The sequence below is a fragment of the Streptomyces sp. NPDC041068 genome, assembly GCF_040647455.1.
GTDB lineage: Bacteria > Actinomycetota > Actinomycetes > Streptomycetales > Streptomycetaceae > Streptomyces.
Window position 1 is genome coordinate 57,672 of record NZ_JBEZCG010000020.1, and the last position, 115,343, is coordinate 173,014.

Consider the following 115,343-nt stretch of genomic DNA (forward strand, 5'->3'; position numbering starts at 1 on the left):
ACCGCCCCCGTCAGTCCGGTCGACGGCGCCGACCTGGTCGGCCGGGTCGCCGACTCGGTCCGGCGCACGGCCGAGTTCATCGCCGACCGTCGCAACAGGCCCGGCGACAGCCCCGACCTCTTTCTCGCCTCCGAACAGTCCCTGCTCCTCGGCCACCCCTTGCATCCGACCCCCAAGAGCCGCGAGGGCCTGTCCGACACCGAATCCCGCCTCTACTCACCGGAGTTGCGCGGCGCCTTCGCGCTGCACTGGCTGGCCGTCGACCGCTCCGTGCTCGCCGCGGACTCGGCCTGGACGGAGCGCGGGCGCACCGTCCCGGCCGAGCAACTCACCGCCCGCCTCGCCGGCCCGGAACTGGAACTGCCCGACGGCCGAGTCGCGCTGCCCGTGCACCCGTGGCAGATCCGTGAACTCAGGCACCGCCCCGCTGCCGCCGACCTCCTCAACGCCGGACTGCTCCAGGATCTCGGCCCTCACGGCACCCCCTGGCACCCCACCTCCTCCGTACGCACCCTCTACCGCTCCGGCGCGGCCGCCATGCTCAAGCTCTCCCTCGGCCTGCGCATCACCAACTCCCGCCGTGAGAACCTCCGCAAGGAACTGCACCGCGGCGTCGAGGTCCACCGGCTGCTGCGCAGTGGCCTCGCCGAGGAGTGGCAGTCGGCCCACCCCGGCTTCGACGTGGTCCGCGACCCCGCATGGCTCGCCGTCACCGGCCCCGACGGCGCACCCGTCCCCGGGCTCGACGTCATGATCCGGCACAACCCCTTCGGCCCCGGCGACGACGCCACCTGCATCGCCGGACTCGTCTCGCCCAGGCCTTCGGCACTGCCCGGCGGCCAGGACCGCCGCACGATGCGCTCCCGCCTCGGCGAGACCGTCACCCGACTCGCCGGACGAACGGGCCGTCCCCGAGGGGCCGTTGCCACCGAGTGGTTCCTGCGCTACCTCGAGACTGTCGTCCGCCCCGTGCTGTGGCTGGACAGCGAGGCGGGCGTCGCCCTGGAGGCGCACCAGCAGAACACGCTCCTCCTGCTCGACCCCGACGGCTGGCCCGCGGGCGGCCGCTACCGCGACAACCAGGGCTATTACTTCCGCGAGTCCCGACGCGCCGAACTCGAGCGACGGCTCCCCGGCATCGGGCAGGACAGCGACACCTTCGTCTCCGACGAGGTGACGGACGAGAGGTTCGCCTACTACCTCGGCATCAACAACGTCCTCGGTCTCATCGGAGCCCTCGGCGCCGAACGGCTCGCGGACGAGCGGTTGTTGCTCGCCGCCTTCCGCCGCTTCCTCGGCGACATCGCCTCCGGCTCCGACCGGCTGCGCACCTCACTGCCTGCGACGCTGCTCGACTCGCCCGTGCTGCGCTGCAAGGCCAACCTGCTGACCCGGCTGCACGGACTCGACGAGCTCGTCGGCCCGGTCGACACCCAATCCGTCTACGTCACCATCGCCAACCCCCTTCATTCCTGAGGAACATGCCCCACCTCTTCTGACTCTTCCGACAGGAGCGACGCCGTGCCTCCCACCGATGCGAGCACCGACGCCGGGACCGATTCCGTCACTGCCGGCGCCGACGGCACAGACACCCTCGACCTGCGCCTGCCCGACGAGCTCATCGCCCTGCTGGCCGAGGGTGACGGGCGAGGGGCCGCGGTGGACGACGATCTCTTGGACGGCGTCGGGGACTGGGGGCCGGTCACCACCGCGTCCGGTGTCTTCCAGCTCGTACCCGTGCGCCTCGAACGCGACCTCCCTCTGATCAGCCGATGGATGAACGACCCCGCTGTGGCGGCCTTCTGGGAATTGGCGGGACCCGAAGCCGTCACGGAGGACCACCTGCGCCCCCAGATCGACGGGGACGGGCGCAGCGTCCCTTGTCTGGGCGTGCTGGAAGGCATGCCGATGAGCTATTGGGAGATCTACCGCGCGGACCTCGACCCGCTGGCCCGCCACTACCCCTCACGTCCGCACGACACCGGAATCCACCTCCTCATCGGTGGTGTCGCCAACCGCGGCCGCGGCCTTGGCACTTCGCTGCTCAGAGCCGTCGCCGACCTGGTCCTCGACCACCGCCCCGCATGCGCACGCGTCGTAGCAGAACCCGACCTGCGCAACACCCCCTCCGTCTCCGCGTTCCTGAGCGCTGGCTTCCGCTTCTCGGCCGAAGTGGATCTGCCCGACAAACGGGCGGCGCTCATGGTCCGTGATCGGGCCCTGCGCGCCGTGCTCTGACCCGATCACTCTTGGTACACCGCTCGACCCGATCCGGTTCCCTCCCTGAGGAGTTCCCGTGCCGAATCCGTCCGCCAGCCAGATCTCCCGCCCCGCCGCCGAGCTGTACGACCCGCCCGAGCTGACCCAGGACAGATGGCAAGAGGCCGGACGCCGCCTTCTCGCCAAGATGATCGGCGAGTTCGCGTACGAGGAGATCATCCGGCCTGTGCCGGCAGCGGAAGGGGCGACGGACACCTACCGTCTCCACCTCGAACCGTCGGATCCTGAAACGCCCTCGCCCTCGCCGACCCTCACGCCCACCCCGACCCGCACGCCCTCGCCAGCCTCCACCTCCCTGTCTTCGCCCCCGCCCCCTTCCCCTTCCACGGCAGGAGACCAGGGCACCTACCTCACGTTTCGGGCACGTCGCGGCTCGTACGGCGGCTGGCAAGTGGACCCGACCGGCCTGTCGCTCGCCGAAGGCGGCGGACGGCCCTTCCCCTTCAGCGACCCGCTGCGCTTCCTCGTCCTCGCCCGCCGGACCCTTGGTCTGGACGGCGCCACGCTCGGTCACCTCATCCGCGAGCTGACCGTTACGCTCAGCGCCGACGCCCGCATCGACCACACGGCGCTCACCGCAGCCCAACTCGCCGATCTCGGCTACGCGGAGCTCGAAGGACACCAGACCGGCCACCCCTGGCTCGTCCTCAACAAGGGGCGCGTCGGGTTCTCCGCGAGCGACACCGACCAATGGGCTCCCGAAGCGCGCCGCTCCACGGCGCTTCCGTGGATCGCCGTACACATCGACCTCGCCGTGTACCGAGGCGTCTCGGGGCTGGACACCGCACAGCAGCTCTACGACCGCGAACTCTCCACCGACATGCAGCAGTCCTTCGCGGACTTACTGCGCGCACGTGGATGCGACCCGCAGAAGTACCTCTACCTCCCGGTGCACCCCTGGCAGTGGGATGACGTCGTGCTGCCGCTCTTCGCTCCGTCCGTCGCCGCGGATGCCATCGTTCCGCTCTGCAGCGACGGCGATCTGCGCCTGCCTCAGCAGTCCATCCGCACTTTCCTCAACATGTCCCACCCCGACCGGCACACCGTGAAGCTGCCGCTGTCGGTCCTCAACACGCTGGTGTGGCGCGGCCTTCCCACCGGGCGTACGGTCGCGGCGCCCGCCGTCACGGCCTGGATGCACGCCCTGCGCGACGCCGACCCCTTCCTCCGTGACGAGTGCGGGGTGATCCTCCTGGGTGAAGTGGCATCCGTGGCCGTGGAGCACCCGGAGTACGACGCCCTGCCCGAAGTCCCGTACCAGTACAGGGAACTGCTCGGAGCCATCTGGCGCGAGCCGATCACCCGGTATCTCGCTCCGGGGGAGCGCGCCCGCACTCTCGCCTCGCTGCTGCACACCGATCCCCACGGCAGGGCCTTCGTGACGGAGCTCGTGGAGCGTTCCGGGCTGGCTCCTGCCGTCTGGCTGCGTCGGCTCTTCGCCGCCCTTCTGCCCCCACTGCTGCAGTTCCTGTACCGCTACGGCACCGTGTTCTCCCCTCACGGGGAGAACGCCATCGTCGTCTTCGACGACAAGGACGTACCTGTCCGGCTCGCGGTGAAGGATTTCGTGGACGACGTCAATGTGAGTGCCGTGCCGCTGCCGGAGCACGACTCGATGCCGGCCGACGTCCGCGACGTACTGCTCACCGAGCCCCCGGGGTTCCTCACCCAGTTCATCCATTCCGGCCTCTTCGTGGGTGTCTTCCGCTACCTCGCGCCGCTGTGCCGGGATCAACTGGGCGTCCAAGAAGCGGACTTCTGGACCTTCCTGCGCGCCGAGATCCTCCGGTACCAGGCGCGCGCTCCGGAGCTGAAGGAGCGGTACGAGATGTTCGACCTGCTCACACCCCGTATCGAGCGGCTGTGCCTGAACCGGAACCGCCTCCATCTCGACGGGTACCGCGACCGCCCCCAGCGCCCGCACGCCGCCGTGCACGGAACCGTGCCCAACCCTCTCCATCAGCCTTGATCGGCGGATTGTCAGTGGGGCACCGTAGGGTGGTCGCGCTATGACGAAGCCCTCCCTCCCCGAGCTCCTGCACGCCGCCGTCACCGCTGTCGGCGGCACGGAACGCCCTGGCCAGGTGTCCATGGCCGAGTCCGTCGCCGAGGCGATCGACGACAACTCCCACCTGCTGGTCCAGGCCGGTACCGGCACGGGCAAATCCCTCGGCTACCTGGTCCCGGCCCTGGCACACGGGGAGCGTGTGGTGGTCGCGACGGCCACCCTCGCCCTGCAGCGCCAGCTCGTGGAGCGGGACCTGCCGCGCACGGTGGACGCGCTGCACCCGCTGCTCCGCCGCCGCCCCCAGTTCGCGATGCTCAAGGGCCGCTCGAACTATCTGTGCCTGCACCGCCTCCACGAGGGCGTGCCGCAGGACGAGGAGGAGGGCCTCTTCGACCAGTTCGAGGCGGCCGCCCCCACGAGCAAGCTGGGGCAGGACCTCCTGCGCATGAGGGACTGGGCGGACGAGACCGAGACGGGCGACCGCGACGACCTCACCCCGGGCGTCTCCGACCGTGCCTGGGCGCAGGTGTCCGTCTCCTCCAGGGAGTGCCTCGGCGCTTCGAAGTGTGCCTATGGGGCGGAGTGCTTCGCCGAGGCGGCCCGTGAGCGGGCCAAGCTCTCCGAGGTCGTCGTCACGAACCACGCGCTGCTCGCGATCGACGCCATCGAGGGCGCTCCGGTCCTGCCGCAGCACGAGGTACTGATCGTGGACGAGGCCCATGAGCTGGTCTCCCGTGTCACCGGCGTGGCCACAGGAGAGCTCACTCCTGGGCAGGTCAACCGTGCCGTGCGCCGCGCGGCCAAGCTGGTCAACGAAAAGGCGGCGGACCAGCTCCAGACGGCCTCCGAGGGCTTCGAGCGGCTGATGGAGCTGGCCCTGCCCGGCCGCCTGGAAGAGATCCCCGAAGACCTCGGGTACGCCTTGATGGCTCTTCGTGACGCCGCCCGCACGGTGATCACGGCGCTCGGCTCCACCCGGGACAAGTCGGTCCAGGACGAGGACGCGGTCCGCAAGCAGGCGCTCGCCTCCGTGGAGTCGATCCACGACGTGGCGGAGCGCATCACGAACGGCTCCGAGTACGACGTCGTCTGGTACGAACGCCACGAGCGCTTCGGTGCCTCCCTGCGTGTGGCCCCGATGTCCGTGTCCGGGCTCCTCCGGGAGAAGCTCTTCGCCGAGCGTTCGGTGATCCTCACCTCCGCGACGCTCAAGCTCGGCGGCGACTTCAACGGGGTCGGGGCGTCACTCGGCCTGGCCCCGGAGGGCACGGAATCCGAGGACGCCCCGGTCTGGAAGGGCCTCGACGTCGGCTCCCCGTTCGACTACGGCAAGCAGGGCATTCTCTACGTGGCCAAGCACCTGGCCCGTCCGGGCCGTGAGGGCACCCGCAGCGACATGCTCGATGAGCTGGCCGAGCTGATCGAGGCGGCCGGCGGTCGTACGCTCGGGCTGTTCTCCTCCATGCGCGCTGCTCAGAGCGCGGCTGAGGAACTGCGGGAGCGCCTTGACATGCCGATTCTCCTGCAGGGCGAGGAGACCCTGGGCGAGCTGATCAAGGGCTTCGCGGCGGACTCGAAGACCTGTCTCTTCGGGACCCTCTCGCTCTGGCAGGGCGTCGACGTGCCGGGTCCCAGCTGCCAGTTGGTGATCATGGACAAGATTCCGTTCCCGCGCCCCGACGACCCACTGATGAGCGCCCGCCAGAAGGCGGTCGACGACGCCGGTGGCAACGGCTTCATGGCCGTCGCGGCCACGCACGCGGCCCTTCTGATGGCACAGGGCGCGGGACGTCTCGTCCGGGCTTCCGGGGACCGCGGAGTGGTCGCTGTACTGGACCCCCGCCTGGCCACCGCGCGCTACGGCAGCTATCTGAAGGCTTCTCTGCCCGACTTCTGGTACACGACGGACCGCAACCAGGTCCGCCGCTCCCTGGCAGCGATCGACGCCGCGGCCAAGGCCGAAGAGGCGTAGCGCTCGGTGCTGTGGCAGTGCCTGAAGCGGCGGTGCCACAGTACTGAGCACCCCCGCTGCCACAGCCTGAGCGCTCCCAGACGCAGCAGGGCCCCGGAACCGGCGCAGTTGGTCCCGGGGCCCGGTCAGGGGCGGAGTCTCACACCCGCCGCAGCACCGCCACGACCTTGCCGAGGATCGTCGCCTCGTCGCCGGGGATCGGCTGGTACGCGGAGTTGTGCGGGAGCAGCCAGACGTGCCCGTCCTCACGCTTGAAGCGCTTCACCGTCGCCTCACCGTCCAGCATGGCGGCCACGATGTCGCCGTTCTCCGCGACGGGCTGGCGGCGCACCGTGACCCAGTCGCCGTCACAGATCGCGGCCTCGATCATCGAGTCGCCGACGACCTTCAGGACGAAGAGCTCACCGTCACCCACGAGCTGCCGGGGGAGGGGGAAGACGTCCTCCACCGACTCCTCGGCGAGGATCGGTCCACCGGCCGCGATGCGGCCCACGAGCGGAACGTACGAAGCGGCCGGCTTGCCGGTGGTGTCCGTGGGCTGGCTGCTCGGCTGGTCCGAGCCACGCACCTCGTACGCGCGCGGGCGGTGGGGGTCGCGGCGCAGGAAGCCCTTGCGCTCCAGAGCCATCAGCTGATGGGCGACCGAGGAGGTGCTGGAGAGTCCGACCGCCTGACCGATCTCCCGCATCGACGGCGGGTAGCCGCGCCGCTGCACGGAGTCCCTGATGACCTCGATCACCCGGCGCTGCCGGTCGGTGAGCCCCGAGCTGTCGGCGCGGATGCCTGGAGGTCGGCCCGGCAGGGAGCGAGTGGGCTTGGGCCCCTCCTGGTTCGTGGCTGCTTCATTCATGGCATGCACCGGCTCGAGTCGGCTCTGGGAGCGGTCCTGGGCAGTGATGGTGGCGCTGTCTGCGGTGGTGGTCACGTCGGTCGGCCCCTCTCGAGATGTTCTCTCCCTAGCTAGCCAACGGTAGTTGCTTTCGAAAGGTTGCGCCAAACACACGTTCGAGTGAAAAATCGCAGATTGCCTGACGTGATCATGTGTCCGGGTGTATGGCTCGCGCTGGGGCCGAATGGCAATTCGGTTCATTACGGTACGCTTCACCGCCGAGGCCGTGAGCCCCTCGGTGGAGCTCCCATAGTGCCACCCGGTGCCCTGTCAACCCGGCACCGGCCCCCGTTCCTGAGCGGTGCGAGTGACAGCTTCGTGCCTCCGGCGCGGTCCGGGCGGCGCGACACGCGCAGGGCGGGAAAAGCGGCCAAACCCCAGATCTAGTGGTTGGATTGCATCAGCGGCCCAGAAGTTGTGGTCCCTGGTCTTTCGGGGCCTCGGGGATCGCCTATGCTTGGGGCTGCTTCGAGGGCCCCAAGGGTCCGTTGAGGCTTATGAGTCGTGCCATGAAGGAGGGTTGGGAGTTCCATGCACTGCCCCTTCTGCAGGCACCCCGACAGCCGCGTAGTCGACAGCCGCACCACTGACGACGGCACGTCGATCCGCAGGCGCCGTCAGTGCCCCGACTGCTCCCGTCGTTTCACGACCGTGGAGACGTGCTCGCTGATGGTGGTCAAGCGCAGCGGCGTGACGGAGCCCTTCAGTCGTACGAAGGTCATCAATGGCGTCCGTAAGGCGTGCCAGGGGCGGCCGGTGACCGAGGACGCCCTCGCTCTGCTCGGCCAGCGGGTCGAAGAGGCGGTGCGCGCCACCGGAAGCGCCGAACTGACCACTCACGACGTGGGCCTTGCCATACTCGGTCCGCTGCAGGAGCTCGACCTCGTCGCCTACCTGCGCTTTGCGTCCGTGTACCGGGCCTTCGACTCGCTCGAGGACTTCGAGGCTGCCATCGGGGAGCTGAGGGAACAGCGGCTCGACGCGGAGCCGTGCGACGCGGACGGTGAGCGCGTCGTGAACGACTGCGGGCCTGGAGGGACTGTCGAAGTCCCGGTGCCCGCCACCGCCGCCGACTGACCGGCTGATCGACCGGCCGGCGGCGAACCAGACCTGTTGAGGGTGTCCTCCGTGATGCCCGCAACACCAGACACACATCCGTGCCACGGGAAGAACGTGGCACTTCAGGGCGTTTTAGCCTGATACAGGGAGGCGGCATGACCGAGACGACGAGCGGCCCGGCACGAGGTTCCCGCGCCAAGGGATCCAAGGCCAGCAAGGGTCTGCGTATCGAGCGCATCCACACCACCCCCGGCGTACATCCGTACGACGAGGTGGTCTGGGAGCGTCGTGACGTCGTCATGACCAACTGGCGCGACGGCTCGGTCAACTTCGAGCAGCGTGGCGTCGAGTTCCCCGACTTCTGGTCGGTGAACGCGGTCAACATCGTCACCAGCAAGTACTTCCGCGGGGCTGTCGGCACCCCGCAGCGCGAGACCGGCCTCAAGCAGCTGATCGACCGCATCGTGAAGACGTACCGCAAGGCCGGCGAGGACTACAACTACTTTGCCTCGCCCGCCGACGCGGAGATCTTCGAGCACGAGCTGGCGTACGCCCTCCTGCACCAGATCTTCAGCTTCAACTCGCCGGTCTGGTTCAACGTCGGAACGCCCCAGCCCCAGCAGGTGTCCGCCTGCTTCATCCTGGCCGTCGACGACTCCATGGAGTCGATCCTCGACTGGTACAAGGAAGAGGGCATGATCTTCAAGGGCGGCTCCGGCGCCGGCCTGAACCTCTCCCGTATCCGTTCCTCCAAGGAACTGCTGTCCTCCGGAGGCAACGCCTCGGGTCCGGTCTCCTTCATGCGCGGTGCCGACGCCTCCGCCGGAACCATCAAGTCTGGTGGCGCCACGCGCCGGGCGGCCAAGATGGTCATCCTCGACGTCGACCACCCCGACATCGAGGGCTTCATCGAGACCAAGGTGAAGGAAGAGGAGAAGATCCGCGCCCTGCGCGACGCGGGCTTCGACATGGACCTGGGCGGCGACGACATCACGTCCGTCCAGTACCAGAACGCCAACAACTCGGTGCGCGTGAACGACGAGTTCATGAAGGCCGTCGAGTCCGGCTCCAAGTTCGGTCTGCGCGCCCGCATGACCGGCGACGTCATCGAGGAGGTCGACGCCAAGTCGCTCTTCCGCAAGATGGCCGAGGCCGCCTGGGCGTGTGCCGACCCCGGCATCCAGTACGACGACACCATCAACGCCTGGCACACCTGCCCGGAGTCCGGCCGGATCAACGGCTCGAACCCGTGCAGCGAGTACATGCACCTGGACAACACGTCCTGCAACCTCGCCTCGCTGAACCTGATGAAGTTCCTGAAGGACGACGGCAAGGGCAACCAGTCCTTCGACTCCGAGCGCTTCGCCAAGGTCGTCGAGATGGTCATCACCGCGATGGACATCTCGATCTGCTTCGCGGACTTCCCGACGCAGAAGATCGGCGAGAACACCCGCGCCTTCCGTCAGCTGGGCATCGGTTACGCCAACCTCGGCGCTCTCCTGATGGCCACCGGTCACGCGTACGACTCCGACGGCGGCCGTGCCCTCGCCGGTGCCATCACGTCGCTGATGACGGGTACGTCGTACAAGCGTTCCGCCGAGCTGGCCGCGGTCGTCGGTGCCTACGACGGCTATGCCCGCAACGCCACGCCGCACAAGCGCGTCATGAAGCAGCACGCCGACGCCAACGCCGCGGCCGTCCGCATCGACGACCTGGACACGCCGATCTGGGCCGCCGCCACGGAGGCCTGGCAGGACGTGATCCGCCTCGGTGAGAAGAACGGTTTCCGTAACTCCCAGGCGTCCGTCATCGCCCCGACCGGCACCATCGGTCTCGCGATGTCCTGCGACACCACCGGCCTGGAGCCCGACCTCGCCCTGGTCAAGTTCAAGAAGCTCGTCGGCGGCGGCTCGATGCAGATCGTCAACGGCACCGTGCCGCAGGCCCTGCGTCGCCTGGGCTACCAGGAGGAGCAGATCGAGGCGATCGTCGCCCACATCGCCGAGAACGGCAATGTGATCGACGCCCCCGGCCTGAAGACCGAGCACTACGAGGTCTTTGACTGCGCCATGGGCGAGCGCTCCATCTCCGCGATGGGCCACGTCCGCATGATGGCCGCGATCCAGCCGTGGATCTCGGGCGCCCTCTCCAAGACGGTCAACCTTCCGGAGACCGCCACCGTCGAGGACGTCGAAGAGGTCTACTTCGAGGCCTGGAAGATGGGCGTCAAGGCGCTCGCCATCTACCGCGACAACTGCAAGGTCGGCCAGCCGCTCTCCGCCAAGAAGAAGGAGGACGAGAAGGCCGAGATCACCGAGAAGACCGAGGACACGATCCGTGCCGCGGTCGAGAAGGTGGTCGAGTACCGCCCGGTCCGCAAGCGCCTCCCGAAGGGCCGTCCCGGCATCACCACCTCCTTCACGGTGGGCGGCGCCGAGGGCTACATGACCGCCAACTCCTACCCGGACGACGGTCTCGGCGAGGTCTTCCTGAAGATGTCCAAGCAGGGCTCGACCCTCGCGGGCATGATGGACGCCTTCTCCATCGCGGTCTCGGTCGGTCTGCAGTACGGCGTGCCCCTGGAGACGTACGTCTCCAAGTTCACGAACATGCGCTTCGAGCCGGCCGGCATGACGGACGACCCGGACGTGCGGATGGCGCAGTCGATCGTCGACTACATCTTCCGTCGCCTGGCGCTGGACTTCCTGCCCTTCGAGACGCGCTCCGCGCTCGGCATCCACTCCGCCGAGGAGCGTCAGCGTCACCTGGAGACGGGTTCGTACGAGCCCGCCGAGGACGAGGTCGACGTCGAGGGCCTGGCCCAGTCCGCGCCGCGGCAGACCGAGTCCCTGAAGGCGGTCTCCACGCCGAAGGCGGAGGCCGAGACGGTCAAGCCCGCCCCGCAGCAGGCGCACACCAGTGCCGAGCTCGTCGAGATGCAGCTGGGCATCCAGGCCGATGCGCCGCTGTGCTTCTCCTGCGGTACGAAGATGCAGCGCGCCGGCTCCTGCTACATCTGCGAGGGCTGCGGCTCGACCAGCGGCTGCAGCTGACCCTGGTGAGGCCGTGCCGGAGGCGACTCCGGCACGGGCCGCGCGGGTAGCCGATTGACGGCACACGAAGGGGATCGACACATCGTCGGTCCCCTTCGGCGTGCTCGGCGTGCGAGAGCCCGCCTCCGGCGTACGGCGCGCTCTAGAGCTCGGCACCCATGAGCGAGGCGAACGTGGTCGGGTCGGCGTCGAAGCCGCGGATGGCCTCGCGGAACGACCACGCCCCGGATGCGTCCCGGGTGAATTCCGCGACGGTCGAGGCCGTGCATCCGGAGACACCGGCCAGGTCGGTGTGTGCCAGGTTCGTGTGGCCCTCGCGGATCCGGACCGCGGTGTTCGCGATGTCGCCGAACACCTTCTGCTGCTCCTGCTGCTGTATGGCGACTCCCACGACGACACGGGTGAACGAGGGGGCGAGGCGCTCCAGTTCCAGGGTCATGACCTCGTCGAAACCGAAGCCCTGGCCCGTCCTGCTGTCCCGGTTGAGCGTGATCGTGCCGTCGGGGGAGCGGCTGTCGAAGTGCACGAGGTACTCCGGGTTGCCGTACGGAGCGTCCCCCGTGTACGTCGCGGCGATGATGTCGAGGTCGTTGGGCGGTGCTCCGACCGGGCTCGGATCCCACCTGAGCCCGACTTCGACCTTCTTGATCCCCTTGCTGACACTGCTCACTGGGCTACCCCCTCCTTGTGGCCTGGCCGCTGCGGATTCACCAGGCCTGTCCCACATACACGCTACGGCGTACGACTGACAACGTCGTAGCGTCCCTGGTCAGGAGCGGGGCAACTGGGCAGAGGGGAAAGCGGGTTGGCACGCGGAGCGGCTCTGGAGATCATCGCTGCATGACATGGAACGGGGAAGAGCTCGATTTCGAGGCCTACTTGGCGAGACTCGGGCACACAGGCGGGACGAAGCCGGATCTGGACACGCTGCGCACACTCCACAGGGAGCATGTGGCGGCGATTCCCTTCGAGAACCTCGAGATGATGCTCGGCCGTCCGGTTCCGCTGGAGCTGACGGCATTGCAGGACAAGATGGTGCACAGGCGGCGGGGCGGCTACTGCTACGAACAGAACCTTCTCTTCGCCGCGGCGCTCGAACGCATCGGCTTCGAGGTCACCGGACTTGGAGCCCGTGTGCGGGCCGGAGCGTCCTCCACGCGCGCGGTGACGCACATGCTTCTGAAAGTCGAGGTGGACGGCGAACTGTGGCAGTGCGACGTCGGGTTCGGCGGCGACGGGCTGCTCGAACCGATCCCGATGCGCGCCGGTGCGGAGGCGCGGCAAGGGGAGTGGCGTTACGGGCTTCGGCAGGAGGACGACGGGGTCTTGGTGCTGCGGACATGTGGCCCCGAGGGGTGGTTCGACCTCTATGCGTACACCCAGGAACGGCGCCTTCCCGTCGACTACGTAGTGATGAACCACTACACATCGACCCACCCCAAGTCGTCGTTCATCCGGCGCCCGGTGATGCAGAAGGCCTCTCCGGAGACGCGACGTCGGCTCGTGGGGGATCAGCTGACGGTGACGCGCGCGGACGGTTCGACGGACGAACGAACCGTTCCTGTGGGCGAATTGACGGATGTTCTCGTCCGGGAGTTCGGTATTGAACTTGATGCCGATGATTCGTCCGAGCTGATCCGGGTGCACTACGCCGGAGCGTGACCCGGGCCACGCTCCGCGCCGTACGATGGCGCGGTGCTGGTCAAGTGGATTCGCTGCACCGTGGTCGATCGTCGGGGGTTCGAGCGAGGGCAGCGGAAGTGGGCGGGGCTTCTGGGGGAGCCGGGGTTCCGGGGGCAGGGCGGGGGGTGGAGCAGAGGCCGGCCGGGGGTCGCCCATGTCTTCGCCTTCTGGGAGAGCCGTGCTTTTTACGACTCCTTCATGGCTCGCTCGCACGACCGTCTCGCGGCTGCTCAGTCGGGCACTTACAAGGACCTCCAGGCCAAGCTCTTCGACCACCGATTCGATGTGAAGACGGGGTTCGAACCGCGCTTCACGGACGCGGACGTGGTGCGCGTCGCGCACTGCCGGGTCCGTGAGGCGCGGGTGGAGCACTTCGCGTTGATGCAGGAGAAGGTCTGGAACCCGGCGATGGCCGGTTCGCCGGGAATGCTGCGGGGTCTCTTCGGAGAGGCGCCCGGCCATGAATTCCTGGTGCTCTCCATGTGGCAGTCGGCCGCGGAGCACGGCAAGTACCGCGTGGAGCGGGTGGAGCGCCTCTCGCTGCGAGCGCAGACGGAGGCGGATGTCGCCGCGCTGGCGGGTGACGTCGTGAACTTGGAGCCGTCGTGGACGGTGTGAACGCGGCTCCGCTGTGGGTGCGGGTGCGGGCGTGAGCCCCGCACTTCACTGACGTACCGGCGCCGTCACCGCCTGGTGTACGCGCCCTCGCGGGTGGCGGCGACGGCTGCCGCCGCCGATTGCTCGGCGAGCGCCATGTCGATCGGCTCGCGCGTGATGAACACGCGGAGCAGCAGCGGGGCGGACACGGCTCGGACGAGGGCTGCCGCGTCGGTGTCCGGGGCTGCCTCACCTCGTGCCACGGCCCGTGCGACGACCGCCTCGCAGCGGCTGAACCGCTCGGCGTAGAAGGAGTGCAGGGCCTCGGCCGCCCGTGTCGACTGGAAGGCCGCCGCGACGAAGGCGGTGGGTGCCGCGGCCGCCGCTTCGTCGGAGAAGGAATCGACCACTTCTCGGGCGAGCTCGCGGAGGTCGCCTTCCAGGCTGCCGGTGTCCGGCGGGGTCCAAGTGTCCTCGCCGGCCATGTTCAGGGCGTCGGCGACCAGTCCTTCGAGGCCGCCCCAGCGGCGGTACAGCGTGGTCTTGTGGACTCCCGAGTGATCGGCGACGTACTCGACGGTGAGGCCGGGGTAGCCGTGGTCGGCGAGGCCGCTCAGCACGGCGTCGCGGACGGCCGCGCGGGTGCGGGCCGTGCGGCCGCCGGGGCGGCGGGTGCCGGGTGCGGGTGATGTCGCCTCGGCTCGTCCGCGCTGCTCGACTCCGTCGGATCCGTGCTGTTGCGGGCTCCGCGCGCCCGCGCTCCGGTCGGCCGCCATCGGCTTGTCCGCCATCGATTCGTTCCTTCTCCGTCGCCCTGCCTCGCACGCAATCGCAACCTGTGTTGCGTTAGTCCGAGCAGTGTGTCACACTCGCCGTAATGCAACTGAGGTTGCGTTTGTTCGGGTGGATCACAACCGGGGGTGCCTTTGCCTACTCAGATCTCTCTGCATCGCGTGACCAAGACGCGTGGCGAGCGGCTGCTGCTCGACGGGGTGTCGCTGGCGATCAGGCCGGGGGAGCGCATAGGCGTCGTGGGGGAGAACGGCGCGGGGAAGTCCACGCTGCTGCACCTGATGGCAGGCGACGAGCGTCCCGACGAGGGCGAGGTCGTGACCGTCGCCGAGCGAGGAGCGGGACTTCTCGCACAGACTCCCCAACTGTCGGCCGACCGCAGTGTCGGCGACGCGATCGACGCGGCGCTGGCCGAACTGCGGTCGCTGGAGGGGAGGTTGCGTGCCCTCGAGGCGGGCCTCGGCTCCGCGACCGAGCAGGAGCTGGGTGCGTACGGAGACCTACTGACGGCGTTCGAACTGCGCGGCGGCTATGAGGCGGACGCGCGCGTGGACAAGGCGATGCACGGTCTTGGGCTCGGGCACATCGGCCGGGACCGGGCCCTGGGCAGCCTGTCCGGCGGCGAGCAGGCGCGGCTCGGCCTGGCCTGCCTCATCGCTGCCGCACCCGAGGTCATGCTCCTGGACGAGCCGACCAACCATCTGGACGAAGGTGCGCTGGACTGGTTGGAGAGCGCCCTGTCCGCGCATCGCGGGACCGTGGTCGCGGTCTCCCACGACCGCACCTTCCTGGAGCGTGTGGCCACCGCGATTCTCGAAGTCGACGCCGACCGCCGGACCGTGGTGCGACACGGCGGGGGCTATCAGGGGCTGGTCGCGGAGCGGGCGGCCGCTCGGCAGCGCTGGGAGCAGGAGTACGCGCAGTGGTGCGAGGAGACGAGCCGTCTCCAGGAGTTCATGGCCACCACGGCCCACGCCGTCGCCGGCGGACGTGGCATGAAGGACAACAACAAAATGGCGTACGACCGGGCGGGAGGCCGGGTACAGGCCTCCGTCGCGGGGCGTGTGCGCAACGCACAGGAACGGCTCCGCAGGCTGAGGGAGCAGCCGGTGCCCAAGCCCCCCGAGCCGCTCAGCTTCGCGGCACGCCCTGTGGTGGGCGCCACCGAGGGGGCCCTGGTCACCCTGCGGGACGTGCGCGTGGGCGAGCGGCTGGCCGTGGACGAGCTCACGGTGTCGGCCGGTGAGCGGCTGCTGATCCACGGGGGCAACGGCGCGGGGAAGTCCACGCTGCTGCGCACCATGGCGGGCGTACTCGAACCCGACGAGGGCACGGTGGTTCGCAGAGGCCGGATCGGCTATCTCGCCCAGGAGATACCGGTACGACGCCCCGCCGAGCCCGTCCTCGAGGTGTTCGGCAGGGGATTGGGACTCACCGAGGAGGAACAGGCGGAACTGCTCCTGTCGTACGGCCTGTTCCGCCCCCGTGACCTGCACGTGCCCGTAGGCGCGCTGTCCGCGGGACAGCGCAGGAGGCTGGCCCTCGCGCGGCTCCTTGCCCGGCCCGCCGACCTGCTGCTGCTCGACGAGCCTGCCAACCACCTGGCACTCGGCCTGGTCGAGGACCTGGAAGCGGCGCTCGACCAGTGGACGGGAGCCCTGGTCGTCGTCTCGCACGACCGGTTGCTGCGCCGGCGCTTCACGGGCCGGATACGCCGGATGGAGTCCGGACGGCTACCCGACTGAGCCGCCCGCCGGTGAGCCGATCTAGGGTTTCCGCATGGCACGCCCGCGGCGCATCATCCTGGTCCGGCACGGCGAGTCGGCTGGAAACGCCGACGACACCGTGTACGAGCGCGAGCCCGATCACGCGCTCGCGCTGACCGAAACGGGGTGGTCCCAAGCGGGGGAGACGGGCAAGCACCTGCGGGAACTGCTGGGCCGCGAGCGGGTGAGCGTGTACGTCTCGCCGTACCGTCGCACCCACGAGACCTTGCAGGCGTTCCGGCTCGACCCCGAGCTGATGCGCGTACGGGAGGAACCGAGGCTGCGCGAGCAGGACTGGGGGAACTGGCAGGACAGGGACGACGTACGGCTGCAGAAGGCGTACCGCGACGCGTACGGGCACTTCTTCTACCGCTTCGCGCAGGGGGAGTCGGGAGCCGACGTCTACGACAGGGTGGGCGCTTTCCTGGAGAGCCTGTACCGCAGCTTCGAGGCCCCGGACCATCCTCCGAACGTCCTGCTGGTCACGCACGGGCTGACCATGCGGCTGTTCTGCATGCGCTGGTTCCACTGGTCGGTGGCCGAGTTCGAGTCGCTGTCCAATCCGGGAAACGGGGAGATGAGGATGCTCGTGCTCGGTGAGGACGGCAAGTACACGCTGGACCGGCCATTCGAACGCTGGCGCGAGCCCGAGCCGTACGGCGTCACCGGTTGGAACGGCGTCACCGGATAGAGTGGCAGGGCGATGACCGCTGACTCCTCTCCCGACCGGCGCCTGGAGCGCGCTCTGGCCAGCCTGCGCGGACTGGCGGTGGGGGACGCGCTGGGCTCCCAGTTCTTCGTGCCCGCGCACTACCCGCTGCTCAAGCGCCGACAGCTGCCCGACGCCCCTTGGCAGTGGACCGACGACACCGAGATGGCCTGCTCCGTGCTGGCCGTCCTCATCAAGCACCGACGGATCGACCAGGATGCGCTCGCCCGGTCGTTCGCCGAGCACCACGACTTCGACCGCGGCTACGGGCCCGCCGTGAACCACCTGCTGAGGCAGGTGAGGGAAGGCGGGGACTGGCGCGAGCTGGCCTCCGCGCTCTTCAAGGGGCAGGGGTCCTGGGGCAACGGCGCCGCGATGCGGATCGCCCCGCTCGGCGCCTGGTACGCGGACGACCCGGAGCAGGCGACACACCAGGCGGAGATCTCGGCCTACCCCACGCACCAGCACCGCGAGGCCGTCGTCGGGGCCATGGCCGTGGCCGCAGCCGCCGCGTTGACGGCCGACCCCGCGGGACCGCCGACACCCAAGGCGCTCCTCGACGGCGTCATCGCTCTGGTGCCGCGCAGTGCCGTGGGCGCGGGGCTGCGCCGGGCGCGCGACATGCTCGACTACGGCGATGCCGGGACGGTCGCTGCGGTGCTCGGATGCGGGCGTCGCACGACGGCGCATGACACGGTGCCGTTCGCGCTGTGGTCGGCCGCCCGCGGCCTCGACTCGTACGAGAGGGCCATCTGGGACACCGCGCAGGTGGGCGGCGACATGGACACGACCTGCGCCATCGTGGGCGGCGTGGTCGCTTCCCGTGAGGCCGGGGCACCGCCCGCGGAGTGGCTGGAGCGGACCGAGACGCTGCCCGGCTGGGTCCCCCTCGGGGCGGTCTGACGCCGAGGGCGGCGGGCCTCGATCCCCGGGAGCCCGATCGCCATGAGCCCCACTGTCACGGTCGTGCCACAGGCATGACCGGGCAGGAGGGCCTTGGGCGAGAGCCCGGCTACGCTGGGGCGGGTCGCTAGTTGATCTTGGCTCGCGTGCGTTGAACGAGATGCCGGTTCCGGTAGCCCTGCGGCCCTGCGAGCGCCGTGCGCTGCGCGTGTGGACCGGCCGGGAGGGGGTCCCGTGTCCGAGGAACCGGTCAGACGCGATGCATCTGATGCACCAGACGCTGCAGCCGCACCCAACGCCTCTGAGGTGACCGATGCCTCTGAGGTGACCGACGTGTCTGAGCCACGCGACGCCGTTCCGGTGCCGGGCCGGCCGACAGGGCAGGCACAGGAGGCGGCCCCGGTGAGCGACGGGAGTCGCGGGAGCACGGGGTGGGGGACGCCGCGCCCCCACGCCACCTGGGACTACCCCGCGCCCCAGCGCACGCCGCTGCTCGACGACTTGAGGGCCGGGCCGCCTGGCCCTGTCCCGACAGCGACGCTGGGTTGCGTGCTCGTCACCGGACTTCTGAGCATGCTGTTGCTCGGCGACGGTCTGGCGCTGAACCTGCTGATCGTCGCTGTCCCGGCCACGCTCGCCGCGTACTTCGCGGCCCGGACCGCCGGCCGTCGTCCTCGTCCCTGGTCGCTGACCTGGGCCGTCGGCGGGCTTGCTCTGCTCGTTGTGCCCGCTCTGCGCGACGCCGGATGGCCGTCGTTCCTCGCGATCGTCTCTTCGGTCGCACTCGCCTCGCTTGCGCTGCACGGTTGCCGGACCTGGCCCGGCGTACTCCTGAGCCCCCTCGGCATCTTCGACTCGATCCTCAGAGGGCTCGGCTGGGGCTGGCGCGGAGTGCGCGAGCGCGCGGGAGGTGCGCGCGGTGCCGGGCCCGTGCTGCGTGCGGTGGCCGTGGCCGTCGTACTGCTCCTGGTCTTCGGAGCGCTGTTCGCCGGTGCCGACGCAGCCTTCGCCGACCTGCTCGGCGAGTTGATACCCGATGCCTCCCTCTCCGGAAGCCCCTGGCGCGTCCTGCTGCTGATCGTCGGGGTGGTCGGCGCCCTCGCCGCGGCGCACACCGCGGCCGCCCCCGTGCGCTGGGACCGGCTCGTGGTGAAGCGCGGCCGTGCACGCGGGCGGGTCGAGTGGGCGCTGCCGCTGATCGTGCTCAATGTGCTGTTCGCGGCGTTCAACGCGGTCCAACTCACCGTTCTCTTCGGCGGATACGACAGCGTCCTCGACAAGACCGGACTCTCGTACGCCGCCTATGCGCGGCAGGGATTCTGGCAGCTGCTCCTCGCCACCCTCCTCACGCTCCTCGTCATCGTGTTCGCATTGCGCTGGGCCCCTCGCGACGACCCTCGGGACCGCAGGCTGGTGCGTGCGGTGCTCGGCACGCTGTGCGCGCTGACGCTCGTCGTAGTGGCGTCGGCGGTGCGCCGCATGGACATGTACGTGGAGGCGTACGGCCTGACCAGGCTGCGGATCTCGGTTGTCGGCATTGAGCTCTGGCTCGGCGCGATCATCCTGTTGATCATGGCTGCGGGAGTCTGGGGCGCCCGGTGGCTGCCGCGCGCCGTCGCCGCCAGTGCGGCAGTCGGGGTGCTGGCCTTCGGTCTGCTGTCGCCCGACGGCCTGATCGCCGAGCGCAATGTGCAGCGCTACGAGGAGACCGGCAAGTTCGACTTCGACTACACACGGCAGCTGTCCGCCGATGCGGTCCCGGCCCTGGACAAGCTGCCGGAACCGCAGCGCTCCTGTGCGATCAAGCCCATAGCCGACGGTCTCGGGACCGAGCGCGGCCCTTGGTACGCGACGAGCCTCGGGGAGTCCAGGGCCCGGCGGATCATCGAGGCACGGCCGCCGTCGGTGGCTCCGGGGGTGTGCGGCACGGGGAGCGTGGACACCTCGTACTCCTCGTACCGCTGAGGCCCCTCTCTGCCCGGTCAGCCGCCCGCTGGCCCCGCAGCACTCGCAGTGCCGGAGAGGGCGTCCAGGTCGCTCTTGCGTACGCGGATCACGAGCACGGCGGTGGCCAGGGCGACGAGAGCCATGGCCACCGCCGGTATGAAGGCGGTCGAAATGCCCTCGGCCAGCACCTCGTGGCTCCACGGCGCGGGGAGCTCATGGGTCTTGGCGAACTCGGCCTTCTGCTCCGGTGTGGCATGGGCCATGAAGTCGGCCAGCTGTTCCTTGCCCTCGTCCCGGCTCGCCGTGCCGAAGACAGTGGTGAGGATGGAGAGGCCGAGCGAGCCGCCCACTTGTTGGGTGGCGTTGAGCAGTCCGGATGCCGCGCCCGCTTCGTGGGGGGCCACTCCGGAGACGGCGGTCAGCGTCAGCGTCACGAAGTTCAGGCCCATGCCGAAGCCGAACAGCAGCATGGGGCCGAGCACTCCACTTACGTACGAACTGTCCGGTCCGAGCAGGGACTGCCAGCCGAGGCCCAGGGCGACGATGGCCGAACCCGTCACCATGAACGGCTTGGGACCGAGCACCGGAAGGAACTTCTGCGACAGACCCGCGCCGATCGCGATCACGACGGTGACCGGCAGGAAGGCCAGGCCTGCTTCGATCGGGGTGTAGTTCAGGACGTTCTGAACGAAGAGCACGATGAAGAAGAACATCCCGAACATCGCGGCGGCCAGGCTGAGCATGATCACGTACGTGCCCGAGCGGTTGCGGTCGGCGAACATGCGGAGCGGAGTGATCGGTTCCTTCGCTCGGTTCTCGACCGTCACGAAGGTCAGGAGCAGGACGATCGCCGTACCGAACGACGCCAGGGTGAGGCTGTCGCGCCAGCCTTCCTCGGACGCGCGGATGAATCCGTAGACCAGGGCGGCCATGCCGGCCGTCGAGGTCAGCGCCCCCAGGAAGTCGAAGCGGCCGGGGTGGCGCTGGGATTCGCTGATGTAGAGCGGAGTGAGAACGGCGATCAGGATGCCGATGGGTACGTTCACGAACAGGACCCAGCGCCAGTCGAGCCACTCGGTGAGCATGCCGCCCGCCAGCAGACCTATTGCGCCACCGCCCGCCGAGACCGCGGCGAACACGCCGAACGCGCGGTTCCGCTCGGGACCTTCGGGGAAGGTCGTCGTGATGAGCGCCAGCGATGTGGGTGACGCGATGGCGCCGCCGACGCCCTGGAGGGCGCGCGCGGCCAGCAACTGCCAGGGCTCCTGGGCGAATCCGCCGAGGAGCGAGGCGAGTGTGAAGAGGAGGATGCCGGCCATGAAGACGCGGCGACGTCCCAGGATGTCCCCGGCCCGGCCACCGAGCAGCAGCATGCCGCCGAAGGTGAGGGTGTACGCGCTGACGACCCAAGTGAGGTCTGTCGTGGAGAAGTTGAGCGCTCCCTGGATGTGGGGCAGCGCGATGTTCACAATCGTCGCGTCCAGGACCACCATGAGTTGGCAGGCCGCGATGACGGTGAGGGCCATGCCGGGATGTCCCTCCCGGCGGGCGGCCCCGGGCTTTTGATCTTGCGTCAGTCGAGAGGTGCTCGTCATGATCCCCCGCAAGTGGCCTAGTGAACGCAACCGTTCACTGTTACCGACTACGGTAGTGACTCGGCTTCAGTGAACGCAAGCGTTCACTGAAGCTTCCTTGTCTTTGCTGCTTTCCTTGCTCGCTCAACGGAGAGAAAATGATGGTTACTTCGCGCTGGACGGCCGCTCCCGCTCGAGCGGCTTCCCCGCGGCGTCGAGGTCCTGTGCTGGAGCGGGCGATCCTCGATGCCGCGCTCGAGCAACTCAGCACGGTCGGCTGGAGCGGCCTGACCATGGAGGGCGTGGCCGCCGGCGCGCAGACCGGCAAGGCCGCCGTGTACCGCCGCTGGCCGTCCAAGGAGGACCTCGTCGTGGACGCGCTGCGGGTCGGGCTGCCGCAGCTCGTGAGCGCTCCCGACCTCGGCAGCGTCCGGGAGGACCTGCTCCAGTTGTGTGGACAGATGCGGGAGGCGATGTTCTCGCGTTCCGGATTCGCTCTGCGCTCGGTGCTTCACGAGTGCGACACGGCAACGGCCGAGCGCTTCCATGACGTGATCTTTGAAGGAGTCGTCGAGCCGAGCGTGAAGCTGATCAAAGAGGTCGTGCGCCGTGGAATCGAGCGCGGAGAGGTGCGTGCCGGAGGGACGGACGACTATGTGTGTGACGTCATTCCGGCCATGCTCATGTATCGCTCGAAGGTGTGCGGCAGCGAATGGCAGGACGTGGAATTCGAGGCCTTGATCGACCAGGTGATGGTTCCGCTGCTGCGTCGCTGAGGGCCGTGCGCCCACGTGCTCGGAAAGAGTCCGGGGGTGACTCGGCAAGCCTGGGTGTCGCGGGCGGCCTTCGGCGGCGTACGCTGTCTGGCGCCATGCCGTACGAAGCACCCACCCACACCGTCGAGCGCTCCTTGCGCGCCACCACCGGAGCGAAGATCGTCGCCGGTGTCGACGAAGTCGGGCGCGGCGCGTGGGCGGGCCCGGTCACCGTCTGTGCGGCGGTCACGGGACTGCGCCGGCCGCCCGAAGGGCTCACCGACTCCAAGCTGATCAGCCCCAAGCGGCGCGACGCGCTCGCGGAGGAGCTGGAGAGCTGGGTCACGGCACACGCCCTCGGCCACGCCTCGCACGAGGAGATCGACGAACTGGGGATGACGGCAGCGCTGCGGCTCGCCGCGGTGCGCGCCCTGGAGGGGCTGCCGGTCCGTCCGGACGCGGTCATCCTCGACGGGAAGCACGACTACCTCGGGGCCCCTTGGCGGGTTCGTACGGTGATCAAGGGGGACCGGTCCTGCGTGGCCGTCGCCGCGGCTTCGGTGATCGCCAAAGTCCGGCGCGACAAAATGATGGCCGAACTGGGCATCGAACATGCAGACTTCGGTTTTGCGGCCAACGCCGGTTATCCGTCGCCGGTTCACAAGGCCGCGCTGGAGGAGCGGGGGCCCACCCCGTACCACCGGCTTTCGTGGGCGTATCTTGATGCGTTGCCCCAGTGGCGGCACCTCAAGAAGGCCCGCAGCTGGGCGGACGGAAAAGTTCCGGAAATCGAGGGTCAGCTCGGCTTTGAGTTCTGACGCTTTTCCGGCCCTTCCGGTCGCACTCATGTGCCACCCGCCGACGCGAGTCGCATCGGCGTTTGATAGACAACACTTCATGCCTCTCATTCCCGAGGAGCCTCAGATTCACGAGAGTGCCCAGGGTCCCCGCGCCACGCCGGCCAGTGGCCGCACCGCGCCGACCCCCCGCCCCGTACCCGGCCCGCGCCCCGCGGCTCCGCCGCGTCCTGGCCGCCCTGGTCCCGCCCGGCCCATGCCGCCCGCGCAGCGCACGCCGCGCGACGCGGCCGCCAAGCCCGGGCCGTCCGCCCCGGCCGCTCCCGGTCCCTCCGCTTCCGGAGCGCCCGCCGGTGGTGCCTCCGCTGCTTCGGTTCCGCAGATCCAGTTGATCCCGGCCTCGGTCGAGGGTGCGCTGGACGCGGCCGAGGAGGCCGTCGACCTGCTTCTCGACTCCGGGCGTGCGCCCGGGGACGTCCTGGTGATCACCACCGGCGATCCGCACCCGTGGGCCACGCACGAGCTGTCCTTCGGCGAGGCCGCCTACTGGGCCCAGCACGATGCGGGCGACGACGTCTTCTATGCCGACGCCGCCGCTCTCACTCGTGCCGCGGCTCGGCCCGTGGTCGTCGTCGCCCTCAACGGCGGCAGCGAAGAGACCGCGGTGGCCGCGTTGCCGACGGCTCTGGCCCGCGCGGAGACCTTGCTGATCGTCTGCGGTGATCCGCAGCGGATCAACTCGATGCTGGGCGCCGGCGTCTGACGCCTGTGTCCGACAGCCGTCGCCCGGTGCCGGTCGTGCGGTAGCACCGCGCGGCCGTGGCCGTGTGGTGTCGCTGTTCGGCGTACGACGTGCGGTGTACGGCGTGTGTGCCGTGCGACGCACGGCCGGTTCGGCCGAGTGGCGATCCGTGCTGATTGCGTACGGGTGACGGTGAAGTGAGGGGGGCAGAGGACGTGCGGTTGTGCGTCCTCGTCCAGGCGACCAGCAGGGGGCGGCGTCGCAGGGGGCAACGTCAGCGTGCCGCCGCGCGGCGCAGCACGTCCGATGCGACGCCTCCGGTGCGAGGCATCGGCGGATCGGCCCCGGTGAAGGGCTCGGGCTGCGAACCGGCGCTCGGTCTGCGGCCTCCGCGTCCCTCACCGAGCACCTGCCAGCCGTCGCGCGTCAGCGTGATGTACGCACCGCACCGCAGCCCGTGCAGGGTGCAGGCGTCTCGCAGGCCCCACATCCAGGCTCCGTCCTCCTGGGTCCAACGGGCGTCTCCGTCACGGCAGTAGAGCAGCACGGCGGTGCGCACAGGGGTGCGGCGCCGCAGGTCGTGCGGGATGACCCGACGCAACTGCGTGAGCAGGGCGTTGCGGAACACCCAGCCGTCCGTCACGGTCGCGCGTCGGTTGAAGGAAGCGCTCGCCCGCAGCCGTTCGTCCGAATCCAGCACGGCCACGACGGCTGTCGCCGGGGTCGGCCGGTGGCGGGAGTACAGGCCGCTCACGACCTCGCGTGGATTGCGCAGCAGGGGGATCCCCGCGGCTGACCACTCCGCGGGTTCGAGCATCCGGGTCAGTCGGTGGGCGGAATCGGCGGACATCTCGGCCGACGTCGAGAACTCCGACGTCGATGCCGCGGCGGACGGAGCGAATCCGAAGGTCACGGTCCTCCCTTCGGCTACGCGCCCATGCTGAGGGCGGGGGCGGACTGGGGGAGCGCACCGCAACACAGCCCTACCGGACCACGGGGAGCCGCGCGGGAGCGGTTCCAATTCTTCCCGTCGTAGTCCCCTGCGGCAACGAGCAGTTGAGGCCGATTGCCGGTATCGATCGATGCGCCGTGTATATCCCTGCCCAACTCGCCGCCCTCGACGCCTCTGTCATCCCTGCACGGCCAGGACCAGTGGCAACACCCCTTCGGCTCCGGCACGACGGAGCATGCGCGCGGCCACGGCGAGGGTCCAGCCGCTGTCGGTCAGGTCGTCCACCAGGAACACCGGTCCGCCCGCTTCCTGGAGCGCGGCCGCCAGCGCGGGAGGCACCGTCAGCGCGCCGTCGAGGGCACGCAGACGCTGCGCGCTGTTGCTCCGCGGTACCCGTGCGGCATCGGCTCCGGCGGCGTACTCCAGGGACCCCAGGAGCGGAAGCCTGCCGATCTCCGCGATCCGCGCACCCAGTGACTGGATCAGCTGAGGCCGCGTCAGCGACGTCATGGTCACCACGCCGACGGGGCGCGGCCGCGCGTCGCCTGCGCCAGAGGCCCAGCCACCGGGGCCCTTCGCCCAGTCCGCGAGTACTTCCACCACGGCCTTGGCCACGTCGTCCGGAACCGGTCCGTCCGGGGCCTGGGGAGCGAGCATGGGGCGGAGCCGATTTCCCCAGCCGATATCGGAGAGACGCCCCAAGGCCCGTCCCGGAGCGGCCTGTTCGCCCGCGGGGATACGTCCCTTGAGGTTCACGCCGACTGCGGCCAGGCCCGTGGGCCACATCTTCCGGGGCTCCACATCGACGCCTGCGCGCCCGAGCTCACCTCGCGCCGAGTCCAGCGCCGCGGAGGACACCTCGTCGCCGAACCGCGAGCCCGCGCAGTTGTCGCAGCGTCCGCACGGAGCCGCGCCCTCGTCGTCCAACTGGCGCCGCAGGAACTCCATGCGGCAGCCGGGCGCCGATGCGTACTCGCGCATCGCCTGTTGCTCGGCCTGTCGCTGCTTGGCGACCCAGGCATAGCGCTCGGTGTCGTACGTCCACGCCTGGCCGGTGGAGATCCAGCCGCCCTTGACCCGCTTGACCGCACCGTCCACATCGAGGACCTTGAGCATCGTCTCGAGCCGCGAGCGGCGGAGCTCGACCAAGGGCTCGAGGGCCGGCAGTGACAGCGGCCTGTCGGCCTGGGCCAGTACGTCGAGCGTGCGCCGCACCTGCTCCTCGGGCGGGAAGGCGAGCGAGGCGAAGTAGTTCCAGATGGCCTCGTCCTCCTTGCCCGGCAGAAGCAGCACCTCGGCGTGGTCGACTCCGCGGCCGGCGCGCCCCACCTGCTGGTAGTAGGCGATCGGCGAGGACGGGGAGCCGAGGTGGACCACGAAGCCCAGGTCGGGCTTGTCGAAGCCCATTCCGAGGGCGGAGGTCGCGACGAGAGCCTTCACACGGTTGGCGAGGAGATCCTCCTCGGCCTGCTGGCGATCGGCGTTCTCGGTCTTTCCGGTGTACGAGGCGACGGTGTGCCCGCACTGCCGCAGATAGGCGGTCACTTCCTCGGCGGCGGCGACCGTGAGGGTGTAGATGATCCCGGATCCCGGAAGGTCGTTCAGGTGGTCGGCCAGCCACGCCAAGCGGTGTGCGGCGTTCGGGAGTTGGAGCACGCTCAGGCTCAGGCTCTCCCGGTCGAGCGGGCCGCGCAGGACGAGTGCGTCCGAGCCGCCTCCAGTGCCGAGCTGCTCGGCCACGTCGGCCGTCACTCGCGCGTTGGCCGTCGCGGTGGTGGCCAGGACGGGGACGTCGGGCGGGAGGTCGGCGAGCATCGTGCGCAGCCGGCGGTAATCGGGCCGGAAGTCGTGGCCCCAGTCGGAGATGCAGTGTGCCTCGTCGACCACGAGCAGGCCGGTGGCCGCGGCGAGCTTGGGCAGCACCTGGTCGCGGAAGTCCGGGTTGTTGAGCCGCTCCGGGCTGACCAGCAGCACGTCCACGTCACCCGCGGCCACCTCGGCCTGGACCGTCTCCCACTCCTCGGTGTTGGAGGAGTTGATCGTTCGGGCGCGGATCCCGGCCCGTGCGGCCGACTCGACCTGGTTGCGCATGAGCGCGAGCAGCGGGGAGACGATCACAGTCGGCCCGCTGCCCCGCTCACGCAGGAGCGCGGTCGCGACGAAGTACACGGCGGACTTGCCCCAGCCGGTTCTCTGCACGACGAGGGCTCGGCGCTTGTCCGCGACCAGCGCCTCGATCGCACGCCACTGGTCCTCGCGCAGCCGGGGGCCGTCCGACGAGGGCGCCTCACCGGACGCGGAGGAAGGTCCGCCGACGAGGCGGGCGAGTACGGCATCAGCCGCCGTGCGCAGGTCTTCGTTGCTCATGCCCCCATGCAACCCGATGGGTCGGACATTAGGCGAACGAGTCCGCGAGGCTGTGGATAACTCTTGGCGTGCCCCTGATCGAGGTTATCCACAGGGGTAACCGGAGTCTTGTGATCCGCGGCAGAGTCGGCGCATGACGAATCACAGCGAAGCAGCCGGCCCGATCGACCCCGACGACTCGACCCGTGCCGAGGGCGTCGCCCGCTCCGGCGCCTCGATCAGTCCGAGCGGCCGGATCGGTCCCGGTGTGTCGACCGACGAGCCCGTGGTCACACTGCGTACCCCGGCCGAACTGGCGGACGCCTTGCCGTACTTGCTCGGCTTCAAGCCCGAGGAGAGTGTCGTACTCATCGCCATGCACGGCGAACGGGGCCGATTCGGCGGCCGGGTGCGCCTCGGCATCCCCGACCGCACTGAGGACTGGCCGTGTGTGGCGGAGCAGCTGGCCCAGTGCCTCGTGGGTGGTTGCGAGAGGAGGGGGTCCCGCCCGGAGGGCGTCGTCGCCTTCCTCTGCCAGGAACCCGTCGGCATGGAGTCCGGGCAGCAGGTCGTGGAGCGTCTGCGGCCGCTGGCGCAGGTGCTGCGCACGGCGTGCGGCGGTCTCGACGTCCCGGTGTTCGAAGTCGTGTGCATCTCGGACGGCCGCTTCTGGACCTACTGCTGTCCGGACACCCGATGCTGCCCACCGGAGGGCATCCCCCTGCTCAGGCCCGGTACCTCGGTCCTGGCCGCGGCCGCGACCTACATGGGTGTCCACGCGGGCGCCACGCAGAGCGAGATCAGGGCGCGACTCACTCCGTGGAAGACCGCCGCGGCGACGGAGCAGGAGCGCGCGCTCGACGCCGCCGGTCTCGCACTCGTCCCCCGGATTCTGGATGACGAAGGGCATGGCGTCGCCGCCGAGACGCTTGACCTGGCCCGTCGGCTCATGGCGCGCATCGAGGCCGCACCTCCCGTCTCCGGCACCCTCGAGGCGGACAGCAGGGACGACGAACTGATCGCGCACGACGAGGCGGCCGCGCTGATTCTCGGGCTCCAGGTTCGGACGACACGTGATCGTGCGGCGGAGTGGATGGAAGGTGACGAGGCGCCTCCCGCGCTGCGCCTTTGGCGGGCCCTGGCCCGACGCTGCGTCGGTGCCTACACCGAGCACGCGGCGGCGCCCCTGTCCCTCGCAGGCTGGGTCGCCTGGTCTCTCGGCGATATCACGGAGGGCCAGGAAGCCCTGGACATGGCGCTCCAGGTCGACCCCGGATACACCTTCGCCCGCCTCCTGAACCACGCCTGCAACGAAGGCGTGGACCCGGAGTCGATTCGCCGCTGCCTGCGCACCGAGCGCGACGAACACCCGCAATCCGATGAGCAGTTGAGGGCGGCCCCGGGGGAGGCCTCGGGGGAGGCTCCGGAAGGTACTGCCCGGCGGCTCCGTCGCCGCCTGTCGCGCTCGGCGGGGGGAGGCTCCCGCGGGCCCGGAGGTACTCGTTCCTCCGGTGGCGCTCGGCCCTCCGGAGGTCCGGGCACGGGGCCGCAGAACCGCCCCCGCATCCTTCGGCGCAGCGCGAGGAACGGCCAATGAGCGCGTTGCTCCGGCGCTGGCCCGGATGGGCGGTACGGCTGCGGTCCGGCGTGGCGCACCTGGGGAGTTGGCTCCGCATGGTCGTCTTCCTGCCGTGGAGGCGTGACTTGGAGCCGGGCCGTTCCGTTCACCTGAGTGGCGGTACCCGTAACCGGGTCGCGCCGTTGCACCGCCTCCGACCTTCCGTAGCGCAGACAACGCAGAAGAAGCCGCCCCATGACCCTTCCTGCTCCGTCTCCCGTAACCGACAGAGAGGGGCCCCGGCGGACCGTGCCGGCCCCCGCGAGCCGGCCCGGTGGCCCGGCACCGAGCCCGGTGTCACGCCGCCCGGTGGAGCTCCCGCCCGCGCACACCGTGCTGATGTGCGTCGCCTTGCCCGCCCTCGCGATCTCCACGGACCAGGGGCAGTTGACCGGCCGAGGGCTGGAGGGCTTCTACCGCGCGGGGCGCAGGATCCTGTCCCGCTGCGAGGTGCGGGTGGCGGGGCGCGAGCCGGTCGCCGTGCAGGCCCGCATGCTGTCCGCGGACAGCGCCCGGTTCGTGGCGACGCTCCGATTGTCCACGGACGGCGGGCCCGACCCGGAGGTCGTCGTCGAGCGGATCCGGCACGCGGACGGCACGGAGCGGATCACCCTGCACAGCGCGGCCGTGCGTCCCCTGCGGCTGCCCGTCGAGGTCTCGCTCGGTACGGACCTGGCCGAGGTGGGCGTGGTCGCGTCCGGCAGGGCCGGGCCCGAGCTGCCCGCCAGCGTGCACGACTCGGGCATGCGCTGGTCCTCCGCCACCGCCCACTGCGTGGTCACCGCCGACCCCGCACCCGAGGACGCCCTGGCTTCCGCGGGTTTGCTGCGCTGGGAGGTGGACCTGCCGCCGGGGGCATCGCGCAGTGTGGAGCTGCGGGTGCGCCCCGAAGGCGGTGGGCCCGTCCGGGCGGCGGGGCACGGTGCGATGCGCTCCGTCGCCCAGGCACGGGCCGTCGGTGACGACCCCAGGGTCCAGCCGCTCCTGGACCGGTCCGTCGAGGATCTGCAGGCGTTGCTGCTGCGTGACTCCGAGCAGCCGACCGACATGTACCCGGCAGCGGGCGCCCCGTGGCGCTGCGGACTCGCACCGGCGGAGGCGCTGGCCGCCGCCCGCATGGCACTGCCGCTCGGCACTCGCCTCGCCGCAGGGACGCTGCGCACCCTCGCTCGCAGCCAACTCGCGGGTCCTGGAGCGAGGTCGGGCATGATTCCGGGTCCGTTGCGGGATGCGGGGCCGCACCTGCCGCCGGGATGCACGGGCACCGAGGCGACCCTGCTCTTCCCGGTGCTCCTTGCGGAGGCGTGGCGTTGGGGGCTCTCCGGACAGGAGGTGGAGGAACTGCTGCCCGTGGCGGAGCGGTGCCTGCGGTGGCTGCGCGCCGCGGCCGACGAGGGCGTGTTCCTGACGGACGCCCACCCGGGCGGACCGGCGCGCTGCGAGGTCCAGGCGTATGCGCACCGGGCCGCGCTGCTCGGCGCCGACCTGCTCGATGCCCACGGTCGCGCGGACTCGATCGGTCTGCGGCAGTGGGCGGAGAGGATGCGGTCCGCGTTCCGGGAGGCGTTCTGGGTGGAGGACCGGGCGGGTGGCAGGCCCGCAGCGGCCCTCCTGGCCGACGGTCGGCCCGTTCCGCACCTGACGGGGGGTGCGGCCCACCTGCTGGACACCGGCCTGCTCGGGGCGGGTGCGCTCGCCCCCGGCCTGCTCGACAAGGTGCAGACCGAGCAGCTCGCGCGGCTGCTCGGTGGGCCCGCCATGGACTCCGGCTGGGGGCTGCGCAGTCTGGGTGCGAAGGAGGTCGCGTACAACCCCTTCGGGCACCGGGGCGGTGCGGTCCGGGTGCATGAGACGGCGGTCGCCGTCGCCGGGCTGGCCGCGGCCGGGTACGAGAAGGAGGCGAGCTCGCTGCTGCGAGGCATGCTCTCGGCGGCCGAGTCCTTCGGCCACCGGCTCCCCGAGATGTACGCGGGGGAGCAGCGCACGGAGGGCGGGGCGCCCCTGCCTCACCCGGCGGCCTGCCGCCCGGCGGCCACCGCCGCTGCCGCAGGGGTGCACATCCTCACGGCGCTCGCCGGGATCAGGCCGGACGCGCCGACCGGCACAGTGACGCTGAGGCCGGTCCGCAGCGCTCCGCTCGGGGAGCTGGGGCTGACCGCGCTCAGCGTTGCGGGCGCCCCGTTCTCCGTACGCGTGAGCCGTCTGGGTCTCGCCATGGTCGAGGAGGCGGCCGACGGGCTGCAGTTGGGGGTGTGATTCCGCTGGACCTGGATCGGAGGCACGCCGTGGAGCGGCTCCGTGTGTCCGGTGAACCGGACCAGGGAGCAATGGGCGAAGGAGATGTTTATCGTCAGGCAGACGACTATGATCGCGGCATGTCGCCCTACGACCCGTCGGCCTTCCCGCCCTTCGCTGTCACTGTCGACCTGGTCGTGCTGACCGTACGACGTCACGCGCTCTGCGCGCTGGCCGTGCGGCGGGGTGAGCAGCCGTTCCAGGGGCGTTGGGCGCTGCCCGGGGGATTCGTACGGCCTGACGAGGACCTGTCGGCAGCGGCGGCGCGCGAACTGATCGAGGAGACGGGCCTGTGCGCCCATGACCCCGACGCTCCCGCCCAGGCCAATGGGGCGCACCTCGAACAGCTCGCGACCTACGGCGACCCCAAGCGTGATCCACGCATGCGCGTGGTCAGCGTCGCCCACCTCGCGCTGGCTCCGGACCTGCCCGCACCGCGGGCCGGCGGCGACGCGCACAGTGCGCGCTGGGCCCCGGTCGAGGCCCTGCTCAAGCAAGGGGGCTACGGCCGTGAGGGCGAACAGGCGGCGCCGCTGGCCTTCGACCACGCACAGATCCTCGCGGACGGCGTCGAACGCGCCCGGTCCAAGATCGAATACTCCTCCCTCGCCACGGCCTTCTGCCCGCCGGAGTTCACCGTCGGTGAGCTGCGACGGGTGTACGAGGCGGTCTGGGGCGTCGTTCTCGACCCGCGCAACTTCCATCGCAAGGTGACGGGCACGCCCGGCTTCCTCGTGCCCACCGGCGGGACCACCACCCGGCAGGGCGGACGCCCGGCCCAGCTCTTCCGTGCGGGCGGGGCGACCCTCCTCAACCCGCCGATGCTGCGCCCCGAGGTCTGACGCCCACGCTCGCTGTCACCTGCCTCTCCTGCCGGTCTGTGTCGCTCGGCGGACACCAGTGGCCCATGCCCTGCCCGAAAAGGCAGAAATGTCGCGTTATCTTGCTGCAGTACCCACGGGGTTCGTCCGTCCCCGATCCGGCGGACGGATCCCGGCCGCCGAGCGGTCGCACATCCTGCGAGAGAAGCGATGATCCAGGCCATCGGACTGACCAGCAATCCCCGCCAGGAGCTCCCGCCCGCCGTCGACGACGTGTCCTTCGAGGCACGCACCGGCCGTGTCACGGCGCTGCTCGGCGCCGAGGCCGCCGGCAAGACCACGGCGCTGCGGCTGATGCTCGAACTTCAACAGGGCCGTGGAATCGCGTACTTCAGAGGCCGTCCACTGCACCGCATCGCCCATCCGTCGCGTGAGGTGGGCGTCCTCCTGGGAGATGTCCCAGGGCATCCCGGGCGCTCGGTCCGCGGCCATATGCGCATGCTGTGCGCGGCCGCCGGAGTGCCCGTCCAGCGCGCCGACGACGTCCTTGAGGTCGTCGGCCTCGTCAGCCTCCGCGACCAGCGCCTCGGCACCCTCTCGCGCGGCATGGACCGTCGTCTGGGCCTTGCCTGCGCGCTGCTCGCCGACCCGCACACGCTCGTCCTGGACGGGCCGGCCGACGGACTCTCGGCCAGGGAGAGCGCGTGGCTGCACGGGATTCTGCGTGCCCACGCGAGTCAGGGGGGCACGGTCCTGTTCACCACGGACGACCCCAAGGAAGCCGCCCGAACCGCTGATCGCGTCGTCACACTGGCGGCCGGACGGCTCGTCGCCGACCAGGAGGCGGCGGACTTCGCGCGGACCAGGCTCCGTCCCCGCGTCGCTGTCCGGAGCCCGCACGCCGTCCGCCTCGGCACGTTCCTCACCAAAGAGGCACGCGCGGGACAGCGCTCCATCGAGGTGGTCAAGGAGGACGGCAACAGGCTCTCCGTGTACGGCAGCAACTGTGCCGACGTGGGGGAGACCGCGTATCGGCACGGCATCCTCGTGCATCAACTGGCCGATGAGATCGGCGATGCGGGGCCGTCGCGGCGGGAGAGGGAGGCCGAGGCGGCGGAGTCGGCCACATCCGAGGTCCCCGCCGAGCCTCGCCCGGCCGAAGTCCGGGCCGAAGTCCGGGCCGAAGTCCGAGCCCTGGCCGAGACGGACGGCGAAGCGGAAAACCAGGTCGAGGTCGCTCCGCCTCCGTTGGTTCCCCTGATCCCGTTGGAGGCCGACGACACCGTCCCGCTCGAAGGCGATGCCCAGTACCCCGGCGAGGCTCCTCCGGCCCCGTCCGCCCCGCAGGAATCGGCGTCCTCCCTGCCGCCTCCCATCACCGTCCGCCCCAGTCGCAGCCCTCTTCGCCCGCTGCGCTACGAGCTGCGCCGCCTGATGGGTGTCGGCACCGGCTATCTCATCCTGGCCGCTGTCCTCGCCACCTCCGCCGTGATCAGTCTCTTCCTGGCCCGAGCAGGGCACACCCCGCAGCCACGCGTCCTCGCGGCCTGGCCCCACGAACTGCCGCTGCCGCCCGCTGCTCTGGGCGCCGGGCTGCTCGGTGCCCTCGCGTTCGGGGACGAGTTCCGCCACCCCGCCCTCGCCGCGGATCGGGGCACCGTGCCGCGACGTCTCGGCCTGCTCGGCGCCAAGCTGCTCGTCGCCGCCGCCACGGCGCTGCTCCTGGGCGTCCTCGCGGTGGCCTCCGACGCCGCGCTGCTCCACCTTGTATACGGAGAAGAGCTCACGAGAGTTCCCGCCGACTGGCCCTCGCTGAGCGCGAGTTGGACGGCCCTGGGGGTGGGCTGCGCCTGGGCCGGGGTACTGGCCGCAGGCGTCTTCCGGTCCACGACCGCGGGGCTCGCCGCGGTTCTCGCGGTGCCGATTGTCGTCGTACCCCTCGTACAGAAAGCCGTCGAGGGGCCATCTGTGCGATCGGCGGCCGGGCTTCCTGCGCGGCTGCGGGATCTCGCGATGGTGCAGTGGCCGTTCGGGGCCGAGCGATATCTGGCCGCGGGAGTGCGCATGATCGCTCAACCTGTGGGCGGTGCACTGATGTTGTCGCTGACCGCTCTGCTCTGCGCATATCTGCTCACAGCCGTGCGTAGCAGAGTCCGTTGACGACCGTCCGGCGCCTTCCGGTGCAGGGCTGGGCACAACTCCCCGGACAACGCCCATTTCTTTCCGATAAGGCGTCAATTGCGGCGGGGTGAGCGATCACCCTTTCGTGTGCTTTTCACCAAAGACCTCAAGGGAGTTGGAGGCAACGCCGACAACTGATCCGTGAGTACCCTTGCGCACACCATGATGACCACCGCCCGCTCCGCCGACTCCGGTCTCGCAGGCCCGGGCGACCTCGACCGATACCCCTACGCCGAGTCCCCCGGTGGCGAGCGCGTCGTCGCTCCCGTATGGGACGGCGCCGACCAGGACCTGGGGCGTGTGGGCCGGCGCGCCGCCGGAAGTCGCGGCCGCGGGCTGCACGGCCAACTCGTCCAGCAGCTGGGCCAGATGATCGTCTCCGGCGACCTGGGCGCCGACCGCCCGCTGGTCCCCGAGGAGATCGGGCAGCGCTTCGAGGTCTCCCGCACCGTCGTCCGTGAGTCCCTGCGCGTGCTCGAGGCCAAGGGCCTCGTCAGCGCCCGGCCGAACGTCGGCACGCGCGTGCGTCCCGTCAGCGACTGGAACCTGCTCGACCCGGACATCATCGAGTGGCGGGCCTTCGGGCCGCAGCGCGACGACCAGCGGCGCGAACTCGGTGAGCTGCGCTGGATGATCGAGCCGCTCGCAGCCCGGCTCGCCGCGGGACACGGTCGCGAGGAGGTGCAGCAGCGCCTCGCCGACATGGTCGAGATCATGGGGCACGCGCTGGGGCAGGGCGACTCGATCACCTTCTCCCGTGCCGACGCGGAGTTCCACTCGCTGCTCATCCAGGTCGCGGGCAACCGCATGCTCGAGCACCTGTCCGGCATCGTCTCGGCCGCCCTGCAGGTCTCGGGCGGGCCGATCACCGGCTGCGACCGCCCCAGCGAGGCCTCCCTCGTCCACCACTCCCGCATCGTCGACGCCCTCGCGGCGGGCGACGGCGCCGGCGCCGAGGCCGCCATGCGGCAGCTGCTCACCGTCCACCCGGAGGTGGAGCGCGTCGTGCCCGCCCCGCGCGAGCACTGACCGCGGCCGCGCCGACGCCGTCGGTGTGCGCTCGGTCATCGCACCTCGTCACCCTGTGTCGCCGGCCGCCACGGGCTCCGCGGGAGTTCCGTGGGTCCGGCGACACAGGGTGAGGGTTGCTTCGTCGGGTATCGGGGGATCATTCGTGCATGCGTATAGGTCGCTTGTGACCGTATCTGGATGCTTTTGAGCACTTACGGGGTGTGACTCGGGCCACGTAGATTGGGCGTAACGCTCCAAGGAACAGCGCGATGACCTAAGAGGTGATAGCCGAGGAAGGAATACAGCCGTCGTTCGCGGCGCTGTACAGCTCCCCGGTCCCGCCCGCGCCGTCGGCCCAATCCCCAGCCGCCGGTCGTCGGCTCCGGTCCACAGTGGACGGGGCCGGAAGCCGTTTTCCAACGTTCCGAGAGGTTGTTCGTGTCGGCCAGCACATCCCGTACGCTCCCGCCGGAGATCGCCGAATCCGTCTCTGTCATGGCGCTCATCGAGCGGGGAAAGGCTGATGGGCAGATCGCCGGCGATGACGTGCGTCGTGCCTTCGAAGCTGACCAGATTCCGGCCACTCAGTGGAAGAACGTTCTGCGCAGCCTCAACCAGATCCTCGAGGAAGAGGGTGTGACGCTGATGGTCAGTGCCGCGGAGCCAAAGCGCCCCCGCAAGAGCGTCGCAGCGAAGAGCCCGGCCAAGCGCACCGCGACCAGGACGGTCGCGGCCAAGACCGTCACGGCGAAGCCCACCGCCACCGCCGCCACTGAGGCGCCGACCGCGGACGGCTCCGCCGAGGACGCGCCCGCGAAGAAGGTCGCTGCCAAGAAGACGACGGCCAAGAAGGCCGTCGCGAAGAAGACCGCCGCCAAGAAGACGGCGGCAAAGAAGGCCACTTCCAAGAAGGACGCCGACGAGCTCCTCGACGACGAGGCCACCGAGGAGGCACCCGCCACCGGCAAGCCCGGCGAGGGCGAGCCGGCCGAGGAGGGCGCCCAGGGCTTCGTACTCTCCGACGAGGACGAGGACGACGCGCCGGCCCAGCAGGTCGCCGCCGCCGGTGCCACCGCCGACCCGGTCAAGGACTACCTCAAGCAGATCGGCAAGGTCCCGCTGCTCAACGCCGAGCAGGAGGTCGAGCTCGCCAAGCGCATCGAGGCCGGTCTGTTCGCCGAGGACAAGCTGGCCAACGCCGACAAGCTCGCGCCGAAGCTCAAGCGCGAGCTGGAGATCATCGCCGAGGACGGCCGCCGCGCCAAGAACCACCTCCTGGAGGCCAACCTCCGTCTGGTGGTCTCCCTGGCCAAGCGCTACACCGGCCGCGGCATGCTCTTCCTGGACCTCATCCAGGAGGGCAACCTCGGTCTGATCCGCGCGGTCGAGAAGTTCGACTACACCAAGGGCTACAAGTTCTCCACGTACGCCACCTGGTGGATCCGTCAGGCGATCACCCGCGCCATGGCCGACCAGGCCCGCACCATCCGTATCCCGGTGCACATGGTCGAGGTCATCAACAAGCTGGCCCGTGTCCAGCGCCAGATGCTCCAGGACCTGGGCCGCGAGCCCACCCCGGAGGAGCTGGCCAAGGAACTCGACATGACCCCGGAGAAGGTCATCGAGGTCCAGAAGTACGGCCGTGAGCCGATCTCCCTCCACACCCCCCTGGGTGAGGACGGCGACAGCGAGTTCGGTGACCTCATCGAGGACTCCGAAGCAGTCGTGCCGGCCGACGCGGTCAGCTTCACGCTCCTGCAGGAGCAGCTGCACTCGGTCCTGGACACCCTGTCCGAGCGTGAGGCGGGCGTGGTCTCCATGCGCTTCGGTCTCACGGACGGCCAGCCCAAGACCCTCGACGAGATCGGCAAGGTCTACGGAGTGACGCGTGAGCGCATCCGTCAGATCGAGTCGAAGACGATGTCGAAGCTGCGTCACCCGTCGCGCTCGCAGGTCCTGCGCGACTACCTCGACTAGGCGTCGACAGCCGTCAGAGCACACCCTCGGAAGGCCCGGAGTTCGCAGTACGCGACTTCGGGCCTTCCGCGTGCGCGGGTGCGCGGTGTGCGGCACTGGATGACTCTGGGTATGCCATGGCAACCCAGAGTGAGGAGATCGCATGCGTCGTCCCTTCGCCCGAGCATGGACGGGGGCACTGGCTCTGGCGGCCGCTGCCGCCGCCCTGCCGCTGGCTTCCCCGGCACCCGCGGCGGCCGACAGCGTCGTCATCGGGGGCAGCCCGGCGCAGGCGTCCGACAGTCCATGGGCGGTGGCCCTCTCGAGTCGTGACCGGTTCGGGGGTACACGCGCGGGACAGTTCTGCGGCGGCGTGGTGGTCGGGCGCTCTACGGTCCTGACGGCGGCCCACTGCATGAGCGAGGACGTGCTCGGGGTGCCGCTGAGTGAGGTGTCGGACCTGAAGGTCATCGCCGGCCGCGGAGACCTGCGGGCGGCGGACGGCGGCGAGATCCCGGTCAGCGGGGTCTGGATCAATCCGGAGTACGACAGCTACACGAACTCCGGAGACGTGGCGGCCCTGACGCTGGCCGAGCCGCTCCCCGAGGGGTACGCGATCCCCATGGCGGGGCCGGGCGATCCCGCGTACGAAGCGGGTGCGGGCGCTGCCGTGTACGGCTGGGGGGACACCACGGGGGCGGGCGACTACGCACGCACACTGCGCTCGGCGCGCGTGCAGGTGCTGCCCGATGCCGTGTGCGAGGAGTCGTATCCGGGCAGTGCCGACGGGCGGTACACGGCCGAGACCATGGTCTGTGCCGGTGAGATGGACGGTCGGCGGGACGCCTGCCAGGGGGACAGCGGAGGGCCGCTGGTCGCGCGCGGGCGGCTCATCGGGCTCGTGTCCTGGGGGAGCGGCTGCGGACGCGCCGGGAGCCCGGGTGTCTACACGCGGATCTCGGATGTTGCCAGAGTGATGCGTGTCTACAACTGAGATGCGTGTCTGCCGCTGAGGCGCGCACTCGCCCGGGGGCGGCCGGGCGGCAGGCTCAGGACGGCTCAGAAGGGCCTCAGAGGCCCCTGTGACGAGAGCGGGCGGCGGCCCCTGCTGTTGGCAGGGGCCGCCGCCCGTTCACCGGCCTGGTGCGCCGGAGCTGGCTCGTCGTGGATGCGAGGTGTCAGCGTTCCTCATCGGTGGCGCTCTCGGGGACGGCCGTCAGCCGCTCCGTCTCGTCCTGTATCTCAGCGGCGATCTTCTTGAGTTCCGGCTCGAACTTGCGGCCGTGATGGGCGCAGAAGAGCAGTTCACCGCCGCTCAACAGGACGACGCGCAGGTATGCCTGGGCGCCGCAGCGGTCGCAGCGATCAGCGGCCGTCAGGGGGCTCGCGGGGGTCAGAACAGTAGTCACGTCGCCTCTTCTCTAGCTCGACGAGCTGTCGTACCAGGGTCAACATCCAACCAGGCCGAAAACGTTCCCGCTCGTGGCTTTTCCTCGAAGTTTCTTTTCGAGGAGGTTGTCCGTTGCCGGTTGGCGGCGAATGTGCCGTATTGCGTCTCTTACGTGTCTTACGGTTTCGCGCTGTCTGTCAGGTCAGGTCCTCCCCGGCTGGCTTGCCGGTTGTTCATGAGGACGTGCCCGGAGCCTAAATGGTTCATGCCTGGAAGGGAACGTGACGTGCGCTTCACTCCAACGAGGGATCGAACACGTATGCGAGCCTGGACTAGTCTGAGTTGAGACGAGGGTGGCGTTACAACGGCTCTACCAGGCCTCGGTACCCTCTGACGGGCAACCCAAGCCGCGTCCTTACCCCAAAGGACTCCCCTTGAAATTCAGCGAGGAGCGAACCGCGTGACCGCCGAGACGTCCGTGCCGTCCACAGCGTTGCTGACCGGAGCAGACCGGGACGGTTCCAACTACACCGCGCGGCACCTGCTCGTCCTGGAGGGGCTCGAGGCCGTCCGCAAGCGTCCGGGCATGTACATCGGGTCGACGGACAGTCGCGGCCTGATGCACTGCCTCTGGGAGATCATCGACAACTCCGTCGACGAAGCCCTGGGCGGGTACTGCGACCACATCGAGGTCATCCTCCACGACGACGCCTCCGTAGAGGTCCGGGACAACGGCCGTGGCATTCCGGTCGACGTCGAGCCCAAGACCGGCCTCTCCGGAGTCGAGGTCGTCATGACGAAGCTGCACGCGGGCGGCAAGTTCGGCGGCGGCTCGTATGCCGCCTCCGGCGGTCTGCACGGTGTGGGTGCCTCCGTGGTGAACGCGCTCTCCGCGCGCCTCGACGTAGAGGTGGACCGTGCCGGGCACACCCACGCGATCAGCTTCCGGCGTGGCGTCCCCGGTGCCTTCGCCAAGCAGGGGCCTGACGCGGCCTTCGACCCGTCGGCCAGGCTGAGCAAGGTCAAGAAGGTCCCCAAGACCCGCAGCGGCACGCGCGTGCGCTACTGGGCGGACCGCCAGATCTTCCTCAAGGACGCCAAGCTCTCGCTGGAGAACCTGCACCAGCGTGCCCGCCAGACCGCGTTCCTGGTGCCGGGCCTCACCATCGTCGTGCGCGACGAGTTCGGCCTCGGTGAGGGCGGCTCGAAGGGTGAGGAATCCTTCCGCTTCGACGGCGGTATCAGCGAGTTCTGCGAGTACCTGGCCCAGGACAAGGCGGTCTGCGACGTCCTCCGCTTCTCCGGCCAGGGCACCTTCAAGGAGACGGTGCCGGTGCTCGACGACCACGGTCAGATGACGCCGACCGAGGTCACCCGGGAGCTCGGCGTGGACGTGGCGCTGCGGTGGGGCACCGGGTACGACACGACGATCAAGTCCTTCGTCAACATCATCGCCACCCCCAAGGGCGGCACCCACGTCACCGGCTTCGAGCGCTCCCTCACCAAGACGATGAACGAGGCGCTGCGCACCCAGAAGGTGCTGCGCGTGGCCGAGGACGACATCGTCAAGGACGACGCCCTGGAAGGCCTCACCGCGGTCGTCACCGTGCGCCTGGCGGAACCGCAGTTCGAGGGGCAGACCAAGGAGGTGCTCGGCACCTCCGCGGCCAACCGCATCGTCGCCAATGTGATCGCCAAGGAACTGAAGGCGTTCCTGACGTCCACGAAGCGGGACGCGAAGGCGCAGGCCCGCGCGGTCATGGAGAAGGCCGTGGCTGCCGCCCGCACGCGTATCGCGGCGCGTCAGCACAAGGACGCCCAGCGTCGGAAGACGGCGCTGGAGTCCTCGTCGCTGCCGGCGAAGCTGGCCGACTGCCGCAGCGACGACGTGGAGCGCAGTGAGCTGTTCATCGTCGAGGGAGACTCCGCGCTCGGTACCGCCAAGCTCGCCCGGAACTCCGAGTTCCAGGCGCTCCTGCCGATCCGGGGCAAGATCCTCAACGTTCAGAAGGCGTCCGTGTCGGACATGCTGAAGAACGCCGAGTGCGGGGCGATCATCCAGGTCATAGGAGCCGGGTCGGGCCGGACCTTCGACATCGACGCGGCGCGCTACGGAAAGATCATCCTGCTCGTCGACGCCGACGTCGACGGCGCCCACATCCGGATCCTGCTGCTGACGCTGTTCCAGCGCTACATGCGGCCCATGGTCGAGGCCGGGCGGGTGTTCGCGGCGGTGCCGCCGCTGCACCGCATCGAACTCAGCCAGCCGAAGAAGGGCCAGGACAAGTACGTCTACACGTACTCGGACCGTGAGCTGCGCGAGACGCTCCTCGAACTGCAGCGCAAGAACGTGCGGTACAAGGACTCGATCCAGCGGTACAAGGGTCTGGGCGAGATGGACGCCGACCAACTGGCCGAGACGACGATGGACCCGCGGTACCGGACCCTTCGCCGGATCAACATCTCCGACCTGGACTCGGCCGAGCAGGTCTTCGATCTGCTGATGGGCAATGACGTCGCGCCGCGCAAGGAGTTCATCACGAGCTCCGCGGCGACGCTGGACCGCTCGCGCATCGACGCATAGCTCGACGCATAAGCCGTCGAGGGGGCTCGCAACGCGCCGCAGGAGCCGTGTGCTCCACCCACGGGTGGAGCACACGGCTCCACCCGCTTTCAACCCCTGCTCCGATCCCGTGATCAGGCGATTTCCGTAGCGTCGAATGCGTCGATCCTCCTCGGATCGGCCTCGTCCTCGCACGTCGTACGGAGGCTGACATGTCCGGGCTCACCAACGCACTGGTGATCTGCGCCGTCGTGGTGCTGGTGGTCGTCCGCCAGTTCAAGGCGCAGCAGATCGGCGCGGACCGGCGTTGGTGGCTGATACCGGCGGTGCTGGTCGTCATGGCCGTGCGCGAGCCCGATCTGATCGACTCCCGGCACCAGGCGGCGTCCGTGACTCTGCTCGCCGCCGAGCTGGTGGTGGGCCTGGCCATGGGGGCCGGCTGGGCGCGGACCTCGCATGTGTGGACCGAGCCGGACGGCACCGTGTGGAGCAAGGGCACCAAGGCCACCGCGGTGGTCTGGGCCGTCGGGATAGGCCTGCGGGCCGGTCTGTTCGGGATCGGCGCGCTGCTGCATGTGCGTCAGGGCAGCGCCGCGCTGATGCTGGCTCTGGCGGCCACGCTGCTGGTCCGCAGCGGCCTGCTCGTCCTGCGCACTGGCTCCGGCACTGGCTCCGGCACCGGCACTCGCACTGGACGCTCGACGTACGGTGTGGGCGACGCGGCGTACGGGTCGATGCGGAAGGACCCCGTGTGAGTTGGGACCGGTGGATGAGATGGCCCTCCCAGGAGGCGCTCGCGTGGGCCGGGCTCAGCCTGGCCCGGCTGTGGTTCGTCGGCGTCGTGCGTGCGGTGGTCCTCGGCGCGCTGCTGTGGAGCGCGTTCCACGAGGACCGCGGCTGGCGTCTGGTGGCAGGAGCGGCCATGGTCGCGGCCGCCACCTGGGCGGGGTGGGCGTTCTTCCGTGTTTCGTTCGCCCATCGGCTGTGGCCGTCGCTGGCGCTGATGGCCTTGCTGGTGGGGGCCGCGCTCGCCGCGCAGCTCGGTGACTGGCGGATGCTCGCGGCGGTGCTGTGGTGCGGCTCGGCCGTCTCCGCTCTGGAGCGGTTGCCGCTCGTCGCGTGTGTGCCGTGCGTGATCGTCGCGATGGCCGGGTACGTCGCGTATGCCGACGACAGCTGGCTCGTCACGACGCTCACCGTCGTCGGTCTCGTCCTTGCCGGGTACACCCTGCGACTGGACGCCGAGGCGCGGGGCAGCTCCATCCGGCTGCTCGCCCAGGAGCGGGCCGCGCGGGCAGCGGAGTCGGAGTCGGCCGCGCTCGCCGAGCGGGCCCGCATCGCCCGTGAGATCCACGACGTGCTCGCCCACAGCCTCTCCGCGCAGCTTGTCCACCTGGAGGCGGCCCGCCTGCTGATCGAGGGGGACGCGGCCAAGGAGCAGATCCTGGACCGCGTCGTGGCGGCGCGGTCCATGGCGAGGGAAGGGCTCGCCGAGACCAGACAGGCGTTGTCGGCACTGCGTGGGGAGATGACACCGGTCGAGGACTTCCTGCGTGAGCTGGTCACCGCGGACCGGGCGTCGGTCACCGTGACGGGAGAGCGGCGCGCTCTGCCCGCCGAGGCCTCCCAGGCGGTGCGCAGAGTGGCGCAGGAGGCCCTGACGAATGTGCGCAAGCACGCGCCGGGCGCGAAGGTCCAGGTGTGCCTGGAGTACAGGGAGGGTGAAGTGAGGCTGGACGTAAGGGATTCGGGAGGGAGATCGCCGGGGGAGCTCGCCTCCTCCGGAGCCGGGTACGGTCTGCTCGGGATGCGTGAGCGGGCGGAGCTGCTGGGCGGGTCCCTGGAGGCAGGACCGGGCGAGGAGGGCTTCGTGGTGACGCTGAGGGTGCCGGGATGACGACGGACGACGGCACCGCCAGGGCTGCGGGTGACAGGCCGGATGGAGCTGCAGGTGACAGGCCGGGCCGGACCGATGGCGATGTGCGGGACGGGCGGGACAGGCGGGAGGGGCAGGGCAAGCCTGTTGAAGGGGGAGGCAAGCCACCCGCGCGGGTGATTGTGGTCGACGACCAGACCGTGGTGCGCGAGGGGATCGTGATGCTGCTGGGGCTGTTGCCCGGGGTCGAGGTCGTGGGCTCCGGCGGTGACGGAGAGGAGGCCGTACGCCTCGTCGCCGAACTCTCCCCGGACGTAGTCCTGATGGACCTGCGCATGCCCCGCTGCGACGGCGCGGAGGCCACGCGGCGCATCCGTGCCCAGTATCCGCAGACGCAGGTCGTCGTGCTCACCACTTATGCCGACGACGATTCGCTGTTCCCGGCGCTCAGAGCGGGGGCGCGCGGCTATCTGACCAAGGACGCGGGCGGGGACGAGATCGTGCGGGCCGTCGAGGACGTGCTCTCGGGGGACGCGGGGCTTTCCCCGAGCATCCAACGACGGCTTCTCGAGCGGCTGTCGGAGCCGGAGGCCGTTCCCGCGGCGGAGCCTCCCGATGGGCTCACCGCACGGGAGACCGAGGTGGTCGTCCTGATCGCCGAGGGAATGAGCAACCACGAGATCGCCCGCGCGCTGCACGTCTCCACCGCGACGGTGAAGACCCATATCAACAATCTCTTCGCGAAGGCAGGCCTCAAGGACCGTGCGCAGGCCGTTCGTTACGCGTACCGGCACGGTCTCGCCAAGCCTCCGGGGGGTGCTCGTACCTGACGTGACTTCACCTGATGGGGTGAAGAGCGTGGGGAGAAGAGTTGGGGATCTTTCCGTTCTGTCCATCCTTGGGCACGCGGCCGAACAGGGCTGTGGACTAAGGAGAGTTCGGTGGAGAAGCGCGACGGCTCCCATGAGGCGCCGGGCCGGGCCGAGGCCGGTCGGGGCCGGTCCGGTGACCTGAGGGATCCCTGGTACGACGCCCTCGCCTCCGGCTGGGGAGAGCTGGACGGCACGGGTGCGCCTGCCTCCGTGGTGCCGCCCCGGGCAGACGCCCGGCCGCGGACCCCGAGCCCGGCGGACATCTACCTGGAGGTGCAGCGGAGTGATGCCTTCCAGGAAGTACGCGGCAGGTACCGGCGATTCGTGATCCCGGCCGTCGTCGTCTTCTTCTCCTGGTACGTGGCGTACGTCGTGACCGCGACGGCGGCGCCGGGACTGATGGCGCGCCCGGTGGCGGGGGCCGTGAACGTGGCGATGCTGGCTGGGCTCGGGCAGTTCTTCTCGACGTTCCTGCTGACCTGGGCGTACGCGCGGCATGCGCGGTTGCGGCGGGACAGGGCGGCGCTCGATCTGCGCTGGTCCGTGTTCGAGCAGAAGCGGGAGCAGGCGCAGCGGCACGGGTGGGACGTGGCGCGGGAGACGGGGGCGGAGCGATGACGGGAGATCACCAGACCCTCGCCCTTGTGCTGTTCGGCGGGTTCGTGGCCGTCACGCTCGCTATCACCTCGTGGGCGAGCCGCCACCGGCACGGTTCCGCGGAGGAGTTCTACGCGGGCGGACGGCTCTTCTCGCCCATGGAGAATGGTTTTGCCATCGCCGGTGACTACATGTCGGCGGCCTCCTTCCTCGGCATCTCCGGGCTGATCGCGCTCTTCGGGTACGACGGGCTGCTCTACTCGGTCGGCTTTCTCGTGGCCTGGCTCGTCGTGCTGTTCCTCGTGGCCGAACTGGTGCGCAACTGCGGCCGGTTCACGCTCGCGGACGTCGTCGCCGCGCGGATGAGGGAGCGGCCCGTGCGGATCGCGGCGGGAACTTCCTCGGTGACCGTGTCCGTTCTCTATCTGGTGGCGCAGATGGTGGGGGCGGGCTCGCTGGTTGCGCTGCTGCTGGGCGGGACGAGCGGGGCGGCGCAGACCTGGACGGTGATCGGCGTCGGCGCGCTCATGGTGATCTATGTGTCGATGGGAGGGATGCGGGCCACCACCTGGATCCAGATCGTCAAGGCGGTCCTGCTGATGGGCGGCGCGATCGCGCTGACCGTACTCGTCCTGGTGCGCTTCCACGGGGACTTCGACCAACTGCTGCGGACCGCGGCCGACCGCAGCGGTCACGGCGACAGGTTCCTGGCTCCAGGGCTGAAGTACGGCGGTGACTGGACCGCGCGGCTCGACTTCATCAGCCTCGGACTCGCGCTCGTGCTCGGCACCGCGGGGCTGCCGCACATCCTCTCCCGCTTCTACACCGTGCCGACCGCGCGGGCCGCCCGTCGCTCGGTCGTCTGGTCCATCGGTCTCATCGGCAGCTTCTATCTGATGACGATCGTGCTCGGCTTCGGCGCGGCCGCGATCGTGGGATCCGACGCGGTGCGCGGGTCGAATGCCGCAGGGAACACGGCAGTTCCGCTCCTGGCGCTCGATCTGGGCGGCGGCGCGGACTCCACAGGCGGAACGGTTCTCTTCGCGATCGTCGCCGCCGTCGCCTTCGCCACGATCCTCGCCGTCGTCGCCGGCATCACGCTCGCCTCCTCGGCGTCCGTGGCCCACGATCTCTACGCCTCCTTGAGGCGCCGGTCGGCGAAGCCGCGCAGTGAGGTGGCCGTGGCGCGCGTCGCGGCGGCCGGGGTCGGGGTGGTCGCGATCGGCCTCGGTCTGCTGGCCCGCGATCTCAACGTGGCGTTCCTGGTGGGCCTCGCCTTCGCGGTCGCCGCGTCAGCCAATCTGCCGGTGCTGCTGTACTCCCTGTTCTGGCGGAGCTTCACCACGCGGGGAGCGGTGTGGTCCGTGTACGGCGGACTGCTGCCCGCGCTCGCGCTGGTGATCCTGTCGCCCGTCGTCTCCGGAGGGCCCAACTCCCTTTTCCCCGGGGTGGACTTCCAGTACTTCCCGTTGGAGAACCCGGGCCTCGTCTCCATCCCGCTGGGCTTCCTCGCGGGATGGCTCGGCACGGTGACCTCGCGCGAGGAGGCGGACGAGGCCAAGCACGCGGAGACGGAGGTGCGTTCGCTCACCGGTGCCGGTGCGGCGTAACGATTCCCCGGGATCGTCCCGAGCCGGCCCCCGGCGGCCTGCCGTGCGAGGGGCGGCAAGTGCGGCAGGCGCGGCAGGCGCGGCAGGCGCGCGGAGGCTAGACGCTGGCCGCCCACTCGTAGCGGTGCTCGGGGCGGCCCGTGTCGCCGTACTTGAGGCTGAGCCTGACCCGGCCCGTACGCTCCAGGAGCTTCAGATAGCGCTGTGCCGTCTGCCGGCTCAGCCGTGTGCGGTCAGCCAACTCCTGGGCGGAGAGCGGCCCGTCAGCGGCCATCAGGGCCCGGCGTACCAGTTCCGCCGTCGTGGGGGAGTGCCCCTTGGGCAGTTCGGGTGCCGGAGTCGCCGAGAGGGCGCCGAAGATCCGGTCGACCTCGGCCTGCTCGGCCTCGCCCCCGCCGTCCAGTGTGCGGCGCAGCGTCGCGTACGCATCGAGCTTGGCGCGAAGGCCCGCGTACGAGAACGGCTTGACCAGGTACTGGAGCGCCCCGTGCCGCATCGCTGCCTGCACCGTGGCGACATCGCGCGCCGCGGTCACCATGATCACGTCGGTCTGATGGCCGCGCTCACGCAGCGCACGTACGACCGAAAGGCCGGTCTCGTCCGGCAGGTAGTGATCAAGCAGCACCAAGTCGACGGGGACGTCGTCGACGAGACGCAGCGCTTCGGCGGCGTTGTGGGCCTTGGCCGCCACCCGGAAGCCGGGGATCTTCGCCACGTAGGCGGCGTTGACGTCGGCGACCCGGACGTCGTCGTCCACGACCAGGACGTCGATCAACGTGTCCTCCAGGGTGCCGGTCATCGTGTGTCCTCCGTGGTGGCGAGCTCCGGCTCGCTGAGCGCCTCGGGCAGGACGACGGTGAACTCCGCGCCCCCGTCGGGCGCTTCGTCCACCGCGGCGCTGCCGCCCTGCCGCTCGGCGAGCCTGCGGACCAGAGCGAGACCGATGCCGCGCTTGCCGTGAGCCGGTGGCTCCTTGGTGGTCCACCCCTCGGTGAAGATCGTCTCGCGCTGTTCGGCGGGGACTCCGGGGCCGGTGTCGCGCACCCGTAGGACCACGGCACGTCCCTCGGTGCGCACGGCGACCTCCACGCGCGCGTAGTGGGTGCCCGCGGCGGCGTCGAGCGCGTTGTCGACGAGGTTGCCGACGATCGTGACGAGGCCGCCCGGGTCGACGAGCCGGTCGGGCAGTGCGGTGTCGCGCGGCACGGAGAGGGTGACACCGCGCTCCGTGGCCACCGTGGCCTTGCCGACAAGCAGGGCCGCGAGCAGCGGGTCGTGGATCTTCTCGGTGATCTGCTCGGCGGTCACCCGGTGTGCGCCCGCCACCTCGCCGACGAACTCCGCCGCCTCCTCGTACATCTCCAGCTCCAGCAGGCCGAGGAGCGTGTGCATGCGGTTGGCGTGTTCGTGGTCCTGGGCGCGCAGGGCGTCGATGAGGCCGCGCGTGGAGTCGAGTTCGCGGCCGAGCTGCTCCAGCTCCGTGCGGTCGCGCAGGGTGGCGACGGCGCCTCCGTCGTCGGTGGGCATGCGGTTGGCGACCAGGACGCGCTGGCCGCGGACGGTCAGCAGATCGGTGCCGGTGACCCGGCCCGCAAGGACATCGGTCGTACGCCCCGGGCCGAGTGCGTCGTCGAGCGGCTGTCCGATGACCTCCGTGCCGAGGCCGAGGAGGCGCTGCGCCTCGTCGTTGAGCAGCCGGATCCGGCCGCCGCGGTCCAGGGCGACGACTCCCTCACGGATGCCGTGCAACATTGCCTCGCGCTCCGCGAGCAGGGCGGAAATATCGGAGAAGGCCAGGTCACGGGTCTGTCGCTGCACCCTGCGTGAGATCAGATACGCGGCGAGCGCACCGACCGCGAGCGCGCCGCCCGCGTAGGCGAGCAGCCCCGGGATCGAGTGCACCAGGCGGGCCCGCACACTGTCGTACTCGATGCCTACGGAGACGGCGCCCACGATGTCCCCCTCCGCGTCCCTCAGCGGCACCTTGCCGCGCGCCGAGCGGCCCAGTGTGCCGTTGTCGATCTCCATGACCTCACGGCCCGCGAGGGCGTCGCTGGGGTCCGTCGAGACGACCTTGCCGATCTGGTCACGGTCGGTGTGGGACCAGCGCACGCCTTCCTTGTTCATGATCACGACGTACTCGGCGCCGCTGGCCCGCCGGATCCGCTCGGCCGCGGCCTGCACGGGCCCTTCGGCCGTGGGCTGCGAAGCCGCCAGGTCCTCGGCGACCCGCGGCTGGGCTGCCGTCGTCTGCGCGATGGCGAGCGCGCGGCGCATGGCCTGGTCGTCGAGTTGATCGCTCAACGGCGCCAGGAAGAGGCCGGTGGCGAGCACCGCGACCCCGGCGGCGATGGCCAGCTGCATCAGCAACACCTGCGAGAACACGCGCCGGGGCAGACCGAGGCGGAGGCGTCGCGCAGGGGAGGTCGGGCTCATGTGTACGAACGGTACGGGCGTGAGCGGGCTACTCCGAAGTCAGTGTGGCGTGGATCTCGTACGAGGAGCCCTCGCGAGCCGGCCGGTGGGCGGGCCTCCCGGCCTCGTCGGGAACCGCGCGCACCGCCACCACGTCCATCCGCGCCGGGGAACCGAGGGCCGCGCCGCAGCTCTCCGGGCGGGGCGGCAGCGAGGCTCCCTGTGCGACGGTGACCCGCCACCGGCGGCCGTCGGAGTGCGCGACGGTCACCTCCCAGCGCGGGGCCGCACCGTCCGTGCGGACGACGCTCAGGGCCCCCGCGGCGTCCACGCCCGTCGACCTGCGCACCGCGAGCTCGGCGGCCTGCCCGGGGCGCTCCCAGGCGGAGTTGCCCCGGCAGCCCTCGGTGACGACACGACCCTTGCGTACGGCGTCGAGGATCCCCTTGACGGCGTGGGCGTCCGTCCGGCCGTACGCATATCCGTACGGCAGCACGAGCAGCGTGGGCGAGAAGCGATGACCACCCAGATGTGTGATTTCCCAGGCGCCCTCCTCGCCCGCGTCGGCGAGCTCGGCGGCAAGGGGCCTGCCGAGCAGGGCGCAGCAGCGGTCGCGCTTGCCGTTGGTGCAGACGAGGGCGAGCGGGGCGCCCGTGTGGGGGGTGCCGAAGCCGCCGTGGTCGCCCGCGCCCAGGGCCGCGAAGTCGAGGCTCAGCAGCTCGCTGGGGTCGGCGGTCGCCGCGCCGCGCAGCCAGGTGCGGCCGGGCGATGTGTGCCCCACGTACACCTGGTGCCGGGTCGGGGTGTGGCAGTCCGCGTGGCGTCCTGGGCGGCGGATGAGCGCGACGCGTACGCCGGTGCCCTCGGCGGCCGCCTCCAGGGCCCCGCCGACCTCCGGATCGAAGTGGCTGGACGTCAGCGCCTTGGCGCCCCAAGGGCCCGACTGTTCCAGCAGAAGCCATGTCCTGGCGGTGGCCGCGGTCCCCGCGAGAGGCTCGTTCATGTCCCGCGAGGCGGTCGCGCACGTACTCACGCAGGTGAGCCTAACCCGCGCTCCCACGCGGGTCGTTCACGCCTCACGGGGTGAGCTCTCCGGGGATCTCCGGGGAGGGCAGCGGCTGGGGCGGGCGCACTCCGACGTACTGACCGCTGGGGCGCATGCGCAGCGGCCGTTCCCCGTACTCCTCAAGGGCGTGCGCGATCCAGCCCGCCGTGCGGGCCACGGCGAAGATGGTCTCGCCCGCTTCCGCCGGCATCCCGCAGGAGGCGGTGAGGACGGCGAGGGCGAGGTCGACGTTCGCCCTCAGGTCCGTGTGGCGGGCGGTGGTGGCGACCACGTCGCGGGCCGCGGCGAGGGCGGGGCCGGCCTTCGGCATCACCTCCAGGAGGGCGAACAGGGCCTGCGCGCGCGGGTCTTCACCGGGGTAGAGGCGGTGTCCGAGCCCGGGGACGCGGCGGCCGGCGCGGAGTTCGTCGGCCACTACAGGGGTGGCGCTGCCCCGGTCGAGCACGTCCAGGAGCATGCGGTGGGCGAGACCGCTGGCAGCCCCGTGCAGCGGGCCCTCCAGGACGCCGAGGCCCGCCGACACCGCGGCGTAGGGGTGGGCGCGCGCCGACGCGGCGACCCGGACGGCGAGCGTCGACGCGGCGAGGTCGTGGTCGACGAGCAGCGCGAGGGCGGTGTCCAGCGCGTGCAGCGAGGCCTCGTCGGGCTTCGCGCCGGTGAGCCGGGCCCACAGGCGGCGGGCCAGCGGGCCTTCGTCCCGGTGGTCGTGCCTGACCGGCGGGAGCGCGGTGACGAGCGTGGGGATCAGCGTGCGCGCGGTGCCGATGACCGCCTCTTCGGAGAGGTCGAAGCGGAGCGGGTCGGCCGCCGCGGCGGAGATGGCCGCGACGCGCAGCCGGTCGGTCGGTCCGCTGTGCTCGGGCAGCGCTCCGACGGCACGACGGGCCGCGGCGACGGTCTCCTTGGGGGCGGTGAAGCCGATGCCGGGGCGCAGGACTCCGGTCCAGAGCCACTCGGCGACTTCTTCGTAGGAGTACGCCAGGGCGAGTTCGGCGGCGTCGACACCGCGGAAGTAGTAGCGGTCCTTGTCGATGAGTGTGATGCGGGTGCGTACGGAGAGTTCGTTGGCCGTGGTCTGCGTCGCGGGTTCGCGCCTGTTCTTGCGGGCCAGCGCCTCGACCTCCTTGGCGTCGAACGTGCTGCCCCGTGCTCCCGGTCCGCGCCGGCTGCTGAGCTGGCCGCGACTCACGTACGCGTACACGGTCTCGGGCTTCACGCCGAGCAACTCGGCGGCTTCCTTGGTGCTCAGCCGCCGCCGACCGTCGTGCGCGGTTCCTTGATCCGTCATGGTCGTCACCGTATCCGCATCTCGATGTCTGCATCTTGATATTGATTGGATCAATATTGACAGAGCTTTAGTCAAGCATGGACAGTCGAATCAAGTCCAGGGAGGAAGTCGAGGAAGAACATGCCGATCAATGGCTCCACCACCCCCGCCGAGCCCGTCGAGGTCCCACGAGGACTCGCGGGTGTCGTCGTCACCGAGACCGAACTCGGTGACGTCAGGGGATACGAGGGCTTCTACCACTACCGCCAGTACTCGGCCGTCGAGCTCGCGCAGAGCCGCAGCTTCGAGGACGTCTGGCACCTGATGTTCCACGGCGAACTGCCGGACGCCGGGCGGAGCGCCGCCTTCGCCGCGCAGACCGCGGTGCTGCGCCACCTTCCCGACGAGGTGCGCGACGCGCTGCCCGCCATCGCCCGCGCCAGTGTGCTGTCGGGGCCGCTCTCCGGGCTGCGCACGGCGCTGTCGCTCTTCGGGGCGTCGAAGGGCTTCCGCCCGGTGTACGACATCGACGACGACCGGCGCCGCGCGGACGCCCTGGCCGCGTCCGCCGTGGTGCCCACACTGCTCACCGCGCTGTACCGGCTCGGCCAGGGCCTCGATCCCGTCGAGCCCCGCGATGACCTCTCGTACGCCGCCAACTACCTGTACATGCTGACGGGTTCGGAGCCGGACGCCGCACGTGCCCGGGCGATCGAGCAGTACTTGATCTCAACCATTGATCACGGATTCAACGCATCAACGTTCACCGCGCGGGTCATCACCTCGACCGGTGCGGATGTGGCGGCCTGTCTGGTGGGTGCGGTCGGTGCGCTGTCGGGGCCGCTGCACGGTGGGGCGCCGAGCCGGGCCCTGGACACCCTTGACGCGATCGGCACGCCCGAGCGCATCGACGGCTGGATCCGTGAGCGCGTCCTCGCGGGGGACCGCATCATGGGCTTCGGGCACCCCGTCTACCGCACCGAGGACCCGCGCTCGCGGATGCTGCGGGGCATCGCGGAGCAATTCGGCGGAGGCATGGTGGAGTTCGCGGTCGAGGTCGAGCGGCACGTCGAGGCGATCCTGGCGGAGCTGAAGCCGGGGCGGGAACTGCACACGAACGTGGAGTTCTACGCCGGAGTGGTGATGGAGCTCTGCGGCCTGCCGCGCGAGATGTTCACGCCGACGTTCGCGTCCGCGCGGGTGGTGGGCTGGAGCGCCAACATCCTGGAACAGGCACGGGATTCGAAGATCATTCGACCGGCGGCTCGGTATGTGGGGGCGGTGCCGCCGGTTCCGGTGCCGGTGCCGGTTCAGGGCGAGCGCTGACATGGCGCGGGGCCTGCGCCGCTGAGCTGCGCAGGCCCCGGGGTGGATTGGGCGGGTTCAGTTGTCGGGGATGTCGGCCTTGGCGCGCACGAGGGTTTCTCTGGTGACCACCACGATGCGTTCGTAGTCCGCCCGGGATGCGTCAGAGGGGAGCTCGGCGTCGAGTGTCGCGGTCGCATCCGTGCCGATGACCGCGAAGTTGCCGTCGGACAACTCGAAGATATCTGGGCAGTTCTGCCCGGATACGCTGCCCCGAGCGCGCGGAGAAGCACCAATCCGACGGATGATCTGGCTCACTATCGTTTCCCTCTGGTCTCAAGGCTGGAGCGCCTGCGCACTGTGGCTGCGCGGTGCGATGCATTCCTTGTGGGGATGGGCTCGACCGGGCGGCGTGGAGTGGCGGTTGAGGATGGGCAACTCCTTGCACGGTCTGCGCAACAGTCGACCCGAGTTGGCATCAGGAAAAACGCCCCACTGTGCGGCCAGTTACTGAGCTGACGCGGTGATGCTGAGGCGCACAGGACCACAGCAGGCTCACAGCGCACGCACAGCTCGCGCAAAGTTGGCGCAATGATGACGCAAGGGTGACGGCGGCGCTCAGGACTCCGCGCTCGGGGGCTCTCCCACCACCCACCATTCATCGATGTCGGTCTCCTCCAGCTGGCGTAGGAGATCGTCCACCATGCGTCCGAGCTCTGCCTCGTCCGAGGAATCCGCGATGGTCGCTCGCTGGTACCGGCCGGCAGTCCAGTACTCCCGCACGATCGGGTTCTGGAAGATTCCTCGCACGAACCCGAAGAACTCGTCGCGGTCGATGTTGCCGATCCGGTGGTAGAACAGCAGGTTCGTGTAGAGCGCGTTGGCGAAGAGGTACTGGCGGTGGCGCTGCGGGCTGACGTCCTCCGCGTAGTTGTTCAACACCTCGGCCAGATCTTGATTGTCGATGGCCTTGCTCAACAGCTCCCAGTGCAGTCGTTGTTGGATGGCCAGGTTGGCGTCGTGCTGCGCATGCGTGGACTGTTCCAGGTGCTCGAGCCGTACGCGGAGCGCCTCGATGGTGTGCCGCTGTGCGGCCAGGGTGCCGATGGCTCCTGCCATGAGGCCGACCCCCACGGCGACAGCGGGTCGAAGCCCTACGGTGGCGAACCTCTTGTTGACCATGTCATCCCCCGATTTGGGCGACCGTCCGCCGGTCGTCGTGTGCGGGTCGACAGGGAGCGGACCGGCGAGCGGTGGGCAGCGCTTGCCGTCTCCCAGGGTGCCGAGCGGCTCTGACCGGCAGGGAGGCGGAGAGGAGGCGCACAGAGGGACAGTCCTGTCACCCTGACCGGCGCCGTGCCCAATGTGTGCCCCGCGAGCGCCGCTAACAATCGTTCACTTCGCGGCTCGACTACGCGCACATATCCTGGGGCCGTCTTCATTCGTCGTACGGGATCCGCCGGGGTCCGTACGAGCGTCGACACGAGAGGCCCACGTGAACAAGCAGCAGATCCCGGTCGTCGTTCTCGCCGGATTCCTGGGATCAGGCAAGACGACCCTGCTCAACCATCTGCTGCACCGCAGCGGCGGCAGTCGGATCGGGGCGATCGTCAACGACTTCGGGTCGATCGAGATCGACGCCATGTCGGTCGCGGGGCAGCTCGGCGACTCGACCGTCTCGCTCGGCAACGGGTGTCTGTGCTGCGCCGTGGACGCGAGTGAACTCGACGAGTACCTGGAGCGGCTCGCCCGCCCCTCCGCGCGGATCGACGTCATCGTCATCGAGGCGAGCGGCCTCGCCGAGCCGCAGGAGCTCGTGAAGATGCTCCTGGCCAGCGAGAACCCGCACATCGTCTACGGAGGGCTCGTCGAGGTCGTCGACGCGGCCGAGTTCGACGCGACCAGGGAGCGGCACCCCGAGGTGGACCGGCATCTGGGCATCGCCGATCTCGTGGTGGTCAACAAGTCCGACCGGGTGCCCGCAGCGGAGCGTGAGCGTGTCCTCGGTGTCGTGCGCGGGCTCGCCGGGCGCGCGGCCGTCGTCGCGTCCTCGTACGGACGCGTCGACGTGGAGCTGTTCTTCGACCGCGCGCCCGTGGGGGAGCGGGTCGGGCAGCTCTCCTTCGACGATCTGAGGGACCAAGATCTGAAGGACGGTGCCGCCGCTTCGGAGGGCGAGGACGACGGGCCTTGTGCCGACCGTCGCTGCGGTCATCACGACCACCTGCACTCCGCTTACGAAAGCCTCTCCTTCACCTCCGAAGTGCCCATGGGGCCGCGGCCCTTGATGGCCCTGCTCGACAGCAGGCCCGAAGGGCTCTACCGGATCAAGGGGTACGTCGACTTCGGCGCCGCAGACCCCCGCAACCGCTACGAGGTGCACGCCGTGGGGCGGTTCCTGCGCTTCTACCCCGAGCCGTGGGCTCCGGGCGAGCCGCGCCTCACCCAGCTCGTGCTCATCGGGTCGGGCATCGACGTACCCGCCCTGGAGAAGGAGCTCGAGGCCTGTCGTGAGTACGCCCCACAGGCCGATGAGCACGGCATGTGGGGCGTACTGCGGTACGTCCAGGAGCCGGACGCCGAGTCCGTCGACTGAGGGCCGCTACACCGGACCCGCCACCGCCGCCACCGGCTTGGCCAGTGAGACGCCCGAGCCGTCACGGCGCGGGTCGATCTCCGGCAGCTCGGCCGGGGTGCCGTTGCGCTGGGCCGCGAGCGGCGGTGTGGCGCCCGCCCAGGCGAAGCTCAGGCAATCCTCCCCCTTCAGGAAACGCTGTACTCGAACACCGCCCGTGGCGCGGCCCTTGCGCGGGTACTGGTCGAACGGCGTGAGCTTGGCCGTCGTCTGCACCGAGTCGTCGAGCGTGCCGCGCGAGCCCGCCACCGTGAAGACGACGCCGTCCGCCGCCGGGTCCACCGCCGTGAAGGAGATGACCTTCGCGCCGTCGGTGAGCTTGACGCCCGCCATGCCGCCCGCCGGACGGCCCTGGGGGCGCACCTGCGAGGCCTGGTAGCGCAGGAGCTGGGCGTCGTCCGTGATGAAGACCAGGTCCTCCTCGCCCGTGCGCAGCTCGGCCGCGCCGACGATCCGGTCGCCGTCCTTGAGCGTGATGACCTCCAACTCGTCCTTGTTGGACGGATAGTCGGGGACCACGCGCTTGACGACGCCCTGCTCGGTGCCGAGTGCGAGACCCGGCGAGGACTCGTCGAGCGTCATCAGGCAGATCAGCTTCTCGTCCTTCTCCAGGGAGAGCAGCTCCGAGACGGGCGCCCCTCCGGAGAGGTTGGGTGAGCCCGCCGTCTCCGGAAGCTGGGGAAGGTCCACCACGGAGAGGCGCAACAACCGTCCCTCGGAGGTGACGGCGCCCACCTCGCCGCGCGCCGTCGCCGGCACCGCGGAGACGATCACGTCGTGCTTGACGCGCTTGGTGTCGCCCTCGCCGAACGGCTCGCCGTTCGCCGTGCGGGCCAGGAGGCCCGTCGAGGACAGGAGCACCCGGCACGGGTCGTCCGCCACCTGCAGCGAGACCGCGGGGGCGGGGGAGCCGGAGGACTCCAGGAGCACCGTGCGCCGGTCGGTGCCGAACTTCTTGGACACGGCGGCCAGTTCGGAGGAGACCAGCTTGCGAAGCTCCGCGTCCGAATCCAGGATGCCGGTCAGCTCGTCGATCTCGCCGTTGAGCTTGTCGCGCTCCGACTCCAGCTCGATGCGGTCGTACTTGGTCAGGCGGCGCAGCGGGGTGTCCAGGATGTACTGCGTCTGGATGTCGCTCAGCGAGAAGCGCTCCATCAGGCGCTCCTTGGCCTGCGCGGAGTTCTCGCTGGAGCGGATGAGGCGGATGACCTCGTCGATGTCCAGGAGGGCGACGAGCAGACCCTCGACCAGGTGCAGGCGGTCGCGCTTCTTGCCGCGGCGGAACTCGCTGCGGCGGCGCACCACGTTGAACCGGTGGTCGAGGTAGACCTCCAGGAGCTCCTTGAGGCCGAGCGTGAGGGGCTGGCCGTCCACCAGCGCCACGTTGTTGATGCCGAAGGACTCCTCCATCGGCGTCAGTTTGTAGAGCTGCTCCAGGACGGCCTCGGGGACGAAGCCGTTCTTGATCTCGATGACCAGGCGCAGGCCGTGCGCACGGTCGGTGAGGTCCTTGACGTCGGCGATGCCCTGCAGCTTCTTCGAGCCGACCAGGTCCTTGATCTTGGAGATGACCTTCTCGGGGCCGACGGTGAAGGGCAGTTCGGTGACGACGAGGCCCTTGCGGCGCGCCGTCACGTTCTCCACGGAGACCGTGGCGCGGGTCTTGAAGGTGCCGCGGCCCGTCTCGTACGCATCCTTGATGCCGTTCAGACCGACGATCCGGCCGCCCGTGGGCAGGTCGGGGCCCGGCACGAACTTCATCAGCGTCTCGAGGTCGGCGCCCGGGTGCTTGATCAGGTGGCGGGCGGCGGCGATGACCTCGCTGAGGTTGTGCGGCGGCATGTTCGTCGCCATGCCGACCGCGATGCCCGACGAGCCGTTGACCAGGAGGTTCGGGTAGGCCGCCGGGAGGGCGGACGGTTCCATCTCCTGGCCGTCGTAGTTCGGCGTGAAGTCGACTGTGTCCTCGTCGATCGACTCCGTCATCAGGGAGGTGGCGTCGGCCATGCGGCATTCGGTGTACCGCATGGCGGCCGGCGGGTCGTCGTTGCCCAGGGAGCCGAAGTTGCCGTGGCCGTCGACCATCGGCAGGCGCATCGAGAAGGGCTGGGCCATGCGGACCAGCGCGTCGTAGATCGACGCGTCGCCGTGGGGGTGCAACTTACCCATGACCTCGCCGACGACGCGGGCACACTTCACATAGCCGCGGTCGGGGCGCAGGCCCATCTCGTTCATCTGGTACACGATGCGGCGCTGGACGGGCTTCATGCCGTCGCGGGCGTCCGGCAGCGCGCGGGAGTAGATGACCGAATACGCGTACTCGAGGAAGGAGCCCTGCATCTCGTCGACGACGTCGATGTCGAGGATCTTCTCCTCGAACGAATCGTCGGGCGGCGGGGTCTTCGTGCTGCGGCGGGCCATCGCTGCTGCGGCTCCTTCACCAAGCAAGTGCGGGATCTGACGCCGACCATTGTGGACTGTCCCACTGACAACGCCGACCACGACCCGTGCCGTGGCGGCGTCGGCCGCGACTACGCCGAGGGCGGACCGGGAACTTCGTCAGGTGTCAGCACGCTTGCATACAGTGGCAGGACTGACAGCAATTGTTCTGATCCAGTGTTCTGATCCAGCGATGATCCAGCGATCGAAGGGACGTACATGCCCATGGGTCACACGGCCACGGCCGAGGCCGGCTCCGGCGGCCTGACAGCGACCGAGCACCGGCTGGCCAACGGCCTGCGCGTGGTGCTCTCCGAGGACCACCTGACCCCGGTCGCCGCGGTCTGCCTCTGGTACGACGTCGGCTCGCGCCACGAGGTCAAGGGGCGAACCGGCCTCGCGCACCTCTTCGAGCACCTCATGTTCCAGGGCTCGAAGCAGGTGCACGGCAATGGCCACTTCGAGCTGGTCCAGGGAGCGGGCGGTTCGCTCAACGGCACGACGAGCTTCGAGCGCACCAACTACTTCGAGACCATGCCCGCCCACCAGTTGGAGCTGGCCCTGTGGCTCGAGGCCGACCGGATGGGCTCGCTGCTCTCCGCGCTCGACGAGGAGTCCATGGAGAACCAGCGCGACGTCGTCAAGAACGAGCGCCGCCAGCGCTACGACAACGTCCCGTACGGCACGGCCTTCGAGAAGCTCACCGCCCTCTCGTACCCCGAGGGCCACCCCTACCACCACACGCCGATCGGCTCCATGGCCGACCTGGACGCGGCCACCCTGGAAGACGCGCGCAACTTCTTCCGTACGTACTACGCGCCCAACAACGCCGTCCTCTCCGTGGTCGGTGACATCGACCCGGAGCAGACGCTCGCCTGGGTCGAGAAGTACTTCGGGTCGATCCCCTCGCACGACGGCAAGCAGCCGCCGCGCGACGGCTCCCTGCCCGAGCGCATCGGCGAGGAGCTGCGCGAGGTCGTCGAGGAGGAGGTCCCGGCCCGCGCCCTGATGGCCGCCTACCGCCTTCCGGAGGACGGCACGCGCGCGTGCGATGCGGCCGACCTCGCCCTCACCGTCCTCGGCAGCGGCGAGTCCTCGCGGCTCTACAACCGGCTCGTGCGCCGTGACCGCACCGCCGTCGCCGCCGGGTTCGGCCTGCTGCGCCTCGCCGGAGCGCCCTCGCTCGGCTGGCTGGACGTGAAGACCTCCGGCGACGTCGAGGTGCCCGTCATCGAGGCCGCCGTCGACGAGGAGCTCGCCCGCTTCGCCGCGGAGGGCCCCACTCCGGAGGAGATGGAGCGCGCCCAGGCGCAGTTGGAGCGCGAGTGGCTCGACCGGCTCGGCACGGTCGCGGGCCGCGCCGACGAACTGTGCCGGTACGCCGTCCTGTTCGGCGACCCGCAGCTCGCCCTCACCGCTGTCCAGCGCGTCCTCGCCGTCACCGCGGAAGAGGTCCAGGAGGTCGCCGAGGCCCGGCTGCGCCCGGACAACCGCGCGGTGCTCGTGTACGAGCCCGTGTCCGCCGCCGACGAGACCGCCGACGAGAACACCGGTGACGCCGAGGAAGAGGAGGCGGCGAAGTGACCGAGGCCGCGACGATGCAGTTCCATCCCCAGCCCCAGGCGGGCACGGCCAAGCCGTGGGCCTTCCCCGCGCCCGAGCGCGGCGCGCTCCCCAACGGCCTCACCGTGCTGCGCTGCCACCGCCCCGGCCAGCAGGTCGTCGCCGTCGAGATCCACCTCGAAGCGCCCCTGGACGCCGAGCCCGAGGGCCTCGACGGCGTCGCCACGATCATGGCGAGGGCCTTCAACGAGGGCACGGACAAGCACTCCGCCGAGGAGTTCGCCGCCGAGCTCGACCGCTGCGGTGCGACGCTCGACGCGCACGCCGACCACCCCGGTGTCCGCGTCTCCCTCGAAGTGCCGGTCTCCCGCCTCCCGAAGGCGCTCGGCCTGCTCGCCGACGCCCTGCGCGCCCCCGCCTTCGCGGACAGCGAGATCGAGCGTCTCGTACGCAACCGCCTGGACGAGATCCCGCACGAGGCCGCCAACCCGGCGCGCCGCGCCGCCAAGGAGCTCTCCAAGCAGCTCTTCCCGGCCACCTCGCGCATGTCGCGCCCGCGCCAGGGCACCGAGGAGACGGTCACCGCCATCGACTCGGCGGCGGTCCGGGCCTTCTACGAGAAGCACGTCCGGCCCGCCACGGCCACCCTCGTCGTGGTCGGCGACCTGGCGGGCACCGACCTGGACGCCGTCCTCGCGGACACCGTCGGCACCTGGACGGGCGGCACGGCCGAGCCGCTCCCGGTGCCTCCGGTGACCGCCGACGACACCGGCCGCGTCGTCATCGTGGACCGCCCGGGAGCCGTCCAGACGCAGCTCCTGATCGGCCGCATCGGCGCGGACCGCCACGACCGGGTCTGGCCGGCCCAGGTGCTCGGCACGTACTGCCTGGGCGGCACCCTCACCTCGCGCCTGGACCGCGTCCTGCGCGAGGAGAAGGGATACACCTACGGCGTACGGGCGTTCAGCCAGGTCCTGCGCTCCGCCCCGGACGGCACGGGCGCGGCCATGCTCGCCATCAGCGGCTCGGTCGACACCGCGTCCACGGGGCCCGCGCTCGACGACCTCTGGAAGGTCCTGCGCACCCTCGCCGCCGAGGGCCTCACGGACGCCGAGCGCGACGTGGCCGTGCAGAACCTGGTGGGCGTCGCCCCGCTCAAGTACGAGATGGCGGCCTCCGTGGCGGCCACGCTCGCCGACCAGGTCGAGCAGAACCTCCCGGACGACTTCCAGGCGCAGCTGTACCGGCAGTTGGCCGCCACCGGCACCGTGGAGGCCACCGCCGCGGTCGTGAGCGCCTTCCCGGAGGACCACCTGGTGACGATCCTCGTCGGGGACGCCGCGCAGATCGAGGAGCCCGTCAGGGCCCTCGGGATCGGCGACGTGAGCGTGGTCACGGGCTGAGTGGCAGTCAGGACATATCGGGACCCCGGCGACTGTTTCGGCCGCCGGGGTCCTCATATGTCCGAATTCATATGGAGGTTGCCTGTCTGGCGTGTGGCGTGCGCTACAAAAGCCGAGTTCTGTTTGTCGATTGACAGATGTCCCGCTTAGCGTCGGTCCGGCTGTCCGTCACGCAGTACGCCGCGTCCGCGGCACCGGACAGTCATCGCCGAGTCCCCGTACGGCGCGAGCCAGGGGAGCCGGGGACCCACATGTCCCCTGGGGTGAATCGGGCACCTTGCCGCGAGGCGAGGGATCCGTAGGAGACCTTCCTGCTCCGAACCCGTCAGCTAACCCGGTAGGCGAGAAGGAAGGAAAGGATCAGCCGCTTCATGGCGTTCACCCGTGCCACCGGGAAGCACCGTCGTCCGAGCCGCCTGACGCGCACGACCGCGAACGCCGCGGGCGTCGCCGCGCTCACCACCACCGGCGTCATCGGAGGCCTCGCGGGTCCGGCGTTCGCCGCGGCCGACGACGCGGCCATCGAGCACACCGGCCTCACCCAGGCGATCTCCGTGGGCGACTCGCTCGCCGCGAGCATCGACGCGCAGGCCGCCGCGCAGCAGCAGGCCGCCGACGACGCCGCTGCCGCCCAGAAGGCCGAAGAGGCCGCCAAGAAGAAGGCGGCCGAGGAGAAGCGCAAGGCCGAGGCCGAGGCCAAGGCGAAGGCCAAGAAGGAGCGCGAGGCCAAGGAGCGCGCCGCCCGCGAGGCCGAGCGCAAGCGCCTGAACACCTACGTCTCGCCGATCAGCGGCTCGTACGTCTCCACGGGCTACAAGACCGGCGGTGCCATGTGGTCCTCCGGCAGCCACACCGGCGTCGACTTCCACGCCGCGTCCGGCACCACGGTCCACGCGGTCGGCTCCGGCACCGTCGTCGAGGCCGGCTGGGGCGGTGCCTACGGCAACAACGTGGTCATCAAGATGAACGACGGCACGTACACCCAGTACGGCCACATGTCGTCCCTCAGCGTCACCGTCGGCCAGACGGTGACCCCGGGCCAGCAGATAGGCCTCTCGGGCTCCACCGGCAACTCCAGTGGCCCCCACCTCCACTTCGAGGCCCGCACCGGCGAGGACTACGGCTCGGACATCGACCCGGTCTCGTACCTGCGCTCGCACGGCGTCAACGTCTGACGGCTCCCGTACGGCTCCGAAAGCCCCGGCTCGCACAGAGCCGGGGCTTTCTCCGTTCTTGGCCAAAAGATATCCATGGATTCCGGTCCGCCGTCGGAAATTCCGGCGCCCTGCAATAGAGTCACGGAACGAGCGAGAACGAGCGTCGGTCGACCGCGTTTCGCGGGGATTAAGGCGGAGGTCCGGTCATGCGCATTCCCGCGCAGTCGGTATGCACGGCGATCCGGGACGACATTGTCTCCGGTGTCCACGAAAGGGGCGGCCGGCTCACCGAGGAACTCCTCGCGCGCCGCTACGGCGTCTCCCGTGTCCCCGTGCGCGAGGCCCTGCGCACCCTGGAGGCCGAGGGGTTCGTCGTCACGCGCAGGCACGCGGGCGCGTGCGTCGCCGAGCCGACGGAGCAGGAGGCCGCCGACTTCCTGGAGATACGGATGCTGCTCGAACCGCTCGCCGCGGCCCGTGCGGCGCAGCGCCGCACCGACGCGCACCTCAAGGTCCTGCGCGGCCTCGTCAGGCTGGGCCAGGAGCGGTGCAGGAGCGGGCGCGGGGAGGATCTGCGCGCGCTGGGCGGCTGGTTCCACGAGACGCTCGTCCAGGCGTCCGGCAGCCCGGGGCTCAGCGCGCTGCTCACCCAGCTCCGGCACAAGATCGCCTGGCTGTACGTCGTGCAGCAGCCGGCGGCGCCGACCGAGTCCTGGTCCGAGTACGCCGCGATCGTCGACGCGGTGGCCCGCGGGGACGCGGAGCGGGCCAGGGCGCTCACCGCCGCGCACGCCGAGCGGGCGACGGGCGTGCACCGATGGCGCCATGCGCAGGCGCCTGCGCCTGCGCGGCCTGACGGTCGGGCGTATGTGAGGGATTCGCAACATCCCGTAAACACGGCGGGCCTCCGGAATTAACGGAGGCGCCGTATACAAAGAGAGGGAATTTCGCACGGCCTGCTCTGCCGTGCGCGCGTTTCTTTTTTGATCCCGAAAACGTCTTGCGCATACGTCGATGGGGTCACCCGGAATTCCGGGTGACCCCATCGACGTATTGCTGAAGAACGTGTCCCAGAAGGAACGTGTCCTAGACCGTCTCCGGAAGCTCCTCGAGCCCCTCGGCGACCAGCTTCGCCAGACGGTCGAGGGCGGCGTCCGCACCCTCGGCGTCGGAGGCGAGCACGATCTCCTCGCCGCCCTGGGCGCCCAGGCCGAGCACCGCGAGCATCGAGGCGGCGTTGACCGGGTTGCCGTCGGCCTTGGCGATCGTCACGGGGACGCCGGCGGCCGTGGCCGCGCGGACGAAGATGGAGGCGGGTCGGGCGTGAAGGCCCTCGGCCCAGCCGACGTTGACGCGGCGCTCAGCCATGTGTTGCTGCCCTTCCAGGTGTCTCACACTTGTCTAGACCAGTGTCTCATGCCGTCGCGGGTGCTCTGCCGGACGTACGTCCCGCTCCCGGTCGCCTTTCGACCTCTCCTAGCCTGCCCCGGGCCCGGCGGCCGCGCGACCCGTACCCTGGGCCCCATGCAGCCCCCGTCGGATCAGCAGGATCGGCACGACCACCCCTCCCACTGGGAAGCCGATGTGGTGCTGCGCGACGGGGGGACCGCCCGGATCAGGCCCATCACGGCCGAGGACGCGGACCGCCTCGTCAGCTTCTACGAGCAGGTCTCGGACGAGTCGAAGTACTACCGCTTCTTTGCGCCCTATCCGCGCCTGTCCGCCAAGGACGTGCACCGCTTCACCCACCACGACCAGGTGGACCGGGTGGGGCTCGCGGCCACCGTGGGCGGCGAGTTCATCGCCACCGTGCGCTACGACCGCATCGACGAGCGCGGCATGGCCGCCAGCGCGCCCGCCGACGAGGCCGAGGTCGCCTTCCTCGTGCAGGACGCCCACCAGGGCAGGGGAGTGGCCTCCACGCTCCTCGAACACATCGCGGCCGTCGCCAGGGAGCGCGGCATCCGCCGTTTCGCGGCCGAGGTGCTGCCCGCCAACACCAAGATGATCAAGGTCTTCACGGACGCCGGCTATCAGCAGAAGCGCAGCTTCGAGGACGGTGTCGTCCGCCTGGAGTTCGACCTGGAGCCGACCGACCGCTCGCTCGCCGTGCAGCGCGCCCGCGAACATCGGGCCGAGGCCAGGTCGGTGCAGCGGCTGCTCACCCCGGGGTCGGTGGCCGTGATCGGCGTCGGCCGGATCGCCGGCGGCGTGGGCCGCAGCGTGCTGCGCAACCTCCGGGACTCCGGCTTCACCGGGAGCCTGTACGCGGTCAACGCCGCGTTCGACGAGGGGACCGAGATCGACGGCGTGCCCGCGCACCGCTCGGTGGCGGCCATCGAGGAGCCCGTGGACCTCGCGGTGGTCGCCGTGCCCGCCGACCGGGTGCCGCAGGTCGTCGCCGAGTGCGGCGAGCGGGGCGTGCGGGGCCTGGTGGTGCTCTCCGCCGGGTACGCGGAGAGCGGCGCCGAGGGGCGCGAGCGGCAGCGCGAACTGGTGCGCCAGGCACGGTCGTACGGCATGCGGCTCATCGGCCCCAACGCCTTCGGTGTCATCAACACCTCTCCGCAGACACGGCTCAACGCCTCGCTCGCGCCGCAGTCCCCCGCGCGCGGGCGGATCGGTCTGTTCACCCAGTCCGGCGCGATCGGCATCGCGCTCCTGTCCGGCCTGCACCGCAGGGGCGCGGGGCTCTCCACGTTCGTCGGCTCGGGCAACCGCGCGGACGTGTCCGGCAACGACGTACTCCAGTACTGGTACGAGGACCCGGACACCGACGTCACGCTGATGTACCTGGAGACCATCGGCAACCCGCGCAAGTTCACCCGCCTCGCGCGGCGTTCGGCGACCGCCAAGCCGCTCGTCGTGGTGCAGGGCGCCCGGCACAGCGGCATCGCGCCCACCGGGCACGCGGTGCAGGCGACCCGCCTCCCGCACGCCACGGTGTCCGCGCTGCTGCGCCAGGCGGGAGTCATCCGCGTCGACACGGTCACCGAGATGGTCGACGCGGGGCTGCTGCTCGCGGGACAGCCGCTGCCGTCCGGGCCCCGCGTCGGCATCCTCGGGAACTCCGAGTCCCTCGGGCTCCTCACGTACGACGCGTGCGTCGCCGACGGGCTGCGGCCGCTGCCGCCGCGCGATCTGACGACCGGGGCCACACCGGCCGACTTCCGGGTCGCGCTCGCCGAGGCGCTGTCGGACGACGCGTGCGACGCGGTGATCGTCAACGCGATTCCCTGGGTGGGCGATGACGGGACCACCGCGGATCCGGAGACGCTGGCCACGGAGCTGCGCCTCGCGGCCGCGGGGTGGCCCGCGAAGCCGGTGGCCGTGGTTCATGTGGAGCTCGGAGGGCTCGCCGAAGCTTTGTCGGCTGCTGCCAGCACACGGCCTGATGCTCCTGTTTCGGTACCCGGCGGTGAGAGTTGTGCCCACCCGTTCCGCCGTGCGGAACGCCTGCCCACAACGGGAACGGACACGGCAGTGGAGCCGCCTGCGGAGGAGTACAGGATCCCCGCCTACCCCGCCGCCGAGCGTGCCGTCCGGGCCCTCGCCGAAGCCGTCAGGTACGCCCAGTGGCGGCGCGAGGCCGCCGAGCCGGGGAGAGTGCACGAGTACGACGACATCGACGAGAGCGGCGCCGCGGACCGCATCGCGGAGCTGCTCGCCAAGGACGGCGGGGACCCCCGCGGCGCCACCCTCGCCCCGGACGACGCCCACGAGCTCCTCGGGCGGTACGGCATCCACGTACGACAGGCCCTGCCCGCGCCCGATCCCGACGCGGCGGTGGCAGCCGCCGGCAGGCTCGGCTACCCCGTGGCCCTGAAGACCACCGCTCCGCACCTGCGGCACCGCGCCGACCTCGGCGGAGTGCGCCTCGACCTCGCCGACGAGGACCAACTGCGCCGAGCCTACCAGGAGTTGACGGACGTCTTCGGCAGCCCCGCCGAGCTGCGCCCCGTCGTGCAGGGCATGGTGCCGCGCGGCGTCGACACCGTCGTGCGCGCGGTCATCGACCCCGCGGCCGGAGCGGTGCTCTCCTTCGGGCTCGCCGGTGCCGCGTCCGAGCTACTCGGCGACACCGCGCACCGCCTCGTCCCGGTCACCGACCGTGAGGCGTCCTCCCTGGTCAGGTCCATCCGGACCGCACCGCTCCTGTTCGGCTGGCGCGGCTCGGCCCCCGTGGACACCCCCGCGCTCGAAGAGCTGCTCCAGCGGGTCTCCCGGCTCGTCGACGACCACCCCGAGGTGGTCGCCGTCTCCCTGGAGCCGGTGGTCGTCGCCCAGCGCGGCCTCTCCGTGCTCGGTGCCTCCGTGCGGCTCGCGCCCCCGCCGGCCCGCGACGACCTCGGCCCGCGCACGCTTCCCGGCTATTGACCGGCTGCTGACAGGGGGCAGAGGCGGCCACGGGGCCCGTGCGCCCCGCACCGGGCCGTAGGATGGACGGCATGGCAAAGACCGGTACGACGACCCAAGGGCTGCGCGCGGCGATCGAGCGCAGCGGCTACTACCCGGCCCTCGTGGCCGAGGCGGTGGAGGCCGCGATCGGCGGCGAGGCCATCGGGTCGTACCTGGTCCACCAGGAGACCACGTTCGACGCGAACGAAGTGCGTCGGCACGTCACGGTTCTCGTCCTGACCGGCACGCGCTTCATCGTCAGCCACACCGACGAGCAGGCGGCGGACAGCACCTCCCCGACGCCGTACGCGACGACCTCCACCGAGTCGGTCGAGATCGGCCGCATCTCCTCGGTCGTGGTCAGCCGCGTCGTCGCCAACCCCGAGAAGTACGTTCCCGGGACGCTGCCCCGCGAGGTCGTCCTGACGATCGGCTGGGGCGCCGTGTCGCGCATCGACCTGGAGCCCGCGGCCTGCGGTGACCCCAACTGCGAGGCCGACCACGGCTACACCGGCAGCTCGACCGCCGACGACCTGAGCCTGCGCGTCAGCGAGGCGGGCGACGGACCCGACGCCGTGCGGCAGACCCTCGCCTTCGCCCAGGCGCTGTCCGAGGCGACCGCGGACACCGCCCGCTGATGGCGCTGCCTTCCTGGGACGACGTACAACCGCTCGCCCTCGACACCGCACCCGTGCCCGAGTACGGCGCGGGATCGCTCGCCGACCTGCTGCCCACGCTCGTGTCCCACCAGGGCGTGCCCGGCTACGAGACGCCCGCCATCGCCGAACTCGCCCCCGCCGACCGGAACTGCGTGTTCCTGATCGACGGCCTGGGCTGGGAGCAGCTCAAGGCCCACCCGGCCGAGGCGCCCTTCCTGACGTCGCTGCTGCAGAGCTCACGGGGCGGCACGGGACGGCCCATCACCGCGGGCTTCCCCGCGACCACCGCGAGCTCCCTCGCTTCGGTGGGCACCGGCCTGCCGCCCGGCGCGCACGGCCTGCCCGGCTACACCGTCCGCAATCCGGCCACCGACGAGCTGATGAACCAGCTCCGCTGGAACCCGTGGACCGACCCGCACAAGTGGCAGCCGTACCCCACGGTCTTCCAGCGGGCGCACGAGGCGGGTGTGCACACCGCGCAGGTGTCCTCGCCGACCTTCGAGCACACCCCGCTCACCAAGATCGCCCTCAGCGGCGGTTCCTTCAGGGGCAGGCTCTCCGGAGAGGACCGCATGGACCTCGCCGCCGAGCAACTGGCCGCGGGGGACCGCTCGTTGGTCTATACGTACTACGCGGAAGTGGACGGCAAGGGCCACCGCTTCGGCGTCGACTCCGACGCCTGGCGCGGCCAGCTCATGTACGTCGACCGGCTCGTCCAGCGCCTCGCGGAGCAGTTGCCCCCGCGCAGCGCCCTGTACGTCACCGCCGACCACGGCATGCTCGACATCCCCTTCGACGACAACGCCCGCATCGACTTCGACGAGGACTGGGAGCTGCGCGCGGGCGTCGCCCTCCTCGGCGGCGAGGGCCGGGCCCGTCACGTGTACGCGGTGCCGGGCGCCGCGAACGACGTCCTGACGGTGTGGCGCGAGGTCCTCGGCGAGCAGTTCTGGGTTGCGGGACGTGACGAGGCGATCGCCGCGGGCTGGTTCGGTCCACACATTGATCAACGTGTGTACGAGCGTATCGGCGACGTCGTCGCGGCCGCCCACGACGATGTGGCGATCATCGCCACGGAGCGCGAGCCCAAGGAGTCCGCGCTCGTCGGCATGCACGGTTCGATGACCCCCGTCGAACAGCTCGTCCCTCTGCTCGAAGTACGCTCCTAGCCCTACGCCCCACGCGGCGGCGCCCCCATGCAGTGCCCCCCTCGACGTACGTACCGAAAGGTCCTCAACTCCCCATGCCCGAGCTGGTGTTCTTCTCCGGGACGATGAACTGTGGGAAGTCGACTCTCGCGTTGCAGTTCGAGCACAACCGGTCGGCGCGAGGGCTGCAGGGCCTGATCTTCACGCGCGACGACCGGGCGGGGGAGGGGAAGCTGTCCTCGCGGCTGGGCCTGGTGACCGATGCGGTGGAGGCCGGTCCGGACCTCGATCTGTACGCGTATGTGGTGGAGCAGCTCTCACGGGGCGGCAAGGTCGACTACGTCATCGTGGACGAGTCCCAGTTCCTGGACTCCGGTCAGATCGATCAGCTCGCCCGGATCGTGGACGACCTGGAGCTGGATGTCTTCGCGTTCGGCATCACCACGGACTTCCGCACCAAGCTGTTCCCCGGCTCGCAGCGGCTGATCGAGCTCGCCGACCGGGTGGAGGCCCTCCAGGTCGAGACGTTGTGCTGGTGCGGGGCACGGGCCACGCACAACGCGCGCACCGTGGACGGCGAGATGGTGGTCGAGGGCGAGCAGGTCGTGGTGGGGGACGTGGACCGTTCGCCACTGGAGGTCGGCTACGAAGTGCTGTGCCGACGCCACCACAGACGCCGGATGACGAGTGCGGTGGCGCACGCCGGGGCGCTGTCCCCGGACGTGCTGCCTGTCACGTCCGGATGAGCGCGGCGGGCCGGCCCGGCGGCGGCTGGGCCGCGGGCCGGCCAGGCGACTGGGCCACGAGCCGGCCCAACGGCTAGGCGGAGGCAGGCACTTCGGTTTTCCGGCCGCGGCGGGACCAGGCCACGAGCGGAGGCATGGCCGCGCCCAGCACGGCGAACCCGGCGGCCATGACGATCCAGCCGACGGTTCCGTGGCCGATCGCCAGCCAGGTGAGGAGCGCGGGCGCGATCATCTTGCCGATGTCGGCGCCCATGGCGTGGGTGCCCTGGTACTGACCCTGGGCGTCGTCGGGCGCGAGTCCGAAGGCGATTCCCCAACTGCCCGCTGCCTGCCGCACCTCGCCGAGGACATGGGCGATGGCGCCGAGAAGAAGCAGGGCGCTGGCGGTGACCGCCGAGGCGCCGTCGCTCAGTGCGAAGACGAGACAGGCGGCGGTGATGCACAGGGCCCCGGTCCGGGAGGCCCGAGCGGCGGACGTGGGCTCGTCCGTGCCGCGCGATGCCCGCACCTGCAGCAGGACCACCAGCACCGTGTTGAGCAACAGGATCGCCGCGATCGTCCAGCGCGGGGCGCCGGTGTGCTGCAGGACCCAGAGGGGCAGCACCACTTCCAGCAGCATGTTGTGCATCGAGAGCAGGCCGTCCAGCGCCACGAAGGCGAGGAACGGACGGTCGCGCAGGACGACCAGCGCGGGCCCCGGACGAGGCGGCTGCCCCGGCACCGTCGGCAGCAGCAGTGTCAGCAGCCCGCTGGCCAGGTAGGCGAGGGCGACCGCCACGACGGCCCCCCGGTAGTAGGCCGTGCTGCCGATCGCCAGCAGGACGCCCGCGACGCTGGCTCCGGCGGTCGCGCCGACGTTGCTCATGGTCCGCATGTAGGCACGGACCGGGACGCGCTTCTCCGGCGGGACAAGACCGGCGATCATGGCGAGGCGGGCGCCGCGGCTCGCGCTGTAGGCCACGGCCTGAACGCTGATCACCAGCAGGTAGGACGGGTAGTCCGACACGAGCAGCAGTGCGGCCGACAGAGGACCCATCGCCACGAGGGACCAGATCTGCACGCGCCGCGCGCCGACGCGGTCCGCCAGATGACCGGTGGGGGTGCTCAGGGCCAGAGCGACACCCGCGGCGATTCCCACGCCGATGCCGAACTGCTCCGCGGACAGGTGGAGAACGGAGGTCGCGTACACGGCGTTGAGGGCCATCCACAGGCCCTGTCCCACGGTGAGGACCAGGACGATTCCCAGGAACGTCCGGACCTCTCGGCCTTCCGGAAGGGTGCGTATCAGCATGGCGGCGTCGTCACTCAGCCTTACTCAGCCCTCGAAGCCGGACTCGGCGAGGATCTTGTCGATGCGGGTCCGGTGAGCCGCCTCCCAGTCGTCGAGGGATTCCGCGGCCTCCTTGGCCAGCTTCGTCCGGGCCGCGAGGAGAACCTCCTCCTGGCGGGTGGCGGGGACCACCACGACGCCTTCCTCGTCGGCCACCACGACATCGCCGGCCTCCACCCGCACGCCGCCGCAGTGCACCGGGGCGTTGAGCGGCAGGACGGCCTTCTTGGTGCCGGGGAACGGAATGACCCCTCGGGCGAAGACGGGGAAGCCCGCCTCCCGTACTTCGGCGAGGTCGCGGATGAGGCCGTCCGCCACGAACGCCCTGACTCCGCGGCGCTGGGCCACGGCACAGACGTTGCCACCGGCCAGCGCGTAGTCCAGGTCGCCGGACTGCACCACGATGATCGAGCCCGGCTCCGCGCGATGGATGGCCGCGTGCAGCATGAGGTTGTCACCGGGAGGGCACTGCACGGTGAACGCCGGACCGGCGACGCGCGGCGTCGAGGGCCACAGCGGGCGGATGGTGATGTCCATGACCTGCCCACGGCCCAGGATGTCGGCGACGGTGGTGGTGGGGACATCCTGGAATTCGGTCGTCGTGCTCATGTCTCTTCCTCTGCTCTTCCTCTGCTCTTCCTCTGCCCGAGGCGTGGTGCCGGTGAATGGACGGGTGCTACCAGCGAATGATCGAGTCCGGCTCCGGGCCGTAGGGGTGGGTCTCCCAGGTGGCTCCGCCGTCGGAGGTCGACAGGACGCTGCCCTCGTCGCCGACGACCCAGGCATGCCGTGCCGAGACCGGCCGCGCCGCCCACAGCGACATGCCGGTACCCGTGGAACCGGCCTGCCAGGTGGCTCCGCCGTCCTCGGAGAGCAGGACGATGTCGCTGCGTCCCACGGCGAGACCGACCCGCCGGTCGGAGGTGAAGGCGACGGCGTTGAGGTTCTGTGTCGTGCCGGTCTCCGCGCGCTGCCAGGTGCTGCCGCCGTCCCGGGTGCTCAGCACGGTTCCCCGGTCACCGGCGACCCAGCACGTCAGGGGGTCGACGGCGTACACACCGAACAGGTCGTCCCGGGTGCCGCAGTCCTGGGACTCCCAGGTGGTCCCGCCGTCACGGGTAGCGAGGACGGTACCGCCAAGGCCCACGGCCCAGCCGGTCCGCCCGTCCGCGAAGTCCAGGCCCCACAGCACATCGGCCCGGGGGGTGGGCTGGGGCAGCCAGGTGACACCGCCGTCCCGGGTGCCGATGATCGTTCCGTGATCGCCGGCCGCCCATCCGGTGAGCGCGTCCGGGCGGACGTGGACCGACAGCAGGTCCTTGGCGATGCCGCTGTCCTGCTGGTGCCAGGTCGCTCCGGCGTCCTGTGTCATCAGGACGACGCCGCCGCGGCCCACCGCCCAGGCGCTGTCGGGGGTGGCCGCGCTGAGGGTGTAGAGGTTGGCCGTGGTGCCGCTCGGCTGCCGGGACCACGTGCCCCGGCCACGCGTGGCCAGGATGGTTCCGCCGTCGCCGACCACCCAGCCCCGTTCCGCGTCCGGCAGAAGAACGACCCCGTAGAGATTCTTGCCCGTGGCGGCGATCTGCGGCCGCCAGGAGGCGCCGCCGTCCGGGGAGGCCAGGACCACGCTGCCGTCGCCGACCGCGTGGACGTCCCTGCCGTCGGGGGACGCCCATACGCCCTTGAGGCAGGCGGCGACCGTGGTGTCCTGGGCCTTCCACACCTCGCCGCCGTCCTGGGTGGCGAGCACCGTGCCGCGGTCGCCGACGGCCCACCCCTGTTCTCCCGACGGGGTGAAGGCGATGCCCCAGAGCGCGACGTCCGTGCCGCTCTCCCGGAGCGACCAGGTCGTGCCGCCGTCCTGGGTGACGATCAGGGCCCCGTCCCGTCCGACGGCCCAAGCGGTACCCGTGTCCACGGCGTGTACGTGTGTCAGGGCCCCGTCGACCGGTGTGCTGTGGGGGTGCCAGGTGGTGCCGCCGTCGTGGGTGGCGAGGAGTGTGCCGTGGGCGCCGACCGCCCAGCCGTGGTGTCCGGTGGGTTCGAAGTGGACGCCGAACAAATCGGTGTCGACCGGTGTGGTGCAAGGGTGCCAGGTGGTGCCGCCGTTGTCGGTGGCGAGGAGTGTGCCGTGGGCGCCGACCGCCCAGCCGTGGTGTCCGGTGGGTTCGAAGTGGATGCCGAACAGGTCCGTGTCGACGGGCGTGGTGCGGGGGTGCCAGGTGGTGCCGCTGTCGTGGGTGGCGAGGATCGTGCCCTCGGCGCCGACCGCCCAGCCGCGCTGTTGGTCGTGGCTGCCGTGCACGGCCCACAGCAGCGCGTCGGTTCCGGTGTCCGCCGGCCGCCAGACGGTGCCGCCGTCGACGGTGAACAGAAGGGTGCCGTCCTGTCCCACGGCCCAGCGGGAGGACCCCGCGCCGTGGACACCGACGAGATCCTTGTGGGCGCCGTTCAACTGCAAGGCCCAGGTCCGGCCGCCGTCCGAGGTGTCCAGGATCAGGCCGTCGTCGCCGACGGCCCAGCCGTGCCGGGCATCGGCCGTGAACGCGAGGGACACGACGTCCTTGGGGGTGCCGCTGGTCAGTCGTGACCAGGTGCGGCCCCCGTCGTCGGAACCGAGCACCAGCCCGTCGTCCCCCGACGCCCTGACCGTCCGCCCGTCCGCGGACGCCCACACACCATAGACATCGGATGAAGTCACGCCGTCGGCCACGGTCCAGGTGAGGCCCCCGTCGACCGTGTGCAGCAGGGTGCCCGAACGCCCCACGGCCCAGCACCGTGCGGCGGATATCGCGAAGACGCCCTTCAGGTCGGACCGGGTGGCGCCGGAGCGGTCCACCCAGGTCGCGCCGCCGTCGGTCGTCACCAGGACGCGTCCGTGCTTCCCGACGGCCCAGGCCACCTGGTCGTCCACCGCGGAGCAGCGGGTGAAGTGGGTGTCGGTGGACGGGCCTTGCGGCTGCCAGGTCGCGCCGCCGTCGGACGACGCGAGGACGGTGCCGCCGTCGCCCACGGCCCATCCCGTACGCCCGGACGGCGCGAACGAGATCCCGTAGAGGTTCCGTGTGGTGCCCGAAGGAAGCTCCTGCCAGTTCAGGCCCCCGTCCACGGTCCCCAGGATCGTCCCGTCACGGCCGGCGGCCCAGCCCCGTTCCAGGTCGGCGAAGCAGACCGCGCGCAGGTCCTTCTCGGTGTCCCCCTGAACGCTCCAGCGGGATCCGCCGTCCTGGGTCGCCAGCATCATGCCGCCGTCGCCCACGACCCATGCGTGCAGGCGGTCGACCGGCCAGACTCCCTGCAGATTCACGCTCCGCGGAGCCACACTCCATTGCGCCATCGGGCACCTATCCTCTGGTCAGCCTGTTGTGGTGATCTGCTGGGACTCGGTGGAGCCCGCGCCACGGCGCAGACTCCACGCGACGACGGGCGGCATCGCGGCGCCGAGCGCCGCGAATCCGACGGCCAGCACGATCCAGCCGACCGCTCCCTGTTCGAGAACCAGCCATGTGAAGATCGCCGGAGCGATCATCTTGCCGAGGTCGATCCCCATGGCGTGGGTGCCCTGGTACTGACCCTGAGCGTCGTCGGGGGCGAGGTTGAACGCGACGCCCCAGCTGCCCGCGGCCTGGCGTATCTCCCCCAGGGCGTGCAGCACGGCGCCGGCGAAGAGAAGAAGACAGGCGGCCACCGTCCCGGTTCCGCCGCTCATCGCGAACACGACGCACGCGGCCGCCACACAGCCCGCGCCCTGCAGGCCGGAGCGCGCCGCGGCCGGCGGAGTGTCCGTACCCCGGGCGACCCGGGTCTGCAGGAACACCACCAGGATCGTGTTGAGGAGCAGGATGGCGGCGCTCACCCAGCGCGGGGCGTCCGTGTGGTGCAGGACCCACAGCGGCAGGATCACTTCGAGCAGCAGCGTGTGGGTGGTCAACAGCCCGTCCACGGCGGTGAACAGGAGGAACGGCCAGTCCCGCAGAATCCCGAAGGCGTCTTTCCCCTTGGCCGGGGTCGGGGGCACGCTCTCTTCCTTCAGCGTGAGCAGGCCCGTGATCAGGAAACAGAGGGCCGTGAAGGCCACCGCGCCCCGGTAGGCCGGTGTAGTACCGACCGCGAGAACGAGGCCCGCGATACACGCGCCGACGGAGACGCTGACGTTGCTGGCCGCCCGTACGTAGGCGAGCACGGACACCCGGTCCTCGCGAGGGATGAGACCCGCGATCATGGCCTTGCGCGCGCTCCGGCCCGCCCGGTAGGCGACGGCCTGCAGGGACGTCACCACGAGGTAGGCCACGAAACCGTTCACGAAGAGCAGGGCGAGCGTCAGGGGCGTCAACAGCACGTACGACCACAGCTGCACCGTGCGGGGCCCTGCCCGGTCGGCGAGATGCCCGAGCGGCGTGCTGCACACGAGAACGATGGCGGCCGCCGAGCTCACGCTGATGCCCATCTGGCCCGGAGACAGGTGGAGCACGGTCACCGCGTAGATCGCGTTGATCGCCATCCACAGCCCCTGCCCCAGCGTCATCACCATCGTGACGATGGTGATGAGTCGGGCGGGGCCCGGCTGGGGAAGGAAACGTGACAGCATTCCTTGCTCCTTCTCGCTTCGGCCTGGCGATGAGGCTAAGTCACCGGATCCGAGCGGCCGCCCTTTCGAGCACAACGCGCGATGACCGCGAAAAGCCAATTCTGCTTCCCGGCTGCCGGAGCTTTTCCGGTTAAAAGGGAATGCGCGCACAAGGGCCCTGACGGTCCAGCACGCAACTAACGTCTCGCCGTGCGCAGTTGTCCCGCAGCCAGAGCGCAAGAGCCGCTAGTGAAGGTCGTACCGACATGACCACAATCCTCCATCGCCGACTGGGCGACGGCTTCCTCCAGCACGCGGATGTCCGCCCCGACCACCTCGCCCTGACCGTCGGGAAGCGCGACATCACGTACGCGGAGGCCGCTGACACCGCCCGGCGCTGGGCCGCTTCGCTGGTCGAGGCGGCGGGGGGCCGGCCGCGTCGTGTCGCGGTGTTCGCGCACCGCACCGCGCCCTCCTATCTCGGGGTGCTCGCCGCGCTTTTCGCAGGGGCCGCCTTCGTCCCGCTCAACCGGAAGTTTCCGGTGTCGCGCACGCGGACCATGCTGGAGCGGGCCGACGTGGACGCGGTGATAGCCGACGCGGCATCGCTCTCCCAACTCCCCGAACTGCTCAAGGGGTTGCCGCGGCGGCCGGTCGTCCTGCTGCCCGAGACCCTGCGGGCGGACGCTGCGCACCTGGACGGAGTCCGTGTGCTGGACGCGGCGGACCTGGCGGCCGCGCCGCCGCTGCGCGACCTCCCCGAAGTCGCGCACGAGGACCCGGCGTATCTGCTGTTCACCTCCGGGAGCACCGGCACCCCCAAAGGCGTGCCGGTCACCCACGCCAACGTAGGGGCGTTCCTGGCCGCCAATCAGGACCGCTACCGGCTGACGCCCGACGACCGGCTGTCCCAGGTCTTCGACCAGACCTTCGACCTGTCGGTCTTCGACCTGTTCATGGCCTGGGAGCACGGTGCGAGAGTCTGCTCGATGGACCCCATCGAGCTCCTCGCACCCTTCAAGTACCTTGAGCGCAACGGGATCACCGTCTGGTTCTCGGTGCCGTCGGTGGCGGCCGTGCTGCGCAAGCGCGGAGCGCTGAACCCCGGGACGATGCCCTCGCTTCGCTGGAGCCTGTTCTGCGGCGAGGCGCTGCCCCGGAGCACCGCCGAGGCGTGGCAGGCCGCGGCCCCCGGGTCGGTGGTGGAGAACCTGTACGGGCCGACCGAACTCACCATCGCCTGCACCGCCTACCGGTGGGATCCCCGGACCAGCCCCGACGAGTGCGTCCACGACAACGTGCCCATCGGGCAGCCGTACCCCGGACTGCACCCCCTGGTCGTCGACGACGGCCTGCGGCCCGTCCCGGACGGCGAGATCGGCGAACTGTGCATGGCCGGCCCGCAGACCACACCCGGCTACTGGCAGGCCCCCGAGCTCACCGCGGAGCGGTACTTCGCTCACGACGGCAGGACGTACTACCGCACCGGGGACCTGGTCCGGATGCGGGGCGGGCAGTACGTGTGCCTCGGACGCAACGACCAGCAGGTCCAGATCGGTGGGCACCGCGTCGAACTGGGCGAGGCCGAGGCGGTCCTGCGCCGGGCCGGGGCCGTGGAAGCCGTCTGCCTGTACCTGCCCGAGACCGGGACGGTCACCGCGGTGGTGTCGGGCACGGTCGACCCGGAGACGCTGACCGCCGCCTGCAAGGCGGGGCTGCCCGCCTACATGGTGCCGAAGTCCGTCCAGGTCATCGACGACATGCCGTTGAACGGCAACGGCAAGGTGGACCGGCCGGCGCTGCGGCGATGGCTCGACAGGCAACCCGCCCACCTCTGACCCACACCCCTGGAAGGGACCTGCACCCCTGGAAGGGACCTGCACCCCTGGAAGGGACCTGCACCCCTGGAAGGGCTGTGCCCGACCTACCGCATCGACCGCAGAAGAGGAGCCATGAGCGGAGTTGAGCAGCTCGTCGCCCGCACCCTGGGCATCCCGGAGAGCCACGTCACGGACACCCTCGAGTACCAGTCCATCTCCGAGTGGGACTCCCTCGGCCACGTCTCCTTGATGGTGGCGATCGAGAAGGCCTACGGAGTGTCCGTCGACGACGAACTCACTCTCGCGCTGCGCACGGTCGCGGCGATCCGCGAGTTCGCCGCCGGGACAGCCCCGGAGCCGATCACCGCGGAGCAGACCACCGCCCCGGAGCCGATCACCGCCGCCGAGCAGACCACCGCCATACCGGAGCGGCCCGTGGTCCACCGCGGCCTGGAGGGCGTCAGTTTCGACCAGACGACCATCTCGCACATCGACGGGGCGGCCGGCGTCCTGGAGTACCGGGGCTACAGCATCCACGACCTCGCCGCCCACTCCTCGTTCGAGGCGGTGGCGTACCTGCTGGTGCACGGCGAACTCCCGAACACGGCCGAGCTGGAGGCGTTCGGCAAGGAGCTGAGCGCGGCCCGCTCCCTTCCCGAGCCCGTGCTGGAGCTGGCCCGCTCACTGGCCCACGCCCACCCCGTCGACGCCCTGCGCACCTGCGTCTCCGCGCTCGCCGCCTTCGAGCCGAACGGCGGGCACGGCACCGACGAGACGTACGAGCAGGCACGCACGGCGGGGATCACCCTGCTGGCCCGGATCCCGATGCTGGTCGCGGCGCACCACGCCTTCCGGGGCGGTCGCGAGCCGCTGATCCCGAACGAGGACGTCCCGTACGCGGAGGCGCTGCTGACGGCACTTCTCGGCGAGCGGCCCACGCCCATGGCCGTGCGGTTCATCAACAAGGGCCTGATCGTGCACGCCGACCACAGCGCGAACGCCTCGGCCTTCGTCGCGCGGGTCACCACCGGCTGCCGGTCCGGCATGACGGCCTCCCTCACCGCCGCCATCGCGGCCTTCGGAGGCTCCGTCCACGGCGGGGCGGCCGAGCGCGTGATGTCCCTCCTGGACGAGGTCGGCTCTCCCGAGCGGGCCGCGGCCTATGTGGCGGAGCTGCAGAGCCGCGGCGAGCCGGTCATGGGATTCGGCCACCGCGTGTACCGCACGGAGGATCCGCGGGTGCGCCATCTGCGCGCCACCGTCGCCGAGTTGAGCGAGGAACGCGGGGACACCCGGGGCCTCGCGACCCTGGACGCCGTGGCCGCCGCCATGGCTCCCTACAGCCGGCACGGCGTCGCCCCCAACGTCGATCTCTACGCGGGTCTCGCCTACCGCCTGCTCGGCCTGCCGGACGACCTCGCGGTTCCCCTCTTCGTGATCGGCCGCACCGCGGGCTGGGTGGCGCAGGTCCTCGAGCAGCAGTCCAACAACGTGCTGATCCGCCCCCTGCTCAGCTATGTGGGGCCGCACGCACGCGCCTACCCCGAGGGGGAACGATGACGGGTACCGCCCTGACACCCCTGCCCGACTTCGCAGCGGAGCACGGCTTCGACCTGGAAGCCGTGCCGTACAGCGGCAGGGTGCTGCTGGAGTCGCTGATCCGGGACGGGCAGCGGGAGAGCGCCGCGACGCTCGGCGAGCGACTCGCCCGCGGCGCCGACCCCGAGCTGGAGATGCGGTTCAGCCCGGCCCGGATCCTCGTCCAGGACTACACCGGAATTCCGCTCCTGGTGGACCTGGCGGCGCTCCGCGACCGGGTCGAGGAGCCCCGGCAGGTCAGGCCTGCGCTGCCGGTCGACGTGGTGGTCGACCACTCGGTGCAGGCCGTCTGGGCGGGCCGTCCGGACGCGCTGGCCAGGAACGAGGCTCTGGAGATGAGCCGGAACCGGGAACGCTATGCGTTTCTGAAGTGGGCGGAACGCGCCTTTCCGGGGGTGCGGGTGACGGCCCCCGGCACCGGCATCGTCCACCAGGTGAACCTGGAGCGCCTCGCGACGGTGGTGGCGCAGGGGCCGGACGGCACGCTCTTCCCGGACTCGGTCATCGGCACGGACAGCCACACCACCATGGTGAACGGGCTCGGCGTGCTGGGCTGGGGAGTGGGCGGCCTGGAGGCGGAGGCGCTGATGCTGGGCCTCGCCCAGCCGATCCGCATCCCGCCGATCGTCGGGGTCCGCCTCACCGGAACCGTCCGTCCCGGCAGCTCCGCCACCGATGTGGTCCTCGCCCTGACCCGTACGCTGCGGGAGCAGAACGTACGAGGCCTGATGGTCGAGTTCACCGGTCCGGGGGTGGCCGCACTGTCGGCCGCCGACCGCTGCACCGTGGCCAACATGGCACCCGAGTACGGAGCGATGTCCGCGTTCTTCCCCGTGGACGACGGCACGCTGAGCTATCTGCGGCAGACCGGACGCCGCGAGGCGGACGTGCTGCGCGTCGAGGAGTACTGCCGACGCCAGCGCCTGCTGCGCGACGCGGGCGAGGGCAGCGAGCCCCGGTTCGGGCGAGTGATCGAATTCGATCTCGGTGCCGTCGGGCCGACCCTGGCAGGACCCTCCCGACCGGACCAGAGGATGACCCTGGGCGAACTCCCGGGCTCCTTCGCCGCTCTGCACGACGCCGCACCGCGGACCGCGGACGGCGTCACCGACGGCGACATCGTGATCGCGTCCATCACCTCCTGCACCAGCACGTCGAATCCGCGGGCCATGCTGGCGGCCGGGCTGCTCGCCCGGCGCGCCGTCGAGCGCGGCCTCGCCGTGCCGGATCACGTCAAGACGAGCCTGTCGCCGGGTTCCCAGGCCGTGACCCGCTATCTGCAGGACGCGGGGCTCATGCCCCACCTGGAGAAGCTCGGCTTCCACGTGGCCGGCTACGGCTGCATGACCTGCAACGGAGGCAGCGGGCCGCTGAACGAGGGCGTCGGCGACACGGTGGCCCGTGAGGGCCTGACCGTGGCCGCGGTGCTCAGCGGCAACCGCAACTTCGAGTCCAGGGTGCACACCCAGGTCCGGGCCGGCTACCTGGCCTCGCCCGCCCTGGTCGTGGCCCTCGCCCTGGTGGGGCACGTCCGGGTGGACCTGGAGACCGAACCGCTCGGCACCGACCACGACGGCCGGCCCGTGATGCTGCGGGACCTGTGGCCCGAGGCCTCTGAACTGCAGGCGCTGGAGGCGGAGTTCGTCCACTCCGGTCTGTTCACCGACACCCCGGCGCCCCCGGCGGAGTGGGACGCCATCACCGTCGCCGACTCCGACGTGTTCCCCTGGGACGAGGAGTCCACCTACATCCGCCTGCCCGCCTACGTCGACGCGCGGCCGCACACACGGCCGCTGACCGGCGCCCGCGCCCTGCTGGCGCTCGGCGACGACGTCAGCACCGATCACATCTCCCCGGTCGGCGAGATATCCGAGGATTCCCCCGCCGGGATCCATCTGCGCGAGCGCGGCGTACGCGACTTCAACTCCTACGGTTCCCGGCGCGGCAACCACGAGGTGATGGCCCGGGGGACGTTCGGCAACCCGCGGTTGCGCAACCGCCTCGTCGGCGACGGCGAGAGCGGCGGCACCACCCTGCACCTGCTCAGCGGGGACCGGCTCGCGGTCTTCGACGCCGCCGAGCGCTACGCCGCCTCGCACACCCCCCTCGTCGTACTCGCCGGACGCAACTACGGAATGGGCTCGTCCCGCGACTGGGCCGCGAAGGGCCCGTGGCTGCTGGGCGTGCGGGCGGTGCTCGCGGAGAGCTTCGAGCGCATCCACCGGGCGAACCTGTGCGCCATGGGCATCCTTCCCCTCCTGCTGCCCGAGGGACGGTCCTGGTCCGCGCTGGGACTCACCGGCCACGAGGAGTTCGACCTGCCGCTGGACGACGTACGCGATTGCGGCCTGGTCCAGGTGACCGCGGGGGAGGTCTCCTTCACCGCGCGGGCCGACGTCAGCTCCGCCGGCGAGTGGGACGTGCTGCTGGCCGGCGGCACCCTGCCGCGTCTGCTCGGCCTGCTCAGCTCCGAGGAGGCGGGATGAGAGGCAACGTCCTCGACCGGATGAGCGGCAACGTCCTCGACCGGCTCGGCCTGGCCGGGTCCGTGACCGGGACCGATGCCCTCGCCTCCGGCCAGAAGCCCTACATGACCCTGCACTTCGGCACGCTCGACATCCCCGTCGGCGACGTCCTCGATCTGATCCGGAACACCGAGGGACTCGTTCCCCCGCGGACCGGGCACCTGGGGAACTGGGAGGACATCGCCCTCTGCCGTTCGGGCCCCATGGACTTCAACACCGCCATCTGCACGAACGACTACGGCTACCCCCTCGTCTACGGCTTCACCCGGACCGAGGCCGAGAGCGAGGGCGGCGACGACGTCTACCTGCCCGGCTCGCTGGTCGAGGGAGGCGGGCGTACCGCGCTGCCCCTGTACACCTGGAACGGGCGCGACTTCACGAGGCGGGACCGCAGCCGTCCGTTGTTCTGCGCCCTGACGCAGACGGAGGTGGACGGCGAGCTCGTACCGCTCGCCGAACTCCACTGGGAGCGCATGAAGTCCCATCCCGCTCTCCGGTTCAAGCAGTGGGCGTCGGTGGTCTCCGACCACGCCGACCTCGTGACCGACATGCTCTGCCTGCTCATCGAGGAGGCCGGCGCCCGGCAGAACCCGCGGGCGGCCTTCGCGGAACTCATCAGCCACGCCGTGCTCCTGGACGGCTCCGTGGGACGGTGCGAGATCCGGCGGGACGGCGATGCCTATCTGCTCGACGGCCACCGCTACCCCTCCGCCCGCGCGCTCGCCGAAGCGGCCCTGCTGACGGTCGGGGCGCTGAGCGAACCCCGCCGCTTCTTCTCCCGGATGCGGGACGTCCCTCCGGTCCTCCCCGTGATCTCGATCCAGCTGAGCAGCGTGCTGTTCGGGCTGCTCGGCACCCATCTGCCCGGCAGTGCGGGCCTGCCCTCGGAGGACCCCTTCCTCACCCATCTGCATTGGGGCGCGCGGGCCATGGCCGGCTGTCCGCCGAGGCGTGGCGGCTATCTGGCGCGCAAGTCCACGGTCCGTTCGCTGCGCGCCATCACCGGGCCGCTGGTACGCGACTTCGAGCAGGTGAACCCGCTGTGCTTCGGGCTGCTGCCCGCCCAGATCTTCATGCTCTGCCCGCCCGACACCGAGCAGAGGGACGAGGACCTGATCGCGGACCTGTTCACCGCGGTCCTCGCGGCGGCGCCGGACGCCGCGCACGACACGGCCCGCGGCTGGCTCTCCACCCACCAGGACCGGCTCTCCCCGTACCTGCGGGGCCGCTTCGAGGAAGGCCGCGGGGTGCCCACCGGCACCGCCCTGCGCGGGCCCGCGGCGCCGGTGGAGCCGGCGGGGTTCCGCAAGCTGACCTTTCGTCAGGCCTGCGCGGTGGTCGGGGCGTTCGAGGAGGCGCTGGCATGAGACGAGGAGGTGCCGGCATGAGACGAGGAGGCGCCGGCATGGGACGAGGAGGTGCCGCATGGGACGAGGAGGCGCCAGCATGAGACTCACCCGACGCCCGGTCTCGATCAGCCTGAAGGAGCCGTTCGCCAGCAACACGGGCGTGGTGACCGAAGTGCGCCAGTGCGTCCTGGAACTCGCCTGGGAGGGACTGGTCGGACACGGCACCGCGCGCGGAGCCGATCCCGCGGAGATCGACGCCTGCGCGCCCCTGCTCGAAGGCGCCTCGCCCTACGAACTGCGGCAGATCATCGGCCGGTTGGCCGCGACCGGCATCGGCCCCCCGGCCCTGTCCGCCGTGGACATGGCCCTGCACGACCTGCTGGCCAAGGCCTGCGGGCAGCCGCTCCACCACCTGCTCGGCCTTGCCGGCCTGCCGAAGCCGCCCACCGCGGTGTCCATCGGCGCCGGTCCGCCGGAGGAGCTGCTGGCCCGTGGCCGCGCCCTGTCCGCCTGGCCCGTGGTCAAGCTCAAGCTCACCGGGGAGGACGACGGCAGCAGGGCCGGACTGCTGCGCTCGGTGTACGCGGGGCGCATCCAGGCGGACGGCAACGGCTCCTGGGAACCCGACCAGGCACTGCGGGTCGCGCGGGAGCTCCATCGGCACGGAGTGGAAGTCCTCGAACAGCCGGTGCCGCCAGGACACCTCGACGACCTGCGCCACGTACACGAGCGGTCGCCGGTACCGGTCTTCGCGGACGAGGACTGCGCCCGCCCCGAGGACGTCCTGCGACTGCGGGGCCGGGTGAGCGGCGTCAACATCAAACTGCTCACCTGCGGCGGACTCCTCGCCGCCCGCGAGGCGATCACGCTCGCCCGCCACTGCGGCCTCGACGTCATGCTCGGCTGCAAGGTGGAGAGCTCCCTCGGGGTGACGGCCATGGCGCAACTGGCCGGGCTCGCCGACCGCTTGGACCTCGACGGTCACCTCGGCCTGCTCGATGATCCCTTCTCGGGGGTCCGGATCGACGACGGGGTGATCTCCCTGCCCGCGGCCCCCGGCCTCGGCGCCGTACCGGACCCCGCCCTGTGCCCCACCCGATCCGGAACCAACGGAGACCACTGACATGAACCTGCGCTGTGCCGTTCTCGACGACTTCCAGGGCGTCGCCACGACGTCCGCCGACTGGAGCCCGGTCCTGGACCGTGTGGAGGTCGTCAGTTTCCCCGAGCACTTCGCCTCGGAGGACCAACTCGCCGACGCCCTCGCGGACTTCGACATCGTCGTCACCCTGCGCGAGCGGGTCCCGTTCCCGGCCTCGCTCCTCGACCGCCTCGACCGGCTCAAGCTGCTCGTCGCCTCGGGCATGCGCAATTCCGTGATCGACTTTGCCGCCGCCGAACGCAACGGAGTGACCGTGTGCGGCACCAAGAGCTCCTCCACTCCGCCGGTGGAGCTCACCTGGGCGCTGCTGCTCGGTCTCGCCCGCGGCCTGGTCACCGAGACCAACGCCCTGCGCACCGACGGGCCCTGGCAGTCCACGGTCGGTGCCGACCTGCACGGTCGCCGCCTCGGTCTGCTCGGCCTCGGCAAGATCGGCAGCCGGGTGGCCCAGGTCGGCCTCGCCTTCGGCATGGACGTGGTGGCGTGGAGCCAGAACCTCACCGAGGCACGGGCGAAGGAGTGCGGCGTCACACTGGCCTCCACCAAGGAGGAACTGCTCTCCACCAGCGACTTCGTCTCGGTGCATCTGGCCCTCAGCGAGCGGACCCGAGGCCTGCTCGGGCCCGCCGAACTCGCTCTGCTCAAGCCGACCGCGTATCTGGTGAACACCTCCCGGGCAGCCATCGTCGACCAGGACGCGCTGCTCGCCGCCCTGTGCGAGGCCCGGATCGCCGGCGCCGGAGTCGATGTGTTCGACATCGAGCCGCTGCCCTCCGGACACCCCATGCGCTCCGCGCCCCGCCTCCTGGCCACCCCGCATCTCGGCTATGTGTCCGAGAGCAACTACCGCACCTACTACGGCCACGCCGTGGAGGACATCGAGGCATTCCTCGCGGGCTCCCCGGTACGCCGTCTCGGCTGACCGGATCCCCGCTCAGCACCGCCCCCGGTTCCGCAGCACGCCCCCGGTCCCGCGCCCGAAGCTCTTTGGAGAACAGTTGTGAGCAGTCCGCATCGCCGTCAGATGAAACTCGGCGCCTTCCTGCCGGCGCCGGGGCACCACGTCGCCGCCTGGCGGCATCCCGACACCCGCGCCGACGGGGGGCACAGCTTCGAGCACTACCGCGGCCTGGTCCAGACGGCCGAGCGCGGCAAGTTCGACATGGTCTTCCTCTCCGACAGCGCCGGAGTGCGCACCAAGTACCGGGACGCCGACGAACTGAGCCGCCAGGGCCGGATGGTCCACTTCGAGCCCTTGACCCTGCTGTCGGCGCTCGCCGTGCACACCAGCCGGATCGGTCTGGCGGCCACCTCGTCGACCACGTACAACGAACCGTTCTCCGTGGCCCGTCAGTTCGCCTCGCTCGATCACCTCAGCGGGGGCCGGGCCGGCTGGAACGTGGTCACGTCGGCCACCGACGCCGAGGCCCGCAACTACAACCTCGACCAGCAGCCGGAGCACTCGGCCCGCTACCGCAGGGCCAGGGAGTTCATGGAGGTGGTCACCGGGCTGTGGGACAGCTGGGAGGACGACGCCTTCCGCTACGACAAGGAGTCGGGCCGCTTCTTCGACCCCGACAAGCTGCACATCCTCGGGCACCGGGGTGAACACTTCTCGGTCCGCGGACCGCTCAACGTGGCCCGTCCGCCCCAGGGGCACCCGGTGATCGTGCAGGCCGGTTCCTCGCCCGACGGCCAGGACTTCGCGGCCCGCTGGGCCGAGGTCGTCTTCACGGTGCAGCAGACGCTGGACCAGGCGCAGGACTACTACCGCGGACTGAAGAAGCAGGTGGCCGACCACGGTCGCAATCCCGACGACGTGAAGGTGCTGCCCGGCGCCTTCATCGTGATCGGCCGCACGCAGGCGGAGGCCGAGGACAAGTACGCCGCACTCCAGGAACTGGTCGACCCGGTCGTCGGCCTCGGCATGCTGTCGTACCAGCTCGGCATGGTCGACCTGTCCGGGTATCCGCTGGACGGCCCGCTGCCCGAACTCCCGGCCACCGAAGGCAGCGCGGGCAAGCAGCGAACGATCTACGAGCAGGCCCGACGGGAAGGGCTGACCATCCGTCAGCTGTACTTGTCCGTGGCGGCGGGGCGCGGCCACCGCTTCCTGCTCGGTACCCCTGAGTCGATAGCGGACGAGCTGGAGGACTGGTTCGTGAACGAGGCGGCCGACGGCTTCAACATCATGCCCGACTGCCTGCCGAGCGGCCTGGACGCCATCGTCGACCTGCTGGTCCCCGAGCTGCAGAGGCGTGGGCTGATGCGTACCGAGTACGAGGGTTCCACGCTCCGGGACCACCTGGGACTGCCCCGGCCCTCCTTCCGCGCCGCCGGGAGCGCCTCGTGACGGTCACGGCGGCCTCGCTGCGGTCTGCCCTGCGGCCCCATGCCTCCGGTGTGGCGGTGCTCACCGCCGCCGGAGCGGCAGGCCCGGCCGGGGTGACCATCACCTCGTTCACCTCGATCAGCGCCCAACCGGCCCTGATCTCCTTCGCGTTGGCCGACACCTCGAGCACCTGGGCCCTGATCGAGGACTGCGCATGGTTCGCGGTGCAGCTCCTCGGCGCGGACCAGGCCGATGTGGCGCGGCGGTTCGCGACCAGCGGCGCCGACCGGTTCGCCGCGCCGACGCGCTGGCACGAAGGTCCGCACGGTGTGCCGCTGCTGGACGACTGCCTGAGCTGGCTGGTCTGTTCCCGGCAACAGCAGATCACGTTGGGCGACCACCACCTGGTGGTGTGCTCCGTCGAGGAGGTGCGGGAAGGGGAGCCGGGCGACAGCCTGGTTCACCTCCATGGTGCTCTGCGGCCTGCCTCTTCCCCCGATCCCGTGAGGATGTGACCCCATGCCCACTGTTCTGTTGTTCTCCCGCCAGCCGTTGACGACGCGTCCGCTCCAGGAGTGGCTGGACGACACCGAGAACAGCATCGTCCTGGTCACCACCCCGAAGGCCGTCGCCGATGCGCAGTCCGTCCTGGACCGGCACTTCCCGCGGCACCGCCTGGTCGCCGACTACCACTCCTGGGCCACCGAGCAGGCCGCCGAGGAAGCGGCCCGCGAGCACGGCGTCGACCTGGTGGCGAGCACCAGCGAGAGCGACGTCCTGCGGGCGGCGCGGCTCAGGGCCCGCCTGGGCGTGCCCGGCCAGAGCACCGCGTCCGCCACCGCCTACCGCGACAAGCTGGTCATGAAGCGGCTGGCCCGCGAAGCCGGCATCGGCGTACCGGCCTTCACTGCGGTCGAAGGACCGATGGACCTGCTCGACTTCATCGACGCCGAAGGCTTCCCCGTGGTGGTGAAGCCGCGCACGGGGGCGGCCGCGGAGGGCGTCGCCATCCTCCGCGAGGCGGCGGACGTGACCGCCTTCCTCGAGCGCGGCCGCGCGTCGGACGTGCCCCATGTGCCGGGCCAGTGGATGGCCGAGAGTTTCGTGCACGGCGAGTTCTTCCATGTCGACGGCATCATGCGGGACGGGCAGATCGTCCACTGCTGGCCGTCCGAGTACACCGGAGGCCTGGCGGAGCGCGTCTTCGACCACGTCCATCTGGGCAGCGTGCTGCTTGAAGCGGACGACGACCGTACGGATGTGCTGCGCGGGTTCGCGGCGGACGTGGTCGAGGCACTGCCGCCCGCGCCCGCGCCGCTCGCCTTCCACCTGGAGGTGTGGCTCACCGCGGACGGCGAGCCGGTGCTGTGCGAGATCGCCAGCCGGGCGGGCGGAGCGCTGATCGCCGAGACCTACGAGCGTGCCTTCGGCGTCCACTTGGCGAAGGAGGGGCTGCGCGCGCAGTGCGGCTCGGCCCTCGTCCCCGTACCGCAGCCACAGGTTCCGGCCGCGATCGCCGGATGGGTGCTGCTGCCGCCGGGGCACGGCGACTTCGTGCCGCCCGCCGAGCCCTGCCCCGTCCCGGGAGTGGAGCTCACGGTGAAGCTGGCCGCGGGGACGCGGAGGCAGGGTGTGGAGCACGCGACCGACGCGGCCGCCGAGGCCCTGATCGTCGCCGGAACCGCCGAAGAGGTCCGCAAGCGGATGGGTGAGGTCACCCGGTGGTGGCACAACAACGTCGCATGGCGTTAGATGCGGCCACCCGCTCCATCCGAACGGTCATCACAGAGAGACGAACCGCCCCATGAACGAGCACGTACTGGTCGTCGGCACCGGCCGCGATCACCCGGCCCTGCTCCGCGACACCCGGCCGGGTACCCGGACTTCCGTCATCTGCCAGGTGGAGTACATCGGCAACCTCCGCAAGACCTCCGAGCACCAGAGGATCATCGGTGTGCGCGGGGACGCGGACGACCGGGAATGGGTCGCCATGGCGGTGGCCGCCCACGGCCTCGACCCCTTCACGCGGGTCGCCACGTTCGGGGAACGCGACCAGGACCGCTACGCCGCCATCGGCGAGGCGCTCGGTCTGGCCGCCCACAGCGTGGACACGGTGACGGCGGTGCACGACAAGGAGGTCATGCGGACCCGGCTGCACGAGGCCGGGGTCGACTCCACCGCCCACGCACGGGTCGAGAACGTGGCGGAGTTGCGGGCCTTCGTGGGGGAGCACGGACTGCCGTGCATCGTGAAGCCGGTCCACAGCATGGGCAGCGCCGGCGTCACGAAGGTCACCGAACAGGGCGAACTGGAGACGGCCTTCGAGCGGGCCGACGGCAGCTACCTCGGCCTCGTCAACACCGGTGTGCTGGTGGAGGAGTTCCACGAGGGCCCGCAGTTCAGCGTGGAGGCGTTCTCCGAGCTCGGCGAACACCAGGTGGTGGGCATCACGCGGAAGTACTCGGACCCGGTGAGCCTGGTCGAGCTCGGGCACGTGTCCCCCGCGGACCTGCCCGCCGAGGAGCAGAAGGAGATCAGCGACTACGTCGGGAGCCTGCTCACGGCCCTGAACGTGGAGTTCGGACCGACCCACACCGAGGTCGTCCTCACCTCGACAGGACCCCGTGTGATCGAGACCCACGTACGCGCGGGCGGGGACGAGATACCGGGCCTGACCCTCGACGCGACCGGGGTGGACATCGCCGAGTACAACGTGCGTCAGATACTCGGTGAAGACGTCCTGGCGGACATCCGGGCCACGCTCGCCGCTCCCCGCCCCGCGCGGAGCTCCGCGATCTGGTTCGCGGCCGTCGGCGCCGAGGGGGAGCTCGAGGAGATCACCGGGATCGAAGAGGCCCGTGAACTCCCGGGAGTGACCGAGGTGTCCGCGCTGGTCAAGCCCGGGACTGTGGTCGACGGGCTCAGCTCGTCGTTCGCCCGGGTCGCCCAGGCCCGCGCGCTCGGCGAGACCCCGGAGGAAGCGGTGGCGGCGGCCAGGGCCGCGGTGTCCGGGCTCGGCATCCGGCTGGGGGTCCGCCCGTTGGACGGCTCCATGGTCTGACGTCCGGCCTTCGCGCCGATCGGCGGGGCGCGTCCGGTGCCGCCCCGCCGGTCGAGGTCACCGGCTCTGTCGAGGTCACTGGCTCTGGTACAGATGCTCCGGCCGACCGGCGTCTCCGTACCGCAGGGTCAGCTGCAACTTCCCGCCCTCCTCCAGGTACTTGAGGTAGCGCTGGGCCGTGGAGCGGCTGATCCCGATCCTGTCCGCCACCTCGTGGGCGGACAGGGGGCCGAACGTCTCGGCGAAGAGGTCCAGGACCAGTTCGGCGGTCCGGCCGTTGTAGCCCTTGGGCACCGGTACGGCGGCATGGAGGGCGCAGTCGTTGCCCAGCACGCGGTCGATCCCGGCCTGGTCCAGCCGGCCGTGGCGCAGGGCACTGCGCAGCCGTTTGTACGAGCCGAGTCTGCGACGCAACTCGTCGAAGGTGAAGGGCTTCACGATGTACTGGAGGACCCCGGCCCGCATGGCTCCCCGGACCAGGGCGGAGCTCTGTTCCGCGGTCACCATGATGACGTCGATGTCGTGGTCGAGCGCGCGTATCCGACGGGTCAGCGCCAGTCCGGTCTCGTCCGGCAGGTAGTGATCGAGCAGGACGAGATCGATCCCTCCCGCGTGGACAGCGGCAAGGGCGGCGCCGGCGGTGTGCCCCTGGCCCACCACCCGGAATCCGGGGATCGCGTCCACATAGCGCGAGTGGATCCTGGCGACGTAGAAGTCGTCGTCCACGACAAAGACGTTGATCATCGCCGTCCCCGCGGCTCAACGGGGTCGTACGCAAAAGGTCTGGCCATTGATACCCATCGCATTTTTGAAAGGAGCGTCCCACGGCAGGCGAAGTGCTTCGACGAAGTGCCTCCCGCCACTAACGCAGAAGCGAGTCGCCCCTTCAACAAAACTTTCCAAAAGACTCCATGAGTTCTGACCGTTTGTCGAATCTTTCTCAACTTAAGCCGTACTCAATGGAGTTCAGGGCGTATTCGGGCGAAACGGCCGGAAGAAAGAACTCCGTTTTCCTGTACGGCCCATGGGGGCCTGAGCTGCACATCGCCCGGTGGCAGAAGGGGCAGAACGAGCCTTCCGCTGCAAAGTCGCGTTGTGCTCAGAAGCCCTGCCCTGCGATTGCTCTCGGCTAACTTCCAGAACGTCGGCACCCTTTGCACCGCCTTGCTCATCTGGAGGAGAAACTATGCGGCTGTCGCCGATAGGAACCCGAATGGCCGGCCTCTCCGGCCTGCGCAGCATCATGGAGGACGTCGCATCGAGCATCGCGGGCACCGCGGAGGAGGACTGGCTCAACCTCAGCATCGGCAACCCCGCCCGCATACCGCAGGCCGAGGTGATGTGGCGGGAGGCGCTGGCGCAGACCGTCGCCGAGGACTTCGAGCGGGCCGGCGGCCGCTACGGCCCCTCCCGCGGCAGCACCGTGCTCGTCGAGGCCGTTGTCGCCTACTTCAACCGTACCTACGGCTGGGACCTGACTCCTGAGCATGTCGTCGTCGGCCCCGGCAGCCAGATGGTGTGCTTCGCGGCGGCCGCCCTGTTCTGCGGACCGGAGCCGGACGGCATGCGTCGGCTCGTGCTCCCCATGGTTCCCGACTACACCGGATACCAGGGCCTGTGCATGCACGAGGACGGCATCGCCGGCGTCGCACCGCGGATCGCCCTGGAGGGGGAGCACCGATTCAGCTACTCCCTCGACCTCGACGCGCTGCGGCAACGGGACGACATCGGCATGCTGTTGATCTCCAGCCCCGGCAACCCGACCGGCCGGGCCCTCACCCAGGACGACCTGGACGGCCTCATCCAGGTCGCGGAGGACCGCGACGTGCCGTTGGTCATCGACCACGCCTACGGCGCCCCCTTCCCGCGGATCGGCGAGGTGCACGTCGACCCGGTGCGGCACCGCAACGTCGTCAACTGTTTCTCGGCGTCCAAGGCGGGCCTGCCCGGAGAGCGCATCGGGTTCGCGATCGGCGATCCCGAGTACGTCGGCGCGCTGGCCGCCTTCCTGTCCAACTCGGTGCTGCACGCCCCGCAGTTGCCGCAGGCGGCGGTGGCCGCGGTGCTGCGCGACGGGCGCATGGACGAGGTCGCCCGGGACGCGATCACCCCGTACTACCGCGGCAAGAAGGAGTTCATGGACGAACTCCTGGCCGAGCGGCTGCCGTCCGATCTGAACTGGCGGGTCCAGTCCGTGGTCGGGGGGATGTTCTCCTGGGTGTGGATCGACCACCCGTGGTTCGACGACACCGAGTTGTACCGACGGCTGAAGGAGCAGCGGGTCTTCATCGTGCCCGGCCGCCACTTCTTCGTCGACGCCCCTTCTGTCCCCCTCCCGAACGGCCATGCCACACGCTGCTTCCGGATGAGCCTCAGCGCACCCGAGAAGACGATGATCGACGGGGTGAGCCGGGTCGCGGCCGTCCTGCGCGAGATGCGCGCCGAGGCGGACGAAGCGCTCCGCCACGGTGCCAACGGCCCCGGCCCGGACCGGGCGGCCGCCCGCCGCTGAATCAGGCGTCGACGTGCGAGCGTACGACGGTGAAGACCGCGCCCTCGGGGTCGGCGACCGTCGCCAGCCGGCCATGGGTGCCGGCCCTGGCCGGCTTGACGACATGGCCGCCCAGCTCGACCACCCGGTCCACCGTCTCGTCCACGTCGGTGACTTCGAAGTACGTCATCCAGTGCGCGCCCCTGTCACGCGGCAGCGCCTGGCCCACGCCGTGCATGGACGCCACCGGGCGGCCGTCGACGTACAGCGTCAGATAGTCGAAGTCGGCCGAGACGACGGCTTCTTCGCTGTATCCGAAGACGGCTCGGTAGAACTTGACGACGCTCGCGGTCTCCCGCGTCACCAGCTCGTTCCAGGTCGGGGTGCCGGGCCTGCCGACCACCGCGGCGCCCAGATGGGCCGCGGCCTGCCAGATGCCGAACACGGCGCCCGCCGGGTCGGAGGCGATGGCCATCCGCCCCGCCCGGCCGGCGTCGATCGGGCCGACACCGACCGTGCCGCCGCAGTGCCGCACCGCCTCGGCCGTCGCGTCCGCGTCGTCCGTCGCCAGATAGGGCGTCCACGCGATGGGCAGATGCCGGTCGGGCGGCAGCTGCCCGATGCCCGCCACCTCGTGGCCCTCCAGCAGCGCCCGCACATAGGGGCCGAGCTGCTCGGGGCCAGGCCGGAACTCCCAGCCGAAGAGCGCGCCGTAGAACTCCTGCGTCGCGGTCAGGTCATGCGCCATCAGGCTCACCCAGCAGGGCGTGCCGGGCGTGTGCCTGCCGTCAGGCAGACCCTCGCCCAAGGACTCCGACGAGCTCCGTCCAGGGGAGACCCCATCCGCCCGCGCCTCGGTCATCGTCACCCTCTCCTCGGCCTGTGTGCCGGCCGCTCAGCTTCCGCTTCGCACGCACGTACCCTTGCCGCGCGAACGCGCGCCCGTGCAGATGCTCGCACCACCTGTGGCGCCGCGCGTCCCGGCCGCGCCGCACTGTCCGGCTTCCCGCGGAAGATGCCCGATTTCCGGCTTCTCACCCGTGAACGCGCCATTGCGGGGTGGTGTCCGTCTGACGTACAGGGCGTGCATGATTCCGTACGCCCTGTGTTCGGGCGTCGTCCGGCGGAGCAGGCTAGCCGGACCTTGGCGGCGCGGCCACCCCGTACGCAAGGATGGGCTCCATGAATGCCATCATCTCCGCATCCGATCTCGCGAGCGACCTGGCGGGCACGAACCCGCCCACCGTGCTCGACGTCCGCTGGCAGCACGAGGGCTCGATGCGCTCCGCGTACGAGGAAGGGCACATTCCGTCGGCCGTCTTCGTCGATCTGGACGCCGACCTGGCAGGTCCCGCGGGCGCCGGCGGCCGGCATCCGCTGCCCGATCTCGACCGTTTCGGTGCGGTGATGCGCGCGGCGGGCGTCTCGCAGGACCGGGACGTCGTCGTGTACGACGGTGGCCAGAACTGGGCGGCGGCCCGCCTGTGGTGGATGCTGCGCTGGACGGGACACACCTCCGTACGCGTCCTCGACGGCGGCATCGGCCTGTGGACGGGGCCGCTGGAACAGGGCGCGGGCACGGCCCCGGCCGAGGGCTCCTTCGAGCCGACCCCGAACAGCACGGACCTCCTGGACGCGGACTCCGCGGCGGCCCTGGCCCGCTCCGGCCTGCTCCTGGACGCCCGCGCCGCCGAGCGCTACCGCGGGGAGGTGGAGCCGATCGACCGCGTGGCCGGGCACATCCCGGGCGCGGTCTCGGCGCCGACCACGGAGAACGTCGCGGCGGACGGCCGCTTCAAGCCCGCGGCCGAGCTGGCGGACCGCTTCAAGGCGCTGGGCACGTCGGGCACTTCGGAGGTCGGCGTGTACTGCGGCTCGGGCGTCTCGGCCGCCCATGAGGTGCTCGCCCTGGCGGTGGCGGGCATCCCTGCCGCGCTGTACGTCGGCTCGTGGTCGGAGTGGTCGTCGGACCCGTCGCGTCCGGTGGCCACGGGGCCCGACCCGCAGTAGGGCCCCGGAATCCCGCAGCGGCACGCGGACGGGCCCCGCACCCAGGGGTGCGGGGCCCGTTCACGTACGACCGGACTACTCCTGATCACTCCTGCTTCTTGCGGCGGGTGCCGAAGACGATCTCGTCCCAGCTGGGCACCGCCGCGCGACGCCCGGGGCGCACGCCGTCGGCCTCGGCCTGGCGGTCCGTGGAGCCGACGAGGCGGTCGCGGTGGCTGGCCACCGAGCGCGGCATGAGCACGTCCGCGTACGCCGCGCCGGCGCCTGCCGACGCCGCCGGGGGCTCCTCGGCCTCCGGCTCCTGCTCGGGCTCCTCGGCCACGGGCGGCAGCTCGGTGGTCGGGGCGGCCGAGGGACGCTCGGGCACGACCATGTCGCCACGGAAGCTGGGCACCGCCTCCAGGAGGCTGGTCAGCGAGTCGCGCTCCTGCTCGGCGACCGCGGCGGCCGCGCCGGTGCCCTCCTCCGGAGGGTCGGCGGGCGGCGCGGGGATGCTCGGGCGGTCCAGCTGACGGTCCAGGGCGCGGTCGAGCGGCCGGTCCAGCGGACGGTCACGGGGCAGCCGGGCGATGCGCGGCACGAACGGGAAGCTGGGTTCGGGCGCGGCGATGTCGTCCGTCTCGCCGATCAGCGAACGCGCCTCGTCGTCCACGGCCTGGACGAGCCGACGGGGCGGGTCGTACGTCCAGCTCGCGGAGTGCGGCTCGGTCGCGACGCGGTAGACGAGCAGGACCTCCCAGGTGCCGTCGTCACGGCGCCAGGAGTCCCACTGGACGGTGTCCTTGTCGGCGCCGCGCAGCAGCAGTCGCTCCTGGACGGCCTCGCCGAGCTGGGGTCCGGTGTTCTCGCCGGGACGGCGCACGGGGGTCTTCCTGGCCCGCTCCGCCATGAAGGCGCGCTCGGCGAGCACGGGGCCTTCGAAGCGGCGGACGCGATCGACGGGGATGCCCGCGAGCTGGGCTACTTCTTCCGCGCTGGCACCGGCACGTATCCGTGCCTGGATGTCGCGTGGTCGGAGGTGGCTCTCCACCTCGATCTCGATCTGTCCGAGTCGGGGCCGGTCGCCGCGGACGGCCGCACGCAGCCGTTCGTCGATCGGAAGCGTGTACTCCGTGCTGTCCGCAGCCTTCAGCACCAGCCGTGTGCCGTCGTTGCTGACGGCCACGACACGCAGTTCGGGCATGGGGACCTCCCGGGTGGTGCCTGCCGACGTCACGTGCGTCGCTGCTTCCGCTAGTCGAGTGTGGCCTGCCCGGGTGCAGCCTGCCACAACCTTGCCGAGTTGCCCGGCGTGTCGGGCATGGGCCCTGGAGCGCCGTTATGGCACGGTTACCTTTTCGCAACTCTAAGTGACGACGTTCGTCACCCTGTGCAGCGAGCCCCCCACCCGGCGGTCCTGGAAGGCCCCGGGCACCCTGGCGGGAGACCGGACCCAGGGCTCGCAACAGTACTCCATTCGGGCCACGCGGGTGGACCGCCGCGCCGCCGAACTTCTCGCGGGGGAAGGGAGTTGGCACCCCTCCGCGCACCGTCCGCCCCGCGCGCGGGTGGCGCACTTCACGGAATCACCAGAAACGGAACTAATAACTTCGCCCGTACGTCCCTTTCTCGTGTAGTCGGTCGAGAAAGGTAGGCAAGGGTCGGAGATGCGTGAAAAGCCGGATTCCGGCAAGGAGTCGAAGGACCAGGAGGAGCCGGGGGAGAAGCGGCGCCTCGATCTCAGCGTGCCGCAGGTGGCGGGGAGCGCCATCGCCGCGGTCATCGCGGCGAAGCTCGCGTCGAACCTCGGTGTCTACGGGACGATCCTCGGCGCCGGAGTCGTCAGCGCGATCGCGACCTGCGGCGGCACGATCTTCCAGCACTTCTTCAAGCGCACGGGCGAGCAGATACGTGACGTCACGGTCCAGGCCAAGCCGAAGGCGCGCCAAGTTCCGGTGACCGCCGCGACGCAGGTGCCCGAGACGTTCAGGACCGCCTCCTACACGGGAGCCGCCTCCTACACGGGGGCGGTGTCCACCACCGGGCCCGTGACCACGACGTGGGGGAGGCCACAGGCCGCCGACGCCGACGAGACCACGGTGCTGCCCGCGGCCGGAGCCGCGGATGCCACCACCGTGCTGCCCGCCGCGGACCCCGACGCCGAGAGGACCCAGCTCCTCGGGTCGGTGGACGCCACGCAGTTGGTGCCGCGCGACGATGCCACGCGGGTGCTGCGTGCCACGGGTCCGGCCGCGGTGCCACCGGTCGAACCCCCGCTTCCGTCGGAGGAGTTCACCGAGGGCACGACGCACCGTACGCAGATCCGCAGCTGGAAGCGGCCGTTGATCGCGGCGGCCGTGGTGTTCGGAGTCACCATGGCCGGGATCACCACGTACGAACTCGTTGCCGACAAGAGCTTCAGCGGCGGCAAGGGCACGACGATCGGCAACGGCCTGTCGGGGAAGAACACCTCTCCGAAGGAGCAGTCCACGCCCTCCGACGAGCCGTCCGGCCAGCCCTCGGACCACGGCACTTCGGGGACCGGCGACGGTTCGGGGACGGGCGGCGGCGCCACCCGGGATCCGAACGGGACCGGCGGGCAGACCCCCGACAAGGGCACCGGAACCGACTCCGGTTCCAAGGAGGACCCCGACAAGGGCACCGGCACGGACCCCGACAAGGACAAGGACACCGGCTCCGGAGACGAGGGTTCCAAGACGGACCCGACGCCCACGCCGACCCCGCCGACGCCCACTCCGTCGACCGGCAGTGGCAGTGGCAGTGGCAGTGGCAGCGGGTCCGGCTCGGGCGGCGACGGCCAGCAGGGCGAGACGCCCGCTCCGTAGAGCGAGGTCACGCCGGGGCGAGGTCAGTCGCCGAGGACGCGCCGCAGGTAGTCGTTGCCGAACAGGCGGTCCGGGTCGAGGCGGTCGCGCAGGGCCGCGAACTCGCCGAAGCGGGGGTACGCCTTGGAGAAGTACTCCGCGTCGCGCGTGTGCACCTTGCCCCAGTGCGGCCGCCCTTCGTGCGCGGTGAAGATCCGCTCGGCGGCCGTGAAGTACGCCTGGTAGGGCGTGCCCCTGTACATGTGGACGGCGATGTACGCGCTCTCCCGGCCCGATGCCGTGGAGAGCGCGATGTCGTCCGCGGGCGCCGTGCGGACCTCCACGGGGAAGCTGATCCGCAGCCGCGAGCGCTCCACCATCGCCTTGAGCTCGCGCAGGGTCTCCACGAGGGCCTCGCGCGGAACGGCGTACTCCATCTCCATGAACCGCACACGGCGCGGGCTGGTGAAGACCTTGTACGGGATGTCCGTGTACGTACGGGCCGAGAGCGCCTTGCTGGAGATCTTGGCGATGCCGGGGATCGTCGCGGGAACGGCGCGGCCCAGGGAATTGACCACCTGGAAGAGGCCGTTGGAGAGCAGTTCGTCCTCGACGAAGGCGGAGATCCTGGAGGGCGGGGCCGCGGGACCGGGGCTGCGGTTGTTGCGCTTGGTGTTGCAGTTGCCGGTGTGCGGGAACCAGTAGAACTCGAAGTGCTCGTTCTCGGTGAAGAGAGCGTCGAACTCGTCGGTGACCTGGTCGAAGGTCATGGGTTCCTCGCGGGCCGTGAGGTAGAAGATCGGCTCCACGGCGAAGGTGATCGCGGTGATGACGCCGAGCGCGCCGAGCCCGATGCGGGCGGCGGCGAAGACCTCGGGGTTCTCGTCGGCGGAGCAGGTCAGGACGGTGCCGTCCGCGGTGACCAGCTCAAGTCCCTTGATCTGGGCGGCGATCGAGGCCGAGTCGCGGCCCGTGCCGTGCGTGCCGGTGCTGACGGCTCCGGAGACGGTCTGTTCCATGATGTCGCCCATGTTCGTGAGCGACAGGCCCTCACGGGCGAGCGCCGCGTTCAGGCGCTTGAGCGGAGTGCCGGCCTCCACGGTGACCGTGCCCGCGGCCCGGTCGATCCTGCGGATGCCGGTGAGGAGATCGGGGCGTATGAGGACGCCGTCGGTCGCGGCGGTCGCCGTGAAGGAGTGGCCCGTGCCGACGGGCTTCACCCTGAGGCCGTCCTCCTTGGCGCGGCGCAGGGCGATGGACAGCTCGTCGACGGACGCGGGAGTGGCCTCCCTGACCGGCCGCGCCGTGACGTTGCCCGCCCAGTTACGCCACGCCGCTGTGCTCTTCCCGCTGCCCGTGCCCGTTCCCGTGCTCATGGGTCCCTCCCCGTTGCGGAACCGGCCGCTTCAGCCGGCGATACCCCAGGAACCCGACCGCGACCGCGACGGCCCCGGAGATTCCCGGGACCGCGTACCCGGCGTCGGAGCCCGCTGCGTCGATGACCCAGCCGGCCGCGGAGGAGCCGAGCGCGACGCCGACCGCGAGCCCGGTGCTCACCCAGGTCATGCCCTCGGTCAGTTTCGCGCGTGGTACGTGCTGCTCGACGAGGGCCATCGTCGTGATCATTGTCGGTGCGATGGAGAGGCCCGCGACGAACAACGCCACGGCCAGAAACGGAAGGTTCCCGACCAGTTGAAGCGGGATCATACTCACGGCCATCGCGCAGACACCCAGCAGCCACCGGGGTGCCGGTGCTCCCTTGAAGTGCAGCAGGCCGAAGACCGCGCCCGCCAGGCAGGACCCGAGCGCGTAGACCGCGAGGACCAGGCTCGCCGCCGACTTGTGGCCCTGGTCCTCCGCGTACGCCACGGTCACCACGTCGATCGACCCGAAGATCGCGCCGGTCGCGACGAAGGTGGCGACGAGCACCTGCAGGCCGCCGGAGCGCAACGCCGAGCCCCCGGTGTGGTGTTCGCGCGGGTGCGGCACCGGCTCCGTGGCCCGCTGGGCCGTCAGCCAGAAGACGCCCACGGCGAGGAAGGCCCCGGCGAGCAGCGGTCCCGCCTCGGGGAACCACACGGTGGAGAGGCCGATCGAGATGATCGGCCCGAAGATGAAACAGACCTCGTCCACCACGGACTCGAAGGAGTACGCGGTGTGGAGCTGCGGGGTGTCGCGGTACAGGACGGCCCAGCGCGCCCGGATCATCGAGCCCACGCTCGGCACGCAGCCGACCAGCGCGGCGAAGAGGAACAGCGTCCAGTCGGGCGCCTCGAACTTCGCGCACAGCAGCAGTCCGGTGACTGCGAGGAGCGACACCAGCGTCGCGGGCCGCAGGACGCGGCGCTGGCCGTGCCGGTCCACGAGGCGGGAGATCTGCGGGCCGATCGCGGCGGCGGACAGCGCGACGGTCGCCGACAGGGCGCCCGCGAGGCCGTACCTCCCGGTCAGCTGGGACACCATCGTCACGATGCCGATGCCCATCATCGACAGCGGCATACGGCCGAGGAACCCGGCGGTGGAGAAGGCCTTGGTGCCGGGGGCGGCGAATATGGCGCGGTAGGGGCTGGGCACGTGGGACTCCGCTGAGGCGCCGGGGCGGCTCCGCGCAGGAGGGGCTCCGGTAAGGCGTAAAGGTGGCCGATACAGCTTACGGCTCGGCAGGTCCGTGCCGCACCGTATTTTTCCGGACGGCGGAGGCCGTTTTCCGGCTGTCAGTGGCGGGTGGCAGGATCGGAGACATGTCCGATGCGCTCGATCCCACTCCGTACGACGCTCTGCTGCTGCTCTCCTTCGGCGGCCCCGAAGGCCCGGACGACGTCGTCCCGTTCCTGGAGAACGTGACGCGCGGGCGCGGCATCCCCAAGGAGCGGCTCAAGGAGGTGGGGCAGCATTACTTCCTGTTCGGCGGGGTCAGCCCGATCAACGACCAGAACCGCGCCCTGCTCGACGCCCTGCGCAAGGACTTCGCGGAGCACGGCCTCGCCCTGCCGGTCTACTGGGGCAACCGCAACTGGTCGCCGTACCTGACCGACACCCTGCGCGAGATGGTCGCCGACGGGCACCGCCGCATCCTGGTCCTCGCCACGAGTGCGTACGCCTCGTACTCGGGCTGCCGCCAGTACCGCGAGAACCTCGCGGACTCCCTCGCCGCCCTGGAGGCCGAGGGCCTGGAGCTGCCCAGGGCCGACAAGCTCCGGCACTACTTCAACCACCCCGGCTTCGTGCGCCCCATGATCGACGGTGTCCTGGAGTCCCTCGCCGACCTCCCCGAGGACGTTCGCGCGGGCGCGCACCTGGCCTTCACGACGCACTCCATCCCGAACTCCGCGGCGGACACCTCGGGCCCGGTGGAGGCCCACGGGGACGGCGGTGCGTACGTCGAGGAGCATCTGGACGTGGCCCGGCTCATCGCCGAAGCGGTGCGCGAGGAGACCGGCGTCGCGCACCCCTGGCAGCTCGTCTACCAGTCGCGCAGCGGCGCCCCGCACATCCCGTGGCTGGAGCCCGACATCTGCGACCACCTGGAGGAGCGGCACGGCGCGGGCGCGCCCGCGGTGGTCATGGTCCCCATCGGCTTCGTCTCGGACCACATGGAGGTCCTGTACGACCTCGACACCGAGGCCGAGGCCAAGGCGAAGGAGCTGGGCCTTCCGGTGCGCCGCTCGGCGACCGTCGGAGCCGACCCGCGGTTCGCCGCGGCGATCAGGGAACTGGTCCTGGAGCGGGCCGCCGCCGAGAGCGGCACGGCCGTCACCCCCTGCGCCCTGGGCTCCCTCGGCGCGAGCCACGACCTGTGCCCGGTGGGCTGCTGCCCCGCCCGCGCCCCCAAGCCCGCGGCCGCGGGCGTCGACAGCCCGTACGCGTAAGGACCGCCACGTGACTGACCCGACCGACCCGACCGACCCGACCGATTCGACCGACCTGGCCGACCTCAAGGCGGAACTCCTCGACGTCGCCCTGGAGGCCGCCCACCGCGCCGGAACCTTCCTGAGCGAAGGGCGCCCCGACGACCTGGGCGTGGCCGCCACCAAGTCCAGCGCGGTCGACGTGGTCACCGAGATGGACATCGCGTCCGAGAAGCTGATCACCGGCTTCCTCGCCGAGCGCAGGCCGGACGACGGCGTGCTCGGCGAGGAGGGCGCGAGCTCCGAGGGCAGCAGCGGTGTGCAGTGGGTGATCGACCCGATCGACGGCACCGTCAACTACCTCTACGGGCGCCCCGATTGGTCCGTCTCCATCGCCGCCCGCAAGGACGGCGAGACGCTCGTCGGCGTCGTGCACGCCCCGATGCGCGGCGAGACGTACCGCGCGGTCCTCGGCGAGGGCGCCCACGTCAACGACAGGCCCGCGCGCGTCCGCCCGGCCCCGCCGTTCGACCAGGCCCTGATCGGCACCGGTTTCGGGTACGTGGCCGAGCGTCGCGCCCAGCAGGCCGAGGTCGCCCGCCATCTGATCCCGAAGGTGCGGGACATCCGGCGCGGCGGGTCGGCCGCGATCGACCTGTGCGACGTCGCGGTGGGCCGGCTCGACGCGTACTACGAGCGCGGGCTCAACCCCTGGGACTTCGCGGCGGGCGACCTCGTCGCGCGGGAAGCGGGCGCCCTGACCGGTGGCCGCCCCGCAGAGGCCCTGTCGGGCGAGCTGGCCATCGCCGCCCCGCCCGGCCTCTTCGAGACGCTCCAGGGCCTCCTGGAGGACCTCGGCGCCTGGCACGACTGACCCGGGCGAGCCCCGCGCGTCCTGGCGCCCACAGAGCACACGAAGCGCACACAGAGGACGCAGAGGACGCAGAGGACGCAGAGCACACAGAAGGGCCCCGGCACCTCGTCCAACAGGTGCCGGGGCCCTTCCGCGTCAGTGCTCAGGCGCCGCTCAGGCGTGCAGCGCGCCTACCTCGACTCCGTGCTCGGCGGCCAGACGGTGGAGATCTTCCAGCTCCGCCTGCTCGACCTCGGCAAGGAAGTCGTCTCCCGTCTCACGGGCCTTCGTGAGGTCGGACTCCGTGGCCTTTATGCGCTGCAGGAGACCTGCGGTGAATGCGTCCATGGTTGCGCCCCCTCGGCTGGGTCGTGGGTCGATGGCACGGGGGTGTGCCCTCAAGAAGGGGCGATCACGTCCAAGCCGCTCCATCCGACTCCGTGGAGCGGAGCGCCCCACCGGGACGGTGGCCGGGCGACGGGTGGGCGGTTCGTGGCGTGCCACATACATAGCGTGATCGCGGGTGTAAGGCCGTCCTCCCCTCGCTCCCTTACGGAGAAACCTCAACGGCCGGAGAAAATCCCGCATTCCCGCGGCTCGGAGCCGGTCGCAGGCCGCCTTACAGCCGGTTTATGGCCGAAAGGGGCAGGATGGAGGTCTACCCCAAGACAAACCTGCCCGCTGGGCACAGAGGAAGGACAGCGACGTGCGCGTACTCGTCGTCGAGGACGAGCAGCTGCTCGCCGATGCGGTGGCCACCGGACTGCGCCGGGAGGCCATGGCCGTCGACGTCGTGTACGACGGAGCGGCCGCCCTGGAGCGCATCGGCGTCAACGACTACGACGTCGTGGTGCTCGACCGTGACCTCCCGCTCGTCCACGGCGACGACGTCTGCCGCAAGATCGTCGAACTCGGCATGCCGACCCGCGTCCTGATGCTCACCGCGTCGGGCGACGTCAGCGACCGAGTCGAGGGCCTGGAGATCGGTGCCGACGACTATCTCCCCAAGCCCTTCGCGTTCAGCGAGCTCACGGCACGCGTGCGTGCCCTCGGACGGCGCACCAGCGTGCCGCTGCCGCCCGTCCTGGAGCGCGCGGGCATCAAGCTCGACCCCAACCGCCGCGAGGTCTTCCGCGACGGCAAGGAGATCCAGCTCGCCCCCAAGGAGTTCGCCGTCCTGGAGGTGCTGCTGCGCAGCGAGGGTGCGGTCGTCTCCGCGGAGCAGCTCCTGGAGAAGGCCTGGGACGAGAACACGGACCCGTTCACGAACGTCGTCCGGGTGACCGTCATGACCCTGCGCCGCAAGCTCGGCGAGCCCGCCGTCATCGTGACGGTGCCGGGCTCCGGTTACCGGATCTGATCCCCGGTGGCCGCGACCCCGGCGCCCCCAGCAGCGCCTCCGAAGCCGACGTGGGACCCGAGGAAGGCCGAGCCGCCGTTCCCGTGGCTGCGTCCGACCATCCGCATACGGCTCACTTTGCTGTACGGCGGCATGTTCCTGATCGCGGGCATCCTCTTGCTCTCGATCATCTACCTGCTCGCCGCGCAGGCCCTGAACGTGGGCAGTGACCTGCCGTTCAGGGTCACGGGCAAGTCCACGGTCAGCAGCAGTACCTGCACCAACTTCCGCGGGCTCCCCGACGGCCCCTCGGAGGCACAGCTCAACGCCGCGCTGAACGAGTGCGTCAACCAGGTGCGCCAGAACGCCCTCGACAACCTCCTCAGCCGCTCGCTGCTCGCCCTGCTCGGCCTCGCCGTGATCGCCTTCGCCTTCGGGTACGCGATGGCGGGCCGCGTGCTCTCGCCGCTCGGCAGGATCACGCGCACCGCCCGCCGGGTGGCCGGCACGGACCTGACACGGCGGATCGAACTGGACGGCCCGGACGACGAGTTGAAGGAGCTCTCGGACACCTTCGACGAGATGCTGGACCGCCTGGAACGGGCCTTCACGGCCCAGCAGAGGTTCGTCGGCAACGCCTCGCACGAGCTGCGCACGCCGTTGGCGATCAACCGCACGCTCCTGGAGGTGCAGCTCTCCGACCCCGGGGCGCCGCCCGAGCTCCATCAGCTCGGCAAGACGCTCCTGGCCACCAACGAGCGCAGCGAGCAGCTCGTGGAGGGCCTGCTGCTGCTCGCCCGCAGCGACAACCAGATCGTGGAGCGCAAACCGGTCGACCTCGCCGAGGTCGCCAACCGCGCCGTCGACCAGGTGCACGCCGAGGCGGAGGCCAAGGGCGTGGAGATCCGCGGGGAGCGCGGGCTGGCCGTCGTGCAGGGCAACGGCGTCCTCCTGGAGCGCATCGCCCTGAACCTCGTCCAGAACGCCGTCAGGTACAACGTGCCGAATCAAGAGGGGCAGGGCGAAGCCCTTCAGGACAAGGGTGGGGGTGGGCGACGGGAGGGCGGCTGGGTCGAGGTCACCACGGAGGCCCAGCACGGCCAGGCGGTCCTGGTGGTGTCGAACACGGGCCCGGTGGTGCCCGCGTACGAGATCGACAACCTCTTCGAGCCCTTCCGGAGGCTGCGGACCGAGCGGACCGGCAGCGACAAGGGCGTCGGGCTCGGTCTGTCGATCGCCCGGTCGGTGGCGCGGGCCCACGGGGGCCGTATCATCGCGGAGCCGCGCGAGGGGGGTGGGCTCGTGATGCGAGTCACCCTGCCCATCTGAGATGCTGCCGCGGACGCGCCGACGTGTTCGCTTTGCGCGGAATTTCCGGGTCCCATCCCCGGGGAGGTCGTGTGCGATCGATCACAGATGCGATTTTTCGGCCATCTACTCTCCGTGATCGCGAAAGTCGTCGGAAAGCCGGGAAAATCCGGGTTTTCGGGGGTCTTGATCACGGGAAGTACACGGGGTGGCGCCCGTGAAGTGCGACATTCGGACCGTGTACGGTCCCGATCGCCATCCAACCCGATCACCTCTTCAGGGGTGCGGTTGGGTGTCGATTGAGTAACAGACCTTGATGTGAGGCAAAATCTCCGCCTCGGGTCGGGCACAAGTCCGGCCTCTCACGCGTTACGTGCGCTGGAGACACCGCAGACACCCAGAGGGGGAGAGCGACATGGCAACGGACTACGACACCCCACGCAAGACCGACGATGACGTCAACGAGGACAGCATCGAGGAACTCAAGGCCAGGCGGAACGACAAGTCGACCTCGTCGGTCGACGTCGACGAGTTCGAGGCCGCCGAGGGCCTGGAGCTGCCCGGCGCCGACCTGTCGAACGAGGAGCTCGCCGTGCGCGTGCTCCCCAAGCAGCAGGACGAGTTCACCTGCATGAGCTGCTTCCTGGTCCACCACCGCAGCCAGCTGGCCCGCGAGAAGAACGGCCAGCCGATCTGCCGCGACTGCGACTGAGGCGGGGTCGGCCGTGACTGGCTCGACCCCGTTCAGGAAGCGCCGCTTCCGCATGCGCGGAGCGGACGAAGCCGGCGCCCCGGGCGCCGGTGCACGCGACGACGAGCGGGGCTCTTCCCGTCAAGGAGCAGCCTCGCTCGAACCGGCGCGCACCCTTGAGGTGGTGCCGGACGGGGCGGCGGTCGACAAGGCCCCCAGGACCTCTCGGACAGCCGGGAAGGCCGGGTCCAGGGGAAGCCGTGTTGCCGCCGTCGCGGACGGTCTGAAGGAAGGCGTGCGCAAGGGCGGGCGCGGCGCCAAGGCCGGCATCGGCTATCTCGCCGACCGGCTCATCGAGAACGCCCCGCGGATCCCGGTCCGCGATCTCGCGACCCTCCGCAAGCAGTTCCCGGGCCTCGGCCCCGAGCAGCTCGCGGACAAACTCATCGCGGGCGCCGCCAACGCCACGTCCACCGTGGGCGCGGGCGTGGGAGCCGCCGCGATGCTGCCGGTGCCGCCAGCGATGCCCGCCGAGCTCGCGGCGGAGATCACCGGCGTCGCCGCCATCGAGCTCAAGCTGATCGCCGAGCTCCATGAGGTCTACGGCCTGCGTCCCGGCGGCAATCTCAAGCAGCGCAGCACCGCGTATCTGACCTCCTGGTCGGAGGAGCGGGGCATCGAGGTCACCAGGCCCTCGACGTTCAACGCGGCGCTGGGCGGCCAGATGAAGCGGGAGCTGCGGCAGCAGATCATGAAGCGGATGGTCCGGAACCTGCCGAACCTGATGCCGTTCATGGTGGGTGCGGCGGTCGGGGCGGTCATGAACCGCCGGGACACGAAGAAGCTGGCCGCGAAGATCCGGGCGGACCTTCGGGCCCATCAAGTGCCGTGGGATGCGCTGGTTGCGCTGCCGCCTCTTGAGGAACCTGTGGATCCTCTGAGGGTGGGAGAGATTCCCAAAGAGCTCGGTCGGTGAGCTCAGTGGGACCTGCGGGTCGTCCGTGGTTGCTCGCGCAGTTCCCCGCGCCCCTTCGGGGTGCTCCTCAGGCGGCGCTCTTGCGTGCCGCGTCCAACGCCGTTGCCAAGGCCTCGGGGTTCCTCGTCGAGATGTACGCGTACGGCGTCGGGTCCGTCGGGTCCGTGATCGGGACGCGCAGGGCCGTGGGGATGTAGGCGCGCAGCAGCATGTACGCGCGCGGGTCGGCCTTGTACGAGCGCCAGGCGCGGACCTCCTCGCCCGTCAGGATCTCCGCCTCGCCCAGGGCGGACACCGGGATCCTCGCGTCGCCCGCGACCAGCGAGTCGGCCACCACGCGGATCCGCACGGAGCCGTACGCGCTGGTGACGACCGCCGCCACGGCCGTGCCGCCGACCAGGCCGCCGAGGAGCGGGAGCGTGCCGAACGGCAACATGGTCAGGGCCATCGCCACACCCACCAGGACCGAGGTGAGCCACCACGAACGGGGCGCGGTCAGGCGTTCTTCGTAAGGCTGCATGGAACCAAGCTTGGCACGGTGCGGTTGCCGCGCTGACGCGGAGGTAAGGTCTGCGCCTGTGAGTGGTACATCTGCAGCTCTGACGCCCCCGGCCGACGCGATAGCGCCCGTCCGCCACCCCGACGCGCCCGCCCCCGGCGAGCTCATCGGAGCCCACTACGAGCACTGTTTCGGCTGTGGAGAGGGCCAGGCACACGGACTGCACCTCGCGGCGCGTGCCGGAGACGGCGTCTGCATCACCGCCGAGTTCACCGTGCGGGAGGCGCACCAGGGTGCGCCGGGGCTCGCGCACGGCGGGGTGCTCGCCACCGCGCTCGACGAGACGCTCGGCTCGCTGAACTGGCTGCTGCGGGTGATCGCCGTGACCGGCCGCCTGGAGACCGACTTCGTGCGGCCCGTGCCGCTGGGGACCGTGCTGTTCCTGGAAGCCGAGGTCACCGCCGTCGCAGGACGGAAGATCTACTCGACCGCCACCGGGCGGATCGGCGGCCCCGACGGGCCCGTCGCGGTCCGCGCCGACGCCCTCTTCATCGAGGTCAAGGTCGACCACTTCATCGACAACGGCCGCCAGGAGGAGATCCAGGCGGCCATGAACGACCCGGACCAGATCCGGCGTGCCCGAGCCTTCGAGGTGAACCCGTGACGTCCCGCACCCCTCTGAACGTACTGATCAGGCGCGTCGACCCCGAAGTGCCGCTGCCCGCATACGCGCAGCCCGGTGACGCGGGTGCCGATCTGCGGACCACCGAATCCTGCGAACTCGCGCCCGGCGAGCGGGTGGTGCTGCCCACCGGGGTGTCCATCGCGCTCCCCGAGGGGTACGCGGCCTTCGTGCACCCCCGTTCGGGGCTCGCGGCCCGGTGTGGTGTCGCTCTGGTGAATGCCCCGGGGACGGTGGATGCCGGGTACCGTGGGGAGATCAAGGTGATCGTGGTGAATCTCGACCCGCGCGAGGCCGTGCGGTTCGAGCGCTTCGACCGGATTGCCCAACTGGTCGTCCAGCAGGTCGAGAAGGTCCGCTTCCAGGAGGTGGCGGAGCTTCCCGCATCGGCGCGGGCCGAGGGGGGCTTCGGGTCCACCGGCGGCCATGCCGCCGTGGGCGTCGGCTCGGGCGTGAGCTCGGGCGAACAAACGGGTGGGAATCGATACGCATCGGTCGTATCCGACCGGGAAGGACAGTGACGTGTTCGGACGTCGCAAGAAGGACAGTGCCGCCGAGGACGCGGCAGGCGCGGACGAGCAGGTCGTCGACGACGTGGACGGCGATGACTCCGCCGACGACGTCGCGCGCTCGCGCGTGAGGCTCGAGCCCGAGCCCCGCCCCGACGGCCCCTGGGACGTCTCCGAGGTCCGTGAGCCCGGCGAGGGCCGCGTGGACCTCGGCGGACTCTTCGTGCCCGGGGTCGAGGGCATGGAGCTGCGGGTGGAGGTCGCGGGCGACGCGATCGTCGCGGCCACCGTCGTGCTCCAGGACAGCGCCATCCAGCTGCAGGGCTTCGCCGCCCCCAAGAAGGAGGGCATCTGGGGCGAGGTCCGCGAGGAGATCGCCTCGGGCATCACCCAGCAGGGCGGCGTCATCGACGAGGTCGAGGGCCCCCTCGGCTGGGAGCTGCGCGCCCAGGTCCCGGTGCAGCTGCCGGACGGCACCGGCGGTGTGCAGGTCGTGCGCTTCATCGGCGTCGACGGCCCCCGCTGGTTCCTGCGCGGTGTGATCTCCGGGCAGGGCGCCGTGCAGCCGCAGGCCGCGGGCCTGCTCGAGCAGATCTTCCGGGACACCGTCGTCGTGCGCGGCGAGGGCCCGATGGCGCCGCGCGACCCGATCGTCCTGAAGCTGCCGGACGACGCGCAGATGGTCGCCGAGGGCGTCAAGGAGGAGCAGCAGGAGGGCTCGCGCTTCTCCGGTGGCATGGGACAGCTCCAGCGCGGTCCCGAGATCACCGAGGTCCGCTGACCCCTGCGACCCCGCAGACGCCTCGCTCCCGCGTGAGCTGACGGTTTCTCAACTGCCTTGTGGCCCGTGGTGGTTCCGGTTCGTCCGGACCATTGCGGGCCACAATTGCGTACGCCCATACTGTGCCGGTCACTCGGGGGGAGACCGGTGCGGTGAGGGGACGTGTGCCCGCTGCGGTGCGGGGGAGTCGGCATCACGGGCTTGTCCTGGGGGCCGCGGGGCTCGCCGTGCTGCTCGCCGCGACCGTGCTCGCCGCGCTCGCGGCGCTGTCCGAGAAGGCCGTCGAGGGCGGGGTGCAGCGGCGGCTCGCCGCGGACCGAGAGGCCGTCGTCGAGGTCGCGGGGCCCCACCGCGCCGAGGGCGCACGGGAGTTGGACCGCGACGTCCGGGCCGCGCTCGGCCGTGCCTACGGCCGCGTGCCCCATCACACCTGGTCGGCGCTGCGCGCGCCCGGGGCCCGCAACGGCGAACTCGCCGTCACCGAAGCCGCGGGACACTCGCGCCAGGACGCCACCGTCTCCGTCGTCGCCCTGGAGGGCGCGGAACGGCACGCCGCACTGATGTCCGGACGGTGGCCGCGCGCCGGTGAAGGGCCCGCCGTCGAGGTCGCGCTGACCGAGGCCGTCGCCTCGCGGCTCGCCGTGCGGCCCGGGGACGGGATCGAGGTGCGGGGCGCGGGCGAGCGGCTCGTACCGATGAAGGTCGTCGGGCTGTACACGGCCGAGGAGCGCGCGCCGGCCGTGTGGGCGTCGCTGAGCAGCACGTTCGGGACGGCCGAGACCATCGCGGTCGTGCCGCGCCGGGACTTCGCGCGGAGCCCGGCGCTCGCCGGGGACGCCAGGGCGCTGTGGCTCGGGGTGCCGGACGCGGACGGGCTGCGGCTCGGGGACATCGGGGCGCTCCAGGACCGGGCCGCGCGGTTCGCGGGCAGTGACGCCTCGCTCTCCGTGCTGCGGGGCACGTACGGCGGGGTCGACGCGGACGACCTGACCCTCTCGGCCGGGCTGCGCAGGGCGCTCGACCGGCTCACCACGCCGATCGCCGTGGCCCGCGCCGGGCTCTACGTCCCCGCGACGCTCCTGGCCGCGCTCGCCGTGGCCGCCCTCGTGCTCACCGCGCGCCAGCTGGCCGAACACCGGCGCCCGGAGCTGGCGTTGCTGGCCGCGCGAGGGGCGGGCACCCGGCGGATCGCCCTGTCGACGGCCGCGCAGTGGGCCTGCGTCGCCGTGCCCGCGGGGCTCGCCGCGCCGTTCCTCGCGGGGCCGCTGCTGCGCGGGCTCGAAGAGGCCGGGCTCATCGAGGGCGACATGCCCGCGTCGGCGGTGACCGCCGTGGGGTGGACGGCCGCCCTGCTCGCCCTCGTCGCGCACGGCCTGGCGGTGCTGTTGCCGACGGTGCGGGCCGTGCGGGACCGGCGGGCGGTGGCCCGGCTCCGGCTGCGCGTCGCGAGGTTCGCGGGTGCCCAGCGCGTCGGGGCGGACCTGGCGCTCGCCGCGGTCGCCGTCCTCGGCTGGCTGCAGCTGCGGCAGTACCGCTCGCCGGTGACGGGCGGCAGCGGCGTCGACCCCGTCCTGGTGCTCGCGCCCGTCGCGATGACCGTGGCGGCGGCGCTGCTCGTCCTGCGGTTCCTGCCGCTGCTCGCCCGCGGTGTCGACCCGCTCGCGCGGCGCGGCAGCGGCCTCGTCCTGCCTCTCGGCGGCTGGCAGATCGGCCGGCGCGCGGCGCGGCACGCGGGGCCCGCCCTGGTCGTGACCCTCGCCTTGGCGGTCGCCGCGCTCAGCAGTACGGCGCTGGCCGTGCTCGACCGGGGCGACCGGGACCAGGCGGTGTTCCAGGTCGGCTCGGACCTGCGGATCGAGCCGGGGGACGGGGTGCCGCCGGGGGAGCGCCGTGCCGCGTACGAGGCGCTGCCGGGGGCCGAGGCCGTCACGCCGGTGATCACTTCGGAGGGGTACGTCGGGCAGGACGCGGTGGCCGTCACCGCGGTCGACACGGAGCGAGGGCCCGTGCCCTCGCTGCGGGGCGACCTCGCGGACCGGCCCCTGCGCGAGCTCGTGGCGCCGCTCGGCAGGGGGATTCCGGAGCACGGGCTTCCGTTGGCGCGGGAAGGGCGCGGCCCGGGGGGCGAACTGCCGCTGCGGGTGCGGCTGTCCGCGAGCGGGAGCGGGACCGTCGTGCCGGTGCGGCTCACCGTCTACTTCGAGGACGGCGACGGGCTGAGCCACTCCAGCTCCGTGGTGATCGATGAGGGCGGCACCCGGACCGTGCCGCTCCGGCTGGGGGTGCGCGGTGGTGACGTACGCATCCTGCAGATCGACCTGAGCATGGTCGGCGAGCGGACGCGGCGGACGTACCGCCTGACCGTCGATCAGGTGCCGGGGCTCACGCGGGAGGCGCGGTGGCGCGATCTGCGGGTGGACCGGCCGGACCTGCGCGCGGCCGGATGCCCGGAGGACGAGCGGGAACCGGAGCTGCCGCAGGGGCGGCCGCCCTCCGGCAAGGCGCCGGGGCCCGTGCTGTGCTCCGACCGGCCCGCGCGCGGCACGCTCGTCGACGCGGTGCTGCGCGGTCCTGACGGAGGGCTCAAGTACCCCACGTGGGGCGTGCGGCTCGGCACCGACCGGGCGAAGGGGCGGCCCGCCGCGCCCGCGCTCGCCGCCGACGCGCTGCTCGCGTCCGGTGCGGTGCGGGTCGGGGACACCGTGACGGTGCGGGGGAGCACGGGCGGGAGCGCACGGGTCGAGATCGTCGGGCGGATCGCCGCGGTGCCGGGAGTGCCGCGCGACCGGCCGCGGCTGCTCGCCGACTCCCGTGCCATGGCGGCCCAGTGGGCGCTGAGCGGGGCGCTGCCGGGGGCGGAGAGCGCGTGGTGGGTGGATGCCGGGGAGGAAGGCGCGGGGGCCGCGCTGGACGCGGTGCGCAAGGATCCGCGGCTGGGCACGGCGGTGGACGTGCCGCACGTGAGGGCTCAGTTGGCGGCCGATCCGCTGCGGCGTGGGGCGCGGGGGGCCCTCGTGCTGTGCCTGGTGCTCGCGCCCGCCTTCGCCGTGATCGCGTTCGCCCTGCATACGGTGCTGTCCGCGCGGGCCAGGGAACGGGAGTTCGCGTTGCTGCGGGCGCTCGGGGTGCGCAAGGGGCAGCTGGCCGCGTACCTGTGGACGGAGCAGTTGGCGCTGGCCGGGGTGGCGGCGGTGCTCGGCACGGTCCTCGGGACCGCGCTCGCCCTGCTGATCATGCCGGTGGTGACGGTCGACGCCGAGGGCGACCCGGTCTTTCCCGGGCTCGTCGCGCAGGTGCCGTGGGTGCGGGTGCTGGTGACCGCCGGGGCGACCGCGGGGGTGATCTGCGCGGTCGTGACGGTGGCCGCGAGGGTTTTGGGGCGGGTTGATCTGGCGCGGGTGCTGCGGGCGGGGGAGGACCGGTGAGGGGGCGTCCGGCGGTTGGTGTCGGTCGGGGGTGCGGTGTCGGTTCGGTTGGGCGTGGGCGTTCGTTGTGGTGGGTGCGTTCCTTCGGGTGGCTGGTCGTGCGTGGGCGCCTGCTGCCGTCGGGCGGAGCGGGGCCGCGTCGGTATGTCCGTCCTCGCCATCTTGGTGTGGGCGCCTCGGGCTTCGGAGCGCTCAGGTGCACCACTGTGCTCCGGGCGGACATACCGACACGTCCCCTCCCGTCGTCCCGCGTCTGCGGGTCCTCGTCGGCTGGGCGTGGAGGTTGTCGTGTGGCGTGAACTGTGGCGGCGTGCGCCTCTCGTCGGTGGGCTCGGGTTGTTGGCCGCCGTGCTCGTGGCCATCGCCGGGGCCGGGCCCTCGGTGCTCGAGCGGCTCGAAGGGGCCGCGCTCGCCGATCGGTTCGAGCAGGTGCAGCGAGCCGTTCCCGGGCTCGTGCACAGCGCGCGGATCGACCCGGAGGAGCCCCGGCCCGGGGAGGAGAGCGACCTCGGGGCCGACCTCGACCGGTATGCGGACATGATGGTGGACGCTGCTCCGAAGGCGCTGCGGGGCGGGCTCGTGCATGACTCCACGCGCATCCGGCTGCCCACGGTGGAGGGGCGGGGCGCCTCGCTGTCGCTCGTGTACGCCTCCGATGCGCCGGGGGCGGACGCGTACGTGGCCGGGCGGGCGCCCCGCGCGCGGGAGCGGGTCGTCGAGCTCGCCGTGTCGGTGCGGACGCGTGACGCGCTCGGCCTGCGGGTCGGACAGCGGATACGGCTCGGGAAGGGCGCCCTGGGGTACGTCGACGCACAGGCGCGTGTCGTCGGTGTCTTCCGGGCCGAGGGCGGGCGGCGGCTGTGGAGTGAACAGCCGCTCCTGGCCCGGCCGTTGCCCGGACTGCGCGGGGCGGCCCCGGAGGCCGGTGCCCTGATCGCGCCGCGCGGTGTCGAGGCGCTGCAGACCCAGGCGGGCGCCGAGCTCACCGTCGACTGGAACATGCGCTTCGTCCCCGGGGACGCCGTCGCTGGACGGTTCGTGGGCGAGCGGGGGGAGCGGGAGTTCCGGCGGGCCATGGCCCGCTACCCGACCTCTGTGGGGGAGTCCTTCTGCACCGTTGGGGGGTACGGCGGGAAGTGGTGCACGATCGGCACCCATCCCTCGACGGAGGTGGAGACCGCCACCGAACTGCCCGACGCCTTCGCGGAGTTCCTGGGGCAGTGGAGGCAGGCGGGCGTCGTGATCTCCTTCGCCCTGGCCTCGCTGCTCGGCGTGGGGCTCGCGGCCGTCGTCGTGGCCTCGCTGCTCGTGGTGCGCCGGGGGCTCGACGCGGACCGGCTGCTGCGGGCGCGCGGCGCCTCGGCCTCGGGGATCGCGCTGGGGCGCGCCCTGTGGAGTGCGCCCGCCCTGGTGCTCGGGTTCGCCGGCGGCTGCGCGGTCGCCGCGGCGGTGCCGGGGAGTTCACCCGCGTACGGAAAAGGGCTCGCCGTCGCGGTGCTCGCCTGGCTGCTGCTGCCCGTGCTGACCTGGTTCGCCGTACGGGACCGGGCCGTGCTGCGGGACCGGGAGCCGCGGGGCGCCGGGCGCCGCCTCGTCGTCGAGGCGCTGGTGCTGCTGCTCGCCGCGGGTGGGGTGTTCGCGCTGCGGGCGCGCGGGACGGAGGGGGCGGCGGGGCCCGATCCGCTGCTGGCCGCCGTGCCCGTGCTGCTCGGCCTTGCGACGGTCGCCGTCCTGGTGCGGTGCTATCCCTGGCCGGTGCGTGCCGTGGCGCGGTGGTCGGCACGCGGGCGCGGAGCCGTCGCCCTCGTCGCGCTGTCCCGCGCCGCCAAGGAGGCCCCGGCGCGCGGTCTCGCGCTGCTCGTCCTCGTCGTGACGCTCGCGGGCGCCGTCTTCGGAGGCCTCGTCTCCGGGACGCTGGTGGAGGGGCGGCGCACCGCGGCCGCCTGGCAGGTGGGCGCCGACGCCTCCTTCCTGGGGGCGGCGCGCGACCCCGACATGGCGGAGCGTCTCGCACGCGTGCGTGGCGTGCGGGACGCGGTGACGGTGCGGCAGATGCGGGTCGATCCGGTGAGCGGGACGGACGGGGGACGGTACGGGATCTCCAGCCTGATCGGGGTGGACGGGGCGAAGCTGCGGAAGGCGGCGGGCGGTTCGGCCGCGGCGCGTGCGCTGGAGGACGCCGGGCTCACCGGGGGCGGCGGTGGCGGGGACATCCGGGTGCTCGCCTCCGAGGGGCACGCCGGAGATCTGCTCACCTTCACCCTGCACGGCAAGAAGACGCGCCTGAAGGTGGTGGGGCCGCTGCCCGACGCCGTGGAGCGCGATCCCGCGCTCGGCCCTCTGCGCGGCGCCACCGAGGACCGCGAGCGGCTGCTCCTCGCCGACGCCCGGGACCTCGGGGCCGTGGCCGCCACGGACTTCGAGGCGTCCGCCCTCATGCTGTACGGCGACCACCTGGACGCCGAGGCCCTGCGCTCCCTCGTGCCGCGCACCGCCCCCGGAGCCACCACCGGCGACCTCCGCATCCGTACCGAGGAGCAGGACCGGGCCGAGGACGACGGCATGATCGCCGCCGTGACCACCGCGCACACCGCCTGCACCGCGCTCGCCGTGCTCCTCGCGCTGCTCGCCCTCGTCCTCGAACTGCTCCTGTCCGCGCCCGCGCGCGGGCGCACCACCGCCTGTCTGCGCACCCTCGGCCTCGGCGGACGCGCCACGTCCGCGCTGCAGCTGCTGCAGCTCCTGCCCATGGTGCTCGCGGCCGTCGCGGGCGGCGTCGCGCTCGGCCTCGCGCTGCCCGCGCTGCTCGGCCCCGCCCTGGAGCTGCGGGAGTTCACCGGCGGGCCCACCGCGCCCGCCCCGCACGTCGACGCGCTGTTCACCGCGGCCCTCGGCGCGGGACTCTGTGTCCTGGTCGCCGCGGCGGTGGGCGTGGAGACCTGGCTCGGGCGCCGCCGAGGGCTCGGCGCCGTCCTGCGACTCGGGAGAAGCGATGACTGAAGTGGCCGAAGCCGATGACTGAACTGGCCGAACTGGAGGCGCGGGCCCGCGCCGAGGGGCGCCCCGCGGCCGACGAGGGCCTGGTCGTCTGCGACAACCTCGTCCGCGTCTACCGCACCGAGGAGGTCGAGGTGCAGGCGCTCCAGGGCCTCGACCTGGTCGTCGCGGAGGGCGAGTGCGTGGCCCTGGTCGGCGCGTCGGGGTCGGGCAAGTCCACGCTCCTGTCGATCCTCTCCGGGCTCGACCTGCCCACCGCGGGGCGCGCGAAGGTCGCGGGCCACGACCTGCTCTCCATGGGGCGCCGCGAGCGCCTCGGCTACCGCAGGTCCACCGTCGGCTTCGTCTGGCAGCAGACCGGACGCAATCTGCTGCCCTATCTGACGGCCCTGGAGAACGTGGCGCTGCCGATGAAGTACACGCGCGTGCCCCGCCGTTCGCGCCAGGAGAAGGCCGCCGAACTGCTCGACGTGCTCGGGGTCGCGCATTGCCGCGACCGGCGGCCCGACGAGCTCTCCGGAGGCGAGCAGCAGCGCGTGGCCGTCGCGGTCGCCACCGCCAACTCCCCGCGCGTGCTGCTCGCCGACGAGCCCACGGGGGAGCTGGACACGGCGAGCGGCGAGGACGTCTTCGCGGCCCTGCGCCGCGCCAACGAGGAGCTCGGAGCGACGGTCCTGGTCGTCACGCACGACCCGCTCGTCTCGGAGCAGGTCCGGCGCACGGTGCGCATCCGTGACGGACGTACCTCTACGGAGACACTCCGCGAACAGGGCGGTAGAGGCGAGGAGTTCACGGTTCTGGACAGGGCGGGGCGGCTGCAGCTGCCGGGGGAGTACGTCGAGCGGTACGGGCTCCGGGGGCGCGTGCGGCTGACGGCGGAGGCGGACCATGTGGGGGTGTGGCCCGATGTGCCAGGGTCCACGGCCGGGTCGCCCGAGCAGGGGCTCTAGCGGGAGCTCCCACGTCATGCCTTGACGGAAGGGAGGTCCGTACCTATGGTCACGGGCCAACGCGCGTGTTCAGAAAGGCACTTGACGTTCACATACAGGAACGGATGGTCCCCCCCCATGCCGTACGCCCCCACCCTCGCACGCTCCCCGCGCCGCCGCAGACCACGTCGCTCCGCAGGCATGGCCGCCGTCTCCGTAGTGGCCGCCCTGGTCGCCGGATTCGTGGCCTGGCCCGGCGCGGAGAAGGCCGACGCCACCCCCTCGGCCGCCGCGGCCCCCTCGGCCTTCGTCCACCCCGGAGTCGCCGTCTCCCGCGGCCAGTTGGACTTCACCCGCGAGAAGGTCACCGCAGGCGCCCAGCCCTGGAAGTCCGCCTACGACCGGATGATGGGCAGCGCGTACGCCTCGCTCTCCCGCACCCCCAAGCCCCGCGCGGTCGTGGAGTGCGGCTCCTACTCCGACCCGAACCACGGCTGCACCGACGAGCGCGAGGACGCGATAGCCGCGTACACCACGGCCCTCGCCTGGTACGTCACCCGCGACGAGCGCTACGCGAAGAAGTCCATCGAGCTGATGGACGCCTGGTCGGCCACCCTCAAGGACCACACCAACAGCAACGCCCCGCTGCAGACCGGCTGGGCGGGCTCCAGCTGGCCGCGTGCCGCCGAGATCATCAAGTACACGTACACCGGGAACTGGGCGAACTCGGGCCGCTTCGCCACGATGCTGCGCACCGTCTACCTCCCCGAGATCATCAACGGCTCCAACTCCAACGGCAACTGGGAACTGTCGATGATGGAGGCCGCCATCGGCATCTCCGTCTTCCTGGAGGACAAGGCGTCGTACGACAAGGCGATGGCGAAGTTCCGCACACGCACGGCCGCGTACGTCTATCTCGCGTCCGACGGCCCGCTGCCCAGGACCGTCCCCAGCCAGAACCTCGACACCCGCGAGAAGATCGTCAAGTACTGGCAGGGACAGGACACCTTCACCACCGGCCTCACCCAGGAGACGTGCCGCGACTTCACCCACACCGGGTACGGGCTCTCCGCGATCTCCCACGTCGCCGAGACCAGCCGCATCCAGGGCGAGGACCTCTACACGACGGACGTCGGGGAGAGGCTGCGGCAAGGGCTCGGCTTCCAGGCCAGGTACGAACTGGGCGAGGCGCCCCCGGCCTCCCTCTGCAAGGGCACCGTCCACCGCGGCCTCGGGCCCGTCACCGAGGTCGGCTACAACGCCCTCGCGGGACGCCTCGGCCACGCCATGACCAACACCCAGAAGCTGACCGAGCGGAATCGCCCCGCTGGCTCCAACAACCTCTTCGTCGCCTGGGAGACCCTCACACACGCGGGCAATCCACGCTGATCCACACCTTGTCGGGCCGGGCGCCCGTTGACGATACTGGCGCCCGGCCCCTGCGGACCCAGGGGCGTACGGGGGGAGTGTCCGGTGGCAGAAGGCATGGTCGTCGTCGAGGACGTGCACCGCACGTACGGCACCGGGGCCGCCGCCGTGCACGCCCTGCGCGGTGTCTCCTTCAGCGTCCCGCGCGGCGAACTCGTCGCGCTGAAGGGCCGCTCCGGATCCGGCAAGACGACCCTGCTCAACCTCGTCGGC

At 71.0% G+C, this 115,343-nt stretch carries 91 protein-coding genes and 1 riboswitch (2 of these 92 cut by a window edge); of the genes, 65 read left to right on the plus strand and 26 right to left on the minus strand.

The genetic code is table 11. The features are described from left to right. The 4 genes in view from AB0B50_RS36505 to AB0B50_RS36520 are tightly spaced (at most 58 nt apart) and all read left to right on the plus strand, a layout consistent with a single transcriptional unit that may run on beyond the window. A protein-coding gene (locus AB0B50_RS36505) for an IucA/IucC family protein (protein WP_362340132.1) crosses the window boundary here: on the plus strand, positions 1-1,476 show its 3' portion. The gene continues 813 nt to the left of window position 1, outside the view; 1,476 of the gene's 2,289 nt are visible here — the last part of the coding sequence; its start codon lies off the left edge, out of view; its stop codon occupies positions 1,474-1,476. Positions 1,477-1,521: 45 nt separating this feature from the next. Beyond that, a complete protein-coding gene (locus tag AB0B50_RS36510) occupies positions 1,522-2,238 on the plus strand; it encodes a GNAT family N-acetyltransferase (RefSeq protein ID WP_362340133.1) in 717 nt (238 codons plus the stop codon). Positions 2,239-2,296: 58 nt separating this feature from the next. After that, positions 2,297-4,249 (plus strand): IucA/IucC family siderophore biosynthesis protein, encoded by a 1,953-nt coding sequence (locus AB0B50_RS36515; RefSeq protein ID WP_362340134.1) that lies wholly within the window; start codon positions 2,297-2,299, stop codon positions 4,247-4,249. A gap of 40 nt (positions 4,250-4,289) precedes the next feature. Continuing rightward, positions 4,290-6,260, plus strand: coding sequence for an ATP-dependent DNA helicase (locus AB0B50_RS36520; protein WP_362340135.1), 1,971 nt, complete (start codon positions 4,290-4,292; stop codon positions 6,258-6,260). A gap of 139 nt (positions 6,261-6,399) precedes the next feature. Here the strand turns inward: AB0B50_RS36520 and lexA are convergent, their stop codons facing one another. After that, positions 6,400-7,185 (minus strand): transcriptional repressor LexA, encoded by a 786-nt coding sequence (gene lexA, locus AB0B50_RS36525; RefSeq protein ID WP_362340136.1) that lies wholly within the window; start codon positions 7,183-7,185, stop codon positions 6,400-6,402. 495 nt (positions 7,186-7,680) lie between these two features. On the opposite strand from lexA, the gene nrdR reads away from it, so the two are divergent. Together nrdR and AB0B50_RS36535 are read left to right on the plus strand one after the other, a co-directional pair. Next, on the plus strand, positions 7,681-8,226 hold the full coding sequence (gene nrdR / locus AB0B50_RS36530) for a transcriptional regulator NrdR (RefSeq protein WP_098245171.1): 546 nt from the start codon (positions 7,681-7,683) through the stop codon (positions 8,224-8,226). A 137-nt stretch (positions 8,227-8,363) separates the two neighbouring features. After that, entirely contained in the window at positions 8,364-11,261 is a 2,898-nt protein-coding gene (locus AB0B50_RS36535) for a vitamin B12-dependent ribonucleotide reductase (RefSeq protein WP_362340137.1), read from the plus strand. 142 nt (positions 11,262-11,403) lie between these two features. On the opposite strand, the gene AB0B50_RS36540 is transcribed toward AB0B50_RS36535, so the two are convergent. Then, a complete protein-coding gene (locus AB0B50_RS36540; protein ID WP_362340138.1) occupies positions 11,404-11,931 on the minus strand; it encodes a TerD family protein in 528 nt (175 codons plus the stop codon). A 170-nt stretch (positions 11,932-12,101) separates the two neighbouring features. Between AB0B50_RS36540 and AB0B50_RS36545 the strand changes: the two genes are divergently transcribed. Then, complete coding sequence (locus AB0B50_RS36545; RefSeq protein ID WP_362340139.1) at positions 12,102-12,923, plus strand: arylamine N-acetyltransferase; 822 nt, start codon at positions 12,102-12,104, stop codon at positions 12,921-12,923. 33 nt (positions 12,924-12,956) lie between these two features. Continuing rightward, on the plus strand, positions 12,957-13,562 hold the full coding sequence (locus AB0B50_RS36550; RefSeq protein WP_362340140.1) for a YdbC family protein: 606 nt from the start codon (positions 12,957-12,959) through the stop codon (positions 13,560-13,562). A gap of 65 nt (positions 13,563-13,627) precedes the next feature. Here AB0B50_RS36550 and AB0B50_RS36555 read toward each other — a convergent pair whose 3' ends face one another. Then, on the minus strand, positions 13,628-14,332 hold the full coding sequence (locus tag AB0B50_RS36555; RefSeq protein WP_362340141.1) for a TetR/AcrR family transcriptional regulator C-terminal ligand-binding domain-containing protein: 705 nt from the start codon (positions 14,330-14,332) through the stop codon (positions 13,628-13,630). 135 nt (positions 14,333-14,467) lie between these two features. On the opposite strand from AB0B50_RS36555, the gene abc-f reads away from it, so the two are divergent. The 4 genes from abc-f (at position 14,468) to AB0B50_RS36575 (ending at position 19,676) form a co-directional block, all read left to right on the plus strand. Further along, positions 14,468-16,078 (plus strand): ribosomal protection-like ABC-F family protein, encoded by a 1,611-nt coding sequence (gene abc-f, locus AB0B50_RS36560; protein ID WP_362340142.1) that lies wholly within the window; start codon positions 14,468-14,470, stop codon positions 16,076-16,078. A 34-nt stretch (positions 16,079-16,112) separates the two neighbouring features. After that, on the plus strand, positions 16,113-16,790 hold the full coding sequence (locus AB0B50_RS36565; protein WP_362340143.1) for a phosphoglycerate mutase family protein: 678 nt from the start codon (positions 16,113-16,115) through the stop codon (positions 16,788-16,790). A 12-nt stretch (positions 16,791-16,802) separates the two neighbouring features. After that, the gene (locus AB0B50_RS36570) at positions 16,803-17,711 is read left to right on the plus strand and encodes an ADP-ribosylglycohydrolase family protein (RefSeq protein ID WP_362340144.1); all 909 of its coding nucleotides are present in this window, start codon (positions 16,803-16,805) and stop codon (positions 17,709-17,711) included. A gap of 501 nt (positions 17,712-18,212) precedes the next feature. Then, a complete protein-coding gene (locus tag AB0B50_RS36575) occupies positions 18,213-19,676 on the plus strand; it encodes a DUF4173 domain-containing protein (RefSeq protein WP_362340226.1) in 1,464 nt (487 codons plus the stop codon). A gap of 17 nt (positions 19,677-19,693) precedes the next feature. Here the strand turns inward: AB0B50_RS36575 and AB0B50_RS36580 are convergent, their stop codons facing one another. Further along, positions 19,694-21,253 carry an MFS transporter gene (locus tag AB0B50_RS36580; protein ID WP_362340145.1) on the minus strand — a complete coding sequence of 520 codons (1,560 nt, stop codon included), beginning with the start codon at positions 21,251-21,253 and terminating at the stop codon, positions 19,694-19,696. A gap of 140 nt (positions 21,254-21,393) precedes the next feature. Here AB0B50_RS36580 and AB0B50_RS36585 point away from each other — a divergent pair, with 140 nt between their 5' ends. The 3 genes from AB0B50_RS36585 to AB0B50_RS36595 all read left to right on the plus strand — a co-directional run bounded on the left by AB0B50_RS36585 (position 21,394) and on the right by AB0B50_RS36595 (position 23,547). After that, positions 21,394-22,008, plus strand: coding sequence for a TetR/AcrR family transcriptional regulator (locus AB0B50_RS36585; RefSeq protein ID WP_362340146.1), 615 nt, complete (start codon positions 21,394-21,396; stop codon positions 22,006-22,008). A 95-nt stretch (positions 22,009-22,103) separates the two neighbouring features. Then, complete coding sequence (locus tag AB0B50_RS36590) at positions 22,104-22,805, plus strand: ribonuclease HII (protein ID WP_362340147.1); 702 nt, start codon at positions 22,104-22,106, stop codon at positions 22,803-22,805. A gap of 79 nt (positions 22,806-22,884) precedes the next feature. Continuing rightward, entirely contained in the window at positions 22,885-23,547 is a 663-nt protein-coding gene (locus tag AB0B50_RS36595; protein ID WP_362340148.1) for a hypothetical protein, read from the plus strand. Positions 23,548-23,800: 253 nt separating this feature from the next. Here AB0B50_RS36595 and AB0B50_RS36600 read toward each other — a convergent pair whose 3' ends face one another. After that, a complete protein-coding gene (locus tag AB0B50_RS36600; RefSeq protein WP_362340149.1) occupies positions 23,801-24,439 on the minus strand; it encodes a hypothetical protein in 639 nt (212 codons plus the stop codon). Positions 24,440-24,655: 216 nt separating this feature from the next. Continuing rightward, complete coding sequence (locus AB0B50_RS36605) at positions 24,656-26,845, minus strand: RecQ family ATP-dependent DNA helicase (RefSeq protein WP_362340150.1); 2,190 nt, start codon at positions 26,843-26,845, stop codon at positions 24,656-24,658. 133 nt (positions 26,846-26,978) lie between these two features. On the opposite strand from AB0B50_RS36605, the gene AB0B50_RS36610 reads away from it, so the two are divergent. From AB0B50_RS36610 to AB0B50_RS36640, 7 genes are all read left to right on the plus strand, one after another. Then, positions 26,979-28,421, plus strand: a complete 1,443-nt coding sequence (locus tag AB0B50_RS36610; RefSeq protein ID WP_362340151.1) for a DUF4192 domain-containing protein — start codon at positions 26,979-26,981, stop codon at positions 28,419-28,421. A 360-nt stretch (positions 28,422-28,781) separates the two neighbouring features. After that, the gene (locus AB0B50_RS36615) at positions 28,782-30,698 is read left to right on the plus strand and encodes a glycogen debranching N-terminal domain-containing protein (RefSeq protein WP_362340227.1); all 1,917 of its coding nucleotides are present in this window, start codon (positions 28,782-28,784) and stop codon (positions 30,696-30,698) included. A 119-nt stretch (positions 30,699-30,817) separates the two neighbouring features. Then, the gene (locus tag AB0B50_RS36620) at positions 30,818-31,579 is read left to right on the plus strand and encodes an NUDIX hydrolase (RefSeq protein ID WP_362340152.1); all 762 of its coding nucleotides are present in this window, start codon (positions 30,818-30,820) and stop codon (positions 31,577-31,579) included. Positions 31,580-31,768: 189 nt separating this feature from the next. Further along, positions 31,769-33,718 (plus strand): ATP-binding cassette domain-containing protein, encoded by a 1,950-nt coding sequence (locus AB0B50_RS36625; RefSeq protein ID WP_362340153.1) that lies wholly within the window; start codon positions 31,769-31,771, stop codon positions 33,716-33,718. A gap of 162 nt (positions 33,719-33,880) precedes the next feature. Beyond that, entirely contained in the window at positions 33,881-34,768 is an 888-nt protein-coding gene (locus AB0B50_RS36630; protein WP_362340154.1) for an FCD domain-containing protein, read from the plus strand. A gap of 414 nt (positions 34,769-35,182) precedes the next feature. Then, complete coding sequence (locus AB0B50_RS36635) at positions 35,183-36,727, plus strand: RNA polymerase sigma factor (protein ID WP_362340155.1); 1,545 nt, start codon at positions 35,183-35,185, stop codon at positions 36,725-36,727. 142 nt (positions 36,728-36,869) lie between these two features. Further along, positions 36,870-37,700 carry a serine protease gene (locus AB0B50_RS36640; RefSeq protein ID WP_362340156.1) on the plus strand — a complete coding sequence of 277 codons (831 nt, stop codon included), beginning with the start codon at positions 36,870-36,872 and terminating at the stop codon, positions 37,698-37,700. Positions 37,701-37,884: 184 nt separating this feature from the next. On the opposite strand, the gene AB0B50_RS36645 is transcribed toward AB0B50_RS36640, so the two are convergent. Continuing rightward, positions 37,885-38,115 (minus strand): hypothetical protein, encoded by a 231-nt coding sequence (locus AB0B50_RS36645; RefSeq protein WP_362340157.1) that lies wholly within the window; start codon positions 38,113-38,115, stop codon positions 37,885-37,887. Between the two features lie 441 nt (positions 38,116-38,556). On the opposite strand from AB0B50_RS36645, the gene AB0B50_RS36650 reads away from it, so the two are divergent. The 6 genes from AB0B50_RS36650 to AB0B50_RS36675 all read left to right on the plus strand — a co-directional run bounded on the left by AB0B50_RS36650 (position 38,557) and on the right by AB0B50_RS36675 (position 45,614). Then, on the plus strand, positions 38,557-40,680 hold the full coding sequence (locus AB0B50_RS36650; RefSeq protein WP_362340158.1) for a DNA topoisomerase IV subunit B: 2,124 nt from the start codon (positions 38,557-38,559) through the stop codon (positions 40,678-40,680). 191 nt (positions 40,681-40,871) lie between these two features. Next, positions 40,872-41,414 carry a DUF1453 domain-containing protein gene (locus AB0B50_RS36655; RefSeq protein WP_362340159.1) on the plus strand — a complete coding sequence of 181 codons (543 nt, stop codon included), beginning with the start codon at positions 40,872-40,874 and terminating at the stop codon, positions 41,412-41,414. Then, a complete protein-coding gene (locus AB0B50_RS36660) occupies positions 41,411-42,556 on the plus strand; it encodes a histidine kinase (RefSeq protein WP_362340160.1) in 1,146 nt (381 codons plus the stop codon). Before AB0B50_RS36655 ends, AB0B50_RS36660 begins: the two co-directional genes overlap by 4 nt. A 161-nt stretch (positions 42,557-42,717) precedes the next feature. Further along, entirely contained in the window at positions 42,718-43,365 is a 648-nt protein-coding gene (locus AB0B50_RS36665; protein ID WP_362340161.1) for a response regulator transcription factor, read from the plus strand. Between the two features lie 180 nt (positions 43,366-43,545). Then, a complete protein-coding gene (locus tag AB0B50_RS36670; protein ID WP_362340228.1) occupies positions 43,546-44,025 on the plus strand; it encodes a DUF485 domain-containing protein in 480 nt (159 codons plus the stop codon). Beyond that, positions 44,022-45,614, plus strand: coding sequence for a cation acetate symporter (locus tag AB0B50_RS36675; RefSeq protein ID WP_362340162.1), 1,593 nt, complete (start codon positions 44,022-44,024; stop codon positions 45,612-45,614). Before AB0B50_RS36670 ends, AB0B50_RS36675 begins: the two co-directional genes overlap by 4 nt. A 97-nt stretch (positions 45,615-45,711) precedes the next feature. Here AB0B50_RS36675 and AB0B50_RS36680 read toward each other — a convergent pair whose 3' ends face one another. Genes AB0B50_RS36680 through AB0B50_RS36695 form a run of 4 tightly spaced genes read right to left on the minus strand, consistent with a single transcriptional unit; the run spans position 45,712 to position 50,383 of the window. Beyond that, entirely contained in the window at positions 45,712-46,389 is a 678-nt protein-coding gene (locus AB0B50_RS36680) for a response regulator (protein WP_362340229.1), read from the minus strand. A gap of 20 nt (positions 46,390-46,409) precedes the next feature. Further along, complete coding sequence (locus AB0B50_RS36685) at positions 46,410-48,050, minus strand: sensor histidine kinase (RefSeq protein WP_362340163.1); 1,641 nt, start codon at positions 48,048-48,050, stop codon at positions 46,410-46,412. 28 nt (positions 48,051-48,078) lie between these two features. Further along, complete coding sequence (locus AB0B50_RS36690) at positions 48,079-49,062, minus strand: sucrase/ferredoxin-like family protein (protein ID WP_362340164.1); 984 nt, start codon at positions 49,060-49,062, stop codon at positions 48,079-48,081. A gap of 43 nt (positions 49,063-49,105) precedes the next feature. Next, a complete protein-coding gene (locus AB0B50_RS36695) occupies positions 49,106-50,383 on the minus strand; it encodes a citrate synthase family protein (protein WP_362340165.1) in 1,278 nt (425 codons plus the stop codon). A 120-nt stretch (positions 50,384-50,503) separates the two neighbouring features. Here AB0B50_RS36695 and AB0B50_RS36700 point away from each other — a divergent pair, with 120 nt between their 5' ends. Continuing rightward, entirely contained in the window at positions 50,504-51,688 is a 1,185-nt protein-coding gene (locus AB0B50_RS36700; protein WP_362340166.1) for a citrate synthase/methylcitrate synthase, read from the plus strand. Between the two features lie 57 nt (positions 51,689-51,745). On the opposite strand, the gene AB0B50_RS36705 is transcribed toward AB0B50_RS36700, so the two are convergent. Beyond that, complete coding sequence (locus tag AB0B50_RS36705) at positions 51,746-51,985, minus strand: hypothetical protein (RefSeq protein ID WP_362340167.1); 240 nt, start codon at positions 51,983-51,985, stop codon at positions 51,746-51,748. 300 nt (positions 51,986-52,285) lie between these two features. Beyond that, the gene (locus AB0B50_RS36710; RefSeq protein WP_362340168.1) at positions 52,286-52,786 is read right to left on the minus strand and encodes a DUF6082 family protein; all 501 of its coding nucleotides are present in this window, start codon (positions 52,784-52,786) and stop codon (positions 52,286-52,288) included. Positions 52,787-53,162: 376 nt separating this feature from the next. Between AB0B50_RS36710 and AB0B50_RS36715 the strand changes: the two genes are divergently transcribed. Further along, positions 53,163-54,263, plus strand: coding sequence for a GTP-binding protein (locus AB0B50_RS36715; RefSeq protein WP_362340169.1), 1,101 nt, complete (start codon positions 53,163-53,165; stop codon positions 54,261-54,263). A gap of 6 nt (positions 54,264-54,269) precedes the next feature. Here AB0B50_RS36715 and AB0B50_RS36720 read toward each other — a convergent pair whose 3' ends face one another. After that, on the minus strand, positions 54,270-56,723 hold the full coding sequence (locus AB0B50_RS36720; protein WP_362340170.1) for a DNA topoisomerase IV subunit A: 2,454 nt from the start codon (positions 56,721-56,723) through the stop codon (positions 54,270-54,272). A 237-nt stretch (positions 56,724-56,960) separates the two neighbouring features. Between AB0B50_RS36720 and AB0B50_RS36725 the strand changes: the two genes are divergently transcribed. The 4 genes from AB0B50_RS36725 to AB0B50_RS36740 all read left to right on the plus strand — a co-directional run bounded on the left by AB0B50_RS36725 (position 56,961) and on the right by AB0B50_RS36740 (position 61,781). Continuing rightward, positions 56,961-58,325: a pitrilysin family protein gene (locus tag AB0B50_RS36725; RefSeq protein ID WP_362340171.1), complete on the plus strand. Its 1,365-nt coding sequence runs from the start codon at positions 56,961-56,963 to the stop codon at positions 58,323-58,325. Then, complete coding sequence (locus AB0B50_RS36730; protein ID WP_362340172.1) at positions 58,322-59,707, plus strand: pitrilysin family protein; 1,386 nt, start codon at positions 58,322-58,324, stop codon at positions 59,705-59,707. The genes AB0B50_RS36725 and AB0B50_RS36730 overlap by 4 nt, the downstream gene beginning before the upstream one ends. Positions 59,708-59,903: 196 nt before the next feature. Then, positions 59,904-60,066: riboswitch (cyclic di-AMP (ydaO/yuaA leader) on the plus strand. Between the two features lie 12 nt (positions 60,067-60,078). Continuing rightward, a complete protein-coding gene (locus tag AB0B50_RS36735) occupies positions 60,079-60,882 on the plus strand; it encodes a M23 family metallopeptidase (RefSeq protein ID WP_362340173.1) in 804 nt (267 codons plus the stop codon). 188 nt (positions 60,883-61,070) lie between these two features. Beyond that, complete coding sequence (locus tag AB0B50_RS36740) at positions 61,071-61,781, plus strand: GntR family transcriptional regulator (protein WP_362340174.1); 711 nt, start codon at positions 61,071-61,073, stop codon at positions 61,779-61,781. A 169-nt stretch (positions 61,782-61,950) separates the two neighbouring features. On the opposite strand, the gene AB0B50_RS36745 is transcribed toward AB0B50_RS36740, so the two are convergent. Next, complete coding sequence (locus AB0B50_RS36745) at positions 61,951-62,232, minus strand: HPr family phosphocarrier protein (RefSeq protein ID WP_030021209.1); 282 nt, start codon at positions 62,230-62,232, stop codon at positions 61,951-61,953. Positions 62,233-62,388: 156 nt separating this feature from the next. Between AB0B50_RS36745 and AB0B50_RS36750 the strand changes: the two genes are divergently transcribed. From AB0B50_RS36750 to AB0B50_RS36765, 4 genes are all read left to right on the plus strand, one after another. After that, complete coding sequence (locus AB0B50_RS36750; protein WP_362340175.1) at positions 62,389-65,241, plus strand: GNAT family N-acetyltransferase; 2,853 nt, start codon at positions 62,389-62,391, stop codon at positions 65,239-65,241. A 71-nt stretch (positions 65,242-65,312) separates the two neighbouring features. Next, on the plus strand, positions 65,313-65,900 hold the full coding sequence (locus tag AB0B50_RS36755) for a DUF5998 family protein (RefSeq protein ID WP_055697117.1): 588 nt from the start codon (positions 65,313-65,315) through the stop codon (positions 65,898-65,900). Further along, entirely contained in the window at positions 65,900-67,090 is a 1,191-nt protein-coding gene (locus AB0B50_RS36760) for a nucleotide pyrophosphatase/phosphodiesterase family protein (protein WP_362340176.1), read from the plus strand. Before AB0B50_RS36755 ends, AB0B50_RS36760 begins: the two co-directional genes overlap by 1 nt. 74 nt (positions 67,091-67,164) lie before the next feature. Then, positions 67,165-67,815 carry a thymidine kinase gene (locus tag AB0B50_RS36765; RefSeq protein ID WP_362340177.1) on the plus strand — a complete coding sequence of 217 codons (651 nt, stop codon included), beginning with the start codon at positions 67,165-67,167 and terminating at the stop codon, positions 67,813-67,815. 73 nt (positions 67,816-67,888) lie between these two features. On the opposite strand, the gene AB0B50_RS36770 is transcribed toward AB0B50_RS36765, so the two are convergent. The 4 genes from AB0B50_RS36770 to AB0B50_RS36785 form a co-directional block, all read right to left on the minus strand. Then, positions 67,889-69,106 carry an MFS transporter gene (locus tag AB0B50_RS36770; RefSeq protein ID WP_362340178.1) on the minus strand — a complete coding sequence of 406 codons (1,218 nt, stop codon included), beginning with the start codon at positions 69,104-69,106 and terminating at the stop codon, positions 67,889-67,891. Positions 69,107-69,130: 24 nt separating this feature from the next. After that, positions 69,131-69,754 (minus strand): RraA family protein, encoded by a 624-nt coding sequence (locus AB0B50_RS36775; protein ID WP_362340179.1) that lies wholly within the window; start codon positions 69,752-69,754, stop codon positions 69,131-69,133. 67 nt (positions 69,755-69,821) lie between these two features. Further along, entirely contained in the window at positions 69,822-72,452 is a 2,631-nt protein-coding gene (locus AB0B50_RS36780; protein ID WP_362340180.1) for a YCF48-related protein, read from the minus strand. A 48-nt stretch (positions 72,453-72,500) separates the two neighbouring features. Beyond that, positions 72,501-73,733, minus strand: coding sequence for an MFS transporter (locus AB0B50_RS36785; RefSeq protein WP_362340181.1), 1,233 nt, complete (start codon positions 73,731-73,733; stop codon positions 72,501-72,503). 245 nt (positions 73,734-73,978) lie between these two features. On the opposite strand from AB0B50_RS36785, the gene AB0B50_RS36790 reads away from it, so the two are divergent. From AB0B50_RS36790 to AB0B50_RS36835, 10 genes are all read left to right on the plus strand, one after another. Then, positions 73,979-75,550 carry an amino acid adenylation domain-containing protein gene (locus AB0B50_RS36790; protein ID WP_362340182.1) on the plus strand — a complete coding sequence of 524 codons (1,572 nt, stop codon included), beginning with the start codon at positions 73,979-73,981 and terminating at the stop codon, positions 75,548-75,550. A gap of 114 nt (positions 75,551-75,664) precedes the next feature. Next, positions 75,665-77,092, plus strand: a complete 1,428-nt coding sequence (locus tag AB0B50_RS36795) for a citrate/2-methylcitrate synthase (protein ID WP_362340183.1) — start codon at positions 75,665-75,667, stop codon at positions 77,090-77,092. Beyond that, complete coding sequence (acnA, locus tag AB0B50_RS36800; RefSeq protein ID WP_362340184.1) at positions 77,089-79,617, plus strand: aconitate hydratase AcnA; 2,529 nt, start codon at positions 77,089-77,091, stop codon at positions 79,615-79,617. Before AB0B50_RS36795 ends, acnA begins: the two co-directional genes overlap by 4 nt. Beyond that, positions 79,614-81,023 carry a DUF6025 family protein gene (locus AB0B50_RS36805; protein WP_362340185.1) on the plus strand — a complete coding sequence of 470 codons (1,410 nt, stop codon included), beginning with the start codon at positions 79,614-79,616 and terminating at the stop codon, positions 81,021-81,023. Before acnA ends, AB0B50_RS36805 begins: the two co-directional genes overlap by 4 nt. Positions 81,024-81,102: 79 nt before the next feature. Then, a complete protein-coding gene (locus AB0B50_RS36810) occupies positions 81,103-82,128 on the plus strand; it encodes an enolase C-terminal domain-like protein (RefSeq protein WP_362340186.1) in 1,026 nt (341 codons plus the stop codon). A 1-nt stretch (position 82,129) separates the two neighbouring features. Next, positions 82,130-83,089, plus strand: coding sequence for a D-2-hydroxyacid dehydrogenase family protein (locus tag AB0B50_RS36815; RefSeq protein WP_362340187.1), 960 nt, complete (start codon positions 82,130-82,132; stop codon positions 83,087-83,089). A 78-nt stretch (positions 83,090-83,167) separates the two neighbouring features. Further along, on the plus strand, positions 83,168-84,520 hold the full coding sequence (locus AB0B50_RS36820; protein ID WP_362340188.1) for an LLM class flavin-dependent oxidoreductase: 1,353 nt from the start codon (positions 83,168-83,170) through the stop codon (positions 84,518-84,520). Next, positions 84,517-85,014, plus strand: a complete 498-nt coding sequence (locus AB0B50_RS36825; protein ID WP_362340189.1) for a flavin reductase family protein — start codon at positions 84,517-84,519, stop codon at positions 85,012-85,014. Before AB0B50_RS36820 ends, AB0B50_RS36825 begins: the two co-directional genes overlap by 4 nt. Before the next feature lie 4 nt (positions 85,015-85,018). After that, the gene (locus AB0B50_RS36830; protein WP_362340190.1) at positions 85,019-86,251 is read left to right on the plus strand and encodes a hypothetical protein; all 1,233 of its coding nucleotides are present in this window, start codon (positions 85,019-85,021) and stop codon (positions 86,249-86,251) included. Between the two features lie 52 nt (positions 86,252-86,303). Further along, positions 86,304-87,560 (plus strand): ATP-grasp domain-containing protein, encoded by a 1,257-nt coding sequence (locus tag AB0B50_RS36835; protein WP_362340191.1) that lies wholly within the window; start codon positions 86,304-86,306, stop codon positions 87,558-87,560. A gap of 75 nt (positions 87,561-87,635) precedes the next feature. Here AB0B50_RS36835 and AB0B50_RS36840 read toward each other — a convergent pair whose 3' ends face one another. Continuing rightward, positions 87,636-88,304 carry a response regulator gene (locus tag AB0B50_RS36840; protein ID WP_362340192.1) on the minus strand — a complete coding sequence of 223 codons (669 nt, stop codon included), beginning with the start codon at positions 88,302-88,304 and terminating at the stop codon, positions 87,636-87,638. 442 nt (positions 88,305-88,746) lie between these two features. Between AB0B50_RS36840 and AB0B50_RS36845 the strand changes: the two genes are divergently transcribed. Then, positions 88,747-90,072, plus strand: coding sequence for a valine--pyruvate transaminase (locus AB0B50_RS36845; RefSeq protein ID WP_362340193.1), 1,326 nt, complete (start codon positions 88,747-88,749; stop codon positions 90,070-90,072). A gap of 1 nt (position 90,073) precedes the next feature. Here the strand turns inward: AB0B50_RS36845 and AB0B50_RS36850 are convergent, their stop codons facing one another. After that, positions 90,074-90,799: a VOC family protein gene (locus AB0B50_RS36850; protein WP_362340194.1), complete on the minus strand. Its 726-nt coding sequence runs from the start codon at positions 90,797-90,799 to the stop codon at positions 90,074-90,076. A 434-nt stretch (positions 90,800-91,233) separates the two neighbouring features. Here AB0B50_RS36850 and AB0B50_RS36855 point away from each other — a divergent pair, with 434 nt between their 5' ends. Beyond that, entirely contained in the window at positions 91,234-92,061 is an 828-nt protein-coding gene (locus tag AB0B50_RS36855) for a sulfurtransferase (RefSeq protein WP_362340195.1), read from the plus strand. A gap of 85 nt (positions 92,062-92,146) precedes the next feature. Here AB0B50_RS36855 and sepH read toward each other — a convergent pair whose 3' ends face one another. Then, entirely contained in the window at positions 92,147-93,244 is a 1,098-nt protein-coding gene (sepH, locus tag AB0B50_RS36860) for a septation protein SepH (RefSeq protein ID WP_362340196.1), read from the minus strand. A 463-nt stretch (positions 93,245-93,707) separates the two neighbouring features. Here sepH and AB0B50_RS36865 point away from each other — a divergent pair, with 463 nt between their 5' ends. Then, entirely contained in the window at positions 93,708-94,886 is a 1,179-nt protein-coding gene (locus tag AB0B50_RS36865; protein ID WP_362340197.1) for a hypothetical protein, read from the plus strand. Positions 94,887-94,909: 23 nt separating this feature from the next. Here the strand turns inward: AB0B50_RS36865 and AB0B50_RS36870 are convergent, their stop codons facing one another. Together AB0B50_RS36870 and AB0B50_RS36875 are read right to left on the minus strand one after the other, a co-directional pair. Continuing rightward, a complete protein-coding gene (locus AB0B50_RS36870; protein ID WP_362340198.1) occupies positions 94,910-96,241 on the minus strand; it encodes a D-arabinono-1,4-lactone oxidase in 1,332 nt (443 codons plus the stop codon). Further along, entirely contained in the window at positions 96,189-97,439 is a 1,251-nt protein-coding gene (locus tag AB0B50_RS36875; RefSeq protein ID WP_362340199.1) for an MFS transporter, read from the minus strand. The genes AB0B50_RS36870 and AB0B50_RS36875 overlap by 53 nt, the downstream gene beginning before the upstream one ends. A 167-nt stretch (positions 97,440-97,606) precedes the next feature. On the opposite strand from AB0B50_RS36875, the gene AB0B50_RS36880 reads away from it, so the two are divergent. Both AB0B50_RS36880 and AB0B50_RS36885 read left to right on the plus strand, forming a co-directional pair. Continuing rightward, the gene (locus AB0B50_RS36880) at positions 97,607-98,734 is read left to right on the plus strand and encodes a ferrochelatase (protein WP_362340200.1); all 1,128 of its coding nucleotides are present in this window, start codon (positions 97,607-97,609) and stop codon (positions 98,732-98,734) included. Positions 98,735-98,789: 55 nt separating this feature from the next. Next, positions 98,790-99,587, plus strand: a complete 798-nt coding sequence (locus AB0B50_RS36885) for an inositol monophosphatase family protein (protein WP_362340230.1) — start codon at positions 98,790-98,792, stop codon at positions 99,585-99,587. 153 nt (positions 99,588-99,740) lie between these two features. On the opposite strand, the gene AB0B50_RS36890 is transcribed toward AB0B50_RS36885, so the two are convergent. After that, the gene (locus AB0B50_RS36890) at positions 99,741-99,914 is read right to left on the minus strand and encodes a hypothetical protein (RefSeq protein WP_167357823.1); all 174 of its coding nucleotides are present in this window, start codon (positions 99,912-99,914) and stop codon (positions 99,741-99,743) included. Positions 99,915-100,272: 358 nt separating this feature from the next. Between AB0B50_RS36890 and AB0B50_RS36895 the strand changes: the two genes are divergently transcribed. From AB0B50_RS36895 to AB0B50_RS36910, 4 genes are all read left to right on the plus strand, one after another. Beyond that, positions 100,273-100,926: a response regulator transcription factor gene (locus AB0B50_RS36895; protein WP_055544891.1), complete on the plus strand. Its 654-nt coding sequence runs from the start codon at positions 100,273-100,275 to the stop codon at positions 100,924-100,926. 6 nt (positions 100,927-100,932) lie between these two features. Continuing rightward, positions 100,933-102,234 (plus strand): HAMP domain-containing sensor histidine kinase, encoded by a 1,302-nt coding sequence (locus AB0B50_RS36900; protein ID WP_362340201.1) that lies wholly within the window; start codon positions 100,933-100,935, stop codon positions 102,232-102,234. 394 nt (positions 102,235-102,628) lie between these two features. Then, on the plus strand, positions 102,629-102,925 hold the full coding sequence (locus AB0B50_RS36905) for a DUF4193 domain-containing protein (protein WP_030357326.1): 297 nt from the start codon (positions 102,629-102,631) through the stop codon (positions 102,923-102,925). Positions 102,926-102,938: 13 nt separating this feature from the next. After that, the gene (locus tag AB0B50_RS36910) at positions 102,939-103,880 is read left to right on the plus strand and encodes a hypothetical protein (RefSeq protein ID WP_362340202.1); all 942 of its coding nucleotides are present in this window, start codon (positions 102,939-102,941) and stop codon (positions 103,878-103,880) included. A 67-nt stretch (positions 103,881-103,947) separates the two neighbouring features. On the opposite strand, the gene AB0B50_RS36915 is transcribed toward AB0B50_RS36910, so the two are convergent. After that, positions 103,948-104,400 carry a DUF3093 domain-containing protein gene (locus tag AB0B50_RS36915; protein WP_362340203.1) on the minus strand — a complete coding sequence of 151 codons (453 nt, stop codon included), beginning with the start codon at positions 104,398-104,400 and terminating at the stop codon, positions 103,948-103,950. A 58-nt stretch (positions 104,401-104,458) separates the two neighbouring features. On the opposite strand from AB0B50_RS36915, the gene AB0B50_RS36920 reads away from it, so the two are divergent. The 8 genes from AB0B50_RS36920 to AB0B50_RS36955 all read left to right on the plus strand — a co-directional run. Next, a complete protein-coding gene (locus AB0B50_RS36920; RefSeq protein WP_362340204.1) occupies positions 104,459-105,043 on the plus strand; it encodes a PaaI family thioesterase in 585 nt (194 codons plus the stop codon). Beyond that, on the plus strand, positions 105,040-105,582 hold the full coding sequence (dut, locus tag AB0B50_RS36925) for a dUTP diphosphatase (RefSeq protein WP_362340205.1): 543 nt from the start codon (positions 105,040-105,042) through the stop codon (positions 105,580-105,582). The genes AB0B50_RS36920 and dut overlap by 4 nt, the downstream gene beginning before the upstream one ends. A gap of 1 nt (position 105,583) precedes the next feature. Next, on the plus strand, positions 105,584-106,351 hold the full coding sequence (locus AB0B50_RS36930) for a DUF3710 domain-containing protein (RefSeq protein ID WP_362340206.1): 768 nt from the start codon (positions 105,584-105,586) through the stop codon (positions 106,349-106,351). 152 nt (positions 106,352-106,503) lie between these two features. Next, positions 106,504-109,776: an ABC transporter permease gene (locus AB0B50_RS36935; RefSeq protein WP_362340207.1), complete on the plus strand. Its 3,273-nt coding sequence runs from the start codon at positions 106,504-106,506 to the stop codon at positions 109,774-109,776. Positions 109,777-110,064: 288 nt separating this feature from the next. Next, positions 110,065-112,776, plus strand: coding sequence for a hypothetical protein (locus AB0B50_RS36940; RefSeq protein WP_362340208.1), 2,712 nt, complete (start codon positions 110,065-110,067; stop codon positions 112,774-112,776). Positions 112,777-112,790: 14 nt separating this feature from the next. Beyond that, complete coding sequence (locus tag AB0B50_RS36945) at positions 112,791-113,723, plus strand: ABC transporter ATP-binding protein (RefSeq protein ID WP_362340209.1); 933 nt, start codon at positions 112,791-112,793, stop codon at positions 113,721-113,723. A 180-nt stretch (positions 113,724-113,903) separates the two neighbouring features. Beyond that, a complete protein-coding gene (locus tag AB0B50_RS36950; RefSeq protein WP_362340231.1) occupies positions 113,904-115,091 on the plus strand; it encodes an alginate lyase family protein in 1,188 nt (395 codons plus the stop codon). Between the two features lie 96 nt (positions 115,092-115,187). Further along, positions 115,188-115,343, plus strand: partial view of an ABC transporter ATP-binding protein gene (locus AB0B50_RS36955; protein WP_362340232.1) — the 5' portion only. The gene runs 513 nt beyond the window's last position; only the first 156 of its 669 coding nucleotides appear in the window; its start codon is at positions 115,188-115,190; its stop codon lies beyond the right edge, outside the window.

Bases quoted from the DNA above. Each gene is read 5' to 3' on its own strand.
- AB0B50_RS36815 (WP_362340187.1), top strand. From the start codon at position 82,130: ATGAACCTGCGCTGTGCCGTTCTCGACGACTTCCAGGGCGTCGCCACG.
- AB0B50_RS36905 (WP_030357326.1), top strand. From the start codon at position 102,629: ATGGCAACGGACTACGACACCCCACGCAAGACCGACGATGACGTCAAC.
- sepH (WP_362340196.1), bottom strand. From the start codon at position 93,244: ATGCCCGAACTGCGTGTCGTGGCCGTCAGCAACGACGGCACACGGCTG.
- AB0B50_RS36740 (WP_362340174.1), top strand. From the start codon at position 61,071: ATGCGCATTCCCGCGCAGTCGGTATGCACGGCGATCCGGGACGACATT.
- AB0B50_RS36695 (WP_362340165.1), bottom strand. From the start codon at position 50,383: ATGACGGATCAAGGAACCGCGCACGACGGTCGGCGGCGGCTGAGCACC.
- AB0B50_RS36520 (WP_362340135.1), top strand. From the start codon at position 4,290: ATGACGAAGCCCTCCCTCCCCGAGCTCCTGCACGCCGCCGTCACCGCT.
- AB0B50_RS36555 (WP_362340141.1), bottom strand. From the start codon at position 14,332: ATGGCGGACAAGCCGATGGCGGCCGACCGGAGCGCGGGCGCGCGGAGC.
- AB0B50_RS36585 (WP_362340146.1), top strand. From the start codon at position 21,394: ATGGTTACTTCGCGCTGGACGGCCGCTCCCGCTCGAGCGGCTTCCCCG.
- AB0B50_RS36625 (WP_362340153.1), top strand. From the start codon at position 31,769: ATGATCCAGGCCATCGGACTGACCAGCAATCCCCGCCAGGAGCTCCCG.
- AB0B50_RS36720 (WP_362340170.1), bottom strand. From the start codon at position 56,723: ATGGCCCGCCGCAGCACGAAGACCCCGCCGCCCGACGATTCGTTCGAG.
- AB0B50_RS36725 (WP_362340171.1), top strand. From the start codon at position 56,961: ATGCCCATGGGTCACACGGCCACGGCCGAGGCCGGCTCCGGCGGCCTG.
- AB0B50_RS36640 (WP_362340156.1), top strand. From the start codon at position 36,870: ATGCGTCGTCCCTTCGCCCGAGCATGGACGGGGGCACTGGCTCTGGCG.
- AB0B50_RS36605 (WP_362340150.1), bottom strand. From the start codon at position 26,845: ATGAGCAACGAAGACCTGCGCACGGCGGCTGATGCCGTACTCGCCCGC.
- AB0B50_RS36675 (WP_362340162.1), top strand. From the start codon at position 44,022: ATGACGGGAGATCACCAGACCCTCGCCCTTGTGCTGTTCGGCGGGTTC.
- AB0B50_RS36805 (WP_362340185.1), top strand. From the start codon at position 79,614: ATGAGAGGCAACGTCCTCGACCGGATGAGCGGCAACGTCCTCGACCGG.
- AB0B50_RS36880 (WP_362340200.1), top strand. From the start codon at position 97,607: ATGTCCGATGCGCTCGATCCCACTCCGTACGACGCTCTGCTGCTGCTC.
- AB0B50_RS36765 (WP_362340177.1), top strand. From the start codon at position 67,165: ATGCCCGAGCTGGTGTTCTTCTCCGGGACGATGAACTGTGGGAAGTCG.
- AB0B50_RS36620 (WP_362340152.1), top strand. From the start codon at position 30,818: ATGTCGCCCTACGACCCGTCGGCCTTCCCGCCCTTCGCTGTCACTGTC.
- AB0B50_RS36745 (WP_030021209.1), bottom strand. From the start codon at position 62,232: ATGGCTGAGCGCCGCGTCAACGTCGGCTGGGCCGAGGGCCTTCACGCC.
- AB0B50_RS36950 (WP_362340231.1), top strand. From the start codon at position 113,904: ATGGCCGCCGTCTCCGTAGTGGCCGCCCTGGTCGCCGGATTCGTGGCC.
- AB0B50_RS36850 (WP_362340194.1), bottom strand. From the start codon at position 90,799: ATGGCGCATGACCTGACCGCGACGCAGGAGTTCTACGGCGCGCTCTTC.
- AB0B50_RS36615 (WP_362340227.1), top strand. From the start codon at position 28,782: ATGTGCGTCGCCTTGCCCGCCCTCGCGATCTCCACGGACCAGGGGCAG.
- AB0B50_RS36775 (WP_362340179.1), bottom strand. From the start codon at position 69,754: ATGAGCACGACGACCGAATTCCAGGATGTCCCCACCACCACCGTCGCC.
- AB0B50_RS36610 (WP_362340151.1), top strand. From the start codon at position 26,979: ATGACGAATCACAGCGAAGCAGCCGGCCCGATCGACCCCGACGACTCG.
- AB0B50_RS36890 (WP_167357823.1), bottom strand. From the start codon at position 99,914: ATGGACGCATTCACCGCAGGTCTCCTGCAGCGCATAAAGGCCACGGAG.
- AB0B50_RS36655 (WP_362340159.1), top strand. From the start codon at position 40,872: ATGTCCGGGCTCACCAACGCACTGGTGATCTGCGCCGTCGTGGTGCTG.
- AB0B50_RS36945 (WP_362340209.1), top strand. From the start codon at position 112,791: ATGACTGAACTGGCCGAACTGGAGGCGCGGGCCCGCGCCGAGGGGCGC.
- AB0B50_RS36535 (WP_362340137.1), top strand. From the start codon at position 8,364: ATGACCGAGACGACGAGCGGCCCGGCACGAGGTTCCCGCGCCAAGGGA.
- AB0B50_RS36840 (WP_362340192.1), bottom strand. From the start codon at position 88,304: ATGATCAACGTCTTTGTCGTGGACGACGACTTCTACGTCGCCAGGATC.
- AB0B50_RS36770 (WP_362340178.1), bottom strand. From the start codon at position 69,106: ATGCTGATACGCACCCTTCCGGAAGGCCGAGAGGTCCGGACGTTCCTG.
- AB0B50_RS36755 (WP_055697117.1), top strand. From the start codon at position 65,313: ATGGCAAAGACCGGTACGACGACCCAAGGGCTGCGCGCGGCGATCGAG.
- AB0B50_RS36795 (WP_362340183.1), top strand. From the start codon at position 75,665: ATGAGCGGAGTTGAGCAGCTCGTCGCCCGCACCCTGGGCATCCCGGAG.
- AB0B50_RS36710 (WP_362340168.1), bottom strand. From the start codon at position 52,786: ATGGCAGGAGCCATCGGCACCCTGGCCGCACAGCGGCACACCATCGAG.
- AB0B50_RS36565 (WP_362340143.1), top strand. From the start codon at position 16,113: ATGGCACGCCCGCGGCGCATCATCCTGGTCCGGCACGGCGAGTCGGCT.
- AB0B50_RS36785 (WP_362340181.1), bottom strand. From the start codon at position 73,733: ATGCTGTCACGTTTCCTTCCCCAGCCGGGCCCCGCCCGACTCATCACC.
- AB0B50_RS36580 (WP_362340145.1), bottom strand. From the start codon at position 21,253: ATGACGAGCACCTCTCGACTGACGCAAGATCAAAAGCCCGGGGCCGCC.
- AB0B50_RS36830 (WP_362340190.1), top strand. From the start codon at position 85,019: ATGCCCACTGTTCTGTTGTTCTCCCGCCAGCCGTTGACGACGCGTCCG.
- AB0B50_RS36760 (WP_362340176.1), top strand. From the start codon at position 65,900: ATGGCGCTGCCTTCCTGGGACGACGTACAACCGCTCGCCCTCGACACC.
- AB0B50_RS36590 (WP_362340147.1), top strand. From the start codon at position 22,104: ATGCCGTACGAAGCACCCACCCACACCGTCGAGCGCTCCTTGCGCGCC.
- AB0B50_RS36700 (WP_362340166.1), top strand. From the start codon at position 50,504: ATGCCGATCAATGGCTCCACCACCCCCGCCGAGCCCGTCGAGGTCCCA.
- AB0B50_RS36750 (WP_362340175.1), top strand. From the start codon at position 62,389: ATGCAGCCCCCGTCGGATCAGCAGGATCGGCACGACCACCCCTCCCAC.
- AB0B50_RS36810 (WP_362340186.1), top strand. From the start codon at position 81,103: ATGAGACTCACCCGACGCCCGGTCTCGATCAGCCTGAAGGAGCCGTTC.
- AB0B50_RS36835 (WP_362340191.1), top strand. From the start codon at position 86,304: ATGAACGAGCACGTACTGGTCGTCGGCACCGGCCGCGATCACCCGGCC.
- AB0B50_RS36845 (WP_362340193.1), top strand. From the start codon at position 88,747: ATGCGGCTGTCGCCGATAGGAACCCGAATGGCCGGCCTCTCCGGCCTG.
- nrdR (WP_098245171.1), top strand. From the start codon at position 7,681: ATGCACTGCCCCTTCTGCAGGCACCCCGACAGCCGCGTAGTCGACAGC.
- AB0B50_RS36595 (WP_362340148.1), top strand. From the start codon at position 22,885: ATGCCTCTCATTCCCGAGGAGCCTCAGATTCACGAGAGTGCCCAGGGT.
- AB0B50_RS36790 (WP_362340182.1), top strand. From the start codon at position 73,979: ATGACCACAATCCTCCATCGCCGACTGGGCGACGGCTTCCTCCAGCAC.
- AB0B50_RS36570 (WP_362340144.1), top strand. From the start codon at position 16,803: ATGACCGCTGACTCCTCTCCCGACCGGCGCCTGGAGCGCGCTCTGGCC.
- AB0B50_RS36735 (WP_362340173.1), top strand. From the start codon at position 60,079: ATGGCGTTCACCCGTGCCACCGGGAAGCACCGTCGTCCGAGCCGCCTG.
- AB0B50_RS36870 (WP_362340198.1), bottom strand. From the start codon at position 96,241: ATGAGCACGGGAACGGGCACGGGCAGCGGGAAGAGCACAGCGGCGTGG.
- AB0B50_RS36545 (WP_362340139.1), top strand. From the start codon at position 12,102: ATGACATGGAACGGGGAAGAGCTCGATTTCGAGGCCTACTTGGCGAGA.
- AB0B50_RS36685 (WP_362340163.1), bottom strand. From the start codon at position 48,050: ATGAGCCCGACCTCCCCTGCGCGACGCCTCCGCCTCGGTCTGCCCCGG.
- AB0B50_RS36915 (WP_362340203.1), bottom strand. From the start codon at position 104,400: ATGCAGCCTTACGAAGAACGCCTGACCGCGCCCCGTTCGTGGTGGCTC.
- AB0B50_RS36865 (WP_362340197.1), top strand. From the start codon at position 93,708: ATGCGTGAAAAGCCGGATTCCGGCAAGGAGTCGAAGGACCAGGAGGAG.
- acnA (WP_362340184.1), top strand. From the start codon at position 77,089: ATGACGGGTACCGCCCTGACACCCCTGCCCGACTTCGCAGCGGAGCAC.
- AB0B50_RS36855 (WP_362340195.1), top strand. From the start codon at position 91,234: ATGAATGCCATCATCTCCGCATCCGATCTCGCGAGCGACCTGGCGGGC.